General features: G+C 68.4%; 101 protein-coding genes, 1 tRNA gene and 1 pseudogene (2 of these 103 running past the window's edge). 69 read left to right on the top strand and 34 right to left on the bottom strand.

Annotated features, from left to right (window positions below; translation table 11 throughout):
* From BKA15_RS17345 to BKA15_RS17335, 3 genes are all read right to left on the bottom strand, one after another.
* Positions 1-1232 carry the 5' portion of an RNA/DNA-binding domain-containing protein gene (locus BKA15_RS17345; RefSeq protein WP_218871424.1) on the bottom strand. The gene continues 538 nt to the left of window position 1, outside the view, so the window shows 1232 of its 1770 coding nt (coding positions 1-1232); the start codon lies at positions 1230-1232; its stop codon lies beyond the left edge, outside the window.
* A 78-nt stretch (positions 1233-1310) separates the two neighbouring features.
* Positions 1311-1970, bottom strand: a complete 660-nt coding sequence (locus tag BKA15_RS17340; RefSeq protein WP_179752808.1) for a response regulator transcription factor — start codon at positions 1968-1970, stop codon at positions 1311-1313.
* Positions 1967-3202 carry a sensor histidine kinase gene (locus tag BKA15_RS17335; protein WP_179752806.1) on the bottom strand — a complete coding sequence of 412 codons (1236 nt, stop codon included), beginning with the start codon at positions 3200-3202 and terminating at the stop codon, positions 1967-1969. The genes BKA15_RS17340 and BKA15_RS17335 overlap by 4 nt, the downstream gene beginning before the upstream one ends.
* A 261-nt stretch (positions 3203-3463) precedes the next feature.
* Here BKA15_RS17335 and BKA15_RS17330 point away from each other — a divergent pair, with 261 nt between their 5' ends.
* Positions 3464-3901 carry a MarR family winged helix-turn-helix transcriptional regulator gene (locus tag BKA15_RS17330; protein ID WP_179752804.1) on the top strand — a complete coding sequence of 146 codons (438 nt, stop codon included), beginning with the start codon at positions 3464-3466 and terminating at the stop codon, positions 3899-3901.
* Positions 3898-4323, top strand: a complete 426-nt coding sequence (locus BKA15_RS17325; protein WP_281385292.1) for an organic hydroperoxide resistance protein — start codon at positions 3898-3900, stop codon at positions 4321-4323. The genes BKA15_RS17330 and BKA15_RS17325 overlap by 4 nt, the downstream gene beginning before the upstream one ends.
* Before the next feature lie 388 nt (positions 4324-4711).
* Here the strand turns inward: BKA15_RS17325 and BKA15_RS17320 are convergent, their stop codons facing one another.
* Entirely contained in the window at positions 4712-4909 is a 198-nt protein-coding gene (locus BKA15_RS17320; protein ID WP_179752802.1) for a hypothetical protein, read from the bottom strand.
* A gap of 89 nt (positions 4910-4998) precedes the next feature.
* Here BKA15_RS17320 and BKA15_RS17315 point away from each other — a divergent pair, with 89 nt between their 5' ends.
* The 4 genes from BKA15_RS17315 (at position 4999) to BKA15_RS17300 (ending at position 8231) form a co-directional block, all read left to right on the top strand.
* Complete coding sequence (locus tag BKA15_RS17315) at positions 4999-6003, top strand: ABC transporter ATP-binding protein (RefSeq protein ID WP_179752800.1); 1005 nt, start codon at positions 4999-5001, stop codon at positions 6001-6003.
* 47 nt (positions 6004-6050) lie between these two features.
* The gene (locus BKA15_RS17310; protein ID WP_179752798.1) at positions 6051-7529 is read left to right on the top strand and encodes a Vps62-related protein; all 1479 of its coding nucleotides are present in this window, start codon (positions 6051-6053) and stop codon (positions 7527-7529) included.
* Positions 7530-7540: 11 nt separating this feature from the next.
* Positions 7541-7786 carry an aldo/keto reductase gene (locus tag BKA15_RS37320; protein WP_218872159.1) on the top strand — a complete coding sequence of 82 codons (246 nt, stop codon included), beginning with the start codon at positions 7541-7543 and terminating at the stop codon, positions 7784-7786.
* Positions 7787-8027: 241 nt separating this feature from the next.
* Entirely contained in the window at positions 8028-8231 is a 204-nt protein-coding gene (locus tag BKA15_RS17300; RefSeq protein WP_179752795.1) for a cold-shock protein, read from the top strand.
* A gap of 30 nt (positions 8232-8261) precedes the next feature.
* Here BKA15_RS17300 and BKA15_RS17295 read toward each other — a convergent pair whose 3' ends face one another.
* Positions 8262-8915: an FMN-binding negative transcriptional regulator gene (locus tag BKA15_RS17295; protein ID WP_179752793.1), complete on the bottom strand. Its 654-nt coding sequence runs from the start codon at positions 8913-8915 to the stop codon at positions 8262-8264.
* A gap of 322 nt (positions 8916-9237) precedes the next feature.
* Here BKA15_RS17295 and BKA15_RS17290 point away from each other — a divergent pair, with 322 nt between their 5' ends.
* The 12 genes from BKA15_RS17290 to BKA15_RS17235 all read left to right on the top strand — a co-directional run bounded on the left by BKA15_RS17290 (position 9238) and on the right by BKA15_RS17235 (position 23788).
* Positions 9238-10842, top strand: coding sequence for an FAD-dependent oxidoreductase (locus tag BKA15_RS17290; RefSeq protein WP_179752791.1), 1605 nt, complete (start codon positions 9238-9240; stop codon positions 10840-10842).
* The gene (locus BKA15_RS17285) at positions 10842-11780 is read left to right on the top strand and encodes a dihydrodipicolinate synthase family protein (protein WP_179752789.1); all 939 of its coding nucleotides are present in this window, start codon (positions 10842-10844) and stop codon (positions 11778-11780) included. The genes BKA15_RS17290 and BKA15_RS17285 overlap by 1 nt, the downstream gene beginning before the upstream one ends.
* Positions 11781-11806: 26 nt before the next feature.
* A complete protein-coding gene (locus BKA15_RS17280; RefSeq protein ID WP_179752787.1) occupies positions 11807-13906 on the top strand; it encodes an exo-alpha-sialidase in 2100 nt (699 codons plus the stop codon).
* Complete coding sequence (locus BKA15_RS17275; RefSeq protein ID WP_179752785.1) at positions 13903-14964, top strand: LacI family DNA-binding transcriptional regulator; 1062 nt, start codon at positions 13903-13905, stop codon at positions 14962-14964. Before BKA15_RS17280 ends, BKA15_RS17275 begins: the two co-directional genes overlap by 4 nt.
* 5 nt (positions 14965-14969) lie before the next feature.
* On the top strand, positions 14970-15890 hold the full coding sequence (locus BKA15_RS17270) for an ABC transporter permease (protein WP_179752783.1): 921 nt from the start codon (positions 14970-14972) through the stop codon (positions 15888-15890).
* Between the two features lie 59 nt (positions 15891-15949).
* Positions 15950-16780, top strand: coding sequence for an ABC transporter permease (locus BKA15_RS17265; protein ID WP_179752781.1), 831 nt, complete (start codon positions 15950-15952; stop codon positions 16778-16780).
* Positions 16781-16811: 31 nt separating this feature from the next.
* On the top strand, positions 16812-18344 hold the full coding sequence (locus BKA15_RS17260) for an ABC transporter substrate-binding protein (protein WP_179752780.1): 1533 nt from the start codon (positions 16812-16814) through the stop codon (positions 18342-18344).
* On the top strand, positions 18341-19348 hold the full coding sequence (locus BKA15_RS36425) for an ABC transporter ATP-binding protein (RefSeq protein ID WP_218871422.1): 1008 nt from the start codon (positions 18341-18343) through the stop codon (positions 19346-19348). Before BKA15_RS17260 ends, BKA15_RS36425 begins: the two co-directional genes overlap by 4 nt.
* Positions 19345-20148 carry an ATP-binding cassette domain-containing protein gene (locus BKA15_RS17250; protein ID WP_179752778.1) on the top strand — a complete coding sequence of 268 codons (804 nt, stop codon included), beginning with the start codon at positions 19345-19347 and terminating at the stop codon, positions 20146-20148. The genes BKA15_RS36425 and BKA15_RS17250 overlap by 4 nt, the downstream gene beginning before the upstream one ends.
* Positions 20145-21995 carry an MGH1-like glycoside hydrolase domain-containing protein gene (locus tag BKA15_RS36900; protein ID WP_179752776.1) on the top strand — a complete coding sequence of 617 codons (1851 nt, stop codon included), beginning with the start codon at positions 20145-20147 and terminating at the stop codon, positions 21993-21995. Before BKA15_RS17250 ends, BKA15_RS36900 begins: the two co-directional genes overlap by 4 nt.
* Positions 21996-22056: 61 nt before the next feature.
* A complete protein-coding gene (locus BKA15_RS17240; RefSeq protein ID WP_179752774.1) occupies positions 22057-23205 on the top strand; it encodes a DUF2332 domain-containing protein in 1149 nt (382 codons plus the stop codon).
* Positions 23206-23341: 136 nt separating this feature from the next.
* Positions 23342-23788: a DUF1643 domain-containing protein gene (locus BKA15_RS17235; protein WP_179752772.1), complete on the top strand. Its 447-nt coding sequence runs from the start codon at positions 23342-23344 to the stop codon at positions 23786-23788.
* A gap of 7 nt (positions 23789-23795) precedes the next feature.
* Here BKA15_RS17235 and BKA15_RS17230 read toward each other — a convergent pair whose 3' ends face one another.
* From BKA15_RS17230 to BKA15_RS17215, 4 genes are all read right to left on the bottom strand, one after another.
* On the bottom strand, positions 23796-24719 hold the full coding sequence (locus BKA15_RS17230; protein WP_179752770.1) for an RNA polymerase sigma-70 factor: 924 nt from the start codon (positions 24717-24719) through the stop codon (positions 23796-23798).
* A 14-nt stretch (positions 24720-24733) separates the two neighbouring features.
* Positions 24734-25228: a carboxymuconolactone decarboxylase family protein gene (locus BKA15_RS17225; RefSeq protein WP_179752768.1), complete on the bottom strand. Its 495-nt coding sequence runs from the start codon at positions 25226-25228 to the stop codon at positions 24734-24736.
* Positions 25229-25302: 74 nt separating this feature from the next.
* Entirely contained in the window at positions 25303-26058 is a 756-nt protein-coding gene (locus tag BKA15_RS17220; RefSeq protein ID WP_179752766.1) for an SDR family oxidoreductase, read from the bottom strand.
* Positions 26059-26120: 62 nt separating this feature from the next.
* Positions 26121-26744, bottom strand: a complete 624-nt coding sequence (locus tag BKA15_RS17215) for a histidine phosphatase family protein (RefSeq protein WP_179758525.1) — start codon at positions 26742-26744, stop codon at positions 26121-26123.
* Between the two features lie 42 nt (positions 26745-26786).
* Here BKA15_RS17215 and BKA15_RS17210 point away from each other — a divergent pair, with 42 nt between their 5' ends.
* The 3 genes from BKA15_RS17210 to BKA15_RS17200 all read left to right on the top strand — a co-directional run bounded on the left by BKA15_RS17210 (position 26787) and on the right by BKA15_RS17200 (position 29074).
* Positions 26787-27626 (top strand): arylamine N-acetyltransferase family protein, encoded by an 840-nt coding sequence (locus tag BKA15_RS17210; protein ID WP_246322367.1) that lies wholly within the window; start codon positions 26787-26789, stop codon positions 27624-27626.
* Positions 27627-27766: 140 nt separating this feature from the next.
* Positions 27767-28105, top strand: coding sequence for an NUDIX domain-containing protein (locus BKA15_RS17205; protein WP_218872156.1), 339 nt, complete (start codon positions 27767-27769; stop codon positions 28103-28105).
* A 66-nt stretch (positions 28106-28171) separates the two neighbouring features.
* Positions 28172-29074, top strand: a complete 903-nt coding sequence (locus BKA15_RS17200; protein ID WP_218871413.1) for an HNH endonuclease — start codon at positions 28172-28174, stop codon at positions 29072-29074.
* A 1085-nt stretch (positions 29075-30159) separates the two neighbouring features.
* Here the strand turns inward: BKA15_RS17200 and BKA15_RS17195 are convergent.
* The 9 genes from BKA15_RS17195 to mobF form a co-directional block, all read right to left on the bottom strand.
* Positions 30160-30756, bottom strand: coding sequence for a hypothetical protein (locus tag BKA15_RS17195; protein ID WP_179752762.1), 597 nt, complete (start codon positions 30754-30756; stop codon positions 30160-30162).
* On the bottom strand, positions 30749-31579 hold the full coding sequence (locus BKA15_RS17190; RefSeq protein WP_179752760.1) for a hypothetical protein: 831 nt from the start codon (positions 31577-31579) through the stop codon (positions 30749-30751). The genes BKA15_RS17195 and BKA15_RS17190 overlap by 8 nt, the downstream gene beginning before the upstream one ends.
* Positions 31580-33166: 1587 nt before the next feature.
* Complete coding sequence (locus tag BKA15_RS17185; protein ID WP_218871411.1) at positions 33167-33463, bottom strand: sulfite exporter TauE/SafE family protein; 297 nt, start codon at positions 33461-33463, stop codon at positions 33167-33169.
* Positions 33464-33588: 125 nt separating this feature from the next.
* Positions 33589-34359, bottom strand: a complete 771-nt coding sequence (locus BKA15_RS17180; RefSeq protein ID WP_179749499.1) for an ATP-binding protein — start codon at positions 34357-34359, stop codon at positions 33589-33591.
* Entirely contained in the window at positions 34356-35942 is a 1587-nt protein-coding gene (gene istA, locus BKA15_RS17175; RefSeq protein ID WP_218871116.1) for an IS21 family transposase, read from the bottom strand. Before istA ends, BKA15_RS17180 begins: the two co-directional genes overlap by 4 nt.
* Positions 35943-36058: 116 nt before the next feature.
* Entirely contained in the window at positions 36059-36520 is a 462-nt protein-coding gene (locus BKA15_RS17170) for a TSUP family transporter (protein ID WP_218871409.1), read from the bottom strand.
* A gap of 23 nt (positions 36521-36543) precedes the next feature.
* The gene (locus BKA15_RS34905) at positions 36544-37989 is read right to left on the bottom strand and encodes a GntR family transcriptional regulator (protein ID WP_218871407.1); all 1446 of its coding nucleotides are present in this window, start codon (positions 37987-37989) and stop codon (positions 36544-36546) included.
* Positions 37990-38069: 80 nt separating this feature from the next.
* Positions 38070-38297, bottom strand: coding sequence for a hypothetical protein (locus BKA15_RS17160; RefSeq protein ID WP_179752756.1), 228 nt, complete (start codon positions 38295-38297; stop codon positions 38070-38072).
* A gap of 280 nt (positions 38298-38577) precedes the next feature.
* Positions 38578-42150, bottom strand: coding sequence for a MobF family relaxase (mobF, locus tag BKA15_RS17155; protein ID WP_246322968.1), 3573 nt, complete (start codon positions 42148-42150; stop codon positions 38578-38580).
* Positions 42151-43344: 1194 nt separating this feature from the next.
* On the opposite strand from mobF, the gene BKA15_RS17150 reads away from it, so the two are divergent.
* The 6 genes from BKA15_RS17150 to BKA15_RS17125 all read left to right on the top strand — a co-directional run bounded on the left by BKA15_RS17150 (position 43345) and on the right by BKA15_RS17125 (position 49180).
* Entirely contained in the window at positions 43345-43794 is a 450-nt protein-coding gene (locus BKA15_RS17150) for a pyridoxamine 5'-phosphate oxidase family protein (protein ID WP_179752754.1), read from the top strand.
* 889 nt (positions 43795-44683) lie between these two features.
* Positions 44684-45913 (top strand): bifunctional folylpolyglutamate synthase/dihydrofolate synthase, encoded by a 1230-nt coding sequence (locus BKA15_RS17145; RefSeq protein ID WP_179752751.1) that lies wholly within the window; start codon positions 44684-44686, stop codon positions 45911-45913.
* 180 nt (positions 45914-46093) lie between these two features.
* Entirely contained in the window at positions 46094-47215 is a 1122-nt protein-coding gene (locus BKA15_RS17140) for an L-threonylcarbamoyladenylate synthase (RefSeq protein ID WP_312879083.1), read from the top strand.
* Positions 47216-47860: 645 nt separating this feature from the next.
* On the top strand, positions 47861-47992 hold the full coding sequence (locus tag BKA15_RS37315) for an adenine nucleotide alpha hydrolase family protein (RefSeq protein ID WP_376766831.1): 132 nt from the start codon (positions 47861-47863) through the stop codon (positions 47990-47992).
* A gap of 2 nt (positions 47993-47994) precedes the next feature.
* A complete protein-coding gene (locus BKA15_RS37310) occupies positions 47995-48240 on the top strand; it encodes a universal stress protein (RefSeq protein ID WP_376766805.1) in 246 nt (81 codons plus the stop codon).
* A gap of 310 nt (positions 48241-48550) precedes the next feature.
* Positions 48551-49180, top strand: coding sequence for a hypothetical protein (locus tag BKA15_RS17125; RefSeq protein ID WP_179752745.1), 630 nt, complete (start codon positions 48551-48553; stop codon positions 49178-49180).
* Between the two features lie 209 nt (positions 49181-49389).
* Here the strand turns inward: BKA15_RS17125 and BKA15_RS17120 are convergent, their stop codons facing one another.
* From BKA15_RS17120 to BKA15_RS17110, 3 genes are read right to left on the bottom strand one after another with little or no spacing between them, the layout of a single operon-like run.
* On the bottom strand, positions 49390-50814 hold the full coding sequence (locus BKA15_RS17120) for a UDP-N-acetylmuramoyl-tripeptide--D-alanyl-D-alanine ligase (protein ID WP_218871403.1): 1425 nt from the start codon (positions 50812-50814) through the stop codon (positions 49390-49392).
* A gap of 5 nt (positions 50815-50819) precedes the next feature.
* Positions 50820-50987 (bottom strand): hypothetical protein, encoded by a 168-nt coding sequence (locus tag BKA15_RS17115; protein WP_179752741.1) that lies wholly within the window; start codon positions 50985-50987, stop codon positions 50820-50822.
* Positions 50984-51277 (bottom strand): helix-turn-helix transcriptional regulator, encoded by a 294-nt coding sequence (locus BKA15_RS17110; protein WP_179752740.1) that lies wholly within the window; start codon positions 51275-51277, stop codon positions 50984-50986. The genes BKA15_RS17115 and BKA15_RS17110 overlap by 4 nt, the downstream gene beginning before the upstream one ends.
* 159 nt (positions 51278-51436) lie before the next feature.
* Between BKA15_RS17110 and BKA15_RS17105 the strand changes: the two genes are divergently transcribed.
* A complete protein-coding gene (locus BKA15_RS17105) occupies positions 51437-52318 on the top strand; it encodes a universal stress protein (RefSeq protein WP_179752738.1) in 882 nt (293 codons plus the stop codon).
* A gap of 80 nt (positions 52319-52398) precedes the next feature.
* Here the strand turns inward: BKA15_RS17105 and BKA15_RS17100 are convergent, their stop codons facing one another.
* Complete coding sequence (locus BKA15_RS17100; protein WP_179752736.1) at positions 52399-53418, bottom strand: TerC/Alx family metal homeostasis membrane protein; 1020 nt, start codon at positions 53416-53418, stop codon at positions 52399-52401.
* 492 nt (positions 53419-53910) lie between these two features.
* On the opposite strand from BKA15_RS17100, the gene BKA15_RS17095 reads away from it, so the two are divergent.
* The 25 genes from BKA15_RS17095 to BKA15_RS16975 all read left to right on the top strand — a co-directional run bounded on the left by BKA15_RS17095 (position 53911) and on the right by BKA15_RS16975 (position 84621).
* Positions 53911-55497: a proton-conducting transporter transmembrane domain-containing protein gene (locus BKA15_RS17095; RefSeq protein ID WP_179752728.1), complete on the top strand. Its 1587-nt coding sequence runs from the start codon at positions 53911-53913 to the stop codon at positions 55495-55497.
* Between the two features lie 157 nt (positions 55498-55654).
* Complete coding sequence (locus tag BKA15_RS17090) at positions 55655-58315, top strand: DUF2309 domain-containing protein (RefSeq protein WP_179752726.1); 2661 nt, start codon at positions 55655-55657, stop codon at positions 58313-58315.
* Positions 58312-58875 carry a hypothetical protein gene (locus BKA15_RS17085; RefSeq protein ID WP_179752724.1) on the top strand — a complete coding sequence of 188 codons (564 nt, stop codon included), beginning with the start codon at positions 58312-58314 and terminating at the stop codon, positions 58873-58875. Before BKA15_RS17090 ends, BKA15_RS17085 begins: the two co-directional genes overlap by 4 nt.
* A gap of 83 nt (positions 58876-58958) precedes the next feature.
* A complete protein-coding gene (locus BKA15_RS17080; RefSeq protein WP_179752722.1) occupies positions 58959-60404 on the top strand; it encodes an NADP-dependent isocitrate dehydrogenase in 1446 nt (481 codons plus the stop codon).
* 50 nt (positions 60405-60454) lie between these two features.
* Positions 60455-62191, top strand: coding sequence for a dihydroxy-acid dehydratase (ilvD, locus tag BKA15_RS17075; RefSeq protein ID WP_179752720.1), 1737 nt, complete (start codon positions 60455-60457; stop codon positions 62189-62191).
* Positions 62188-63084, top strand: a complete 897-nt coding sequence (locus BKA15_RS17070; protein WP_218871401.1) for a DUF6671 family protein — start codon at positions 62188-62190, stop codon at positions 63082-63084. The genes ilvD and BKA15_RS17070 overlap by 4 nt, the downstream gene beginning before the upstream one ends.
* A gap of 227 nt (positions 63085-63311) precedes the next feature.
* Positions 63312-63998, top strand: coding sequence for a nickel pincer cofactor biosynthesis protein LarB (larB, locus tag BKA15_RS17065; RefSeq protein ID WP_312879081.1), 687 nt, complete (start codon positions 63312-63314; stop codon positions 63996-63998).
* A 373-nt stretch (positions 63999-64371) separates the two neighbouring features.
* Positions 64372-65370 carry a TerC/Alx family metal homeostasis membrane protein gene (locus tag BKA15_RS17060; protein WP_179752718.1) on the top strand — a complete coding sequence of 333 codons (999 nt, stop codon included), beginning with the start codon at positions 64372-64374 and terminating at the stop codon, positions 65368-65370.
* Positions 65371-65737: 367 nt separating this feature from the next.
* The gene (locus tag BKA15_RS17055; protein WP_246322365.1) at positions 65738-66529 is read left to right on the top strand and encodes a helix-turn-helix transcriptional regulator; all 792 of its coding nucleotides are present in this window, start codon (positions 65738-65740) and stop codon (positions 66527-66529) included.
* A gap of 230 nt (positions 66530-66759) precedes the next feature.
* Complete coding sequence (locus BKA15_RS34900) at positions 66760-67701, top strand: serine/arginine repetitive matrix protein 2 (protein WP_218871400.1); 942 nt, start codon at positions 66760-66762, stop codon at positions 67699-67701.
* Between the two features lie 38 nt (positions 67702-67739).
* Positions 67740-68669, top strand: coding sequence for a bifunctional DNA primase/polymerase (locus BKA15_RS17045; protein ID WP_218871398.1), 930 nt, complete (start codon positions 67740-67742; stop codon positions 68667-68669).
* A gap of 32 nt (positions 68670-68701) precedes the next feature.
* Positions 68702-69367, top strand: coding sequence for a helix-turn-helix domain-containing protein (locus BKA15_RS17040; RefSeq protein ID WP_179752707.1), 666 nt, complete (start codon positions 68702-68704; stop codon positions 69365-69367).
* Positions 69367-69759, top strand: a complete 393-nt coding sequence (locus BKA15_RS17035) for a hypothetical protein (RefSeq protein WP_179752705.1) — start codon at positions 69367-69369, stop codon at positions 69757-69759. The genes BKA15_RS17040 and BKA15_RS17035 overlap by 1 nt, the downstream gene beginning before the upstream one ends.
* Positions 69760-69862: 103 nt before the next feature.
* Positions 69863-70792 carry a hypothetical protein gene (locus tag BKA15_RS17030; RefSeq protein WP_179752703.1) on the top strand — a complete coding sequence of 310 codons (930 nt, stop codon included), beginning with the start codon at positions 69863-69865 and terminating at the stop codon, positions 70790-70792.
* A complete protein-coding gene (locus BKA15_RS17025; RefSeq protein ID WP_179752701.1) occupies positions 70789-71874 on the top strand; it encodes a ParB N-terminal domain-containing protein in 1086 nt (361 codons plus the stop codon). Before BKA15_RS17030 ends, BKA15_RS17025 begins: the two co-directional genes overlap by 4 nt.
* 55 nt (positions 71875-71929) lie before the next feature.
* Positions 71930-72625, top strand: coding sequence for a hypothetical protein (locus BKA15_RS17020; protein WP_179752699.1), 696 nt, complete (start codon positions 71930-71932; stop codon positions 72623-72625).
* 17 nt (positions 72626-72642) lie between these two features.
* Complete coding sequence (locus BKA15_RS17015) at positions 72643-74274, top strand: M23 family metallopeptidase (RefSeq protein WP_179752698.1); 1632 nt, start codon at positions 72643-72645, stop codon at positions 74272-74274.
* A gap of 6 nt (positions 74275-74280) precedes the next feature.
* The gene (locus BKA15_RS17010) at positions 74281-74547 is read left to right on the top strand and encodes a DUF6112 family protein (RefSeq protein WP_179752696.1); all 267 of its coding nucleotides are present in this window, start codon (positions 74281-74283) and stop codon (positions 74545-74547) included.
* A gap of 184 nt (positions 74548-74731) precedes the next feature.
* Positions 74732-75442, top strand: coding sequence for a TnsA-like heteromeric transposase endonuclease subunit (locus BKA15_RS17005; RefSeq protein ID WP_218871010.1), 711 nt, complete (start codon positions 74732-74734; stop codon positions 75440-75442).
* A complete protein-coding gene (locus tag BKA15_RS17000) occupies positions 75439-77514 on the top strand; it encodes a TnsB C-terminal domain-containing protein (protein WP_179747793.1) in 2076 nt (691 codons plus the stop codon). Before BKA15_RS17005 ends, BKA15_RS17000 begins: the two co-directional genes overlap by 4 nt.
* Complete coding sequence (locus tag BKA15_RS16995; RefSeq protein ID WP_218871011.1) at positions 77511-78662, top strand: ATP-binding protein; 1152 nt, start codon at positions 77511-77513, stop codon at positions 78660-78662. Before BKA15_RS17000 ends, BKA15_RS16995 begins: the two co-directional genes overlap by 4 nt.
* Positions 78659-81082 carry a TniQ family protein gene (locus BKA15_RS16990; RefSeq protein WP_179747794.1) on the top strand — a complete coding sequence of 808 codons (2424 nt, stop codon included), beginning with the start codon at positions 78659-78661 and terminating at the stop codon, positions 81080-81082. The genes BKA15_RS16995 and BKA15_RS16990 overlap by 4 nt, the downstream gene beginning before the upstream one ends.
* Positions 81083-81391: 309 nt before the next feature.
* Complete coding sequence (locus tag BKA15_RS16985; protein WP_218872145.1) at positions 81392-81664, top strand: DUF6112 family protein; 273 nt, start codon at positions 81392-81394, stop codon at positions 81662-81664.
* 40 nt (positions 81665-81704) lie between these two features.
* Entirely contained in the window at positions 81705-83144 is a 1440-nt protein-coding gene (locus BKA15_RS16980) for a conjugal transfer protein TrbL (RefSeq protein ID WP_179752692.1), read from the top strand.
* A 7-nt stretch (positions 83145-83151) separates the two neighbouring features.
* On the top strand, positions 83152-84621 hold the full coding sequence (locus BKA15_RS16975) for an SCO6880 family protein (RefSeq protein WP_179752690.1): 1470 nt from the start codon (positions 83152-83154) through the stop codon (positions 84619-84621).
* 127 nt (positions 84622-84748) lie between these two features.
* Here the strand turns inward: BKA15_RS16975 and BKA15_RS16970 are convergent, their stop codons facing one another.
* A complete protein-coding gene (locus tag BKA15_RS16970) occupies positions 84749-85000 on the bottom strand; it encodes a hypothetical protein (RefSeq protein ID WP_179752688.1) in 252 nt (83 codons plus the stop codon).
* A gap of 150 nt (positions 85001-85150) precedes the next feature.
* Here BKA15_RS16970 and BKA15_RS16965 point away from each other — a divergent pair, with 150 nt between their 5' ends.
* From BKA15_RS16965 to BKA15_RS37305, 10 genes and pseudogenes are all read left to right on the top strand, one after another.
* On the top strand, positions 85151-85975 hold the full coding sequence (locus BKA15_RS16965) for a hypothetical protein (protein WP_179752686.1): 825 nt from the start codon (positions 85151-85153) through the stop codon (positions 85973-85975).
* Between the two features lie 11 nt (positions 85976-85986).
* Positions 85987-87477, top strand: coding sequence for a putative type IV secretion/conjugal transfer ATPase (locus BKA15_RS16960; protein ID WP_179752684.1), 1491 nt, complete (start codon positions 85987-85989; stop codon positions 87475-87477).
* Positions 87474-88028, top strand: coding sequence for a hypothetical protein (locus BKA15_RS16955; protein ID WP_179752682.1), 555 nt, complete (start codon positions 87474-87476; stop codon positions 88026-88028). The genes BKA15_RS16960 and BKA15_RS16955 overlap by 4 nt, the downstream gene beginning before the upstream one ends.
* Positions 88025-89812: a type IV secretory system conjugative DNA transfer family protein gene (locus tag BKA15_RS16950; RefSeq protein ID WP_179752680.1), complete on the top strand. Its 1788-nt coding sequence runs from the start codon at positions 88025-88027 to the stop codon at positions 89810-89812. The genes BKA15_RS16955 and BKA15_RS16950 overlap by 4 nt, the downstream gene beginning before the upstream one ends.
* A gap of 218 nt (positions 89813-90030) precedes the next feature.
* Positions 90031-90579, top strand: a complete 549-nt coding sequence (locus BKA15_RS16945; protein ID WP_179752678.1) for a hypothetical protein — start codon at positions 90031-90033, stop codon at positions 90577-90579.
* A 116-nt stretch (positions 90580-90695) separates the two neighbouring features.
* Positions 90696-95633, top strand: coding sequence for a helicase-like domain-containing protein (locus BKA15_RS16940; protein ID WP_218871389.1), 4938 nt, complete (start codon positions 90696-90698; stop codon positions 95631-95633).
* A 63-nt stretch (positions 95634-95696) separates the two neighbouring features.
* On the top strand, positions 95697-96152 hold the full coding sequence (locus tag BKA15_RS16935; RefSeq protein ID WP_179752677.1) for a single-stranded DNA-binding protein: 456 nt from the start codon (positions 95697-95699) through the stop codon (positions 96150-96152).
* Between the two features lie 14 nt (positions 96153-96166).
* Complete coding sequence (locus tag BKA15_RS16930; RefSeq protein ID WP_179752675.1) at positions 96167-96769, top strand: hypothetical protein; 603 nt, start codon at positions 96167-96169, stop codon at positions 96767-96769.
* Between the two features lie 280 nt (positions 96770-97049).
* Positions 97050-97514 (top strand): sulfate permease, encoded by a 465-nt coding sequence (locus tag BKA15_RS16925; RefSeq protein WP_179752673.1) that lies wholly within the window; start codon positions 97050-97052, stop codon positions 97512-97514.
* A 47-nt stretch (positions 97515-97561) separates the two neighbouring features.
* Positions 97562-98692: pseudogene (locus BKA15_RS37305) on the top strand (recombinase family protein); the annotation flags it as partial.
* Here the strand turns inward: BKA15_RS37305 and BKA15_RS35605 are convergent.
* From BKA15_RS35605 to BKA15_RS16910, 3 genes are all read right to left on the bottom strand, one after another.
* Positions 98612-98959, bottom strand: a complete 348-nt coding sequence (locus tag BKA15_RS35605; protein ID WP_246322364.1) for a hypothetical protein — start codon at positions 98957-98959, stop codon at positions 98612-98614. The pseudogene BKA15_RS37305 and the gene BKA15_RS35605 overlap by 81 nt on opposite strands.
* A gap of 286 nt (positions 98960-99245) precedes the next feature.
* Positions 99246-99318, bottom strand: a tRNA-Ala gene (locus BKA15_RS16915).
* Between the two features lie 73 nt (positions 99319-99391).
* Complete coding sequence (locus BKA15_RS16910; protein WP_179752672.1) at positions 99392-99544, bottom strand: hypothetical protein; 153 nt, start codon at positions 99542-99544, stop codon at positions 99392-99394.
* A gap of 61 nt (positions 99545-99605) precedes the next feature.
* Between BKA15_RS16910 and BKA15_RS16905 the strand changes: the two genes are divergently transcribed.
* Positions 99606-100088: a CGNR zinc finger domain-containing protein gene (locus BKA15_RS16905; protein ID WP_246322363.1), complete on the top strand. Its 483-nt coding sequence runs from the start codon at positions 99606-99608 to the stop codon at positions 100086-100088.
* Here the strand turns inward: BKA15_RS16905 and BKA15_RS16900 are convergent, their stop codons facing one another.
* From BKA15_RS16900 to BKA15_RS16880, 5 genes are all read right to left on the bottom strand, one after another.
* Positions 100089-100475, bottom strand: a complete 387-nt coding sequence (locus BKA15_RS16900) for a nuclear transport factor 2 family protein (protein WP_179752668.1) — start codon at positions 100473-100475, stop codon at positions 100089-100091. It abuts the gene before it with no gap.
* A gap of 64 nt (positions 100476-100539) precedes the next feature.
* A complete protein-coding gene (locus BKA15_RS16895; RefSeq protein ID WP_179752666.1) occupies positions 100540-101994 on the bottom strand; it encodes an ABC transporter substrate-binding protein in 1455 nt (484 codons plus the stop codon).
* 30 nt (positions 101995-102024) lie between these two features.
* Complete coding sequence (locus BKA15_RS16890) at positions 102025-102936, bottom strand: carbohydrate ABC transporter permease (protein WP_246322362.1); 912 nt, start codon at positions 102934-102936, stop codon at positions 102025-102027.
* On the bottom strand, positions 102933-103799 hold the full coding sequence (locus BKA15_RS16885; RefSeq protein WP_179752664.1) for a carbohydrate ABC transporter permease: 867 nt from the start codon (positions 103797-103799) through the stop codon (positions 102933-102935). The genes BKA15_RS16890 and BKA15_RS16885 overlap by 4 nt, the downstream gene beginning before the upstream one ends.
* 298 nt (positions 103800-104097) lie before the next feature.
* Positions 104098-105123: a LacI family DNA-binding transcriptional regulator gene (locus BKA15_RS16880; RefSeq protein ID WP_179752662.1), complete on the bottom strand. Its 1026-nt coding sequence runs from the start codon at positions 105121-105123 to the stop codon at positions 104098-104100.
* A 152-nt stretch (positions 105124-105275) separates the two neighbouring features.
* Between BKA15_RS16880 and BKA15_RS16875 the strand changes: the two genes are divergently transcribed.
* Positions 105276-107312, top strand: coding sequence for a glycoside hydrolase family 2 protein (locus tag BKA15_RS16875; RefSeq protein ID WP_179752661.1), 2037 nt, complete (start codon positions 105276-105278; stop codon positions 107310-107312).
* 16 nt (positions 107313-107328) lie between these two features.
* On the opposite strand, the gene BKA15_RS16870 is transcribed toward BKA15_RS16875, so the two are convergent.
* Positions 107329-107997, bottom strand: a complete 669-nt coding sequence (locus tag BKA15_RS16870; protein ID WP_312879079.1) for a FadR/GntR family transcriptional regulator — start codon at positions 107995-107997, stop codon at positions 107329-107331.
* Positions 107990-109111, bottom strand: coding sequence for an L-talarate/galactarate dehydratase (locus BKA15_RS16865; RefSeq protein ID WP_179752657.1), 1122 nt, complete (start codon positions 109109-109111; stop codon positions 107990-107992). Before BKA15_RS16865 ends, BKA15_RS16870 begins: the two co-directional genes overlap by 8 nt.
* A gap of 222 nt (positions 109112-109333) precedes the next feature.
* Between BKA15_RS16865 and BKA15_RS16860 the strand changes: the two genes are divergently transcribed.
* Together BKA15_RS16860 and BKA15_RS36420 are read left to right on the top strand one after the other, a co-directional pair.
* Positions 109334-109753, top strand: a complete 420-nt coding sequence (locus tag BKA15_RS16860; protein ID WP_179752655.1) for a DUF5318 family protein — start codon at positions 109334-109336, stop codon at positions 109751-109753.
* Positions 109746-112241: a transglycosylase domain-containing protein gene (locus tag BKA15_RS36420; protein ID WP_179752653.1), complete on the top strand. Its 2496-nt coding sequence runs from the start codon at positions 109746-109748 to the stop codon at positions 112239-112241. Before BKA15_RS16860 ends, BKA15_RS36420 begins: the two co-directional genes overlap by 8 nt.
* 13 nt (positions 112242-112254) lie before the next feature.
* Here the strand turns inward: BKA15_RS36420 and BKA15_RS16850 are convergent, their stop codons facing one another.
* A complete protein-coding gene (locus tag BKA15_RS16850; protein ID WP_179752651.1) occupies positions 112255-112983 on the bottom strand; it encodes an SDR family oxidoreductase in 729 nt (242 codons plus the stop codon).
* 139 nt (positions 112984-113122) lie between these two features.
* On the opposite strand from BKA15_RS16850, the gene BKA15_RS16845 reads away from it, so the two are divergent.
* Both BKA15_RS16845 and BKA15_RS16840 read left to right on the top strand, forming a co-directional pair.
* Entirely contained in the window at positions 113123-114607 is a 1485-nt protein-coding gene (locus BKA15_RS16845) for a glycosyltransferase family 87 protein (protein ID WP_179752650.1), read from the top strand.
* 24 nt (positions 114608-114631) lie between these two features.
* A protein-coding gene (locus tag BKA15_RS16840; RefSeq protein ID WP_246322361.1) for a hypothetical protein crosses the window boundary here: on the top strand, positions 114632-115343 show its 5' portion. Its footprint extends 506 nt past the window's final position; only the first 712 of its 1218 coding nucleotides appear in the window; it begins with the start codon at positions 114632-114634; its stop codon lies beyond the right edge, outside the window.

Raw genomic sequence — 115343 nt, 5'->3', positions numbered from 1 at the left:
AGGTCCGCGACGAAACGGGCCAATCGAACATTGGGTGGGCCGCCACGGAAGTCGACGACCGTTTCGGTCGTCTGTCCTTCGTCGACGTGAACCCTGGGCACGGTGCGCCCGCTCCGCACCATCTCCCGGTACATCCGGTCGACGCCTTGACCGAGTTCTTCCGCAAGCCCGAGAACGCGCATCGTGGCGGCAAGGAGTGGAAATCGCGCCCGCGACCCATGCGTGAGAATGTTCTGCGGCGTGATCCCACTGACCAACGGTCCGGGAGACCGGACCGTGAGGGCCTCCGGAGAGTGCTCGATTTGGATTGCCCGCCGCTCTCGGAGGTCACCATGGATCAGTGCGTTGGCCAGCCCCTCACGAACGGCAGCGGTCGGATAGTCCTCGATCGCGAGTTGCTGACCCCTGGCGGTGTTGACCGGGGTGACACCGATCCTTGCTGCGATCACGGCCATCGACTCGGTGAACGCGGTCAGCATCGGCGGCTGCCAGCGGCGGACCTGGTCTGCCTCTCCCGAGGCCGTCTGCCGGTGCTGGTAGACGATCAAATCGTGGGCCGTTGAGCCGGAGGGCGGACACAGAAGATAGTCGGCTGTTCGGGTCAGCAGGTCGTCCGGCAGCGCGAGCCGCAGTTCGCGAAGGAGTTCGTGGTCCGCCAGGCGCGCGAGTTGTTCCTTGGCTGTTTCGCCACTCGAGCGTAGGAGAACTCGGAGTTGCTGCATGGCTTGCGGATCCACGTCATCAATCGGACGACCGCTGGGTTGAGCACTCCAGTCGATACCGTTGCGGTCGTCGCTGAGACGCGCGACATCCGCAGGACGCATCGGGCGACATTGGTCGGTCCAACGGCGCAGGAACAACCCTTTGCCTGTCGAGTAGACGTCGAGTCCCTCCGGAACTTGAATCTCCACGAGCCTCTTTCCCGCCCAGATCAACTCGCGGATCGCAACGGTGAGGTGCGGTTCGGTCAGGTCGTAGATCCGCGACCGCAGTTGGTGGAGGTCAAGGTCAGTACCGACGAAGGCATCGGTGCCAGTTCCGACGTCTCGGACGCCCACGACGATGCTGCCACCGCCCGCATTTGCGAAGCAGACGGAAGCCTCGGCGAGGTCCTGAAAGGTCTCCTTCGGATTCGGCTTCTCGGTCTTGAAGTCGAGGACCTGCGTCTCAGCCATCCCTGCCGAGGTCTGGCGTCTTTCGATCGCGTGGAGTACGTCCTCGATGTCCGCCACTTTGATCCTCCTTTGGGTGAGGTAACAGTTTGTTGCTTCACTCAAACTCTTGTCAAAGGCGCGTAGTTGGGACTGCTGCTACTCGGTCGGCACGAGGCCGGTCGTGAAGGCGATCACCACCGCCTGGGTACGGTCCCGGGCGCCGAGCTTGCCAAGCAGGCCGCTGACATGGGTCCGTACGGTCTCGACGCCGAGCACCAGTCGGTCCGCGATCTCGGCGTTGGTCAGGCCCTGCGCGATCAGGCCGAGCACTTCGGTCTCGCGCGGGGTGAGCGGCGGCCCGGTGTAGCCGGCCTTCTCCGGCTTGTGCTGGCCGACCAGTTGCCGGATCGACTCGGGGAAGACCAGGCTGTCGCCGCGGGCCACGGTCCGGACGGCGGAGATCACCTGGTCGGCGTCGGCCCGCTTGAGCAGGAAGCCCGAGGCGCCGGCCCGCATCGCGTCGAACACGTACTCGTCGCTGGCGAACGTCGTGATCACCAGCACCCGCGGCGGCTCCGGCAGCCCGAGCACCAGTTCGGTGGCCCGGATCCCGTCGACGTTCGGCATCCGGACGTCCATGCAGACGACGTCGGGACGCTTGCTCCGGACCACCGAGACCGCCTCGGCGCCGTCGCCGGCCTCGCCGATCACCCGCAGCTGCGGGTCGCTCTCGATGATCGTCTGCAGGCCCTGCCGGACGATCGGCTCGTCGTCGACCAGGACAACGGTGATCTCGCCGTCTGCCGTACCCGTCATGTCCTGCTCCCGTCTGGCGCTGCTTCGGACCTGCTCGTGCCCTGCGCCGGCAGTCGTACCCGAAGAACCCACTCATTCTCGCCGTCGGCGCCCGGCTCGACGCCCGCCGACACGGTGCCGCCGAACAACGCCGCACGTTCCCGCATCCCGGTGATCCCGCGGCCGCCGCTGCTGCGGGCCTGCCGGCGTCTCCGGTACGGGTTGCTGATCATGATCGACACGCCGGCCTCGTCGGCGGTCAGTTCCAGCCGGGTCCGTTCCCCCGTGCCGTGCCGCCGCGCGTTGGTCAGCCCCTCCGAGATAATCCGGTACGCGGTCGTCGACAGCAACGGCGCCAGCCCCGGCGTGATCTCCACCGACGCGTCGATCTCGACGCCGAGTTCGCGGTGGGCGGTGATCAACGTCGGTACGGAGTCCAGGCCCGGGTCGGGAGAGCGCGGCGCGGCCCGGTCCCGCAGCACGGCCAGCATCCGGTCAAGATCATCGGCGGCGTTCCGGGAGGTGGTCTCGATCACCTCGAGCGACCGGGCGGCCTTGTCCGGTTGGGTTTCCAGGATCCGGCGACCGGCGCTGGCCTGCAGCGAGATGATGCTCAGCGCGTGCCCGATCCCGTCGTGCAGGTCCCGGGCCAGCCGGCGGTGCTCGGCCTCGGTCCGCAGCCGCTGCTCGGCCAACTCGAGCCGGTCCCGCCAGGTCGGGCCGAGGAAGATCGGCACCAGCCGGCGCAGCAGCAGCCCGACCAGCCAGGCCGCGACGACGGCCGCGATCAGGGTGACCAGGCCGACCAAGATCGCCAGTGCGACCAGGGCCGGCTCGGCGATCAGCCGACCGTCCGGGCCGATCTCGCCACCGCCGGTGGCCACCCAGCCGCCCAGCGCGACCGGTACGCCGACCAGGGCCAGCCCGATCACGCCGCCGACCAGGATGTGCAGGATCACCCAGGCCGCGGCGCGCCAGCGGTGCTCCCAGGTCGGGTGCTGCGGAGTGATCAACTCCCGGTCCACCCGGAGCAGGGTCCGGCAGGCCGCGACCTCGACCTCGCGCAGCCCGGGCAGCAGCCCGACGGCGAACATCGGCGGCACGACGATGATCACGACCGCCCAGATCGGCAGCGGGGTGAGCGCCACCAGCAACTGACCGACGCCGATCTGGAGCAGCACGAACGCGACGAAGATCGCGGCACCCAGCATCAGGTACGCGACGTTCAGCACGATCGGGCGGACGACGGACATGGCCCTATCCTGCCCGCCGCGGCCGTCCGGCCACTCCCCCGCTCGGGTGGTCCTGGCCCGGCTGAACACGAGCACCGCGCCCGCCCGACTCCGGCGTTGTCGGCTGATCGGTGACCGCGCTGGGTGCTGTCGTCATTCCTCCACGGTTCGACCGATAAAGCGCTTCAGAGCCTTCGAGCGCCCGAGCCGTGGAGCTTTGGCGTCACCGAGCCGGTACCCATTGAGTCGTGCACAACTCAATCGCGTGCAACAGTAGCCGCCATGAAGCACGGTCCGGATCTCGACGCGATGCTCTGCTTCGCGCTCTACTCCGCGAACCATCGGATGGCCCAGCACTACCGGGAGTTGTTGGCCCCCTGGCAGTTGACGTACCCGCAGTATCTGGTGCTGGTCGCCCTCTGGCGGGACCGGCAGCTGACCGTGACCCGACTCGGCAATCTGCTCGGGCTCGACTCGGGCACCGTGTCGCCGCTGCTGAAGCGGCTCGAGGCCCGCGACCTGGTCACCAGGTCCCGCGAGGCGAGCGACGAGCGGGTGGTCACGGTCCGGCTGACCGAGCGCGGCGCGGCACTGGAGGCCGAACTGGCCGACGTTCCGCGCTGCCTGGCCGACCGGGTCGGGATCGATGCCGGCACGGCCCGTGCCCTGCTCGGGCACCTGCACGACTTCACCGAAGGAACCCTGACGAAAGGATCATGATGGAGACGCTCTACACCGCCGAGGCCCTGTCCACCGGAGCCGGGCGGGACGGCCACGTCCGCACGACCGACGGCACGGTCGAGTTCGACCTCGCCGTGCCGAAGGAGATGGGCGGTTCCGGCGAGGGTGCCAACCCGGAGCAGTTGTTCGCGGCGGGCTACTCGGCCTGCTTCCACTCGGCCCTGCAAGCGGTCGCCCGGACCCGGAAGATCCCGGTGGCGGACTCCAGCGTCGGTGCTCGGGTCGGCATCGGCCCGAACGGCCAGGGCGGTTTCCAGCTCGAGGTGCTGCTCGAGGTGACGCTCCCCGGACTGCCTGCTGACCAGGCCCGGGAGCTCGCCGAGGCGGCGCACCAGGTGTGCCCGTACTCGAACGCCACCCGCGGCAACATCGAGGTCACTCTCAATGTCGTCGAGGACTGAGTTCGCTCCACAAGATCATAGAAACGAATCTTTCGAAAAGATACTCTCCATGCGTGGAGAGAGCTGAGCAACCCGACGGGGGCTGGTGGCGCGGGGTCCGGCGAGGGGTCCTGCTGGTGGCGACGGCCGGGCGGTGGTGGTTCGTCGGTACGGTCGCGACGATGGCGCTGTCCGGGCTCGGGCTCGGGGCGGTGGTGCTGGTCGGAGCCGAGGTGTCGCGTCGGTTGACCGCGGGCCCGCCGGGTCTCGACCTGGTCCCGTTGCTCGCTGCCGTGGTGGTCCTGGTCGCGCTGATCGCCTTCGGTCGCCTGATCGGTGCCGGGCTGCATCGGCTGCTGGTGGAGCAGGTGATCTACACCAGCCAGGAGCAGGTGCTGCTGTCCAGTGCCTACAGTGAGGCGCTCGCGTTCGACCGGGCCGAGTTCCACGACGAGTTGCGCCGGGCGAAGAACAGCGCGGATTCGTCGCTGCAGTTGGCGATGTCCGTGCCCCAGCTGTTCGGTTCCGTGGTCGCGGCGATCGGTCTGGTGATGGCGGCGGCTGTCACCGCGCCGGTGATGATCCCGGTGGTCGCGCTCTCCGGCATCCCACTGCTGCTCGTGAGCCGAGCCAACGCCCGGGAGATGTACTCGTTCAGCTTCGGCCAGACCCCGGATGATCGGGAGCGGTTTGGTCGTGGCGGCCACCGGTGTGGCCGCGACCTTCCTGCTGGTCCTCGGGCTCGGCTGGTGGCTGGTCGTCAGCGGGACCGCGACCCTCGCCGACACGGCTGTCGCCGGTGCGACCGCGCTGCTGCTTGGCGCTCAGGTCCAGCAGATTGCGACCAGCCTCGGTCAGCTCAGCGAGCACGGCCTCCGGCTGGCCGACTACGAGCGGCTGCTGAGCACGACGAAGATCAGCAGGGCGATCCACCGCGATCCGGCCCCGCCGTTGCGCCGGCTCACCGTGGACCGGCTCGGCTTCGCGTACCCGGGAGCCTCGAGCCGCGCCGTCGACGACGTCTCGTTCACGGTCGAGGCCGGCGAACTGGTGGCGATCGTCGGCGTCAACGGGTCCGGGAAGACGACCCTGGCCAAGCTCCTCTGCGGGCTCTATCGGCCCGACTCCGGTCACGTCAGCTGGAACGACCGGCCGGTGCACGAGCTGGACCTGCGCGGCGAGGTCGGCGCGATCTTCCAGACCTTCGCCCGCTACTGGTTCAGCGCGGCCGACAACATCGCGATCGGCGACGTGGCCCGGGGCGACACGGTCGACCCGGCGGCGGTCCGGCGGGCAGCCGAGCTGGCCGGGGCGGACGAATTCCTGGGCGAGTTGAGTCAGGGGTACGACACCCGGCTGACCGTCGAGCTCGAGGGCGGCACCGACCTCTCCCTGGGCCAGTGGCAGCGGGTCGCGATCGCCCGGGTGCTCTACCGCGACCCATCCCTGGTGATCTTGGACGAGCCGACCGCCTCCCTCGACCCGCAGGCCGAGGCCGCCCTCTTCGCGACGCTGGATGATCTTCGCCGGGACCGTACCATCGTCATGATCAGCCACCGGTTCTCCTCGGTACGGTCGGCCGACCGGATCCTGGTCGTCGATCAGGGACGGCTGATCGAGCACGGCACCCATGATCAACTGCTGGACCTGGACGGCCACTACGCGCGGCTCTACCGGACCCAGGCCGCAGCCTTCGCCTGAGCGCCAAAGATGCCCGGCCACAGCGCAAGCGCTCTAGAGTGCGGTCCGTGCGCAAAGCGTTGACCCTCCTCCTGTTCCTGGCAGTGCTGGCCGCGGCGGGCTGCGGTCCGGAGCAAGAGGCCGGCCCGACGGCGGCGGCGACCCCGCCGCCGACCGGTTCCGCCAGCACCGCCCCGTCCAGCGAAGGACCGGCGACGGCCGGCCCGGCCGCTGGGGGCGGCTCGCTCGAACTGGCGAAGAAATACGCGCCGCTGGTCCGGATGGGCCAGGGCGAGAAGAACCTGCCGATCGATGCGGTGTTCTTCATCAAGAGTTCAGAACTGCGCTGGAACCGCGACGATCGCTGCGACGACGACCTGATCGACCGGACCCCGACGCCGGAGAAGCTCGCCGATCCGGCGGCCTACCGGGCCCAGAAGACGGTCGACGGCGAGTGCGACCAACGGGAGGGCCGGGAGTACAACACGACCGAGCGGACCCGCCCGTACGCGAACGAGGAGACGCTCGGCAAGGAGGGCTACTTCCTCGATGCCATGAACGTCGTCCACGAGGTGGGCAAGGTCAAGGACGACGCCGAGACGCCGGCCTACGTCGAGTACGTCCCCGGCACCGGCGACGACCAGGGCAAGACCGCCTACATCTACTGGTTCTTCTACCCGTACAACACCTGGACCAACCCGACGCCGGGCGCCAAGGGCAAGGGCGGCAACCACGAGGGCGACTGGGAACGGATCACGGTGGTGGTCGGTGCCAACGGCAAGCCGGAGAGTGTGGTGTTCTCCCAGCACGACACGAAGTGCCGGATGGACTTCGCCAAGGTGGCCGGGAAGGACGGGCACCCGGTGGCCTATTCGGCGGTCGGCAGCCACGGCTCGTACCCGATCGGAGACGCGCGGTACAAGATCGAAAGCCTGCCGGGCCCGCTGAAGGCGCTGGGCATGCTCGAGGACCGGACCAGCACCAAGGGCGAGTCGTGGAAGACCTGGCTGCACCTGAAGGAGGTGCAGCGTGAGCCCTGGTGGGGCTATGCCGGCGGCTGGGGCGAGGTCGGCGGCCCGATCGGCGCCATGGATCTGGACAAGCACCAGACCGGGCCGGAGGGTCCGAACCCGATCAAGCAGAAGGAGCAGATGGTCCGGGAGGCGTTCGAAACCGACGCCGCCTGCCCCGACCCGGTGTCGATCGACAACCCAACGGACCCGAAGCAGGCCGCGATCACCCGCCTCGAGTACTACCTGCACGCCATCGGCCGGCACGACGCCGGCAACGCCTGCTCGATCTCCGCGCCCAAGATCAGGCCGCTCTGCCTGTTCGCCCTGCCGCAGGCGTTCAAGGAGATGAGCGAGCAGGAGGCGAAGGTGCTGCGGACGATCAAGATCGATCCGGCGAAGGTACGGAAGGTCTCCGGCAAGCGCTACGAGTTCCCGCCCGCATCCCTGCGCGGCAAGACCACGGTGGACGGCACCCTGGTGATGATCAAGATCAAGAAGCAGTGGTACCTGACCGATGAACAGGGTGCTCCGTAGCGAGGCTTGAGCTGGAGCGCCCTCCAGCTCGTACGGTCGCCGGACGGACTACAGATCTCTCGGAGCCACCGGTCGTCGCGGAGGCCGGCCGCACCGTCCCGCAGGTCGCGGTCCGCTGGCTGCTCCAGCAGCCCGGGGTCACCGCACCCATCATCGGGCCGCGAACGCCGGCCTACCTGACGACCTGCTCGGCTCGATCGGCGGGGAACTCACCCGGGAACAGATGGATCGCCTCGACGTCGCGAGCCGGCCGGTAGCGCGCTCCCTTACCCCCGTTTCCTGTGAATCTCTTGTGCACTTCCTAGGCGTCGGTCGGGGTTCAGTGCACCGTGAACGAGCGGACAGCACGCAATTTGTGCAAGACTGCTCGCGCTGGCAATTCCTGAGTCGTGGTGAAGTAACTGCGCCTGAGATCTTGCGCGGGCACGGGGCAGGCGCCTCAAGGCCCGACAGCAGTTGGGCTGTGAGGTGCGGCCCAAGATGTCTAGGAGAACAACCATGGCAGAAGGAACCGTTAAGTGGTTCAACGCTGAAAAGGGCTTCGGCTTCATCGAGGTCGACGGCGGCGGGGCGGACGTGTTCGTGCACTACAGCGCGATCGAGTCCACCGGCTACCGGTCCCTCGACGAGGGCCAGCGGGTCGAGTTCGACACGACCCAGGGGCCGAAGGGCCCCCAGGCCGAGAAGGTGCGCGCGATCTGATCGCACGTAATGCTTGAGGAACGGCGCCGGTCATTGCGACCGGCGCCGTTTCGCTTGTCCTAGCGCCGTGTCCTGGCGCATGGCGTCGGCCATGGCTGCCGCCCCGGGATCGGATTCGCCGTCGAGCCCGTCGATCACTCCGGCCCGGTCGGCGGCGGAGCGGTTCTGGCTCAGCTTCGCCTTGCCGGTCACCCCGGTCACGGTCACCTCGATGCCGACGATGCCGCGCAGTTGCCCGGTCACGAACGCATCGGGTGCGTCGGTGACGGCCCAGGGCTGCTCCCGGTCAGCCTCCTGGAGGCGGGTCAGTTCGGTCACCGCGTGCCGCAGCCAGTCCGGGTCGCGGTACACCCGGACGGTGCCGGTGAGTTCGACCGCCGTGTAGTTCCAGGTCGGCACGACGCGGCCGTGCTCGGCCTTGCTGGCGTACCAGGACGGCGAGACGTACGCGTCCGGCCCGGCACTGATCAACAGGCACGGCTGATCCTCGCGGAGCAGCTTCCAGTGATCATTCGCGATCGCGAGATGCGCGATCACGGTGGACTCGCGCCAGATGATCGGTAGTAGGGTCGCCGCCGGGCGACCGGCCTCGTCGGCGGTGATCAGCCAGGCGGTGCGGTTCGCCTCGACCATCGCGCGGAGTTCGGTTTCGTCGGTGACCTGGTTGGCTGGCGGGACATACATGGAGCCATTGTCAGCCTCGCCGAGCGACGACCGCGACGGTGGTGTACGTCAGCGTGAAGCGGCCACCGGCGGCGTCGATGGCGGCACCGAACGATGCCTACACCGTCCAGCTCCCGTACCGAGATTCTCCGCGTCTCGCACGTCGCCTGACTCCCTCACGGGTCGGTGTCGCGAAAGCTCCTCAGCTCGAACGCTGGACGGCTCTGAAGCGCCTTATCGGTCGAGCTGAGGAGGAAAAGCGACAACATTCTTGATACGTATTGACAGCCTCGGGATCCCGAGGTTTTATACGTACTAACATCCGTCGGACGAAGAGGTGACCGTGGCAGAGCTGGACGCAGACATCGCCGTGATCGGTGGTGGGCTGGGCGGCGTCGCCGCGGCGCTCGCCGCCGCCGAGTCGGGAGCCCGGGTCGTGCTGACCGAGGAGTCCGACTGGATCGGCGGGCAGCTGACCAGCCAGGGTGTGCCGCCCGACGAGCATGCCTGGATCGAGCAGTTCGGCTGCACCCGGAGCTATCGGCGGCTGCGCAACGAGATCCGCGATCACTACCGCCGCTGGTATCCGCTGACCGCCGATGCCGCCGCCGACCCGTTCCTCAACCCGGGCGACGGCCGGGTCAGTCGGCTCTGCCACGAGCCGCGGGTCGCCGCCCTGGTGCTCGAGTCTCTGGTCGGTCCGCTGATCGCGGCCGGCCGGCTCACCGTGCTCCGCGAGCACCGACCGGTCGCCGCGGCGGCCGACGGCGACCGGATCACCGCCGTCACGGTCCGTGACCGGGAGGGCTCCGAGACCACGATCACGGCGCCGTACTTCCTGGACGCGACCGAGCTCGGCGACCTGCTCGCGTTGGCCGGGGTCGAGCACGTGACCGGCTTCGAGTCCCGCGACGACACCGGCGAGCCGTCCGCGCCCGAGTTCGCGCAGCCGGACAATCAGCAGGCGATGTCGTGGATCTTCGCGCTGGAGCACCGGGACGGCGAGGACCACACGATCGACCGGCCGGCCGACTACGCCCGGATCGCCTCGTTCGTGCCGAACGGCTGGCCCGGCCCGCAGGTGGGTCTGACCGCACCGGATCCGCGCACCCTCGCCACGGTGACTCGGGAGTTCCTGCCGAACGCCGAGACGGGGCCGGTGGTCGCGGACCAGAGCAAGGATCCGGGTGACAAGGAGTTGTGGGCGTTCCGCCGGGTGCTGTCCCGCCGGGTGTTCCGGCCGGGCTTCCTGGCCAGCGACGTGACGCTGGTCAACTGGCCGATGATCGACTACCTCGACGGCAGTCTGATCGGCGCCGACGAGCCGGAGCGGCAGCGTCACCTCGCCGGGGCCCGGGAGCTCAGCCGCTCGATGCTCTACTGGCTGCAGACCGAGGCGCCGCGCCCGGACGGCGGCACCGGCTGGCCCGGCCTGCGGCTGCGCGGTGACGTGCTCGGCACCGAGGACGGCTTCGCCAAGCTGCCGTACATCCGTGAGTCGCGCCGGATCGTCGCGCGGACCACGGTGGTCGAACAGGACCTGTCGTACGCGATCCGCGGCGAGGCCGGTGCGCGCAGCTACCCGGACTCGGTCGGCGTCGGGATGTACCGGATCGATCTGCATCCGTCGACCGGCGGCGACAACTACATCGACGTGGCGAGTTGCCCGTTCCAGATCCCGCTCGGCGCGCTGCTGCCGGTCCGGGTGACCAACCTGCTCGCGGCCGCGAAGAACCTCGGCACCACCCACATCACCAACGGCTGCTACCGGCTGCACCCGGTCGAGTGGAACGTCGGCGAGGTCGCCGGCCGGCTCGCCGCGCACTGCCTGGCGACCGGGCGGTCACCGGGCGAGGTGGGCGAGAAGCCCGAGCTGTTCGCCGAGTTCTCCGCCCTGCTGGACCAGGCCGGGGTGGAGACCGCGTGGCCGGAGATCAAGGGCTACTGATGATCATGAACGGAGAAGGCGGCGAGCTGGTCAGGGGCGTGACCGTTCCGGTGATCACTCCGCTGGCACCGGTCGGCGGGACGATGCGTCCGGACGCGGCCGGCCTGGAGAAGTTGTACGGGGCGTTCGCCGCGGCCGGGATCCGGCGGATCATGCTGCTCGGCAGTAACGGCGAGGGTCCGCTGGTGCCGACGCAGTGGTTGCAGCCGTTCGTCCGGGACGCGGTCGCCGCCTGGCACGCGTACGGGCCCGATCACACGATCGTTGTCAACGTCACCGCGCCAGGCACGGCCGAGGTGCTGCTGCGCGCCGAGGCGATCGCCGACGCCGGCGCGGACGGCCTGGTCTGCAGCCCGCCGACGTACTTCCGGCATCGTGACGACGAGGTGATCAAGCACTTCGCCGCGATCACCGCTCTCGGCCGGCCGGTGATCATCTACAACAGCCCGACCTACGCGACGCCGCTCACCAAGGGCTCCCTGGCCGGCCTGCTGGAACTGCCCGGGATCGTCGGCATGAAGGACAGTTCCGGCGATCCGGAGCAGTTCCGGACCATGATCGACTCCGCCCACGCGGCGGGTGTCGGGATCGCCCAGGGCGGCGAGACGGTGGCACTGAGTGCCTTGCAGTCCGGCGCCGACGGGATCGTGCTGGGCATCGCCAACCTGGCGCCGCGGCCGGTCGCGGAGCTCTGGGCCGCGTTCCGGGGCGGGCGAACCGAGGACGCCTCGACCGCGCAGAAGTTGATCACCGAACTCGTCGGGGTGCACCAGATCCGGCGCGGCGTGCCGACGGTCAAGGCGTTGTTGGCGGCCCGCGGCGTGCTGCCGTACGAGGACTCGCTGCCGCCGCTGATCGCCTGTGACGCCGACGAACGCCGCCGCCTGCTCGACCTCGTCCAACCGCACGACGAGGCCTTGATCAACTCTGCCGCTTGACCGTGACACGAAGGAGTGACACCCGCATGATCGCTTCCGCAGGGGGCCCGCCGTTGAGCCGCCGCACGTTCACCGCCTCGACCGTCGGTGCCCTGGCTCTCGGTGCGGTCGGGGCCGGGCTGCCCGGGATCGCTGCAGCCAACGGCCGCCGTCCCCCGTCGTTCGACGAGGTCACCCTCTGGGACGCCGAGATCGACCCGCTGGAGAACTACCACGTACACGGCCTGGCAGTGCTGCCCGGGGACGTGATCCTGGCCGCCACCGAGGGCCGCTACGAGGTCTGCGACGCCGGACCGCGGGACCTGCTGCTCCGGCGCAGCCTGGACGGCGGCGACAGCTGGCAGCCGACCCAGGTGCTGGTGAAGTCGATCGACGGGCAGTCCTGGGGCAACCCTGCCTTCGTCGTCGACGCCGAGACCGGCACCGTCTTCTGCTTCTACATGCTCTCGATCAGGCTGGACGGCAACACCACCTGCTCTGGCGATCGCGGCGACCTGTTCGTGATCTCCAGCGACGACGACGGCGCGACCTGGAGCGAGCCGCGTGACCTGTCCGGCATGTTCGAGCACTTCCCTTACCAGTGGGCGTTGCACGGACCCGGCCCGGGCCACGGCATCCAACTCGCCGGCGGTCGACTGTTGATCAACGTCTCGCACCGGCGGATCATCCTTGGCACCCCCGCCAACGAGCGCTACTACGGCGTCTCCGCGATCTACAGCGATGATCATGGAGCGACCTGGGTGGCCGGTGCCGAGGTTCCGGTGTCGCTGGACTACCCGCTGAACGAGGCCCGGCTGGTGCAGCGCTCCGACGGCACGGTGTTGATCAACGCGCGGGCCAGCTCCGGGGGCAACCGGCAGCGGATCGTCGCGATCAGCCCGGACGGGGGCGAGACCTGGTCGGATCCCAAGCTGGACGGCGCGACCGGCGTCTTCAACGCGGTCGACGCGTCCCTGATCCGCTACACCGGCGGCCCCGGCAGCGGCGACCTGAGCCGGATGCTGTTCGCCCGGCCGGACGCACCGGTGCGACGCAACCTGACCGTGTCGGTCAGCTACGACGAGGGGAACAGCCTCTGGTTCTCCCGGGTGATCACGCCGGAACGCTCCTACTACTGCGATCTGGCCCGGCTGTCCGACGGCACGATCATCGCCCTGTACGGCTGCGACGGAAACATCCCGAGCTTCCCGAAGCGGGTGGCGCTGGCCCGGTTCAACCTGGAGTGGCTGACCCGCGGCCGGGACGGACTCGGCGACCCGCTCGCGTACCGGGAGCGGGTGATCAGCTTCGCCGCCACCCGACCCGTCGGGGGAGCGCTCCGACCGACCAAGATCACCGACCCGATCGCTCGGCACGGCACCCGGGTTCACGTCGACACGACGGCCACCGGCCAGTTCGTCGAGTACGAGTTCGCCGCCGACCCGGGCGACTACCGGCTGCAGCTGCGCTACTTCCGGCCCATGGACGGGGCCGCTCTCGAGGTCAGTCTCAACGGCAGGCCGCTGCCGACCGCGACCGCCTTCGACTCCACCGGCGAGTCGGCCCCGGGCTACGAGCCGGCGTACCTCGGCACGGTCCGGCTGGCCCGTGGCCGCAATCGCTTCCGGATCACCGTGGCGGGAGCCGGCCGCGGCGGCGGTACGGTGCTCGGGCTGGACAGCCTGTCGTTGATCAAGGCCCCGGACCCGGACCGGCCGACCGAGGTGATCATCGACAACGTCCCGCTGGGCTGGCAGCTGGTCAGCGGCACCTGGGGCACCTCGCCGGCCGGCACCCAGGGCGCCTGGAGCAGCAACTACCGGCACCACCCGGCCGGAACCGGCTCGTCCGTGGTGCGCTGGCAGCCGATGATCCCGGCCGCCGGCCGCTACCGGATCCAGTCCTCGATCCTGCCGTTCCCCAACCGGGCCACGAATGCGCCGTTCACCGTGCACCGGGCCGGGCGTCCGGACGAGGTCGTACGCGTTGATCAACAACAGCACGGGACCTGGGATCCGCGCGGCACGGAGTGGCAGACGCTCGGTGAGTTCGACCTTGATCACGGGTTGTCGACCATGATCAGCCTGAGCGATGACGCGGACGGCTACGTCGCCGCGGACGCGATCCGATGGGAACGGATCGAATGAGCACCCCCAAGAGCCGGCGCAGCAGGCCGACCCAGCTGGACATCGCGAAGCTGGCCGGGGTGTCCCAGGCCACCGTGTCAATGGTGATCAACGGCGGCGCCTCCGCACAGTTGATCAAGGAATCGACTCGCGAAGCGGTGCTGGCTGCGGCGGCCGAGCTCCGCTACACGGCGAACCCGGCGGCGCGCAGTCTGCGCGGCGGGCGGAATCACCTGATCGGTCTGTACACGTTCGAGTCGGTGTTTCCGACCGACGACCGCGACTTCTACTACCCGTTCCTGCAGGGCGTGGAGGAGGAGTGCGCGGAGCAGGGCTACGACCTGCTGCTGTTCACGTCGGCGGGCCGGGGCCGGCGCCCGCTGGCCGACGACCGGCTGCAGCGGCTCCGGATGGCCGACGGTTGCGTCATGATCGGCCGGCACGTCCGGACCGCCGACCTGGAGCAGCTCACCGCCGAGCACTTCCCGTTCGTCTTCATCGGCCGCCGCGAGGCGCCCGGCGCCACGATCCCGTACGTGGCGCCCGACTACATCGCCGCGACCGAGGAACTGATCGGCCATCTGGTCGGACTCGGCCACCGCCGGATGATCTACCTGCGGCAGCCGGAGGACACTGCCCCGACGCTGGACCGGCTGGCCGGCCTGGCCAGTGCCCGGAAGCGGTACGACCTGGCGCCGGAGGCGGTGAGCGTCGACGAGCTGTCGTCCACCGCCGAGCTGACTGAGGACCGCGTCCGCGGCTGGCTCGCCGACGGCGCGACGGCGCTGCTGATCGAGCCGAGCGAGGACCACACCTTGGTATCGACGCTGGACGCGCTGGCCGAGAAGTCGAACCTGAGCATCCCCGGCGACGTGTCGATCGCGCTGCTCGGCGACCGGCCGTCCTGGGAGCCGAGCCACCTGGACTGGACCCGGTTCGCCTTGCCTCGTGAGGAAATCGCGCGGCGGGCGGTGCAGGCGCTGATCGGGATGCTGGACGCCGCCGAGCCCGAGCAGACCATCGTGGACTGCACCCTGGTGATCGGCAACTCCTGTGGAGAACCGGGAGGATCGCCGTGATCGGAATGATCATCAGGCGGCTCGCGATCGGGCTGCTGGTGATGTGGGGTGCCGCGACCCTGATCTTCGTGATCATCCGGGTCGCACCCGGCGACCCGGCCGCCGTGCTGCTCGGCCCGGACGCCGAACCGGGCCAGATCGCCCGCCTACGCGCCGAGCTGGGACTCGATCAACCGATCTTCGTGCAGTACGGGAACTACCTGCTGGACACCGTCCGGCTCGACTTCGGCGACTCGTACCGGCTCCGGATGCCGGCGATCGAGGCCGTCTTCGACCGACTGCCGGCGACGATCGAACTGACCCTGACCTCGACGGCGCTGGCCGTGGTCGTCGGGCTCACGCTCGGCATCCTGGCCGGGATGCGGCCGAACACGTGGACGGACCGGATCGTGTCCGGGCTGACCACGATGCTGCAGTCGTTTCCGACGTTCTGGATCGGCATCATGCTGATCTTGATCTTCGCACTGTGGCTGCGGCTGACGCCGAGTGCCGGCACCGGAACGCCGCTGCACATGGTGCTGCCCGCGGTCACGCTGGCGTTCCCGTTCGTCGCGATCGTGGCCCGGGTGACCCGGAGCAGCCTCGTCGAGAACATGGGTGAGGCCTACCTGGACACCGCCTACGCCAAGGGTTTGACGCTCCGCCAGGCCGTGCTCGGCCACGCGCTGAAGAACTCGCTGATCCCGGTGATCACCGTGATCGGCCTGCACATCGGCGCGTTGCTCGGCGGCGCCGTGGTGGTGGAGAACGTGTTCGCCTGGCCGGGGCTGGGCACCCTGATGGTGGAGGCGGTCGGCAACCGCGACTACACGGTGGTGCAGGCGGCGACCTTGATCGTCGCCGGCGTGATCGTCCTGCTCAACCTGGCCACCGACCTCGTCTACCGGGTCCTCGACCCGCGAATCCGTACCGGGAGGACGTCGTGACGACGCTGACGGATACGCGCCCTGCGCTTGTCGAAGGGCCGTCGCCAGGCTCAGGCCGGGTGCGCCTCGGTGCCGGTGGGATGCTGGTGCCGTTGGTGATCATCGGGTTCTACCTGATCGCCGCGGTGATCGGTCCGGCGCTGGTCCCGTACGACCCGATCAACACGCCGCTCGCCGACCGGCTCAAGCCACCCGGAGCGGTGACCTCCACGGGGGCCACGGCCCTGCTCGGCACCGACGCGCTCGGCCGGGACCTGTTCGGCCAGATCATCCACGGCGCCCGGACGTCGGTGATCATCGGCGTCTGCGTGGTGTTGATCAGCCTCGGCGTGGGCGTCCTGATCGGTGCCGTCGCCGGCTTCCGCGGCGGCTGGATCGACGCCGTCCTGGCCCGCTGCATCGACATCCTGCAGGCGTTCCCGGGACTGGTGCTGGCGATCGTGATCGCCGGCATCTTCGCCCGCAGCCTGCTGCTGGTGATCATCGCGCTGTCGGTGACCAACTGGATCTCGTTCGCCCGGGTCACCCGCGGCGTCGTGCTCACCCTGCGCGAGCGGTACTGGGTGGATGCGGCCCGGCTGATGGGCGTGCCCGGGCCGCTGCTGTTGATCAGGCACGTGCTGCCGTTCACGGCGGGCCCGCTGGTGGCGATGGCCACCCTCGAGTTCGCCCTGGTGGTGCTCGCCGAGGCCGGGTTGAGCTTCCTCGGCATCGGCCTGCCGTCGTCGATCGTCTCCTGGGGCCAGACCGTCGCCGCCGGTCGGGCCTATCTCGCCAGTGCCTGGTGGATCTCCGCCTGGCCCGGCCTGGCGCTGTCCGTGCTCGTGGTCAGTGTCGGCATCCTCGGTGATCAACTCACCGCCCGTTTCGGCCGGGCCCGCAGCCGATGACCTTGCTCTCCCACGTAACCAACGGAGGTACATGATCATGACCCGCGTCAGACTGGTGAAAGGACTGGTCGCGGCCGCAGCTCTGCTGCTCCCCCTCGCCGCGTGTACGACGACGACCGGCGGCGGCGGACCCACGGCCGGCGGCGACGTGCCGCAGGAACTTGTTGCCAGCGGTCAGTATCCGGTCGAGAACCTCGACCCGCACTCGGCCAGCGGCGGTTCGGCCGGCATGGACCTGGTGGCCAAGGAGATCTACTCCCGGCTCACCGCGCCCGACGAGACCGGCAAGATCGTCGGCGACCTGGCAACCGAATGGAAACCCAACGACAACGGCGACGAGTGGACCTTCACGTTGCGTGAGGGGGCGACCTTCACCGACGGCAGTGCGCTCGACTCGGCCGATGTTGTCGCCTCGTTCAAGCGCTTCCTCGAGCTGGATTCGCCGCCCGCGGCCAACTTCCCCGGCGTCACCGTGGCCGCTCCCGATCCGAAGACGGTGACGTTCACGACGGAGAAGGCGGATGCGGCGTTGCCGTCGAAGCTGACCACGTTCTACGTGCTGCCGTCCGAGACGGAGGCGAAGGCCGGCGCGGTCGGCGAGAAACCGGTCGGCTCCGGTCCGTACCAGGTCGAATCCTTCGCCGCCGGGCAGGACGTCGTGCTGGTGCCGAACCCGCAGTACTTCGGCGGTGCGCCGACGCTGACCAAGCTCACGCTGCGCACGATCCCGGAGATCTCGACCCGGCTGACCGCGCTGCAGACCGGCGAGGTCGACGTCGTCTGGGGCGTTCCCGATGATCAACTGGCCGAGCTGCGCGCCGCCGGAACGATCAAGACCGAGGCGGTGCAGAGCGCCGGTTCGATCTTGATCTGGTTCAACAGCGAGCGGCCGTTCTTCAAGGACAAGCCGGAGGTACGGCGAGCGCTCTGGCAGGCGGTCGACTTCGCGACGATCATCAAGCAGATCAATCCGGAGACCGGGACCCCGGCCGATTCGGCGATTGCCCCGACCGTGTTCGGGTACGCGCCGCAGACGCCGGTCACGTACGACCCGGATGCAGCCAAGCAGGCACTGACCGAGGCCGGCTTCGACTTCGACAAGACGTACGAACTGCAGTACCAGTCGCAGTTCAAGCCGTTCGTCTCCGCGATCGTGTCCGACCTGGCCAAGATCGGGGTCAAGATCGACGCCCGGGAGAAGGAGCAGGCGGTCTTCATCGAGGACCTGCTGGCGATGCGCTGGGACATCAACTTCCAGCAGGTCGGCACCGCCGGCTACGACGCGTCGACCAACCTGGGCCGGCTCTACACCTGCGCCGCAAAGCGCAACGGCTACTGCAACCCGGAGCTGGACAAGCTGCTCGCCGAGGCCGGATCGAACCCCGACCAGGCGAAACGCGAGGAGCTGTACGCCCAGGCGGGCAAGATCATCTGGGACGACGCCGTCGGCATGTTCCCGATGTTCGTCAAGACCTCCTACGCCTGGAACGACAAGGTGAGCGGCTTCACCCTCGACCCGCAGGGCCTGCCCGCCTTCCGCGCCGCGAAGGTCGCCGGGTCGTGACCTTGCCCACCTCCGACACCAGGGTCGAGACGACCGTGACCGAGCCTGGTCAGCGGCTCCTCACGGTCGACGGCCTGACCGTGAGCGTCGGTGGGCTGACCCTGCTGGACGGCGTCGGGCTGACCATCGACGCCGGCGAGACCCTCGGTCTGATCGGCGAGACCGGCAGCGGCAAGTCGCTCACCTCGCGGGCGATCATCGGCCTGCTGCCGACGGCGATGGACGTGACCGGGTCGATCGTGTGGCGCGGCCAGGAATTGCTGGCCGCGTCGCCCGCCCAGCGGCGCCGGCTGCGCGGCACCGAGATCTCGATGATCTTCCAGGACCCGATGTCCAGCCTGAACCCGACCATGCGAATCGGCCGCCAGGTCGGCGAGGTACTGCGTCGGCGCGGCGTACCGTCCGTCGAGGTCCAGCGCAGGGTGATCGAGATGCTGGAGCACGTCGGGATCCCCGACCCGGAACGGCGGATCGGCAACTATCCGCACGAGTTCTCCGGCGGTATGCGGCAGCGTGCCATGATCGCGATGGCCATGATCGCCGGGCCGTCGCTGGTGCTGGCCGACGAGCCGACGACGGCCCTGGACGTGACCGTGCAGGCCCGGGTGCTGGAGATGCTGCGCCAGGTCCGGGCCGAGCAGGGCTCGGCGATGCTGTTCGTCAGCCACGATCTGCGGGTGATCTCGCACGTGGCCGACCGGGTGTCGGTGATGTACGCCGGGTCGATCATGGAGCAGGGCCCGACCGTCGAGGTGTTGCGGCGTCCCGCCCATCCGTACACGAAGGCTCTGGTGGCCAGCGTCCCGGCCGTCCGGACCCGGACCGCGATCGCCGATCCGCTGCCCGGTGCACCGGCGACCCCGGCGGACCGGCCAACCGGCTGCCCGTTCCGGACCCGGTGCGCGCTGGCCCATGATCGCTGCGTCGAGGAGCGGCCGGTGTTGCGGATCGTCGGTACGGATCGGCTGGCCGCCTGCCATGTCGCCGAGGAGGTGTCACGATGACGGAGTTGATCAGTGCCGGGCCGCTGCTCGAGGTCCGGCGACTCCGGGTCACGTTTCCCGTGCCCGGCAAGGGAATCGGTCGGGAACGAGCCGTGGCTGTAGCCGGTGCGGACGTCACCGTCGGGCCGGAGGAGACGGTCGCGATCGTAGGCGAGTCGGGCTCCGGAAAGTCCACCATCGCCCGCAGCGTGGTCGGCCTGCAACGCCCCGATGCCGGCGAGTTGATCTTCGACGGACGCCCGCTGCTGCGCCGTCGCCGGGCCGCGGACCGACGCGCGATCCAGATGGTGTTCCAGGACCCGGCGTCGTCCCTGAACCCACGGATGCGGGTGGCGGAGTTGATCAACGAGGCCTGGCAGACCCATCCCGCCGTTGCTCCGGAGGGCGACCGCCGGGCGGCGATCGCGGCGGCGCTCGGGGCCGTCGGCCTGTCCGCGGACCTCGTCGCTCGCTATCCGGGGCAGCTGTCCGGCGGCCAGTGCCAGCGGGTCAGCATCGCCCGCGCGCTGGCCCTACAGCCACGGCTGCTGGTCTGCGACGAGGCGGTGTCGGCGCTGGACGTCTCGGTGCAGACCCAGGTGCTCCGGCTGCTCGCCGATCTGCGTGCGCAGCGGGAGTTGGCGATGATCTTCATCAGTCATGATCTTGCAGTGGTACGCCAGATCGCCGACCGGGTGCTGGTGATGAAGTCCGGCGAGATCGTCGAGACCGGGATGACCGAGGACCTGTTCAACGCACCGCAACACCCCTACACGCAGGCACTGCTGGATGCCGCCCTGGACCTGAAGGACGTTTCGTGACCTACGCTGAGGTTCAAGATCGGCTGCGGAGCGGCTGGAACACCTGGGACACCCGCAGCGTGCTGCGCCAGGTGCTGCTCCCGTACGGCTTCGGCATCTCGCTCGGCCTGCACGAGCTCTACCGCGGCACCACGCTGACCACCGCGCAGATCGGCCGCCGCGGCACCGTCGAAGGTGGCTGGGACGACGAGGACGTCACGTTCGGCCCGCACGCGCCGCTGGGGGAGTACACCCGGGTCACCGTGCGCTGGGCCGAGATCACGATCGAGGTGACCACCGCCCAGGTGCCCGGCACCGACGAGCTGGTGATCAAGGTCGAACCGCTGGCCAACCAACGGCGCCCGGCCCTGTTGATCATCGGCGCGGCCTACCTGTGGAACAAGCCGGGGACCGTGCGCCGCGGTGACGAGACGCTGGTCGGTGATCATGCCACCGTCTGGTCGACCGGACCGGTCGTTGAGGATCCGTACGCCGATCAACTGGGCCCGTATCTGGCCGTGGAACTGACCGGCCCGATCGGCATCGGCACCGGCCCGCGCCGCACCCTGGACGAGATCGACCGGATCCTGGCCGAGGCCGAGCAGCGGCACTGCCCGGCGCCCGCGGCCGGTGATGATCTTGCCGAGCACCGCGACCTGGTCCGCGACGCGATCTCCTGGAACAACGTCTACGAACCGTCCAAGGACCGGGTCGTGACGACGGTGAGCCGGCTCTGGAACGTCGGCAAGCGCGGCGGCTTCGCCTTGTTCTGCTGGGACAACTTCTTCAACGCCCTGCTCGCCGACCTGACCAGCACCGACGTCGCGTACGCCAACGCCGTCGAGATGTGCCGCGAGGTCGTGCCGGACGGGTTCGTGCCCAACGTCGCGCAGGGGACCGGCCGGAAGACATACGACGGCTCACAACCGCCGGTCGGCTCGATGGTCTGCTGGGAGCTGTATCGCCGGCACGGCGAGCGCTGGCTCCTGGACGAGGTGTATCCGATCCTGCTCGGCTGGAACCGCTGGTGGTGGCGGGTCCGGCACAACGGCACCATGATCAGCCCCGGCACCACGGTCTTCGAGCCCGAGTTCCCGTCACCGCAGGACATTCCGAGAATCGGCAAGCACTTCGGCGCCACCTGCGAGACCGGCGCCGATGATCACCCGGCGTTCCGCGACATCCCGTTCGACGAGGGAACCGGGCTGCTCGGCGTCCACGACGTCGGCCTGAACGCCCAGTACGCGATGGACTGCGAGGCCCTGAGCAAGATCGCCGCGGAACTCGGCCGGACGGGCGAGGCGGAGGAGTTGAGTCAGCGTGGCGAGACCGTCCGGGACCTGATCGAGAAGCTGCTCTGGGACGAGCCGTCGAGCACGTACCGCGGACACTTCACGGAGACCGGCGAGCCGACCGCCTTCCTGTCCCCGGCCAGCTTCTTCCCCTTGCTGGCGGGTTGCGGCTCGGACGGCCGGGCCAAGATCATGACCGACGCCCACCTACGCACCGAGGACGGCTTCGGCGGCGAGTGGGTCCTCCCGTCCTCACCGCGCTCGGAGTTGTTGATCTCCGATCGCGAGCACTCCTACTGGATCGGCCGAGCCTGGCCCCCGATCAACTTCCTCACCTACCTAGGCCTGCGCCGAGCCGGTCTGACCGACGAGGCGACCTGGCTCGCCGAGCGTTCCGGCGCCCTGGCCATGGTCGAATGGCGCGACAAGCGTCACATCCACGAGAACTACTCCAGCGAACACGGCCACGGCTGCGACCGCCCCAACAGCGAACCCTTCCACTCCTGGGGCGCCCTGCTCAGCCTCCCGCTCCTGATCGAATCCGGAACGATCCCCTTCACCGCACTCGCGCCCTGAGCCTGTCGAAGGGCCAGTCCATGCCGCGCCCTGAGCCTGTCGAAGGGCCTAGGGTGAAACGGTGCCACCGTCATACGAGCAGCTGAGTCATCTGTTCCGGTTCTTCGGTGAGACCCAGTGCCGCGGCAGATCGGACGTCTACGCAACGCTCAGCGCAGCGGTGGCCGACGATGATCAGCTTCTCGAACTGACGTCCACGGCACCGCCGGATCAGCGTCGGCCGAGTCTCCTCTTCGCCGCGGTCAACCTGCTGCTCGCCAACGATCAGGACGCCGCCTTGCGCAGCTACTACCCGATCCACGGAGGCACCAGGAAGATCGATGCGAGGCTGGCCCCGACCTTCGCCGCCTTCTGTCGTGAGCACTGGTCGGAACTGGAGCAGCTCCTGGCGACCCGATCGACGCAGACCAACGAGATCCGGCGCTGCTTCGCCCTCCGGCTCGGCCGGCACGAGCTGGCACGGCACTGGCCGGGTCCGGTCCATCTGCTCGAGATCGGAGCGAGCGCGGGTCTCAATCTGATCTTCGATCGCTACGCCTACCGCCTGGACGGAAGTCCGTTGGCCGGCGGCGACGAGTCGACTGTGGTGGTCGAGACCGCGCAGCGGGGAATTACGGCGGACCGGTTGTGGGCCGACCGACCGGCGCCCGTACGGCAGCGCCTCGGCCTTGATCAGCACCCCGTCGATCTCGACGACCCCGAGGCTCGGAACTGGTTGGAGGCGTTCATCTGGCCGGAACGCATCGACGACCTGGCCACGTTGCGCGGGGCGATCGAGGCCTTCCGGACCACGGAGGCCGACGTCCGCCTGGTCCGCGGCGACGCGGTCGCCGACACCGCCGCGGTGATCGACGAACTTCCCGGCGACGAGCCGGTGCTCGTCTTCACCGCGTCCCTGCTCAGCTATCTCGATCAAGATCAGCGGACCGCCTTCGATGATCAACTCCGCTCCGCCGCCGAACGCCGTCGGATCGGCTGGGTCTTCGCCGAAGGCCCTGCTCTCCTTGCACGTTCCGGCATCGACGCCGCCGGACTGTCGGGTCCACTGGCGTCGGTCGTCACGAACTATGCCGTCGGAGTCAGCCTGCGATCGCCCGACACCCGGCATGATCAGATTCTGGCCCTCGCCGAGCCCTACCTGCGGTGGATCGCCCCGGCACGGGTCCCGGACGACGACTTCGCCTGGGCGAGCGACCCCACCGCTCCCTGAGCCTGTCGAAGGGCAGCCACACGCGCTTGCCCGACTCGCCCGCCCCCTTGGCGCAACCAGTCGAAGCGCTGCTGGAATAGCGCCCGTGGGTAGCGCAGCTGAAGGAGTCCTTGCGGCGATTCTGGCGAACCCTCCGTTGACGGAGGGAACGCGCACGCTGCGACGAGTCGAACTGGCTGCGGACCTGCTGGGGTTCGCCCGAGTCGAGATCGCGAATCTGTTCGCCGAGTCGTCCCAGACCACCAACGAGATCGCGCTGCTGGGTGCGAACGAGTCCGGGTGGCTGTCCGCCCGGCAGCCTCTGCTGGACTGCATCACCGGTGCCGAAGGGGTCCTGCTGGCCTACGGTGCTGCCGAGCCGACCGGGACCGCTCGCTCCCACTTTCGGACCCAGGTCGAGTGGCTCCGTGACCGAATCGCCGCGAGCCGGCTGCCCGAGTGGCAGGTCGGCGATGGTCCGCGTCATCCGTCTCGTTGGCAGCGCTGGACGCATCGAGCTCATCCTGGCGTCCCCTTCGCTGAGGCGCTGAGGGACAGCCTGCTGCCGACCAGCACGCCTCGGGCGGAATCGCTGCTGCGGTGAGCCGAGGCTACGGTCGTGGCCGAAGCCGTCGGCTCACCTCGTCCCGGATGGCCCAGATGTCGGCGACCGGGCCGAGGTGACCGAGCTTGTCCGGGTTGATCACGGACTGGATCGCCTGGATCCGCCCGTCGAGGATGTCGAGCACGATCGTCCCGATCACGCCGCCGTCCCGTACCCGCAGAATGGCGCCGGGCTGGCCGTTGATCTCGTGCCGCTCCAGCGTGACGTCCAAGTCGAACACGGGCGGGAAGTTCTTCGCCACCACCCGGGCCACCTTGTCGGCGCCGTGGACGGTCCGGGCCAGTTGCGGGGCCTTGCCGCCGCCGTCCCCGACGAGTTGGACGTCGGCGGCCAGCAGTTCGCGCAGGCTTTCAAGATCACCGATCCGGATCGCGTCGAAGAACCGGTTGGCGAGCTCGTCGTGGGCCCGGCTGTCGGCCTCGAACCGCGTCCGGCCCTCGGCCATGTGCCGCCGAGCCCGTACGACGAGCTGCCGGCAGGCCGCGGGGGAGCGCTCGACCGCGGTGGCGATCTCGTCGTAGCCGTACCCGAACACCTCGCGCAGCACGAACACGGCCCGCTCCAACGGGCTGAGCCGTTCCAGCAGCAGGAGCGCGGCCATCGAGACCGAGTCGGCCAACTCGGCCGAGCGAGCCGGGTCCTGGTAGGGATCGGTGAGCAGCGGTTCCGGCAACCACTGGCCGACATAGGTCTCCCGTCGGGACCGCGCCGACTGCAGCAGATCGATCGAGATCCGGGTCACCACGGTCGAGAGGTAGGCCTTCGGTGACACCGGCGTCGACTCCGCCGCCTCGTAGCGGAGCCAGGTGTCCTGCACCGCGTCCTCGGCCTCGGTGACACTGCCGAGGATGCGGTACGCAATCGCGAACAGCAGCGACCGCAGCTCCTGGAACTCTTCGGCCCGCCCCATGCCCGACCTCCCGTTCAGCCGGCCGAAGCCAGGTGAGCCGCGGCCGCACCGGCCTGGTAGCCGCCGGCCTGCTGCCGGGTGATCACGTTGATCCGGTTGGCGGTGTTGATCATGGCGATCAGCATGACCAGGCTGGTCAACTGCTCCTCGTCGAACTGTTCGGCGGCCCGCTGCCAGACGTCGTCGCGGACCCCGTCCGGGCTGTCGGCGAGCCGGGTGCCGTGCTCGGTCAGCTCGAGAGCCGCCCGCTCGGCGTCGCTGAACACGGTCGCCTCCCGCCAGGCCGCGACCAGGTGGAGCCGCTCCGAGGTCTCGCCGGCGGCCGCCGCTTCCTTCGTGTGCATGTCGATGCAGGGACCGCAGCCGTTGAGCTGGCTGGCCCGCAGCGAGACCAGCTCCTGCAGGCTCGTCGGCAGCGACGAACCGGCCAGAGCCTTGTGGGCACCGATCATGGCCTTCATCACCGGCATGGCGGCCGGGTTGCCCATCAGGTTCAGTCGAGCGTTCATGGTGACTCCTCCGTCGAAATCGGATGCGTGACCACCCCGAAGACGAAACAGCCGGCCCGCCTGTGACATGGCGGTCAGATTCCCTGCTCGTGGAGGTAGTCGGCGCCGCCGACGAAGATCGTTGTGCCGCTGGGTGCCGCGGGATCGAGGGCGGCCGCGACGACGGCCTCGGCGAATTCCGGGACGGTCAACACGCGGCCTGCCCCGGCTTCGCGGGCGGCGACGGTGCCGGGCTGGGCACGTTCCAGCATCTTCACGGTGATCGTGTCGGCGATCAGGTCGCCGGACACGACGGTGAGCCTGAGCCCTGCTGCCTCCAGCGCTGGGATCCGCTCGCGCAGGGCGTGCTCGCCGGCCTGCTTGCTCTCCGCCACCGGCCGGTACGCGTCCGGAACCGCGCGCTGACCGAAGAAGTGGGCCTGGTGACTGGTCACGAACACGACCCGCCCGCCCGGTCGCAGCAGCGGCAGCATCGTCTCGACCACGGCGACCTGGGCGTCGCGGTTGAGTCGCATGGCGTACGTCTCGTCGGCGTCGCGTTCCATCCCGCCGGAGGCGTTCAAGATCAGGAAGTCCAGCCCGCCGAACTCCTGACCGATCTCGTCGCGCAGCCGTTCCACGGAGGTGGGATCGGTGACATCGGCCTGGACCGTCAGCACGCGTCCGCCGGCGGAGCGGAGCTCGTCGGCAAGGGCATTGGCCCGGCTGGCCTTGTCGCGGTAGTTGACGACGGCCGCGATTCCCTGCCGTACCAGCCCTCGAACGGTTTCGGCGCCGACTCCCCGGGACGAACCGGTGACGAGCGCGACCTTGCCGGCATGATCATCCACGTTCGTACCCTCGCACAGGACGGATGTCTGGTCCGTGGCAGGTCGGCCGTGAGGGAGGGTGCCTAGTCGAGATGATCGGTCCGGTTGAGCCGGGCGAGCTCGTAGGGATGATGGTGATCATCCTTGCGGAGCAGGCTGATGCCGCCGGACGTCACTCGAAAGTAGGCGCCTGGTGCGGCCTGGATCGGCATCCCGATCCAGGCCGCGAACAGGTAGCTCGCCGTACCGCCGTGCGTCACGACCACCTGATGCTCGGCCGGATCGTCCCGAATCCGTTGCAGGGCGGCATAGATCCGCTCGACGACGGCCATCCTGGTCTCCGTACCCGGGATGCCCTCGTCGTGGCGCGTCCAGTCCTCGCCGTCTGTCGCCGGCACGAGATGATCTTGAAGCCAAGCCTGCGGCTTCCCGCCCGCCTCGCCGAACGAGCGCTCCCGAAGATCGGGATCAACCTTTAGCGGCGACGAGAGCCGGCCTGCGATGATCTCTGCCGTACGCCGGGTCCGCAGCAGGTCGGACGTATAGATGGTGGGAATTGTGTCGCCGAGATCCCCGGCCAGGGCATCCGCGATCCGCCCGGCCTGGGCGACCCCGCGCTCGGTCAGGTCGGAGTCGTACCACCCGCCGACCAGACCGTCGACATGATGAGTGGCCTCGGGATGGGTGACGACGTACACATTCTTCACAATGATCAACCCTCGCACGCCGAGCAGGGAATGATGTTCACCATGACCTGGGACACCGCCGACCTCGACCTCGACGCCTACCTGGCCCGAACCGGCGCCACCGCCGAACCGCCCTCTCTGGAGGCCTTGGGCCGCCTCCAGACCGCGCACGTGCGTACGTTCCCGTTCGAGAACCTGGATGTGCTGCTGGAGCAGCATCCCGGGGTGTCGCTGGCTGCCGTACAGGACAAATTCGTGCGCAGGCACCGAGGCGGCTACTGCTTCGAGCACGGCACACTCTTCCACGCTGTCCTGACCCAACTCGGCTACGACGTCGAACCCCGCCTAGCTCGAGTAGGCGATGCCCAAGCGTCCCCGCGCACCCACCTGGTCTTGATCGTCACCTTCGACGGCCGCCGGTACATGAGCGACCCCGGCATCGGCATCCCACCCCTGGTCCCAATCGAACTAGCCGACGGAGCCGAGACCGAAACTGGCCTTTGGCCGCACCAGATCCGGGTCGCTGATTCGGAACAACCAGGCGGCCAAGCCTGGCAACTCTGGCGCAAGCGAGCCGGCGACTGGGAGTTCATGCACTCCATCGACGAACTCCCCGTCCGCCGAGTCGACGTAGAGATGGGCCACCACTGGACCAGCACCGCCCCCACCACCCACTTCCGCACCTCCCTGATGCTCAACCGCCACGGCCTCGACCCGGACGGAACCCCCACTCTCCTCACCGTGACCCTCGACTACGTGGCCATCGGTCGAGCGGCCGGAGAGCCGGAGCGGCACGACTACGACCCCGACGACCTCCAGGACCTCGCACAACGAGCGGGTGCGAACCTGTCGGACGACGAGGCCAAGCGCCTGGCCGTCCGCGTTCGCGAACTACGCGGGTAGCCCATGTCCTATGAGGAGTCCTACGTCGGATCCCTGCGCCAACTGGTCGGCGATCGCCGCCTGATCACCCCAGGCCCACGCGCCGTGATCACGGACAACCATGATCGACTTCTGTTCATTCGCCGCTCCGACAACGGCGCCTGGGCCATGCCGGCGGGCGGAATGGAGTTGGGCGAATCGTCTCGGACGCCCCGGTCCGCGAGGTCCGCGAGGAAACCGGCCTGACCGTCGAAGCGGCCGCGCCGATCGCGCTCTACACGGAGAAACGCTTCTGGTTCACCAACGCCTACGGCGGCCAACACCAGATGTTCACGGTGACCTTCCAAGTCGACCGCTGGTCAGGATCGCTCCTCAGCGAGACCGACGAAACCGTCGATGCACGCTTCTTCGATCGATCGGCTCTGCCCGAACTTCACCCGGTGTATCGAGAGACGCTGGAGGATTTCGACACCTTCGCGGACTCCCTGGTCCTGAAGTAGATCCCGATTCCGATCAATCCGGATGACTTTGTGCCGAGAGGCCAGCAAAGATGCGATCCTCTGACTGTGGTGGACCTGCCCGGAGAACTCACCAAGCGTGAGGCTCTCATGCACGCACTCGCGACAGAGTTCGCACAGCGCGCTGTGCTGACCTCTCAATGGCTCGGCCGGGTCGACTTCGGTTGGGGTCCGCAGCGGATCAAGGATGTCAGCAAGGGCATCTGGAACCCGTCCTCGTACGCTGCGACGTTGACGATCGTCAGCGACCCCGACAGTGAGTACGACGACGGTGATCATGGCGACTCGCTGTACCGCTACTCCTACGAGAAGCGGCCGATTGGTCAAGATCCCGGCGGTGGCTCGAACGCAAAACTACGTGAGGCCATGCGGCTCAGTCTGCCGATCGTCATGCTGCGCAAGGTTGCCGCAGGTGAGTTCGTCCCGATCATGCCTGTGTACGTGGTCCGAGAGGAGCCCGAGCATCGGCGCTTCCTCCTGGCTCTGGACGAGAGTTTGCGCTTCCTTCCTGACCCGTCGAATCTCACGGATGATCAACGGCGCTATGTCGAACGCGTGATGAAACAGCGGGTGCACCAGCCTGTATTCCGTTCCCGCGTGCTCAGTGCCTACGAGCGCAAGTGTGCGGTCTGCGATCTCAGGAAGCCACCACTCCTCGACGCCGCCCACATCACGCCCGACTCCGCGAGCTACGGCCACCCACTGGTCGCGAATGGGCTTGCACTCTGCAAGATTCATCACTCGGCGTACGACGAGAACATCCTGGGAATCTCCCCTGACTACGTCGTCCACATCAATCACCAGGTGCTCATCGAGGTAGACGGACCGATGCTCAAGTATGGGTTGCAGCAGATGCACCAGCGTCGACTCTGGGTTCCCCCACGAGTTGGGGAACGACCTGACAGGGACCGCCTCGATGCTCGATTCACCGAGTTCAAGCAAGCTGGCTGAGTCAGGGAGCCAAGGACTCATCTTCCTGACCGCTGCTGGTGGAGGCAGGATAAGGAGGCAGCCCGCGGGTCGACTTCCTCGTTGGACTTGTTAGTCGCGTCTGGCACCTCGAGGCCAGATGATCATGACTGGAACGCCTTGTCTGTGCGCGAGCAATTGTGGGGAGTTCTGATCCCGTGATCAGGGCGATCCGCGAGGTGTTATGGTTATGTCCGCGAGTATGGTGGCGGGCGTACTCCTGGTCGCGCCGAAGGTGAGCAAAGAACGGTCCGCTCGCAACGAGTACGCGGCCTCACCCCGTCACCGCGTTGATCGGGGGTCTCCGCGTCCATCACCGTGATCACGAGCTCCTCCACACCCTCCATGGTCTCCGCGTACCGCTCAAAGCACCCCAGCGACCAGCTCGTGATGTCAGCGTCTGGGTTCACCTCACAGAGGCAGGCGCGGCCGCTTGGCGGAGGGCATGCTGGAAGACGTGGTAACGACGGCGCAGAGGGAGTTGGGCGGGCTTCTCCGGAGCCGACGAGAACGGCTTTCGCCGGAGCAGGTGGGCTTGTCCCCGGAAATGACGCTCCGCCGGGTGCCGGGTGCCGGGTCTTGCGGCGGCAGGAGCTTGCCTAGTTCGCTGGCGTGAGCGTCGGCTTCTACACGCGCCTGGAGCAGGGCGTCAGCCATGCCGCTCCCCCCGCAGTGCTCGACGCGCTCGCGATGGCGTTGCAACTGAGCGGCGGGCTGAACTGGTGGCGGACTACGTGGCGGGGATTCCAGTTCGGACGATTGCTGCGAAGTAGGTGAGCACCGGGGCACGATCCCAACGCTGGTTCGTCGCGTGGGTACCGAAGTGAGAGTGGTGGCCCTGGACGCGGAGCAAAGCAAACGAGCGTCATGCTTCTACGAGAGCGGGGACGACGCTCGCGCAGGTCGCCCGGCGGACGGGAATCCGCGACGCGGCGGTGCGCCAGGCGGTACTCGGTCAGGGCGGGGAAATTCGTCCGCGGGCCGCCGTCCAAGTGGTTACTGAGCCGCCCAACTCACCGCCCGTCGCGGTTCGCTTGCAGTCGGGACGCCCTCCGGGCGGGAAACGGTCACGCGCTTTGGCGAGCAGTCGAGTCTTCCTGCCAGTTCACCATCGTGCCACCGATGATGTTGACCAGGAGTGATTCGATGAAGATGACGGTCTCCTCGCGACCCGGCTTGTACCGGGTCGGGTGCCCGCAACGGTTGCGCAGCTTGAGCTTCTCATCGAGCAGGTCGCGGGCGTTGCGGTTGATGAGCCCGGCATCCTCAGCGATCAGCAGCACGTTCGCCTCCTTGAAGTAGAGCAGATCGTCGGTCTTGCCGATCTTCTTGTAGGACGCGGGAGGCGCGTCCCCCTTCCCGAAGCGCGCACGATGCGCCGCCTCCATGGCCTTGATGCCGCCTTGGTGGCCGTCGATGACCGAGAACAGATGCTGGATGCACGCCGACCAGACCATGAGTACGGCGGCGCGGTACATGCCGCCCTCGTAGCAGCGCACCGCCTCGTCGAGGTAGTCCCGGTAGTCCGGCGGAGCGGATGCCGCCGCTTCGCGGAGTGAATGGAGCGCCTGCGCCGGGGCCTCGACTCTTGAGTCCTTCACCGGCAGGGCATGAAGGCGCTGGAACTCGGCGAGCGACGCGAGGCTCGGCACCTGGCTACTCATCACCTTCCGCCACCTCGGCCGTGCCGTCGCTCAGGACGTACTTGCGCATGTTCTTGAAGATCTCCGCCACGGTGGTGGCGGTTGCGTCCGCCGCGATGTGAATCTCCAGATTGATGTGGATCGCGGGGCTAGCTTGGAGAGTCACCTGCGGCGCGGCCTGGACCGGTGCCGCCGCGCCCGGCGCGGTGTAGATCGGCGACGGGCCAGATGGCTGAGGCGCGCTGACGGGCGTGACATCGATGCGTGGCGTCGCGGTCGCGACGTCCGCATCATCGGCCGGCTTCCCCAGCACGTAGGTGTTGTAGAACTGCTCGATCGCGGGACGCTCACCCTTGAAGTAGGTTTCGGGGCGGCGGTTGCCGGCGGTGATGAACTTGCCGAGTCCGGCTGCCTGTGCGACTCGCATGAACATGATCACACCGTCGCCCAACGCCGCTCCCTGCGCACCTTCGAGCAGTTCGCTGTAGTGCTTGTACCACTGGTCCCCCACGTCAGTCTTCGTGGGCTCGCTTTTGTTCGCGTGGTACATCCACTCGACCGTCTGCGCGTAGAGCGGTGCTGCCGCGAGCAGGCCGGCCATGATGCGTGCCCTCTCGGCGGGGTCCTGGGTCGATGCGTACGCGCGGCCAGCATCCGTGATCTCGACGTTCTGGCCGTCGCGCTTGATCAGTCCGATCCACCGTGCGGCTTCGAGCTTGCGGTTGTCAGTGGTCTTCGAGTCGAGGTTCGCCTTGACCTTCGTGAGCGACACCCAGCCGAAGTTCGGGCGCAGGAACGCGAGCAGCTTGTCGATGTCCTCGAACGTGGTCTTGATGGGAATCATGTTGAGTCCCCTTCACAGTCTGTGGTTGAAGGGACAGGGTTGTCATCCTCCACCAGAAGCATGAACCTCGATTCCCCGCATTTCCGACGACACGCGGTCACGAATGTATAACGATAGGTGCAAGTTCTGGGTTGATGTTGATCACTCAGCAAGTGTCCCAGCATCGCTATCCTAGACAGCGAGCAAATAAATACCTAGTCAGAAGGTCCTTTCAGTTCACCACTCTGGTGCGCATGGATCGCACGCTGTCAAGGTAACAGTGCAGCTCGAGTCTGTGAACCAGAATCGACGTTCGGGTCGTCTTGACAGTAGGTCGACGAAGTCAGTCCGGACGCATCTTGACCAGGAGTCTTCATATCAGGCCCCTGAGACGCACTGAGCGGCTCGGACGCTCCACGGCGACCGTTCGATCGGCGCGTGAAGGCACCTTAGGGTTGGGCGATGTTCCTGAGGTGGTCTTGCCGCCACAAGATGATCCTGTGCCGGATCAAGGCGCCTGTCATCGCTGGCGCTCAACGCCGGCCGGGAGTGGAGGGTGCCTTCCGCTTTGCCGAACTGGCCTCTCATTGGCCTGCGTTCGCGACCTTCGGCGACACCCTTTCCCGTGAACCTCATCGGCGCGCTCGTCGGTGCCGTCGTGGCGTGGCTGTTCGCCATCGATCGACGTCAATGCGAGACAGTAGATAGCGACCGAATCCGTCTCGACGGGCCCGGCCGAAGTTGTGCTACTGCTCGGAGAGGTTGACGGTGCGCGAGAATCATTCGTGTGTAGCTCGACCACGTCGACCACGGAGGCAAGATCAGCCGCCGCCGCGCCGGAAGAATGCACCACCTGGCATCGCTGGCATCGGCGACCGCCATCGAGGCACACCCGCGCTAATCCTGACCGACGCCACCACCGCCACCGTCATCCACCGCACCACCGGCGAGATCCTCAGCGAACACACCAATCAACCGCGACAAGGCCTACTGGCGCAACAACAACAAAGAGCCCGGCCGCTGGCCGGGCTCTCAACAATGACCCGACTCATCTATCAACGATGACCCGACTCATCACAGTGGTGGACGCGGGTGGATTCAAACCGAACACCTGGCAGCGGTTCGAACGGCTCGGTTCCGCGTGGAAGCGGGCAAAACTCGGTGTCGGCGATGAGCCGGTGGGGGCCTCTGAGAGCGAGCCGGGCGTCGTGGCGAACCCTAGGAGACGAGCTAGAACACCTCTGACGGAGAGCCAGGTGGACGCTATCCGAACTGGCCGAGCGAACGGCGAGAGCGTGGTGTCCATCTCAAGGCGGTTCGGCGTACATCGGATGACGGTGTGGACACACACGAAGGACTTGCTGCCGTGATCCCCCCGCCGCACAGTCAGAACAGGGTCGGCTGGTCCCGCCGCTGAGTGGGCGGGCGTGCGCCGATGTCGAGATGCAGCGAAGATTGACGAACGCCGTCACGCCACCGGAGAACTTTGACGAAACAGACCTCGGCGCCGCGGTCCCGGCGATGTTCGGCGGAGCGGGTCGGGTGTGGAGGTGTTGACCTCACAGCGAGGCAGGCGCTGGTGACCTGCCGGTTGGGCGCGTGTTGGCATCAGCCTTGCCAGACCAGGTAGATGGCGAGCACGCCAAGTGTGGCGATGAGGGCACTTCTCAGAACCCGGGTGGGCAGCGCGTGGGCGATCTTCCAGCCGATGAGCACGCCGGCGAGTTCGGGGATCCCGACGAGGGCGGCGAGGGGCCAGTCGATGGTGCCGTGGATGAGGTACCCGATGGTGCCGACGGTGGCGATCACGATCGACTGCGCCTGCGCGCAGGCGAGTGAGCGGAGCACGGGGAGGCCGGCTGCGGCGAGCAGGGGCACCGTCAGCATGGGGCCGCCGATGCCCACGATGCCGCTCAGGTGGCGCGTAGCGCCGGGTGGTACTGGTAGTCCAGCGATCTGGTACTGCTGTTCTGGGTGGGTGGTACCGGCCGTGGTTTGATGCGTGCGGGCCGGCACCACTGTGTGGGGGTCTATTCCCAGTACTGCTTGTCTGTGCGGGTTTGGTCCTGGCGGAGTTTGCGCATGTCGATCTGTCCGAGGTTGATGGTTCGGGCGTGGTGGGCGAGCCGGTTCACGATCGAGTCGGCGGCGACGCGGTCTGGTAGGGCCTCGACCCAGTGCGCTGGACCGGTTTGTGAGGCGATCATCGTCGGCAGCCGGTGTTCCCGGTTGGCGAGCACTGCGAACAGGTCGTTGGCTGCGGCGGGGTCGATGCCGACGGTCAGGAAGTCGTCGACGATCAAAAGGTCCGTGTCCGATAGGTCGTTGAGCAGCTGTTGGTGGGCGATGCCGTCGGAGCGGGCGATGATCAGTCGGCGGGCCAGATCGTCCATCCGCGTGTAGTAGACGGCGTGCTCGGTGTGGCAGGCGGCGATGCCGATCGCGCATGCCAGATAGGTTTTGCCTCCTCCGGTGGGTGAGATGATCAAAAGGTTCGTCGGGTCGGCCCGCCAGTGGTGTGCGGCGTATCGTCGCATCCGCACCGCGGTCAGGCCGCGCCCGTCGCGGTAGTCGATTTCGGCGACCGAGGCGTGTGGGATGGGGAAGCCGGCTGCCTTGATCAGCTTGTCGTTCTTGTTGGCGCGCCGAACCTCGAGGGCGTCGTCGACGGCGGTGAGGAACAGCTGCTCGGGTGTGAGGGTGTCGTTGGCCTCGTCGGCGATGAGTTCTTCGAGACGGGTGGCGACGTGGGTGACCCGCAGGGCCCGGAATTTGTCGTAGTCGATGCCGGTGAAGCTCACGGTGTCACCTGCTCGTCGGCGCCGTAGTGGGAGGCGTCACGCACGAATACGTCCGGCCCGACCGCCTTCGGGTCGCCGCGTCTGACGGTCGACGCGGCCGCGACGTTCGGCCGGGCCCGTTTGGCGTCGGAATCGATCGCGGCCATGATCCGCTTGAGCATCGAGTAGGTGGCGTGGCCGTTTCTGTTGACCAGCTCCTGGCAGGCCGCCTCCAAACGTGGGCGGTTGCGTTTCCCGAGCCCGGACAGGATGTTCTGGCAGTCGAGGTAACCCTGGGCCTCGATCACGTGCCGATCCAAGATCTGCTCGATCACCGTCACGGTCGCCGGCCCGAAGGCGTGTGCCCGGTCGACGAACCAGCGCCGTGACCACAACCCGTCGACGTCGCGGTGCTGGGCGGGGACATGCTCGGCCAGGGTCGAGTACTGGCCCTTGCGGCCCTTGAGCCGCCGGTGTTCGCAGACGATGTCGACCCCGTCGAAGACGGTCACCGTCGCCGCGGTCAGCCGCACCCGCAGCAGCCTTCCGGCCAGCCGGTAGGGAACCGAGTAGTGCTGATAGTCGGCGGTGAGGTGGTAGTTCCTGCCCGCCTTGAGTTCTTTCCACTGCACCTCTTCGAACCGGGTGTCGGGCAACGGCGCGAGCAGCGGGGCCTCCTCGGCGGTGAATCGCTCCCACCGGGTCGTATCGTCGGCGCGGCGAAGATCATGGTTGATCTCCCACACCCGCTCCTCGATCGCCTCGTTCAACTCGGCCAGACCCGTCCAAACCTCACCCTCGAGATAGCCGATGACCCGCTTGTTCACGATGTTCACCGCGTTTTCCGCAGCTGCTTTGTCGCGGGGTTTCCGGGATCTGGCCGGCACGATCGCCGTCTGGTAGTGATCGGCCAGCTGCTGGTAGCGGGCGTTGACGACCCGTGCCTTATCGCCCTTGGCCCGCTGGTGCGTGGACGTCGTCGGGTTGTCGGGCACCACGATCGCGACTACCCCGCCGTAGAACGCGAACGCGCGCACGTGCGCGTCTAGCCACGACTCGGATTTCATGTTCATATAGGCCCGGCAGAACAGCGTCCCGGAAAACGGCAACACCGCGACGAACAGCACGGCCCGCGTCACGCCCCCGGTGACCGAGTCCACCAGATCGATGGTGTCGCCGGCCCAGTCGACCAGCATCGCCCGGCCCGGCTCGTGATGCAGCGTCGCGACCAGGTCGTTGGACCTGACGTAGTCGGCGAACAGCGCGCAGAACTGCGAATACCCGTACTTCTTCTTGCCTGCCGCGTCGCCGTCGGCGTAACGGCGCCACCCCAGCAGCAATGTGAAATGCCGGTTCGCCCTCATCGTCGCGAGCACCCGAGCCAGGTCCGGCTGCTCGTACTCCTCCGACACCCGTCGGCGCCCGTCCGGGAACCACTCCGCCAGATCGGCGTCACTCACCGCCGCAGCCGAGGCAAGGCCGCGCTCAGTGACCGCTTGCTTCACCCGCGACACGTCCCGGCGGGAACACGCCGCAACCGCGGCGATCTCGCTATAGCCGCGACCCGCGAGCACCAGTTCCAAAATCGCCCGATAGTCAGCCATCCAGCCACCTCCGAATCAGTAACCGACGACACACCCTGTGCCGCCGCACCGATCAGAGAACCAGCACGGACAAAGCCAGTACCAACTAGCCAGAACCGCAGGACCACATAGCTGGACTACCGGTACCAAGAAGCGCTATGCGCCATCAGGGTCGAGACGCCCAGTCCGAGGGCGACGATCAGCGATGTCGGTGGGTTGAGGAGCAGTGCGGCGTGGGGGCTTCGGGCGCGCCACCAGACGAGCCCGGCGGCCGCTGCCACCACGAGGCCGAGCACCACCGCGAACGCGTGTCGAGACACCGCGGTCCCGGCGAGCACGCCCAGCGGGGTCCCGAGCAGGGCGGTCCCGGCCAGGATCAGCGCGATCCGGCGGGTGGCGGGCTCGCGGAGCTGGCCCGAGCGCGTGTAGGCCGTCGTTCCCAAGGCGCCGGTGGCGACGTGGGTGACGATCGCGGTCCCGGCCACCTGGGCGGGTGAGAGTCCGGTCAGCGCGAACAGTCCGATGGTGGGCAGCACGCCGCCCGGCCCGACGGCGGTGATGCCGATCCCGCCGGCCAGGCCGATGACGGCAAGCGCCACCAGAACTGGCAGACCGACGCCGCTCACGCCGGCCCGCGATACAGGGTGGCCCGAAGCGTCATTCGATCCGCACGGATGCGCAGGGTCTCGACGTCGACCGGTGTTCCGTCCCGCAGGCGGGTGATCCGGCCGATCACGAAAATCGGGGCCCCGGCGGCGATGGTGAGACCCTCGGCGGTCTCGTCGTCTGCGACGGCCGCGCGCACCTCGATCTCAGCTCGCCCCAGCCGATCCCCGATGGTCTCCTCGATCACGGAGAAGATATCCCTGCTCTCCAGGTCAGCCTGAAGCACCCCCTGGCCGACGGAGGCGGTGAGGTAGGTGCTGTCCAGCGAGACCGGCGCTCCGTCGACACTACGAACGCGCTCGATGTTGACCACCGTCTCGCCGGCGGCGAGAGCCAGTCGCATGAGGACATCAGCCGGCGGGTCAGCGATCAGCTCGGCGAGGAGGACCTGGTTGGTCACCGTCCCGTGGCCGGCCAGTGCCTCCGCGAGACCCTCCAGCCGGTCCAGCCCATGGCCGTAGGTCGGTGTCACGACGACCGTGCCGACGCCGCGGCGCCGGCTCACTAGGCCTTCGTCACGGAGCAGGCCGAGTGCTTCCCGCACGGAGTTCCGCGATGCGTCCAGTGTGTGGGCGAGCGTGTGTTCATCGGGCAGCGTCCCGTCGAGGACTCCAGCGGAGATCTGCTCACGGAGGATGTCGGCTACGCGCCGAGCTCGCTCGGCCCTGGGCTGCGTGGAGACCCACTCAGGGGGGATGTGTCGACCAGCTTCGGGTGGCGGGGCAGTCAAGCCAGGCTCGTCTGCCGGTGCCTTGCCCGTCGCCTCCATGGGAACGATGGTACTAGTTCCGCCATAGGTCCGCCACTGGTGCGCCAGAGGTGCGCCGCTCCCGTTACGGGGCGACGGCGCTCCTCGCGCTGCCCCGGCTGGAGATGCCTCGTCTGGCATCTCCAGCCTCCGCACCGCCCGAACCGGCGCGGGAGTGCAAACGCCATCGAAGTCGACTGGGTAAGTAGATCTTGACATTGACAGCGAGTTGTCAATGTTCGCTGCATCTCGACAGCCGACTGCGGTGACGGGAGGCAGCCGCCGCGAGCCGGTGGGCTTCTGGCCGGGACGAAGGTGCTGGGCGAGGACGGCCTTCGCATCGCTCCACAGGTCGGGCCGGTCAAGGTGCGCCTCGCGTTCACAATCGATCGAGAGGTCGCGGACGAACTGCGCCCGGCGCTCGGGTGTTGACATCTGTTCGGCGTAGAAGCCGTAGATGTCGTAGTGGGCGATGAAGCCGAAGTAGCCGTGGGTCGAGAGGCTGAGGTAGAGGTTGCGGGTGAACCGTTCGCGTGGGAAGTCGTCGGCGATGAATCTGAGCAGTGAGTTCACGAACCTTGCCTTGCGGTCGGGTGTACCGCTGTCCCAGCCGGACGGCTGAAAGTGCTCGGCCCGATACCGCGGCACGGCCATCGTGACCACCTCCGTTGACCTGTGCACGGGGACTCCCGTATTCACAGGTGCGCGAAGGGGCGACGCTTGGGCGCGATCGGCTACGTGGTCGGCTCGATCGGGCCTTCGAGGGTTGGTGTCGGTCCGCTGCGGACGATGCGGAACCGAGGGGTGCTGTCGTTGATCCGCTCCACGGCGGTCGGCTCATACGGGGCGAGCGTGCCGTCCGCGGCGACGACGTGCTGGCCGTAGCGTGCGCCGACGGCGACGAGGATGGTGCCGTCGATGTCAGCGGGAGGCCAGCGAACGGGATCGAGATGCCCGGTCACGTCGAGGAAGCCACCGGCTGCAACCTTGGGAACGACGCGAATGTAGCCGGAGGCGTAGCAAACCCCGCCGGAGTCGATGACGAGACGCTGGCGGATGATCCCGGCGACGTGGAGCTGCCGCCGGAAAGGACGTGTACGCCGCCGTGGGCTGCGCCGAGCAGCCGGATAGGTTTGGTGACGCGCAGGAGCGTGCGCTGATCCTCGTAGAGGACCAGCTCGTCGCTGGTTTCGCGGGCACGCTCCGTCATGCTTCTCCACGGTAGCCCGCGGGGATTGGGGCTCACAGGCGACGGTGGTGCTCGACTCTGTGCGCGTCCCTGCGCGGGCCGGTGGTGTCGGGCTGTTTGCTGACGGATCGAGCGCGACGCAGCGCGGCGGCGGCGGCGCGGTACTCGGCGGCTTGCTGGGCTTTGGTGATGTCCTTGGCGTTGCCCAGGGGCGCGGGTTCAGTGATGTCGTAGCGGTACCGATAGAGGGCGATGGTCGTGGCGTGGGCAAGCCACGCAGACCGAGCGCGCTGAGGCGTGGGAGCGAGACCGATCCGCTTGGTCCAGTCCTCGTCAGCGTCAAGGGCGTGTCGGAGCGCACGACGCGCTGCGACCTCGATGAGCTGCTGGCGTTCGCTGAGCGCGGCCTGCATGTCGTCCGGGATCGGCCCGGCGGGCGTGGGGAGCAGTCCGGCGACTCTTCGCGGCGCTGCGTCCCGGCCTCGGGCGAGGTTCATCGTGGCCTTGTCGATCCGGGTGGCGAGCTGGGCGGCGAGGTCGGCTTGCTCCTCACCGGGTGTGATCGAGGGAGCGAGGGCGGTGAGGATCGCGGTGACGTCGTGGCCGGCTGCCTCGTGCCTGGCGAGTGCGCCTTCGAGGTGCTCGTAGTAGGGCCTGGTGAACACGTCGTCGGCGACGTTCTCGGGGAATGGCGCGATCTCGAGCAGGGCTGCCCACCGCTCCGTCTGTGCTTCGCGGGCGAGAAGGTCGTACTCGTCGAGCAGCGTGGACAGCGAGGAGTGTCGGTCAACCTCGAGCTGGAGCGTCTCGGTGGCCGACAGGTCGGCGTCGCTGCGGGCGAGCACTCTGGCCAGTTGCTCGGTCCTGGTTTTGTCCTCGGGCGAGTCGAGGTGCGGTTCGACCTCGTGCGGGTCGGGCTGGATCACGTACGCGTGATTGCGCAGGCGTCCGCGGGTGAGCGCGACGTAGAGCAGTTCGCGTGCCGCGGTCTCGGGGTCGATCAGTGCGTGCGCGGTGTCCACGGTCGAGCCCTGCGCCCGGTGCACTGTCGAGGCGTAGCCGAGCTCCAGGTCTTCGCGCACGTAGCCGGCAGGCAGTACGAGCGCCTTCCCCCGCGGGATATCGCCCTTGCCGAGCCGACGGACAGCCAGGGAGCCGTCCTGGTAGCGGTGGGTGACCTGCCAGCGGTCGCCGTTCTTCACCCACGACCGTCCGGTGCTCAGGCGTCGCTCGTTGCGGCGGGTGACGACGAGATCCCCAACCCCAGCGATCGTGCCGTCGTGGAGCGCCGCACCGCCCGTTTCGACCTGGCCGGCCTCGATCAGGTCGGCGCGGGCGCGTTGGTTCAGCTCGGCCACCGCCTCGCCGTTCCCGGCGATCATCAACGTCGAGAGCCCCTTGGCTCGATCGGTCCGCCAGGCGGCGTAGACGGCATCGAGCATCACGTCCAGACCACCGTCGTGCAGACGGCCATGCTCCTCGTAGGTGTCGAGCACCGCGCCGTTGCCATGACGCAGGGCGAGACTGGCCCTCTTCTCCCATGTGGCGGCGAACCGGCGCACGTCGGTCAGCTCCGGGACGCTGCGCCGGTGGCGCACGAGCATCCCGAACGCGCCGCCGGTCTCCACGGCGGACAGTTGCGCCCAGTCGCCGACGAGCACGACCTTGGCCCCGACTTTGGCAGCATGCGTGGTGATGCGATCCAGCGCCAGAGTTCCCGCGAGGGACGCTTCATCGACCAGCACGAGCTGCCCCGGTTCCAGGCTCCAGCGATCACGGTGGTGCTCGTAGAGGAACTTCGCCGTGTTCTCTGCCTTCACGCCCAGGCTCTCGCCGAGCACTTCGGCGGCGGCCGCAGACGGGGCGAGTCCGATCACCGAGTCCTTGCCGTGTGCCGCGGTCCACGCGCGGTGCAGTGCCCGCAGCGCGGTCGTCTTCCCGGTCCCGGCTGGGCCGACCAACAGATCGAGGGTGAGGCCAGAACGCGCAATCGCGGTGACCGCCGCCGCCTGGTCCGCCGCCAGCCGAACGCCCTTGATCTTGCGCGCGGTGTGCCGGGCCACCAGCCGCCCCGACAGCACCGGCGCATTCTCAGCGGACGCCTGATGCAGCAGACGCTCCTCGGCATCGAGAATGTCCTGGCTCGTCCAGGCAACCCGGTCCACAGGCTGGAAGCGGTTGGAACCATCCGGGCTCAGATAGTCGTCGGGCACCGCGCGGTCGTACTCCGGCGTGAGCCGCAGAGACTGCTCCTCCGCGTACTGGACGACCTGATCGAGCACCGCCGTCCGGTCGCCCGTGGTGGCGAACCGGGTACCCATGATCTGCCGCATGGCCTCGGCGTGGAGGTTCCACCGGGTCCAGGTCGCCCGCCGGTTGCCGACCTCCATCAACACGACCGTTGCGATGTCGTGCATTTGCTCCAAGCCCAGGTCGTCGGCCCGCAACCGGGACTGGTCGGACCCGTGTGCCACGAGTTGCTGCGCCCATGTCGTCGGGTCATCGCCCAGCACCGTGGTTGCCCGTTCGCGCCATTGGGCCGTCAGCTCCGCCAGCGAATGCAACTGCTTCTCCGGCCGCGTCTCCAACGTCGCCTGCTGACGTAGCTTCGCGATCGTCGTCTTCGACGGCGCACGGCCGTGCTCTGCGACGTACTCCTCGATCAGCCGCGCCGTCGCCTCTGCGATCCCCTCGCTACCCTCGTTCGTGCTGCCGGTGGTGCGGCGGGAGAACTCCGTCACGAGCGCACTCGGCACACCGTCGATCTCCCAGCCGACGTTGCGATCGCGACCGCGATCGACCGGACCCCACGAGAAGCCGAGCAGCCGCGCGGTGTGATCGGTCAGGAGGGCGTTGTACGACGCCGAGAGGGCGACCGTGGCCCGGTGCAGGGTCCGCGAGTCCAGGGTCCGCCACCGCCCGTCGACGCCCTGGACCTTGTTCGACACCACGACGTGCGTATGGAGCTGAGGGTCAGCGGCGCGGCTGTCGTAGTGATCGAATGCCGTGGCGATGATCCCGGCGACGGGCATCCGAGCGATCCCGCCGTTCCCGACCCTGGTCGCCGCGACCCGCGCCTCCAGCAGCGCAAGGGTGTCGCGCATCGCGGCGTGATGCGCCTGCGCGATCAGCGCTTGCGTTCCGGCGTCGGCCACGCCCCACACGGCGCTGAGCGACTTCGGTGGCGAGAACGTCAGATCGAAGCCCGCAACCGCGGTGCGCGGCTTCTTCGCAATCTCCTCCTCGCGGATGCGCTCGATGGCTTCTGCCCGTTGCGTGCCAGTCAGCGACGCATCCAGCTGTGCAACCCTGGCTGCAATGCGTTCGCGCGGGGGTTGCAGCCGCGGATACGCCAACCCGAGCTTGCCCCCCGTCACCGGATGCACGCCCTCGCCCAGCAGCCGGGTGAGCTGTTCCTCGGTCACCGGGTCCCCAGCGGCGAGCGCCGGTCCCTGCCCGGTGTCGAGGCTGGCAAGGCCGGTGCCGAGCCATGTTCCGGGAGGGCAACCCGACTCGGTGTAGTAGCGCGTCAGCGGCGTGCCCATGTCTCGGTCACCGTCACCGGCGGCGACGGACTTCAAGAGGTATTCGTACCCGCGGCCCGATGACATCACGCGGATTGTCATGACCACGGCAGGCCCCTCCCGAGACGGACTCGGGAGGGGCCGCCTCAGCGGCCAGGTGCGCTCCGCGCACCGCCTGCACCCTTGGTGCCAACAGTGTGGGGGAATCTTGGGACTCTGATCCGGCCTGCGGCGTCAAAGCTGGCGCCGACAGCGCGCGCAGGGGGCGTCTCTGGGATGAACCGACTCTCCGAGCCAGCGGGGCGGAGTACGGTCGGCCTATTGGCCACGCGTGAAAGACGTTTTGATGGAAAGCCCGATCCAGAGGGCACGAAAGGGGCGGGCACCCTCACACGAAGCATCAGCCGGGTCTGACCAGTCCACTGCCGACCGCGGTGGCGGACAGGGTTACGGGCTGCTGTTGCCAGATCCGCGCCCTCCTGCGCGACATCATTGAGCGCTTGGACGAGCCACGCATAACCGACGACGATCCGCTGTGAGCAACCGCTCAATCCGCCAAGTAAATCTGAACAGACCCGTCCACCGCTGTCCGGGGCCGAAACGGTGAGCCGCATGTCAGACACTCACCGTCCGCCACCCTCCGACGGACACGACAACATTGCGCAATCGACCCCGGCTGGGTGGGCTCGATCGCGGACCGGTCGGAGTGTACAGCGGCACCGCAGGAGGTCACTTGGCCCACGCTCTCGGGACCTTCGGCCCTAGCCGAAGGGTGGCTCATGTGCCGAAATGGTCCAGGTGATCTCTTCGAAGCGAGGAAGATCGGACGCATCGCGGCCACCGTTCCCGGCAACTCGTCGGTGCCGCCGCCGACCGCCGAACGGGGACATCTGCGGCCCATGCCGTACCTGCTGACCCGGAGTGGCCTGACCGGTTGTCGCTGCTGCGGATGGAGATGGACGCGCTCGACCCACGACGCGTACCCGTTCGTTACTGTCCAGACCGGGCGGGACGCGGTGGTCTCCAGGGGCCGACAGGCTGCTGCCTGGACCGCTGATCGCCAAAGGTGTCACCAGCCCGGCCGGAAGTATCGCTGACGACCAGCGTGCACCGCACGCCGGTGCCCACCGAAGGCCAGATGATCGCGCGGACGAACGACGCCCCGCTGACGTACCCGGTCTCCACCCACGCTGGCGCAGCCGCGGCAACTGGCCGGACCGACGCGTCGAGGGCCACCACCGGCCCGCCCCGCCCCGCCTGACCACGAGGCCCCCTCTTGCGAAGGAGCACTGTCCCGTGCCCGATCAATCAAGCCTGTTCAAGGAACTCACCCGTGCCGAGTCACTGTACCGGCTCGGCAGCGTCTCCCTGGGCCGCATCGTATTTACCCACAACGCACTGCCCGCCATCCGCCCCGTCAACCACATCGTCGACGACAGCGGCCTGATCATCCGCACCCACCACGGCGCGGCCATCATCTCCGCAGCCGTTGGCGGCGTGGTCGTTGCCTACGAAGCCGACGTCATCGACCCCGACACCCGTGTCGGTTGGAGCGTCATCGTCATCGGCACCGCACGATTCGTCACCAACACAGAAGAGATCAGCCGATTCCACCGACTTCTGCGGCCCTGGGTGAGTGAACCAACCATGGACCACGTTATCCGGATCGACACCAAGCTGGTCACCGGCTTTGAACTCGTACCCGGCCCGTCAGAACCCGATTCCGCGAGTAATCGGCAGAGTTGATATCGAGCTTCGTTTTCGATCTTGGATCGGTGTGCGGGCAGGTTGCTGGCCCGGCAGAATCAGCTCAGTACTCGGCTATCGGACACCGCACGAAGTCCGCACCGAATACCTGAACCGACTGCAAGCAGCATGATCAACCGCAAATTCCGTTGTCCGGAAAACGCGGGGCAGCCCAGTCTCCGCCCCTCGCCACTGGGCCGGGGCGAACCGGCGCGCGAGCCCGCCGCGGTCGTCGAGGCCAGATCGGGCCACCGGCACCAGCTGCTGGCCCGCGACATCGGCGCGCTGCCGGTTAACCAGGAAGTCCTCCCCGGCTAGCTGCGCCGCCGCCACCCCACCAACATCTGCCCGCGCTATACCCGCGATCGCGTTGCTTGATCGGGCCCGCCGCATCCAGCAACCGGACCACATCCAGCCGATCGGGCAACTCCGTGATCACCGTCATCCCCGCGTTACCCGTCAAACGCGGGTCCGGCGGGCCGATATGCACCTGCCGACGCTTCCCCTTGCCCTTGCGTATCCTTGCTCACCAGATGGGGTGTGAGGCGGGCAGGACGCCGACACGATCCGCCACCTGGTTGAGCTTCCGCGTCAAGCGGCGCGCTCGACGCGTCATTCCATCGGCGTGATCATCGTCACCGACATCCTCCGGCGGATCCTCCTCAGCAGGCGGTAGCACGGGGTTAGACGAGTCGGCGGTGACGGCACGCCGACGGTGGCTCCTGAGGGTAGGTCGCCAGATCGATGATCGAGTCGGCTCGGTCCGGCTCGCGTCGAGACGATAGAATCTCGCACCGTGGAACAGGGCCAGTCGCGGGCAGCGGTGTGGTGGTGGCTGGATGCTCACGTCAACCGTGAAACGGGAGTGGGGATCCCGCCTGGTGGGTCGGTGTTGCCGCGGCCTGACCTCGGCGCCATGGAGCGGCTCCTCGGCGTGCTGGGTCATCCCGAGCGTCAGCTACCGGTGGTGCTCGTGGCCGGAACGAACGGCAAGTCGACGACTGCTCGGGTCCTCGCCCGGCTGCTGGAGGGCAGTGGTCTTCGGGTAGGGCTGTACACGAGTCCTCATCTCCACCTGCCGCACGAGCGCATCGTCATCGGGGACACCACGATCACCGATGCGGAACTTGCATCCGTACTCGGTCCGGCGGTCGAGCATGAGCGGGAGGGATCGAAGCCGGCGAGCTGGTTCGAGCTGATGACCGCCGCCGCCGTCCGCTGGTTCGCCGACCAGGGTGTCGATGTCGCGGTGGTCGAGACAGGCCTCGGCGGCAGCGGCGACGCCACCGCCGCGCTCGGTGCTCGGGTCGTGGCGGTCACGTCGGTGGGGATCGATCACGTCGAGTACTTCGGCGCCACCCGGTGGGACAACGCGGTGGCCGAAGCCGGTGCCATCCCGGTGGGAGCGGCCGTGGTGCTCGGAGAGCCGGATGCCGCGATGCACCCGCCGTTCGCGGCGGTGGGCCCGTCCTCGCTGCTGATCACGGGGCACGACTTCGGTGTCGTTGCTGACTCGCCGGTGGCGGCCGGGCGATCGGTGTCCTTGTTCACACCAGCCGCGACGTACGACGAGGTCTTCCTGAGTTTGCTTGCGCCGTGGCAGACGGCCAGCGCCTGTGTGGCGCTGGCCGCGGCAGAGACGTGGCTCGGCGCGGCGGTGGACGACCGGGTGGTCCGGGACGTGTTCGCTGCGACGCACGCCCCGGGTCGGTTCGAGCTCGTGCACACTCCGGGGCCTCTCGTCGTGGACGGAGCACACAACGCTGCGGCGGCCGCCGCCCTGTCCTGCGGGTTGCGCGAACGGTTCGCCCGGTCTGCTTCCACCGTGGTGGTCGGCATGACTGGGGAGCGCGACCCCAAGACGTTCTTGAGTGCCCTTGGAGTGCGGCCCGCAACTCGGGTCATCTGCACGTCACCTCGCACAACTCGGGCAGTGCCGATCGGCGCCCTAGCCGCTGCCGTGCGAGCGGTAGGCGTACGGACTGTCGAAATCGAGGCCGACGTCGGTGCAGCGGTCCGCCATGCTGCCCACCACCTCGACGGTGCTGTCGGGGTGGTCACTGGATCGCTGTATGTCGCGGGCGAGGCGCTGCCCGTTGCGCGCTCACTGGCATCGTGAACCGGCCACGTCGCCTCACGGTGGCGTGATCGTGTTCCGTGCATGACCGTCCGGTAGCCTGCTCACAGTACGAACACCTCGCCGGCTGCGGAAGGGCCACGGGTGGTTCACACGCCGGACGTCAGCAGTGCGCGTAGCCGAGTATCTAATCTAACCGAGTTGCCGAGTGAGAGGTGAACGGTGGTTCCGCCTCAGGGGGTTATCGCGCCCCATCGCCTAGAGCGCGCCGTTCGCGTTCTGCGCGCGGGCGGCTTGGTCGCCTTCCCCACGGAGACCGTGTACGGGCTGGGTGCGGACGCCGAGAACGTCGGCGCGGTCAAGCGTGTCTTCGAGGTGAAGGGGCGGCCTCCGACGCACCCACTGATCGTGCACATCGGTGACCGCGCACAGATCGACGACTGGGCAGCGGGCGTTTCCGGGCCGGCTCAGCATCTCGCAGAATGCTTCTGGCCTGGGCCGCTGACGTTGGTCTTCCGGCGCAGGTCCCGCGTTCCGCTCGCGGTCACCGGTGGCCTTGAAACGGTCGCGTTGCGGGTTCCGGAGCACCCGGTGGCGCTGGCGTTGCTCGCGGCGTACGGTGGCGGGGTGGCGGCGCCGTCAGCCAACAGGTTCGGAGCGGTCAGCCCGACGACAGCTGGTCATGTCCGCGAGGGGTTGGGTGCTGCCGTGGACTTCGTGCTCGATGGTGGCCCGTGTGGTGTCGGTGTCGAGTCCACCATCGTCGATGCCACGGCCGAGCCGGTGATCCTGCGCCCGGGTGGCGTGGCGCGAGAGGATCTCGAGCAAGCACTGGGCTGCTCGGTGCCGGTCAGTGCGCGAAGTGCTGTCCGAGTCCCGGGCCAGCATCCGTCGCACTATGCGCCGCGGGCTCGGGTTCTGCTGGTCGAACCGGACCAGGTGACCGCTCAAGCCGAGCTGCTGGCAGCGCAAGGGTGCCGAGTCGGTGTCCTGCTCCCACCCGAGGCCGCGAACCTTTCCGGTTCACGCACCGGGCAGGTCATGATCACGGTCCCGGAATCAGATGCGGATTACGCCCGGCAGCTCTACGGGCTACTCCGAGAGTTCGACCGGCACGGCTGTGAGGCGATCGTGGCGTCCGCGCCCGCCCCGGAAGGGCTCGGATTGGCGATCACCGATCGGCTGCGCCGTGCGGCCGGGCCTCGACGCGTGTCGTCGTCGGCAGGATCGGTCCCGGCTACCGCCGGCACGTCGACCGAACCATGGCGTGCGTCGACAGGGAGCGGTCGAGCCTCCAGGTCGGATCTCCAGGTGCAAGTGAGGCCCGGTCGCGAGTCCAGCTGAGCCCCACCGTTCCGATCTGCTGCCCGGCGGCCACCGTGTCACCGACAGTGACGTGACCACCGTCGGTCGTCATGTGTCCGTACATCGACGCGTTTGGCTGGCGCGGCGTAGTTGTTGCCCAGAGCATCGACCGCGCTCCCCGTGATGGGATGGACGCGTTCACCATAGCGGTTGGTGATGGCGAGCGTGTCGGTTCGCAGCAGCACCACCGGGCCCGCGACGCTGGACGGATCCGTTGGCAGGGACATCTGGGACGGCGGTAGCTCGGCCGGTGACGGCGGGACAGATCCTTGGAGGCGATGGCCCAAGTGCAGATGAGCGGGCAGGAGTTCCTGGTCGGGCTGGATCGCTGCCCGCACGGACGCGGCTGCCAGCAGCCTGAACGCGGTCGACCTCGCTGCCCGCGAAGCCACCGTCTTGGGCGGCCACTGCGCGTCGTACATGCGTTCATCTGGCCCTTGCTGCAAGTCCCACTTGGCCCGTCCCCTTCGGGACGAGCGAGGGTGGGCTGCGCCACGAAGCGGAACGCATTGTCGACGATGCGGTCGGCCACGCCCGCGCCGCCGCGCCTGACATCCCCGTCACTGACGAGATCATCACCGGTGCCGCTGTTGCGGTGCTGCTCGGCTACGCCCGCGCTGCGACCTGCTCGTGGTCGGTGACCGGGGCCTTGGCGGGTTCGCCGGTCTGCTGATCGGCTCCATGGCCGTCCAGCTCGCCGCGCACGCCGCATTCCCGTCCTGGTCGCCCGCGGCAGCCTCCACCGGGCCGGGCTGATCGTGCTCGGCGTGGACGGCTCGCCGGCCAACCAGAGCGCTGTCGGCTACGCCTTCGACGCCGCGGCGCGCCGCTACGCACCGCTCATCGCGCTGCACGCCTGGAAGTTCCCACCGGCCCCGGCCACATGCTGCCACTGGTCTACAACCCCGCCGGGCTGGAAGCCGACGAGCAGCGGCTATGCGCCGAAGCCTGCGCCGGTAGGCAGTCCACATATCCCGACGTCCGCGTCGATCAAACTCTGGTAGGCAGCGGTCCCCGCAGGGCGCTGATCGAGGCCAGCCGCCATGCCCAGCTCCTCGTGACGCCGACGCCACGGCGGCGCCGTCGTGGTGACGCTCGTCGGGCTGGTGGGCCTCGGGGACCTCGCCCGCTTGTACGGCGAGCAGGCTTTGGCCAACGGCAGCTTCCTGTTCGTCTGGCTGGCCATCTACCACATCGGGTTCTTCTGGAGGGACGGCAGACTCCCCAACCCGGCCCAGGACCATCCTGCCGATCCTGCTCGCCGCGGCAGCCGCGCTGGTGCTGCTGACCGTGCCGGGCCCGTACCCCGTCAGCATGATCAATGTGCCCGGTGAGCGGCTGCCCAACATGTCACCACCCAGCCTGGCCCTGCTCGCCCTGGCCACCGTCCAGATTTGCGTGGTGCTGCTCATCCGTCGCCCCGTGCGGCAGTGGCTGGACCGGCCGCGACCGGGGATGGGTGTGGTGGCGATCAACACGGTGATCCTCACCGTGTTCCTGTGGCACATGAGCGCGGCGGTCCTGACCGTCGGCTCCCTGCACGCCATCGACATGCTCCCCACACCGGAGGCCGGCAGCGCCGTCTGGTTCGTCTGGCGGGTGCCATGGCTGCTGATGCTGACCGCGACCCTGGCCATCCTCGTGGCGTTGTTCGGCCCGATCGAGATACGCCGCTCTCACCGGTCCCGCCGCCGTCCACGATGGCCAGCCACCGCACGCGGACCGGTAGCAGTCCGGCCATGGCTGAGGCCGCTACTGGCCGTGGTCGCGTTGGCAGCCATCGCGTTGGCGCTGCTGGACAACAGCCTGGTGCCCCGCACCGAACCGGCCACGTTCGGGATCCCGACACTGGCGCTGGTCACCTACGTGACCGGTGCGACAATACAGCGGCTGCTGCGAACCACGCCACCTGCCAGCCCGGAGCACCCACGCTTGCTGCGCTGATCGCCAAGGCGATCAGCGACGGGAACAATGTGGCCGACGATGAGTGAGCATGACAAGATCACCGCATCGCACCGATCCCGGGCAGCAATCATCTCTATGTCCGCCAGCCCACGTTGATGCAGCTGGAGCGGAACACCGAGTCCATCGATGCCAGGTGAGCGGCAGTGCCAGGCTCCATCAGCTGCGCACCTGAGCTGCGAGGCGCTGTATCACCCCGGGTCCAGCCGCGCCCCACCCCGTTCAGCGGCTGCCGGGCGCGAGTCGCTGAGCGCGGTAACGAGGTCTTCGAGGTGGGCGGCCCGGGAGGCTTTGATCAAGACGAGGTCGCCTGGGCGGAGTCCACGGTGCAGGACTTCATGGGCTTCGCGTGCGTCACGGACGGCGAGGATGTCGAGGTTGCCGCCCGTGGTTCGGGCGGCGTCAGCGATCAGAGCAGCATGCTCGTCGCCGACCGCGACCAGGAGGTCGAGAGCGGCGTGTGCGGCGAGCATGCCCAGGTGGCGGTGGGCGTGAGCGGCGTGAGCTCCGAGTTCGGCCATCTCACCCAGGACTGCGATGCGTCGACGCGCGGTCATGGCGGTCAGCGTCGTGAGAGCGGCCGCCATTGAGTCGGGGTTCGCGTTGTACGCATCGTGGATAAGGGTGACGTCGTCGTCACGGACGATGGTTTGCATGCGTCCGGTGGACCTGGGCCGGGCGTTGGTCAGAGCCTGGGCGATCAGCGTGGTGTCCAGGCCGAGGCCGTGGGCGGTCGCTGCGGCGGCGAGTGCGTTGCTGAGGTGGTGTTGGCCGGTGAGCGAGAGTGTGACGGGCGCGGCCCCTTCGGGCGTGTGCAGGGTGAATCCCGCACGGCCGTCCGAGGTGAGGCGCACGTCACGGGCGTGCACGTGCGTTGGATGGGGATGGTGGCTCCACCACAGGGCGCGGGCGCGGGTCTGGGGTGCCATGGCTGCGACGAGCGGATCGTCGGCGTTGAGGACGGCAACGCCGCCGTGGTCAGCCGCGGGGAGTCCGGTGACCAGTTCGCTCTTGGCCGCGGCGATCCCGGCTTGCCCGTCGGGGTACTGGCCGAGGTGAGCGGTGCCGACATTGAGCACCACTCCGACAGTGGGCGTGACCAGGTCACACAGGTAGCTCAGATGCCTGCGGCCTCGAGCGCCCATCTCCAGGACGAGGTAGCGCGTGTCGGTGGTGGCGCGCAGGACCGTCAGGGGAAAGCCGAGTTCGTTGTTGTAGGAACCGTCGGTGGCAGTGACGGTGCCGTGGTGCGCCAGCACCTGGGCTGCGAGATCCTTGGTGGTGGTCTTGCCGTTCGATCCGGTGATCCCGATAACGGTCGCCGACAGGTGGCTTGCCACGTGGCGCGCCAGCGCGCCGAGCGCGATGGTGACATCGGCGACCTGGACGGCCGGGGCGGCCAGCGATCGCGAGGAAAGCACGAGCGCGGCTCCCGCGGCGATGGCGGCCGGAGCATGGTGGTGCCCATCGGTGTGTCGGCCGAGGAGCGCGGCGAAGACGCCTCCGGGATCGACCCGGCGCGAGTCGATGCTCGCAGGCGCCGTGACACGCAAGAGGGGGTCGGTGCCGGCGACGAGGTGGCCGCCGGTGGCCTCAGCGATGGCGGCAGCGGTCAAAGGTATCAAGCCGTGAGGTTCTTTCGCGCGAAGGCGCCGAGTTGATCGGCGTCGAAGTCGTCGGCGAGGTCCAGGCGCAGCCCTGGGATGCGGGCGATCGCTGGGCCGAGTGCCTGCTGTTTGGCGTGTCGGGTGGCCACACGTGCGTCCACGTAAGGGTGGGCGGCGGTCACGCGACGGTGTCCCGCCCGACGCCGGCGACCACGGCCATCAGTTCCCCGATGGCGGTGTCGTGCTCCATCGGGTGCCGCAGCGGCAACTCTGCGTGCAGCTGGTACCGGTTACGGCGCCCTTCGCGGTCTCGTTCCAGGTAGCCGGCCTCGACGAGGTCGGCCACGATACGCTGGGCGGCTCGTTCGGTGATACCCACCTGCTCGGCGACATCGCGAAGGCGTGCGTGCGGATCCCGAACCACGCACAACAGCACGTGGGCGTGGTTGGTCAAGAACGTCCACTCCCGCATGCTCAATACCTTACCGCACCTCCGTAACGCATATCACGCTTCCCAACATACGTATTCTATGTCGTACGATGGCTGGGGTACGCCTCACACACGTCGCCGGTGGCCGGGGAGGTCATCGGGTGCAGGTGTGGATGACGACCTCACGAAGGACGGACCGTCATGACCGCCACCATCGTCGTCGGCCTCGACGGTTCGCCTGCGGTGACCGCCCTCAGGTGGGCGGCCACGGAAGCTTGCTTGCGTGGCTGGAGTCTGCGCCTGGTGTACGCCTTGCGGATGCCGCACGCTGTCCGCCCTTTCGGTGGCTCGGACGTCCAACCGCCAGCTTTCCTTCAGAAACGTGCTGAGGACGCGCTGGCCGAGGCTTGTGATCGGGTTGTATCTCAGGCACCTTGGGTTGAGGTCGAGACGTCCGTGGCGACGCGGCCCGCTCTCGACGCCCTGATGCACGCGTCCCGCGATGCCGAACTCGTTGTCGTCGGCACGCGTGGGCGCGGCGCGCTGGGCGCGCTGGCCTTCGGCTCGGTGAGCAGCCGGCTGGCCGCTCGCGCCTCCTGCCCCGTGGTGGTGGTGCCGCCGGCGTGTCCGACACTGCTGGACCATGGCTCGATCGTGGTCGGAGTCGACGGGTCGGTTCACGGCGACGCCGCGTTGCGGTTCGCGCTTGTCGAAGCCGCCCACCGATCGGCCAGGGTGGTGGTCCTCCACACGTACCACGTCACGTTGTCGGGCGCGATCCAAGACCCGTACCTGGACTGGGACGCTGCCGAGCGGGAATACCGGGACGCCCAGACGTTGGCGCAGGAGACTGTCGGGCGGGCACTGGCCGCGACCGGACTGGCCGTGCCCGTCGTCGCCCGCGCAGTGGCCGGCCGCCCCGCCGACGCTGTGATCAAAGCGGCTCGGCTGGCGGCGCTCGTCGTGGTGGGTTCCCGAGGGCACGGCTCACTCCACAACCTGCTGCTGGGGTCGGTCAGCCAAGGGGTGCTCCACCACGCCACCCGTCCAGTAGCGGTCGTCCGAGCTAGCGCGTCCTCGTGACGCCGTGTTGCCGCCCGGTGTACCGGCGAGGGCGGCGCAGGTGGCTCGAGGTCGACGTTCTCCGGCGCTCAGCGCGGGCTTCACGGCTGATCTGTGGCCTCGTCGCGCTCGGTTTCGGTGGCGTGCGCGCGAAGTGACCCCGCGTGGGCCTTGGCGGTCGGGTCGCGGCGGGTCTTGGCCAGGCTCGCGACGGTGACCACGACCAGGATGACGACGATCACGGCCAGGCTCGCCAGCGTCGGGATCTCCGGGACCCGTTCGTCGAGGTCAACATGAGCCCAGTGCAGCAGCAGTTTCACGCCGATGAACAGCAGGATCAGCGCGAGGCCCGTTGAGAGGTACACCAACCGGTCGAGCAAGCCCTTCACCAGGAAGAACAGCGCACGCAGCCCGAGTAGGGCGAAGGCGTTCGCGGTGAACACGATGTACGGCTCCTGGGTGATGCCGAATATCGCGGGGATCGAGTCAACGGCGAACAGCAGGTCGACGGTGCCGATCGCGATCAGCACGATGAGCATGGGCGTGACCACGCGGCGACCGTCGATCCGGGTGAAGATCTTGCCGCCGACGAACCCGTCGGTGACCGGCAGGACCCTCCGGGCGAGACGTACCACCGCGTTGTCCTCGATCGTGGGGTCCTCGTTGCGGTGCCGGAACAACTGGATCGCCGTGAAGATCAACAGCAGGCCGAACAGGAGGAACATGAAGGTGAACAGCGCCAGCAGCGCGGCTCCGAGCGCAATGAACACCGCCCGCATGGCCAGGGCGAGCACGATGCCGAAGGTCAAAACCTTGTGCTGGTGTTTGGCCGGCACCGCGAAGGTGCTGATGATGATGACGAAGACGAAGAGGTTGTCGACCGACAGGCTCTTCTCCACCAGGTAGCCGACGAAGTACTCGGTGCCGAACTCGCCGCCGTGGCGCGCCGTGAACCACACGCCGAAAAGCACGGCAACCACGATGTAGAAGATCGACCATGCGGTTGCTTCCCGGAATCCGACGTGGTGTGGCTTGAGCGCGGCGATGGTCAGGTCGGCGGCGAGCAGAATCACGATCACGGCAACCGTGACGACCCATGTGGTGATCCCGATGTCGAGCACGTCAGTCCTTCCGGGCATGAGTGTGGTCGATGTTGGCGAGCATGGTGACGAGCGCACGAGGCTCGTCCCGGGGTCGGGTGGCCGCCGGTGGCGCGCCACTGGATGGTTGCGTCAGCATGTGGCGCTGCGGGGATCGGTCACGGATTGCAGTCGGGGCAGTACATGGGGTCGGCGCTGGTTTGACCGTCGTCTCCGGGGATGACGACTACGGAGGGGCCGCTGCGCCGCTCGTTCGGTGATACCCACCTGCTCGGCGACATCCACACACAACAGGACGTGGGCGTGGTTGGCCGGAAACGCCCACTCGCGCATGCTCAGCACCATACCGCATCTCCCGTAACGCATATCACGCTTCCCAACATGCGTATTCTATGTCGTACGATATGTGTCGCGTAATGGCGAGCATGCCATCGGTGTCGTGCCCACGGAGAAGGAGGCGGAGTTGATCGACGTGACGGCCGTACAAGCGTGGGCTGACTGCGGTGGCAAGTGATGTCGGGACTGATGCTGGCGGCGGTGGCGGCGCTCCCCGCAGGCGCGGCCGCGGCCGGATCGGTCCGTCGCCTGCGGGGCATGGCGCCCGTGCTGAGCGTCGGCGCGGCAGTGCTAGCCGCCGCGCTGGGGGTGGCGCTGGCCGTGACGGTGGCTGTCGGCGGGCCGGTGGAAGTGGTGCTGGCCACCCCGGACGGGCGGGTATGGACCGGGTTGGTGGTCGACCACGTCGGGGCGATCGTGCTGTTGCTGGTGTGCGCGGTCAGCGCCGTGGTCCAGGCATTCGCCCTTCGCTACCTGCGTGGTGACCCAGCGGCGGCCAGGTTCGCCATCGCGGCCGGGGCGCTGACCGCCGCCACCACGGCGATGGTGACCGCGGCGACCATCGTCACCCTTGCAGTGGCGTGGTCGCTGACCGGGGTGATCTTGTGTCGACTGGTGGGTATATATCGGCCGGCTCCTTCGGCTGTTGACGCCACCCGCCGCACCGCACGTGCCGTCGTCATCGGGGATGTCGCGTTGTGGGTGGGGGTTGTCCTCGCGGTCGCGGCCTGGGGCGATCTCGACCTGCGCCACCAGAGCAGCAACACCGCGGTCGGCGGCCCGTTGGGCACGGTGGTGGCGTGTTTACTGGTGGTTGCCGCGTCCGCGCGGTGTGCGCAGCTGCCCTGGCATCGTTGGCTGCCGGCGTCCCTGGCGGCACCGACTCCGGTCTCGGCGCTGCTGCACGCCGGCGTGGTCAACGCGGGTGGGGTGCTGCTGGTGAAGCTGGCGCCGATCGTCGGTGCCGCACCAGTGGCGACACACCTGGTGTTCGCCATCGGCGCCGTCAGCGTCGTGGCAGCCACGACGATCATGCTGGCCCGCCCGGACGTCAAGGGTGCGCTGGTGCATTCCACGATCGGGCAGATGGGGTTCATGTTGGTAACCTGCGGGCTCGGCCTCTACGCCGCGATGGTGGTGCACCTGGTGGCGCACGGGCTGTTCAAAGCCACCTTGTTCCTCGGTTCGGGGTCGGCCGTGCAGCGGTATACCCGCCACACCGTGGCTCCTCCCGCGCCTCGGTTGGCTCCCGCGCGCGCGGCGCAGGTAGCTGTATTCGCCGGGGTCGCCGGGGTCGCGGCGGTGGCGGTGGCGGCCTGGTGGCTGCCCCCCCACGCCGGCGGCGCGGCGCTGCTGGTCTTCGCCGTGGCCACCGCCGCCCGGCTGGCGTGGGGCTGGCTGCGTCGCTACCCGACCGCCGGCGCGCTGGTCACGGTGGTGATCGTGCTGCCGGGCGCCGCGATCGGCTATCTGGCTGTTGTGGGTGCGGTCGCGGAGTTTCTGGCACCGAGCCTGCCAGCCGCCGGGCCGGCCGCTGTCTCGGCCTGGTTGCTGGCGACCGTGGTGGTGGTGCTGGCGGCCGGCGCGCTGCTGCTCCATCTGGCACCGGCGAACGGTCTCCGCCGCTGGCGCGACCGGTTGTACGTACTGGCGCTGTCGGCCGGGCAGCAGCGCACGCACGCCGCCACCTGGGGGCACCCGCCGCGGCCTGGCGCCGGCCCCGCGCCCGAGGCCGGTCCCCAGCTGGAAGGAGCTCGGGCGTGATTCCGGCCCTGCGCTCTCGACGGCACCCCGGGAAGGCGGTCCGCCGCTGTAACCCCAGCGTCATCGGCCGTCCCGCACACGCGGTTCCCCGGGGCGGCAAGACGATCGCGCGATTCGCCACCGCTATCAACGTGCTCACGCAGGAGGGTTCGTACTCATGACCACCAGCCCAGCCACCGACGTCACCGCTGATGTCGCTACACAGCTCGCGGCAGTGCGCACCGAGATCGCCGACGCGGCCGGGTTTCTGGCGCCGACCTGGCCGCTGGCCGATTTCATCGCGGTCAACCCGATGGCCGGCCTGATGGACCGGCCGTTCACCGAAGCGGCCACCGTCGCCGCGGATCTGCTCGGAGCACGAGTCACCCCGGACGAGCCCTGGCTGCGCGCTGCCTGGCGGTGCGGGCGGATCACCGACGACGACCTGCGTGCCGTGCTGGCACGCCGCCACCCCGCGGCGCTGCGGCGGGGCCCGCTCACCCTCGGCAGCCGCGCCTACGACCCGGTCGACCTGCTGGTGGCGGATCTGCACCAGGGCGTCACGAGTCCACCGCCGCGCCGTCAAGCAGGCACCGCGGCCGAAGCACTGGACCCGGACCTGGCCGCCCTGCTGAACACCCACACGATCCAGTGGTGCGGGGCCTACCTGGACGACGGCCAGTCCACCTGGCGAATGCCCGGCCGCGACCGCGGCTTCTACCCCGCGTGGCGGACGCTGGCCACCCACGACGCGACCTTGCCGCGCCCAGTGCGGGCGCGGCTGCGGCACCTGCCCGAACGGGCGGAGCACGCCATTGTGCAGGCGCTGACTGCGCTCGGTGTCCCGGACAACCAGCGCACCCGCTATCTGCAGGCTCACCTGGCCTGCCTTCCCGGCTTCGCCGCCCACATCCGGTGGCAGGGCCAGCGGCCCGACAGCGGCATCGACCTGGTCGACTACCTCGCGCTGCGGCTGGCCACCGAAGCCGCCGCGCTCGCCAGCGCACACCCCCACGGCACGGCATGGGCCTCGGCCTCCGCCAGCCGGATCGACACCCGGCAAGCCACCGTAGCTCCGGCCGCCCGCGCCGACCACCTCCTGGGCGCGCTCGAAGTCACCGACACCGACGCCGCCCAGCGGACCGCGCTCGCGGCACTTCTCGACCACCTTCCGCTGGAGCAGCGGGCACTCGTCTGGCTGGACGCCTACGAGGACCACTACCGGGGGCAGCTGCTGCGCACCCTCGACCGACACCAGCCCGAGCAGACAGACGCCCCACCCCGGGCGCAGGTGGTGTGCTGCATCGATCCCCGTTCCGAAGGACTACGCCGACACCTGGAAGCGCTCGGCAACTACCAGACCCTGGGCTTCGCCGGCTTCTTCGCCGTCGCCATGCGCTACCGCGACCTCGCCGGAGGTGCCGCCCGCGCCCAATGCCCGGGCCCGATCACACCCCAGTACGCCGTCACCGAAAAGCCCGTCGCTGGCCGGCAGCGCGCGGCCGAGCGGTCACTCGCCGGCCGCCGGGCCGGCGCGGCCGCTGATCACGCTCTGCACGCCGCCAAGGACGACCTGCTGGCCCCGTTCGTCCTCGCCGAATCCGCCGGCTGGCTGGCCGGCCCACTGGCCGCGGCCAAGACGTTCGCGCCCCGCGCCGCCGGCGCCACACGCGCGTGGTGGGCCCGCCGCATCGCCCCCGACCCGCCCACCGAAATCTCCATCACCGACGCCTTCACCCCCGGCGAGCGCGCCGCGACCGCCGAGACCATTCTCACGCTGATGGGCCTGACCAGCGGGTTCGCGCGGCTGGTGGTGTTCTGCGGGCACCGCGCCCACACCGATAACAACCCCTACCAGGCCGCGCTGGACTGCGGCGCCTGTGGAGGGCATCCCGGCGGCCCCAACGCCCGCACCGCCGCCGCCCTGCTCAACGATCCCCAGGTCCGCCAGCACCTGGCCAGCCGCGGCATCACCGTTCCCGACGACACCTGGTTCGTCCCGGCCGAACACAACACCACCACCGACACCGTGCGCCTGCTGGACCCCCACCTCCTGCCCGACACCCACCGCCGGGACGCGGACATGCTCACCGCTGACCTCCGCACGGCCGGCACCAGGCTGGCCGCCGAACGCTGCGCTACCCTGCCGGGCGCACCCACCCGGCCCCGCCCACGGCGCGCGGCGCGGCATACCCGTGCCCGTGCCCACGACTGGGCCCAGGTCTTCCCCGAATGGGGTCTCGCCGACAACGCCGCCTTCCTCGTCGCGCCCCGCGCCCTCACCCGCGGCGTCAACCTGCACAGCCGCGTGTTCCTCCACGACTACCACCCAGGTCTGGACCCGGCTGGCACCGTCCTGGAAACCATTCTCACCGCGCCGCTGGTCGTCGCGCACTGGATCAACAGCCAGTACTACTTCGCCACCGTCGACCCGCACGCCTTCGGCGCCGGCAGCAAGACCCTGCACAACGTCACCGGTGGGGGGCTCGGCGTCATGTCCGGCCCCACCAGCGACCTTCTGCCCGGCCTGCCCTGGCAGTCCCTCACCGACGGCCACCACACCCGGCACGAACCGCAACGCCTGCTCGCCATCGTGCAGGCACCCTTGCCCAGGCTGGACACCCTCATCGCGCGCAACACGGTACTGCAGCACATGTTCGACCACGACTGGGTCGGCCTCACCGCCCGGGAACACCCCGATCAACCCTGGTCTCGCTACACCCCCACCGGATGGCAGCCCTGGCGGCCCGCCACAGCTGACCAGGACGGCAGCCGGCTGCCGTCACCCGCTGCGTTCATCACAAGCAACGCTACGGCAGAAGAGAGGCGCCCGAGATGAGCATGCTCCTGCTGGTTCGAAGCCTGGACGACGTCAGGTCCGCGGTCAAGGACGTGGGCGGCTATCTGGTCCACCATCGACGGCAGTTCGGAGATCCACCCCAGCCGAGCCCGCTCGTCGGGCTGTGGATCCGCCCCGAACTCGACGCAGGGTTGCCCGCGCTGCTGCCGTGCAGCCCGAGCGGCTCCGACAGCGGACGTAGCGCCGACGGCGCCTCCGCGCAGACCCCCGCCGACGAAGCGCCCGTCGGGATCCGGATGTCGTTCTCACTGGCTGGCATCTGGACCCTGTGCTGGATGGACGGCCCCCTCCTGCGGGAGGCGCAGGACGCACACGAGTACCGGCACCGGATCCTCGATGGCTTCGTGGCGGGCGTGGTGCCCGAAACAGCCCCTGCGGGTGCGTTCGTCCCCGTCTTCGACCCGGCCGACGCCAGCGGCGTCGTGGAGGCGCGCCTGTCGGCGCTACGTGCCCGGCATCCGCGCCTCGTTGCCGAGCATTGGTACGTCGATGACCGAGACCACGGCATCGCCGGGCCGATACAGACCCCAGAAGGGTGAACGCCGGCGTATCGCACCAGACCACCTACACCTACTGGACAGGGCACTCGCCCCAGTCGTCGATCACGAACAGAGGAGAGATCATGACGCCGTCCTCCACACCCGCGCCGATCACCGTCGCCCACGGTGACGGAATCGGTCCGGAGATCATGGAAGCCACCCTTTCGGTGCTTCAAGCCGCAGGCGCGGCCCTCGATATCGAAACGATCACCATCGGAGAGTCGGTCTATCAGGCCGGCAACCCCGCCGGTGTCACTGCCGGGGCGCTCGAGTCGATCCGCCGCACGGGCGTGTTCCTCAAAGCGCCCATCACCACTCCTCAAGGCGGAGGGTTCAAGAGCCTCAACGTCACCGTGCGCAAGACGTTCGGTCTCTATGCCAACGTCCGGCCATGCGTGGCGTACGCGCCGTTCGTTGCCACCAAGCATGCTGGCATGGACGTCGTCATCGTCCGGGAGAACGAAGAGGACCTCTACGCCGGCATCGAGCACCGCCAGACCGACGAGGTCGTTCAGTGCCTCAAGCTCATCTCCCGGCAGGGCTGCGAGCGGGTGATTCGCTACGCCTTCGAGTACGCCACCGCCTACGGGCGAACCAAGGTGACCGCGTTCACCAAGGACAACATCATGAAGATGACCGACGGCCTGTTCCACCGGGTGTTCGACGAGGTCGCCGCCGACTACCGCGATATCCAGGCAGAGCATTGGATCGTCGACATCGGTGCGGCCAAGCTCGCCGACACCCCCGAGGCGTTCGACGTTGTCGTCCTGCCGAACCTCTACGGCGACATCCTCTCCGACGTCGCCGCCCAGATCGCCGGATCAGTTGGCCTCGCCGGAAGTTCGAACATCGGCGGGCGAGTCGCCATGTTCGAAGCCATCCACGGATCCGCCCCCCGGCGAGCTGGCCAAGACGTCGCGAATCCTTCCGGGCTGCTGCTGGCCGCGGTGCAGATGCTGGTCCACATCGGACAAGCCGACATCGCGAGCAGAGTCCACAACGCCTGGCTGCGGACCATCGAAGACGGTATCCACACCTACGACATCTACGAGCCCGACACCAGCACCTCCAAGGTCGGCACCACGGCGTTCGCGGCCTCGGTCATCGACCGTCTCGGCCAAGAACCCACCCGTCTGCCTGCAACGCTCTACGCCCGGCACAGGCCGATCAGCGTCAAGCTCGCGAGCCGACCAGCTGCCGCCAAGACCCAGCTCGGCGTCGATGTGTTCGTCCACAGCCCTGATGCCACCCCGGACGAACTTGCCGCCAAGTTGGCTCCGGTCGCCGCGCCCCTGCACCTTGACATGATCTCCAACCGGGGCCAGAAGGTATGGCCAGGCGGCGCGCCCGAGACCCTGCTCACCGACCACTGGCGATGCCGCTTCCTCGACCCGCGCGGGAACACGACCGCCGCCGAGGTCGTCGCTCTGCAGGCCCGAATGGTCGAGCACGGTATCGAACCGATCAAGACCGAAGGCCTCTACGCCTTCGACGGCGAACCCGCGTTCACCCGAGGGCAGGGCCAATGAACCCCTCCGCCGCCGAAGGCCCACCGCAACCGCGAGAAAGCCCACGTCAGATGGCAACGACCACCAACAGCTCCACATCGACCAGCAGCACCGGGGAGAAGGACACGGACCCGCGTCACCGTAGCCGAATCGTCACCGACGGCGTCACCCGAGCACCGGCTCGGGCGATGCTGCGGGCAGTCGGGTTCGACGACGAGGACTTCATCCGGCCGCAGATCGGTGTGGCCGCGGCCGCCAACGACCTCACGCCCTGCAACATCGGCCTGGACCGCCTGGCAGGCGCGGTGGCCGGCGGAATCAGGGAGGCGGGCGGGGTGGCGATGCGGTTCTCGACCATCGCCATGTCCGACGGGATCGCCATGGGGCACCGCGGCATGCGGGCGTCGCTGCCCAGCCGGGACCTCATCGCCGACTCGGTCGAGTGCGTCATGGAGGCCGAACAACTCGACGCGATGGTCACCATCGCCGGCTGCGACAAGAGCCTTCCCGGGATGCTCATGGCCGCCGCACGCCTCAACGTACCCACAGTGTTCGTCTACGGCGGTTCCTCCCTCCCCGGTAGCTGGCGGGGCCGGCCGGTGACGATCCAGGACGTTTTCGAGGCCGTCGGCGCGCACGCAAGCGGCCTGCTCGGCACCGACGACCTGGACGAGCTGGAACGCGTCGCGTGCCCGGGAGCCGGGTCGTGTGCCGGCATGTACACCGCCAACACGATCGCCGCCGAAGCCGAAGCCCTCGGTATCGCACTGCCCGGCTCGGCATCGGCACCCGCCGTCGACCCCACCCGCGCCGGCATCGCCCACGACAGCGGCACGGCCGTCATCGCCGCCCTGCGCGCCGGGATCCGCCCACGCGACATCCTCACCCGCGAAGCGTTCGAGAACGCCATCACCGTGGTGATGGCCCTGGGCGGGTCGACCAACGCCGCGCTGCACTTGCCCGCCATCGCCCACGAAGCCGGCGTCCGCCTCACCCTCGACGACTTCGATCGGATCAGCCAACGCACCCCCCACATCGCTGATCTCCGTCCCGGTGGGCGCCACGTCATGGCCGACCTCCACCGGGTCGGCGGCGTGCCCGCGGTGCTCGCCGCGCTGCTGGACGCCGGACTGCTCCACGGAGACTGCCTCACCATCACCGGAGCCACCCTGGCCCAGAACCTCGCCGAACTCGCAGCCCAGAAACCCGACGGCACCGTCCTCCGGACACCCGACGAACCGCTCCGCCCCGACGGCGGACTTGCTGTCCTGCGTGGCTCGCTTGCCCCGAGCGGTGCGGTGGTCAAGATCGCCGGCCTGAGCGTCGACCGCTTCCACGGCACGGCCCGGGTCTTCGACACCGAAGACGCCGCCATGAGCTATGTCGCGGGCGGGAGGCTCACAGGCGGGGAGGTGATCGTGATCCGATACGAAGGGCCACGCGGTGGACCGGGCATGCCGGAGATGCTCGCCGTCACCGCCGCCGTCCGCGGCACCGGCCTGGGCGGCCAGGTGGCGTTGGTCACCGACGGCCGCTTCTCCGGCGCCACCACCGGCCTCTGCGTCGGCCACGTCGCCCCCGAGGCCGCCGTCGGTGGGCCGCTGGCGCTGGTCGCCGACGGCGACCCGATCGTGATCGACATCCCAGCACGCGCCATCGACCTCGACGTCGACACCGCTGAACTCGAACAGCGCCGCGATCGCTGGCGCCCACCCCCCGCCCCGACCGGCAACGGCTTCCTGGCCAAATACAGCCGCCTGGTCGGCTGCGCCTCGCAGGGGGCGCTCGTCGGCGCCACGCCGCGATGAGCAGCCCCTCGGGTGACGGCGCCGTGCCGCGCGATGCCGGCCGGCGGCCGGTCGTGTCCTACACCGGCCGCCGGGCGGTTCTGGCCACCAAGCACGACAAGCTTCCCTTGGTGGCCCCGCCGCTGGCGGCCTCCGGCCTAGAGGTTACGGCCGTGGCGATCGACACTGACCAGCTGGGCACCTTCAGCGGGGACATTCCGCGTCCCGGGACGCCGCTGGACACCGCCATCGCCAAGGCCCGCCTCGGCATGGCCGCCGCGGGAACCTCTCTCGGGGTCGCCTCGGAAGGCAGCATCGGTCCCCATCCGGCGAGCCCGCTGCTCACCGCGGACGCCGAAATTGTGGTGCTGGTCGACGCCGACCGCGACATCGTCGTGTGGGACAGAGCCATCAGCCTCGACATCCGGGCCGCCGCCCGGGCAGTCGAGCCCGGTCATGACATGACCAGCCTGACCCGCCGCTTCGATCTCCCCGGCCACGCCGTCATCGTCCGACCCAACCACGGCCCGCCGGCGCCAGTGCTCAAAGGGCTGCGCGACCTGGCCGACATCGAGGCCGCGGTGGCCACCTGCGCCGCGGCATCTCCCGACGGGCAAGCGCGGGTCGAGACCGATCTGCGCGCGCATATGTGCCCGTCCCGGCGACCGGTCATCCGCCAAGCCGCCGAGCGCCTCGCCGCCCGCCTCGCCGCCCGCTGCCCGGCCTGCACGAGCCCCGGCTGGGGACCCGTCGATGCAGTCACCGGTGTGCCCTGCGCCTGGTGCGGCACCCCGGTCGACGACGTCCGCGCCGAGATCGACGGCTGCCCCGCCTGCGGCCACCGGGCCGAGCGCGCCGTAATCGCCCCGGGTACGACTGCGGACCCCGGGCGGTGCCCACGCTGCAACCCCTGAGCCGCGTGCTGCGAGAACTCAGACATCCGGGAGATGACGCAGCGGCCGGTTAGGCGGTGACCACGACCGTGCAAGGGTCGCCCACCGGACCTGCGAACGTCGGGGCCCAGCGCCGTCGACCCACACCAGCACGTCGTGGCGGACGAGGTGGCCGTCCACGGCGACTCGCTTGGCGACCCCGGATCCGGGTGAGGGGCGGACGACGGGCAAGTGGGAGGATAGAAGACGTGCAGATCGAGGAGTGGGCCTACCGGGACCTGGGGTGGGCGAAGATCGACGTCGGACGGCCGGCCCGGACCGGGACAGCCGAGGCCGTGTACGCGGCGGGCAAGACCCCGGAACAGGTCGTCAGCACGCTGGAGGCCCTGCGAGAAGCCCATCCGGGGCGCGTGGCTGTCGCAACCCGCTGCGACGCGGCCTGCGAGGCGGCGGTTCGCAAGGCATTCGGCGACAACGTGTTCGCCGAGGCAGGCGTGTGCGCGGTCGGCGAATTCCCGTCCCCCGAGGCCGGCCCGCTCACGATCGTCTGCGCGGGAACCTCGGACCTGCCGGTAGCCCGCGAGGCGGAGATCACGGCCCGCGGGAATGGGATCGACGCCCGCTTGGTCGCCGACGTGGGCGTGGCCGGGCTGCACCGGCTCCTCGACAAGCTCGGTGAACTGCGGGAGGCGGCCTGCGTGATCGTGGTGGCGGGCATGGACGGGGCGCTGCCGAGCGTCGTGACCGGCCTTGTGAGCGCGCCGGTAGTGGCGGTGCCGACATCGGTCGGCTACGGCGCCGCGTTCGGCGGGCTCGCGCCGCTGCTGACGATGCTGAACTCCTGCTCGCCCGGCGTGACCGTGGTGAACATCGACAACGGGTTCGGCGCGGCGGTCGCTGCGGCCCGCATCCTCGGCGTGAAGGCGGATCGATAACGATTCGCGTGGCTCAACCGGTCGGCGGGCGCCTGCGGCGGCCGTCTCGGTTCGTTGTGATTCAGAGTGCCCCTTCCTCGGCTGAAACACCAGACTCCTTCAGCCGCTCTGGATCACCTCACCCCACTTCCTGACAACACCCGCGAGGTAGCGCGCCACCGGGCCTCCCCACGTCCTCGTGCACACTGTGAGTCTCGTCGTCCGGCGTCCGGTTGACCGGGGCCAACAGCTCACGCGATAATGAAGGCGCGAGGGGAGTACTTCCGCAGGGCTCACCCGGTCATTACGGACACCCCTATGGTGCTCCCCGGGGAGTCGCCTTTATAGGCGAAGGAGACCTCGACACTGCAACGTGTCTAGAGGTGTCCCCTTCATGCTTCTCGCATCGCAACCTGGACTCTGGGCGGTCAGCATCGCCGTGTTGCTGGCCCTGCTGGTGACCGACTTCGTCGTCACTCGCCGGCCGCACGAGGTGTCGCTCCGGGAAGCGGTGGCGTGGTCGGTCTTCTACCTCACCCTGCCGTTCGTGTTCGCCATCTGGATCTGGGCCACCTACGGCAACACCCCGGCGCTGGAGTTCGTCACCGGCTTCGTGGTGGAGAAGTCACTGTCGGTGGACAACCTGTTCGTGTTCATGCTCATCCTCGCCGGCTTCGCCGTCCCCGCCAACATCCAGCAGCGGGTGCTGCTCTTCGGCATCGTCGGAGCCCTGCTGTTGCGCGGCATCTTCATCGCCGCCGGTGCGGCGTTACTGCAGGCCGGCACCTGGGCGTTCCTCGTCTTCGGAGCGATCCTGCTCGTCTCAGCCGGCAAGATCCTGCAGGAGGTGCGCTCCGGCGGCGGCTTCGAAGACCGCGACCCATCGCAGATGCGTATCGTGCGACTGCTACGCAGAATCATGCCGGTCACCGACGACTACCGGGGCACCCGATTCACCGTACGGGAGAACGGCCGGCGCGCACTCACCCCGCTGGCCGTCGTCGTGGCGGCCATCTTCTTCACCGACATCGTCTTCGCAGTCGACTCAGTCCCGGCCGTCTACGGCATCACCAGCGACCCCTACCTGGTGTTCGCCACCAACGCCTTCGCCCTGCTCGGCCTGCGCGCGCTGTACTTCGTGCTCCACTCGGTGCTGGCCAAGCTCATCTACCTCAACCACGGCCTGGCCATCATCCTCGCCTTCATCGGCCTGAAACTGATGCTGCACTGGGCGCACGAGGTCTGGCCGTCCGTCCCGCTGGTCCCCACACCGATCTCGCTGGCCGTCATCGTCGGCATCCTCACCACGGTCACCGTGGCCAGCCTGCGCAGCCGGCGCACTGCCGCACAAGCCCTGCCCCCCGATCCAGATGCCGTCGCAAAGAAGGACTGACCATGTTGGACTACGTGATCGAGGTCGTAGCCACCGTGCTCGTCATCGCCGCACTGATCATCAGCTGCGCTGCGCTCAGCTCACCCCGACGCCCGCCGGGCCCGCGCAGGTAACGGCATGGGCCCGGCGCAGGGGTTCGGTGCATTTGACCATCCGGCGAGCACCCCTGAGGGCGCTGGACCAGCAAGATGACGGTCAGGACCGCGGGCCCGAGGATTCCGATGACAGCGCCGGTGATATGCCGACCAGCTGTGCTGGAGGCGCCTACGATCCGATAGTCGCTCGCACACGCACCGTCCATGATCCCGTTGGGCCAACTTCCTACGACTGTGTGAAGCTGATTGTTGTCCGTTCCGGGTCCGCGATCTTGTTCAGCGAGTTCGGCGAAGAATCGGTGCGCCCCGGGGACGCGGTGGTGCTATGCCCGAACGTGCTGTGCGGAAGCAATCCCGCGGCCCACATCACGGTGACGACCATCTACCTCGACACTGACTATGTGTTCGATCAGCTGTTCTGGCAGTACGCGGGGCTTGTCCGGGATCGCCTCGACGCCCGAAGCCTCGTCAAGAGGCTATACACCGACCCGGCACAGGTGCTGCATCTTGGCCAAGATCGAAGCGACATGCTGGCACCATGGCTGGATCAGCTCGTGACGCACAGCATGGATGGCGGGTTCGCGGTGCACTGCCACCGGATGCAGGCCCTATGGTTCGCGATCGTCGACGTGGTCGCGCCGATTGTTCAAGTCTCGCCGGTGAGGCTCTCGCCTCAACGCAGAAGTATGCGGCCAGCCGTGCCCCGGAACCGACGATTTGCACCCCTGCGAGCCGATGTTCGGCACGTCGCCGAACTGCTCAGGACAGCTCCGGCGAAGCGATGGACGCTTGCGGACCTGGCCAGGCAGGCACACCTTTCGCCGTCGCGGCTGAGCCGCGTGTTCGTCGAGGCGTACGGGAAGACACCATGGGCATACCTGACGATGATCCGAGCCGAGCGCTTGGCGACGATCCTGCGGGAAACGGACATGCCCATCGAGACCGCGATGCGTGAGGTCGGCTGGCGTAGCCGCGGACACGCGGCCCGCGTGTTCCGTCAATGCGTCGGCGTCAGCCCAAGCAAGTACCGCAAGCTGACCCGGCAACCGTCGCCACAGGCCTGAGAGCCCGATCTGACCGCATCCGATACGGATATCGGAGTCATCACGAGTCCTGTCCTCCGAAGTTGAGTCTCATCCGGTAGGCCGGTGGCAACGTCAGGTGCACCGTCGCTTCCTGACGGCCGTCCACTGTCTGTTGCTCGTCGTCCGTCTCGATCCGCTGGTCCTCCTGGCGCACCTCATGGTCGCAAGGCCGCTCGGCACGGGTTGGCCCAGCGGGGAGGAGACCAGACATGACGACGAGGGATGGGGCGCGGAACGCACGCGGCACGAAGCTCGATGAGCTGCACAAGCGCCTGACGGGCGCGGTCGAGGCGCTCGTGTCGGGCGAGAACTGGCGGCGTGCGCCAGAGTACGCGGCCCGGTTCCAATCTCGGTCAGCTGGCAGGACGGGCGTATTCGAAGTCCGTGAACGCTCTGCTTCGGGGTCAGTGTCTGCGGTCGGCGGCGTAGTTCGCCCACTGTCCTTTCGAGTCGGTTGTGTGGCGGTTGATGCTGGCGATTCTGAGTCTGAGGACGCCGGCGAGCATGGCTGGCGGGACCTCTCGGGTGAGTTGTTCGGCGGCGGCCAGCCGCGACTGCTGGAAGACCAAGCACCTACCGGACTGTGGGACGGCCTGTCCGCTCAGGTGGAGTCGGCGGGGTTCGAGGTGATGCGGGTGCCGCATGAAGGGATGATCCACGGCGCCAACGGCCTGGCCGACTACACCACGAAGACGGTGGCGGTGCGAGAGGAGATGAGCCACGCTGCCCAGGTCAAGACCCTCACCCACGTGCTCATGCACGGCCCCGACAACGACGAAGCCGTGGCGCATCGCGGTATCGGGGAGGTGGAGGTGGAGTCGGTGATGATCGGCGCCGCACATGGCATGGACACCAGCGACTACACGATCCCGTACGTCGCGTCGTGGGCGGCCCGCGTGGACGGCAAAGACCCGATGCAGCTGGTGCAGGCCACCGGTGAGCGGGTCCGCAAGATCGCGCTCCAGGTTCTCGACCGGCTCGACACCGCTCAGGTCGCCGATAGTGTCCCGCCTGGTCTGGATCGCGCCGCGCCGGAGCGCGGCCGGCCAGCACCCGAGCAGTCCGGGGCACGACGGTCAGAGGAACCGCCACCGCGACGAGAGCCCCCGGCGGTGTCAGCGATGTCGGTAGGCGCGGGGCTGGGGTTGTGATGGTCGAGCATGATGCTCTCGCCGGCGTCCTTATGCGAATGTCCGAGGCGGCGTCGCTGCCGTTGTCTGCGGCGGCTCGCGCGTTCGCGGGCGCGGGTGTGCCGGTGTTTCCGTGCGTGCCGGGCGGGAAGCAGCCTCTGGTCGAGCACGGCTTCCACGACGCGACCACCACCCCCGAAATGGTGGACGGCTGGTGGCGGCGCTGGCCGAGCGCGAACATCGGCATCCCGACCGGCACGGTCTCCGGGGTGGTGGTCATCGACGTCGATGTGCACGGGCCGGCGAACGGGTTCGCGGCGTTCGAGCGGGCCGAGTACGCCGGTCTGGTGGACGGGTGGCAGGTCATCGTGAACTCGCCGTCGGGCGGGATGCACGCCTACTACCCGGCCACCCCGAGTGCGGTGCAGTCGTGCTGGCAGGCCGCCCGCGCAGGGGTGGACTTCCGCGGGGACGGCGGCTATGTCGTGGTGCCGCCTTCGGCGGTGCATAGCAACGGTGCGAGCGTGCCGTACCGGGTGCGCAGGATCAACCCCGGCCCGGCGAGCACCCTGGACTCAGACCGGCTGCGGGACTTCCTCAACCCACGCCCGGAACTCCGGCCACGACCAGCACCCGGTATCGGACGGGAGGCGGACCGGTCGGCTGATGCGGCACGGTTGGTCGCCTGGGTGGCGCAGCGGCCGGTCGGTGAGCGCAATCACGGGCTGTTCTGGGCCGCGTGTCGGTTGGCGGAGAACGGCATGCGCCCCTCCGACGCCCTCGATGCGCTCTCGGCCGCGGCCGAGAAATCAGGGTTGGGTGAGCGGGAGATCGCCGTAACGGTCCGCTCCGCGTATCGCACGGCCCGCGCCCACCCACGACGATCACCGTCACGAGCCGAGGCGAGGGGCAGCTCGCCGCTGGCGGCAGACGGCTGGTTCAGCCGGAACCCCAGTACGCGCTGCGAACCGAGGGTCCGAGAGCTGTGATAGGTGCGGCCAGCCTGGGCAGGAGATGGGCGGTGATCACCGCCGTGACCGGGACAGTCTTCATCGCCGCCGGAGCGTTCTGGCTCAGCTTTACATCTTTGGCCGATCTCGCTGCCCGTTCCGGGATCGGACGGGGGCAGGCGTGGGCGTGGCCGTTGATCGTGGACGGCATCATCGTGGTCGCCACGGTCGCGGTCGTCGCCCTGGCCGGGCACAAGGCAGCGTGGTATCCGTGGGCGCTGCTGATCGGTGGCGCCACGGTGTCGGTGACCGCCAACGCGTTGCATGCGGTCGTCGCCGCTGATGCGGACGTGCCCGGAGTGCTGGCCGCCAGTGTGGCGGCGGTGCCGCCGGTGGTGCTGCTGGCTATCACCCACCTGACGGTGATCCTCACCCGCGCTACCCCTGCCACCGAGCCGGAGGTTGTGCCGGTGCGGCTACCGGCCACTCAGGCCGGCGAACTGGCGCCGGTCTCGGTAACGGCGAGCACGAGCGCGGACGAGTCGACGGTGCCGGTCGCGGATCGTCGGGCGCGGGGGCGGGAGCTGCGCGAGGCGGGCTGGTCAAACAAGCGCATCGCCCGCGAGCTCGGGGTTCATGCCTCGACGGTCGGCCGGTGGTTTTCCGGCACGCACCTTCCTGACACCACCAACCCCGACATCGGCCGTGATGTCGCGGATGCTGAGGAGGCGAGCTGATGAGCACCGAACACGACCCGATTCGACAACACCGCGAGCAGGCTGAGCCTGCCAAGCATCAATCCGAGCCAGCCGAGGAGACGCGCACGCCGGAGGCCGTTGAGGCGGTGCAGGTCGCCCGTGACGGCGAGCGGAAGGGTCCTGACCGGCAGCGGCGGGCGTGGGGTGTGGAGTGGGTGCGCCCCACCGACCTGATCGCCCGACAGACCGGCACCGTGGCGGGGCGGGGTATCGACTTCCAGGCAGAGCTGGCCCGCCGCGTCCGCGCACGACTCGGGTCGAACACGCGGAGCCTGGGTGAGCGGGCGCGGCGGTTGCCGCCGTTGTCGGCGTTCGGCCGCAGCCGCTTAACGCCGTCGGGTCCGGTGCGCTCCAGGGTCGGGATGAGCTGAGCGGGTTGATGGGGCCATGAACGCCGCAGCACCGAATGGCAGAAGCCCCAGCTCCCGTTTCGGGGAGCGGGAGCGCACCTGCCTGTCAGGAGGTGCCCGGATCATGACCACCACGACGAACGACTCCGCTGCCCGCAACACGACGGGCAGCGGTGAGGATTTCACCACCAGCGAAGGGCTGCGTGCCCTGCTGCACCGACTCCACGAGACCGGACCAGGCGCGTGGCAACACGATCCGGCCGCGCGGGAGCTGATGGAGTACACCGCCGACAAGTACCGGAGCCTGGCCAGGAAGCATGGGCTGGATCCGTGGGAGGCGGTCACCGCGGCGTTCGAGGCGATGCAGTACCGCTCCACCCGTGAGGCCGATGATCCGTGGGCGATCCTGACTCACGCGGTGCGGATCACCTGCATCTTCGAGGAACGCGCTCAAGGACTGCTCTGTTCGGTGCATCAGGCCCGCCGTCCGCACGTCTCGGCCTTCCACGACCCCGAACGGTTCAGCGATCGGGAGACGCCGCTGGCGGACTACCACCCGGCTTTCCACACCACCGATCGACACGACGGTCTCGACGCCGGGTCCGCCGCCGATAATCGCGGGGATGGTGGTGGTCGTGGGTCGGATCGGGCGTGCATATCGGCCGGGTCCGCTGCGGAGGATGCCATCGCGCTGTTGTGCTTGTTGGGCTGGCCGGTCGAGATCGCCCGCGCTGCGGTGGAGCATGTGTGCGGTGCGCTGACCAAGACCGGTACCCGGCAGACCGCCTACGAGGCGCTGCGGCGCGACCGTCATGTCCGTGCGCTGCTCGACCTGCCAGGCCGGTCGTGGACCGCGCTGTTGCGGGCGCTGCTGGGCAACCCGCACCCCGCCTACACGGCCACCACGACCGGGCGGGGCGTGTTGCTGCGGCTGCTGATCGGCGAGTCGTTGGAGGTGCTGCTGCGCGATGACGACCTCGTGCTCGCCCTGTCCCTGGCCGCACCCCGCTGTCACAGCGGAGGCGGTCGTGCTGCTGGGGGTGGGTTGCGGTGAGTTTCGATCCGGGACACATCGAGCTGGAATGGGTGGTCAACTCCATCCGGGTCGGCCAGCGGCACCGCACCGAGCTGGGCAACATCGATGAACTCGCCTCCTCGATCGACCGAGACGGGCTGTTGCAGCCCATCACAATCACCCCGGACGGGGTGCTGGTGTGCGGAGCGAGGCGGCTGGCCGCGATCAAGACGCTGGGCTGGAGGAAGGTCAACGTATGGGTCCGGTCCGGCTTGTCCGACCGGCTCGGGCAGCTACTGGCTGAGCAGGACGACAACCAGCTCCACAAGCCCCTCACCCAACGCGAGGCCGCCGCCCTCTACCGGGAGCTGAAGCAGGTCATGGCCGAGGACGCCGCCCGGCGGAAAGCATCCACGCGGTTCAGCGCGGAGAACCAGCCCGGAAGTGACGGTCCCGCAAAATTTGCGGGACCGTCGAGCGCGCTCGGTGAGGCGCGTGAGCAGGCCGCGGCGATGATTCCCGGCGGCGCCTCGCACACCACGCTGGACAAGATCGGCTACCTCGAACGTCTCGCCGCCGACTCGGCTCAGCCCGACGCGGTGCGGGTCGAGGCGCAGGCCGGGCTGGAACGGATCGAGACCAGAGCCCCAGTGCATCCGATCTACGAGACCATCCGCCAGAGCGCGACCGCCGCCCGTGAGGGCCGGGGGGCCGAGCTGCACGCCCTGGCCGATCAAGCGGTCGCCCGCGCCACCGCGAAGAAAAAGGGCAGCCGGACTGGCCCGCGCCCCATCGCACCGGCCGAAGCCAGGGAGCCGGTGCGGTATCCGGTGCGGGCGTTCGTACAGACCTGGGGCGAGCTGGCTGACTGGTGGGCTCACTACGACGCTGACCACCTTGCCGCCGAACTGACCGACGAGCAGACGGCCGGGTTCCTGGACACCGCGGAAGGCACCGGCCGGTTCGCCGCGCGGCTGCGCGAGGCTCGCAACCGCCTCGCCACCGTCAGCGGTAGCGGTGAGGACGAGGCCGAGGCCGAGGACGAGGACGAGGACGAGGACGAGGACGAGACAGTGGAGCCCACGGGCACGACGGGTCGGCCGCACCTGCGCGCCCTTTGACCCTTGCGCCGCACCCATCCCCTTCTCGTCGGGTACGGCGGCGCACCTGATGGGCATGAAGACTCCGTTCACGTCATCTGATGCCCGTTCCCGTCGGCGCCTGATCGCGCTGATCGCCGGATTGACCGCGATCGTGGTGTTGGCCGGAATCGGTGTCTACGGCCTGCTCACCGGACCCCGTACCACCAGCGACACCGGCACCGACGGTGGCGGCACCCGGCCGGGACCGGCCACGACATCGCCCGGCACGCCGCAGACTCCGCCACGCCTGCCGGCCGTGGCCGGTTCCGATGACCCGGAGACCTTCATCCGCAACGTCGCCGAGGTGCTGTTCGCGTGGGACACCGCATCGGGGTTCATGCCGCTGGACTACACGAGCGTGATCCTCGCCGTCGGCGACCCGTCCGGTGAGGAGCAGGCCGGGCTCGCCTCCGACGTGGCCATCTACCTGCCCACCCGTGAGGCGTGGATCGAGCTACGGCAGTACGCCACCGCCCAGCACCTCACCATCGACAACATCTTCGTCCCCGAGGCGTGGGACACCGTAGTGGAGCAGGCCCAGCCGGGCCAGCTCGCACCCGGCACGGTCGCGTACACCATCGAGGGCACCCGCCATCGCGAAGGTGTCTGGAATGAGGAGCCCGTCACCTCCGAGCATGCGGTGGCGTTCACGGTGTTCATCGTCTGCGCGCCCACCTACGACACCTGCCACCTGCTCCGGTTGTCCCAGCTCGACAACCCCCTCCAATAAGGCCGCGGAGTGTTGTCGTGCTGAAGAAGCTCTTCATCGCAGCACTCGCGCTGCTGTTCCTGGCCCCGATGCTCGCGCTGGTCTCGGTCGGGGTGTTGACGAACCCGGCCGCCAACGCCGCCTGCACCGTCGGCGGTGGTGGGATCGTGGTCAGGAACGTACCCGACTCGCTGGCCGCCACCACAGCCGACGGCACACGGTTCACGCTGAACCGGAAGCAGTTGACCCACGCCGCGACGATCATCGAGATCGGCAACCGGATCGACGGGGTGGGCCGCCCCGGCATCCAGATCGCGCTCATGGCCGCGCTCACCGAATCCACCCTGCGTCAACTCGCCAACACCGGCGCCTACCCCGAGAGCGGGTCCTACCCGAACGATGGCAACGGCTCCGACCACGACTCCCTCGGCCTGTTCCAGATGCGACCCGCAGCAGGGTGGGGCACGGTCGCCGAGCTGATGGACCCCACCTACCAAGCGAAGGCGTTCTTCGGCGGCCCAACCGGCCCCAACCATCCCTCGCCGCGTGGGCTGCTGGACATACCCGGCTGGCAGGACATGGACCCCGGCGAAGCCGCCCAAGCCGTCGAAGTCTCCGCCTACCCCGACAGGTATCGCAACTACGAGCCGGTCGCCGCCACCATCCTCAACACCCTCACCCGAACCGGCACCGGGTCCGGCGGCCCGGCCGGAACACTGCCGGAGTCCTCACGCGTGGTGTTCCCGCTGCCGGAGGGCACCTGGGTGCGGGCCAGCGGCTTCGGCATGCGGGTCCACCCGGTCACCGGTGAGTACAAGATGCACACCGGCGTCGACTTCGCCGCACCAAACGGCACCCCGATCCTCGCCGTCGCGGACGGGACGGTGACCGTCGCTGGGGCCTCGGGCGGGTACGGGAACCTGATCGTGGTCGAACACACCATCGGTGGCCGGACCGTCGCCACCGCGTACGCGCACATGTGGGACCACGGCATCCACGTCGCCGCCGGCGACCAAGTGACCGCCGGGCAGCACATCGGCGATGTCGGCTCCTCGGGCCACTCCACCGGCACCCACCTACACTTCGAGGTCCGCCCCGGCGGCACCAACGCCGCCGCGATCGACCCCGAACCCTGGCTGAACACCCACGGCGCGGCGAAGCTACCCACCCCCGAAACCGGCGGGCCGGACGGCTGCAACCCGGCCACCGGATTGGCGCCCGACACCCCGCCAGCCCCGTTCCAGGGCAGCGATCCCGATCGACTCGTGGATGACCCCACCAGCAACGGGCAGATCACCGCCCGCACCGCCCACATCCTCGCCGAGATCCGCGCCGCGTTCCCGGACACCTCGTGGGCGTGCTGGTCGCCGCGCCCCGGCACGGCATCGGAACATCCCCTCGGCCGGGCCTGCGACGGGACCTTCGGGAACGCCATCGGTCAGGCCGCTACCGGCGACGCGCTCGAGCTCGGGTGGGCCGTCACCAACTGGCTCAAGGAGCACGCCGAGATCCTCGGGATCGAATACCTGATCTGGCAGCAGCGCATCTGGTCCCTCGCACGTGCCGATGAGGGCTGGCGGCCCTACGACGGCGGCGGCATGCACGATCCCGGATCGGTAACCGGTGGACACCTGGACCACTTGCACTGGACAGCACGGTCCGGCGGCTGAATCGCGATGGACGTGTTCCCCGACTTCGACGGGCTGGGCGGGATCGGTGACCTGCGGCACGTGGTCGGTGCACTGCTGACGTTCGTGCTCATCGTCGCCGTGCTGATGGTGATCGTCTCGGCGGTCATCTGGGCGGTTGCGGCCGCGAACGGCAATTACGCGGTGGCCGGGAAGGGCCGTACCGGGGTGCTGGTCGCGCTCGGCGCGGCGGCCCTGGCCGGCGGTGGGGTGGCGTGGATGAACTGGCTGATCGACCTCGGCCGGCAACTCTGACCCTCTCATCGTCCTGTAGGGATGCATTGAAGTTGGCCCTTTGGCCACCCTATTTGGCCCCGAGTTGGCCCTTGGCCGCTTTGTTGGCCCCTGCCTGGCGTGGGGCGCGAGGATCGGCGGTCTGGTTCCGTAGCGTTGCCAGCAATGGTTCCCTGCGAGCGGGAGCGCTGCGGAGGGAACAGCGATGGGCACGTACTCGGTCAGCTTCAAGGACGCCGCCGGTGAGGAGTCGACCACCGATCTCGCGCTCGTGCCGCCGCGGATACTCGTGGCGGGTTCGCCGTGGCGGACGTTCCGTTGGCGGCACGGGCAGCCGCACTACTCGGGCTGGTACTGGTCATCGACCGTCGGCGCTCACGTCGTGTACGAAAGCCGATTGGAGCTGGCTCGGCTGCTGCTGGCTGATTTCGATCCCGAGATCGTAGCGATTGCTGCGCAGCCGTTCTGCGTGACCGCGGAGGTCGATGGGGTGCGGCGTCGGCATGTGCCCGATTTCTTGCTGCTGCACGCGGATGAGTCGGTGACGGTGGTGAACGTGAAGCCCGCCGATCAGCTGGATCGGCCGAAAATCGCCGAGGCGCTGGAATGGGCCGAAGAGGTCTTCACCAGTTGCGGCTGGCGGCACGAGGTCTGGTCGGGGATTGACCCGACGCGGCTCTCGAACGTCCGGTTCCTGGCCGCCTACCGGCATCCCAACCGGGTGGATCAGGCCACGGTGACCCGGCTTGCCGAGCGGTCTCGCGGATCGGCGTCGCTCGGCCAGATCGAAGCGGAGTGGCCCGATGCGGCGGAGGATGTGCGGGCCGCCGCGCTGCACTTGGTGTGGCGGGGCGTGTTCCGCGCTGACCTGGATGCGCCGTTGTCGGCGGCCACAGTGCTGGAGCATGCCGCATGAGCGCGCGGACCGCGGTCGTCGGCGTGGGTACGCGGCTGAGCTGGGATGGCGACTGGTTCACGGTGATGGGCGTGGAGGCGGAGCGGCTGCGGTTGCGCGGGGCCCGCGGTCAGATGGTCACTGTCCATACCGCCTCGTTGCTGGCCGACCCGTCTGTCGCGATCGTCGGCGCTGAGTCCGATCCTGCTCCCGCGTTGGGGCCGGTGCTGGAGAACTTGACCGAGGCGCAAGAAGCGCAGCTGACTGATCGACTGGCGCACATTCACGAAGTTCTCACCGGGTATCGCTCCGGCGACGCCGAGGACGCGGCACTGGGCGAACCACGACCCGAGTACGACCCGGCGCGGCCGCTCATGCAGCGGTATGAGACGAAAGCTGCGGAGATGGGCGTCGGGCTCAGATCAGTGAAGCGCTGGGTGAGCGCGTTTCGTGAGCTCGGGCCAGCGGGTCTGCTCGACCAGCGGGCCGCGAAGACGGCCGATCCGCTGGCCGGGGTGGATGAGCGGTGGCTGGAGATGTGTCGGACGGTTCTTGCCGAGCACACCGACGCGGCCCGGCCGACGCAGACACTGGTGCTGCAACGCATCTCGCAGCGTCTGGCCGCCGAGCACGGCGAGGGGGTCGTGCCCGAACCGTCACAGCGTCGAGCTCGGACCGTCCTGGGCGAGCTCACCCGCGGAAGCAACGCGTTCACCGGCAGCACCAAAGGCAAGCGCTCGATCGCGGCCAGGCCGGAGGGCGCATACGGGAGATTGCGGGCGACGCGGCCGGGCGAGTATCTGCTGCTGGATACGACGACGCTGGACGTGTTCGCGATGGAGCCGATCACGCTGAAATGGGTGCGCTGCGAGCTGACGATCGCGATGGACTTGTACTCGCGGTCGATCACAGGGCTCAGGCTCTCGCCGATGTCGACGAAGTCGGTCGATGCGGCGCTGGTGCTGTTCGAGTCGCTGCGCCCGGACACCCGGCTCACGACGTCGGGCGGGCTGCTGCCGTATGCGGGCCTGCCGGATCAGGTCATCGTCGCAGGCGAGGAGCGTCAGACCGGGTTGGCGGGGGTGGCTGCGGAGACGATCGTGGTCGATCACGGCAAGATCTACCTGTCGAACCATCTGCTGAGCGTGTGCTCCCGGCTGGGCATCTCGGTTCAGCCCGCCCGCCCGCTCACCCCGACCGATAAGGCTGCGGTCGAGCGGTTCTTCCGCACCGTCCGCGAGCAGCTGCTGGAAGCGCTGCCGGGCTACACCGGCCCGGACGTGCACAGCCGCGGCAAAGACCCCGCCGGGTGCGCCTACTTCTTCATCGATGAGCTGGAGTCGATCATCCGCGAATGGGTCGGGAGCATCTATCACCACCGCCCGCACGCTGGGCTCGCCGATGCGCAGGTGCCGGGGCTGGAGCTGTCGCCGGCGGAGATGTTCGCCCACGGGATGACCCGCACGGGCCGGCTGCGGGTGCCGGCCAGCCCGGACCTGGTGTTCGACTTCCTGCCGGTGGCGTGGCGGACGATCCAGCACTACGGGATCGAGCTGAACGGCCTGCGCTACAACGGCCCGGCGTTGACCCGGTATCGGAACCGGACGAGCAACTTCGCGGGTGCTCACGCGGGCAAGTGGCCGGTGCGCTACGACACCGACGACATCTCCAAGGTCTACTTCCAAGACCCCGCCGACCAGTCCTGGCACGCTTTGGAGTGGGAGCACGCCACCGCCGTTGCCGCACCGTTCTCGGCCGAGGCGCTGGCCTACGCCCGGCAACTCGCGCTGACCGAGGATCGCCATGTCGATGACCGGCGGGCACTGTCCGGGCTGCTGGATCGCTGGGATGCGGGCCTGACCCGGCACCCCGCCGAACGCCGGATGGCCGTCCGCGCCAGCGAGCAACGCCAGGCACGCCTCACCGGAACCACACCCACAGCGGAGGTCGCCGCACCTGCGGTGCTGCACGCGGTCGAGAAACCTCCCGAGCCTGACGATGCAGCCTGGGCTGCCAGTGATGATGACACCGAGGACGAGCTCGACGTCGGCGACGAGGAGTTCTACGCCGAGGCGTTTGAGGTGATCTCGTGAGCATCCCGGCGACGACGGCGGAGCTGGCCGACGAGGAGCGTGACTGGGATCTGTCGACCAAGGCAGGCTGGTTCCAGATGGCCCAGGCCCCGCCGCGCACACGGCCACCAGCGCACACAATCGCCGAGATCGAGGCGATGCCCGCACCCGAACGACTGCGCTACAACCACTTGCGGGCGGGCTGGCATGCGAACCTCGGCCCGATCCGCACCCCAGCACTCGGGGCAGTGCTCGATGAGCTGGACGAGATCGTCGGGGCGAACATGCAGGACGGCGAGAAAGTGAAACCCGCCGCCGTCCTCGACGCGCTGCCAGGGCTCGGCAAGAGCACCGCAGCGGTCGCGTTCGCCCGCGGATTCCACCGCGACCAGATCGACCTCTACGGCCCCACAGTCGGGGCCGGCGACGGGGCATGGCAGCGGGTTCCGGTCGTCCATCTCGGACTCACCTCGCACACGACGATGCGAAGCCTGAACTCGATGCTCTGCCGCTTCTACGGGCTGCCAGGCTCCGACCGCGGCACCGCCCAGTCGCTGGCGCACCGGGCCGCAGAATGCGTCGCGGCCTGCAAGACCCGCCTGATCGTCGTCGATGACGTCCACTTCCTCGACATGAACCGGCGCGACGGCCGCGAGGTCGCCAACCACTTCAAATGGCTCGCCAACACATTCCCCGTGACGTTCGTGTTCGTCGGCGTCGGGCTGCACGCCCGCGGCCTGCTCGATGAGGGATTCACCGGAGCCGACGCCGCCTTGTCACAGACCGCGAGACGTTGGACGGTGGTGAACCTGGAACCGTTCGAGACGCGCACCAAGGCGGGACGGGCGACCTGGCGGCAACTGATACTCGCGATCGAACGCGACCTCGTGCTCGCCCACACCCGCCGGGGCACGCTCGCCGAACTGTCGGACTACCTGTTCGCCCGCTCGTCCGGGCACTTCGCGTCGCTGATGTCGCTGATCGGGCGCGGCTGCTACCGCGCGATCAAGACCGGCACCGAGGCGCTCAGCGTCGATCTCCTCGACGGAGTGCGCATCGACCAGGCCGCAGAGACCGCCCGCGCCGGGATCACTGCGGCGCTCGACACGCGCCCGCCTGCCCCGCTCGACCCGACTACGAAGCGCACCAGGCGGCAGCGGGCGGCATGACCCAGGCCGGGCGGCTACCGTTCACACTCGCGCCGCTGCCTGGCGAATCGTTCGAGGTATGGCTGGTCACCTACGCGACCAGGCTGCGAGTCAGCATTCGGACGATGCTCACCGCGCTCGATCTGCCCGCCCCGTCCCAGGGAAGCTGGGGCAGACCAGAGGCCACCGGGGAGGCCGTCGATCAGATCTGCGCAGCGACCGGGCTGAACGCCGTCGCCGTTGCCGTTGCCGACATGCTCCGCCCCTCGCTGCGGGTGCCTCCTATCGCGATGCTCCGAGTGTGGTCGCCGCGGTCGACCAGCCGATTCTGCCCGTCCTGCCTCGCGGACTCCGGCGGCGAATGGTCTGCGGACTGGCGGCTCAGGTTGCAGTTCTTCTGCCTTCGCCACCACTGCCTCCTGGTCGAACACTGCTCACGCTGCGAGGCTCCGCAGAAAGGGTCGATCGCGGGACCCAGTTTCTGGCCCGGTGGCCCATCGGATCGCGTTGCCTCCACCGAGCGGAACCGGCTGCTCTGCGCCTGCGGCCAAGACCTATCCGGCATCGAACCGCCAGCGTGTCTCGACGTGGCTGCTGCGGCAGACGCGCAACGGCTCATCGACCGGCTGCTGACCGAGGTCCGGAATCCCTCCGGGAGCAAGAACTCCCGCCAGGAGGCGATGTCGGAACTGATCGATCTCACCCTGATCGCCGTTCACCTGGCATCGAAGAACCGGCAGTCCTACAGCGTGCAGCCATCGATCGCGATGCTGCGAGCCGACCGGCTCACCGCTGCCGCTGGCCTCCTGCTCAATGGCGAGGATGCCCAGCCCGACCCGCTGCTCCGGGTCGTCGAGGACGCCGATGTCGGCAGGAGACCCAAAGCGATCCCGCACTCCTGGCGCATCGCCAGCCCGCAGCTGCGCACACGAATCGCACGAGGTCGCGCCCTGGCCGGTCTTCTCAGCCCAGTCGATCGAGTTCGCTACGGCACGAGCCTGACGACGATGAGACTGCTCCCGCCGCACCAGCCCAGCAACACAGACCCGGCGATCAAACGAGCCGCGAGGCTGCCCGACCAACTCTGGCCGGCCTGGGCGATACGTCTCTGCGATGAGGAAACGGAAGCCGCCTACTTCCGCACCACGATGCTGGCCGCGCTGCTGCTACCGCACAGCGCACTCCCACTCAAAGGCCACATCCTGCCGCTGGTCGGCGCGGACCTCAAACCGAACACCGTCATGTATTACCTCGGGCGTCTGCTGGACAGGCCCTCCGGCAAGACGACGCTGGGCATGCTCGCCGAACTCGCGTTCGCTATCGACGACCACGACATCCCGATCGACTACGCCAGGCGACGCCAACTCGCCGCGACCACGAAACTGATCGATGCCCGCGCCTGGAACCGGATCTCTCGCGGCTTCCCCGGCGGCCCCGCCAAGACCCTCGACAACGCGCGCCGCTACCTCTACGAACTCATCACCGGCGGAAGCCTCCTCAGCGCCCCGCGCCCATACCAATACTTCTCCGGCACTGCCCGCGCAGATCGCTACCACGCCTTCGCCGACTTCATGTCCGCCGGCGTCGCCGACGCCCTCCACCAGCACGCCAGGCAACTCCTCGACTCGGCGGGCATCACCGGCGAACCCCTCACCTGGGAGCCGCCAACCGACTGGGTGAGCGCGAGCCGATGGCCCGGCGCCGAGCCAGAGCACACCGATCCGGCCCTCGTTCACCGAGCGATCCTGGATCGACACCAGTCGATCCCGACCATCGCTGCCGAGCTTGGCATCTCACTCCAGCACGTCCGCACGGTCCTGCGCGCCCACCCGCTGCCCCGGCCAGGACGGTCCCGCCCCAATCTCTCCCATCGCATCCTCCCTGCACCCACAGGCTCATCCATCCAGCATGCTGCTGCAGAAGCAGGCGTGTTCTACGTCAACCCGTCATGGCTTCACGAGGAATACGCCACCTGGCATCGTGGCATCGCCGACATCGCGCGCGAAGTCGGCTGCACGCGAGAAACCCTCATGACGTTCGCGTGGGTGCACGGCATCCCGACCCACACCGGCCGCAGCCTCAACTACACCGTGAACCGAGAAGCCCTCGGTGATCGCCACCCCTCGGAGATCCCCGAGCCGCTGCGCCGGGCTCTCTATGGACTCGGCGCACGCTCCCGACTGGAACGCTTCATCGCCATCGTCGACCAGCGCAGTCTCAGCCAGGCCGCACACCTCACCGGAAGCTCAACCGGCACCATCAGCAGACAACTCCGACTGCTCGAAGAGTTCGTCGGCGGGCGGCTGTTCCACCGCACCCCGGCGCAGCCCCTTACCTCTCTCACGCCGCTGGGCGAGCAGCTCGCACGCCAAGCACGCGAACACCTCGGGATCGAACCCATCGGGCAGCCCGGCGCGTCACCGAGCTCCGTCGGCCGCTGAAGAAAGGGCCAACTACGGCGCACGCGCCACCCCGACGCAGCTACCAAGCGCAGGCAGTGACCGGCGGATTCTCGGGGCCAACAAGGGCCAAGTAGACGGACGCAGGGGCCAACTCCACCGACTTCCTACACGTCCGACCCCTTCCTGATGGAGCCCTGGTGCGGTCGTCCTGACTGACCGGGATGGCGGGGTGCACCTGACCTGCGAACCGCTATTCGCCTCTCCATCCGTGCGGGTGGGGCCGTTCGTTAGGAGCCTTTCGTGTTCGATCTTGCTGTCTCTGTTCTCACCCTGCCGGTGCTGGTGCCGATGGACATCAACATCGACCCCAACTCCGATGGCCTGCCCGGCATCGCGCAACTGCGCACGATCGTCGGCGCGATCATGACCGTCGGCCTCATCCTGTCCGTCCTGGCGCTGATCGTCAGCGCGATCGTGTGGGGCTTCGGCGCCAACAGCAGCAACCCCCACCTCGCCGGTCGGGGGAAGATCGGTGTCCTCGTCTCCTGCGGCGCCGCGGTGATCTGCGGCGCGTCCGTCACGTTGATCAACTTCTTCTGGAACGTCGGACAACAGGTGTAGGCCCACCCGTCACCACGATCCTGTTGAGGAAGTGATCGCGATGGGCGTCTGCGACGTTCCCGTCATCTCCACGGTCTGCGACACGGCGGGCGAGGCAGCCGCGAGTCTGGTGTCGGCCCCATTCGACTGGCTCGCCTCCGCGATGGGCGAGGCCGCGGGCTGGCTGTTCGAGGCGGTGTGGGCGGTGTTCGACACCACCACCCTGGTAGACGTCACCTCCCCGGAGTACGTGTCGGTCTACAACCTGCTGTTCGGCATCGCGGTGTTCGTGATGCTGATCTTCTTCTGCCTGCAGCTGATCACCGGCCTGATCAGACGCGATCCCACCGCCCTGAGTCGTGCCGCGCTCGGGCTCGCCAAATCGGTGCTCGGCAGCTTCGTGGTGATCACGCTGACCGCGTTGCTGCTGGAGATCGTCGACCAGCTCTGTGTCGGGATCATCCAAGCCGCCGGCGAGACCACGGCGTCGATGGGCGACAAGATCGCCCTGCTGGCCGCCGGGCTGGTCGGGATCAACATCGCCGCCCCCGGTGTGGGGGCGATCATCACCATCTTCTTCGCTGGCCTGGCGATCGCGGCCGCCGCGATCGTCTGGCTCTCCCTTCTCGTCCGCAAGGCCCTGCTGTTGGTGGCGATCGTTTTCGCCCCGCTGGCGTTCTCCGGCTCCTCCTGGGACGCCACACGAGGGTGGATCAGCAAGTGGGCGATGTTCGTCATCGCCCTCGTCGTGTCGAAGCTGGTCCTGGTCGTCATGTTCCTGGTCGCCGTCACGCAGGTGTCCGCGCCGATCGACGAGGACCTGGCCTCGATCAGCGACCCGATCGCCGGGATCGTGCTCATGGCGATGGCCGCGTTCGCCCCGTACCTGACGTACAAGTTCATCTCGTTTGTCGGGTTCGACATGTACCACGCCATCGGGGCCGAACAGGACGCCAAGAACGCCCTCAACCGTCCCGTACCCGCCCCGGCCAAGCCCCAGGGCAGCAATGAGCCGAAGAGGGTCCTCGACGGTGGTCAGGACAGCAAGTCCGGCGCCAGCAGCAACAGCGGCGGCAACAGCAACGGCGCCGGTGGTGGTGGCGGCGGGAAGAAGCCGCCGCAGCAGAAGAACCCTGCACCCGGCGGCGGCTCGGCCGGTGCCAGTGGAGGCAAGGCCGCCGCGAGCAGCTCCGCCGGGGCCGGTGCAAGTGGTGGCGCTGGGGCCGGCGCCGGTGCCGCGGCGGCTGGTCCAGCTGCGGGGGTGGTGATCGGCGCGAAGGTCGCCAAGGACGCCGCTACCGCCGGACCGAAAGCCGGCAAGGCACTCGGCGGACAGGGCGAGGCAGCCGCCGACGCCGCCCAGACCCGAGCAGGCCAGACCTCGGCCGGCCAGCCGCCGGAAGGTCAGCCGCCGCCGTCGAGTCCGGCACTTCCGGCCCCGAGAACGGACCCGGCTCCACCGCCGCCGGACCGAACCCCGCCCGCGGCCGGCAAGGAGTGAGGCCGCAATGAGCACCGCCAAGACAAGTGAGTCGGTCTCGACCGAGCTGGTGCCCGTGAAGTTCTCCCGGCTGTCTCGCCGGGGCATCCTGCTCGGGTTGTCGCTGTCGCAGCTCGTCACCCTCGCCGTCGGCGTCCTGTCGGTCGTGAGCGCGCTCTACTCCGGCGGTGGCATCCTGCTGGCGTACACCGCGCCGGTCTGGGTGCTCGCCACCTGTTTGACGTGGATATCGATTGCTGGGCGGCCGGCGGTGGAGTGGCTGCCGGTGGCGTTCTGGTGGCTCTGGCGTACCACCGGCGGGCAACTGGCCTACCGGCGGCGGGTCGTCGTCCCGCGCCCGGTCGGCACCCTCGCCCTGCCCGGAGATCAGGCTCGGCTACGCGAGTACACCGACCCCGATACCGGCGCCGGGATGATCCACGACCCCCATCAGCAGACCCTCACCGTCGTCTGCGAGGTCACCCACCCCGCGTTCGTCTTGTTGGACCCCGGTGAGCAGGAACGCCGTGTCACCTCCTGGGGACGTGTCCTGGCCACCGTGTGCCGGTCGGGCCGCATCGCCACCCTCCAGGTCCTCGAACGCACCCTGCCGGATTCCGGCACCGGCCTCGCCGAATGGTGGGCCTCCCACGGGACCGCCGATGACACCTGGGCCGCGACCACCTACGCCGAACTGATCAACCGCGCCGGGCCCGCCGGTGAGAGACATGCGACCACGCTGTCGCTGTCGTTGGATATGAAGTCCAGCGCGCGGCAGATCAGGACCGCAGGTGGCGGCGTCCGCGGTGCCGCCGCCGTCCTGCGTCAAGAGATGAACACGCTCGTCTCGGCCCTGCGTTCGGCCGATCTGACCCCCTCGGGCTGGTTGACACCCGGCGAGGTCGCCGTGATCCTCCGTAGCGCGTATGACCCGGCCATCGCCGCCAGCCTGGAACGACACGGTGACCTCGGGCAAGACTTGGCGACCGCGGGGCCAGTCGCGGTCGCCGAAGCCTGGGGCCGCATCCGCACCGACTCCGCGCATCACTCGGTGCTGTGGATCAGCGAGTGGCCGAGGTCGATGGTGTATCCGGGGTTCTTGGCACCGGTGCTGCTGTCCACTGGGATTCAGCGGTCCTTCTCGCTGATCTGCACACCGCTGCGGTCCGACGCCGCCGCTCGTGACATCCGTAAGAAGAAGGTCGAGCACATCTCGGATCAGGCGCAGCGGGCCAAGATCGGGCAGATCGAGGACGCCGCCCAGACCGCTGAGTACCACGACGTTCTCCAACAGGAAGCCGACCTCACCGCCGGCCACGGCGTGCTCCGCTACACCGGCCTCATCAGTGTGTCCGCCTCAACCGTTGAAGAGCTCGACGCCGCGGTCGCGGCGATCGAGCAGACCGCCATCCAAGCCTCGTGTGAGACCCGGCTGCTGGTCGGGCAGCAGGCCGCGGCGTTCACCGCCGCCGCCCTGCCGCTGTGCCGTCGCATCTGACCGCCGGTCGCCGCCGTGTGGGTGGTGTGCACCTGACAGGCGACCCCAGCACCGGGGTTCTCGCTCGTCTCATGGGAGGCTGCTCATGCCCACGTTTCACGACCCGCTGGCCGATGCAGCCGAGGCGTCAGAAGCGTTGCGCGGTCTCGCGCACGCCAGTCGCGTCTTCGACAATCCGGCCGACACGTACACCGTGTTCGGTGACCTGGTGGCAGGCGTGAGGTCGCTGCGTCAGGTGCTCGACCAGCTCGCCGCCGCGCACCTCGCCCATCGCGACCGCGCACACCATGATGACGGTGACCACCTCGCCGGCGCTCAGAGCGCGTTGGCGGCGGCGGACAACCTGCATCAGGCGTGCACCCTGCTCGATCAGGTGCATGACCGGCTCAGTGCGGCGTTCTCCCATTCCGGGCGGATCGCCTGGCACCCCGAGCCCGCATCGGATCGGGTGGCCGCACGCGAGCAGACGGCGTCTCGGCTCGACGGTCTACCTGTCACGACCACGCAGGCCGGGAGGCTGACACTGACGGTGTGGCCGGACACCCCGCTGGGCGAACATCAGCGCTACGCCTACCGGATCACCGACGTCGCCACCAGGCAGGAGCTGGAAGGCCGGGACCTGTTCACCGGCGCTGGAGCACCGGTCGACCCGGACCGGGCACTGAGTGAGCTGGCCGGGTTCCTGACCGCCGCCGGCGACGCCCGCCAGTATGCCCTCGACCACCCCGGCAACACACCGGAGAACGAGGGCCTGTTCCCCGCCTGGGTCGCCGACGCCGCACGCGAGAACGCCGACCCGCTCACGGTCCTGTCCGAGCTGGCCGAGCACGACCCGCCCGAGCCCGAGCCCGAACCCGTGGAGTGGCGGTGGATCAGCGTGGTGTTCCTGCAAGGTTCGGAGGCCGACGAGGTGCTGGACCTCATCGACGCCGAGGGCGTCGACGCGGCGATCGAGCATCTGAAGGGTTTCGACTACGGCGATGAGACCACGCAGGCGGCGTTGGAGAACGGCTACGTCTACGACGAACCGCCGACCGGTGCCCGAGATCAGGTGGTCAACGACGGCGGCTATGCCCTGACCTACAACCCGTTCGCCGGGGACGTCGGCCTGCTACGCGAGCACAGCACCCCGCCACAGGACGCACTCGACGAGTCGGGTGTGGTGTCGGCAAGGGAGGCAACCGCCGGCATCGGTGCGCTCGAGCACACATCGGCCCCGGCACCGCGTGCGGAGAAGGCCGAGGCGCCCAGGACAGGGCCACCGAGGGCAGGGGCTCGGCGGGCGCCGGATGCGTCGTGGTTCACGCATCCCGACATCGCCGCAGCGAAGCAGGCCCGAGGGCTGTCCCGGTGACCGAGCACGAGATGGAGCGGGAGCGGTTGCACACCGCGGTGCTGGTCGCCCCCGCTGCCGAGCGGCGACGGCTGCGCAAGCAGCGCCGCCGGGCGGCGGCACGGTTGCAGGCTGAACAACGCCAGGCAGAGAAGGCCCGAGCACGGGCGAAAGCGGAGGCGGAACGCGCCGAACGCCGAGCGACCACCTACCTGCCCGCCACTGGTGAACCCGGCCCCGCCGCGCTACGCACGCCGGGCCGGTTTCGGCTCGCGCGGCATCAGGACACGTCCGCGACCCTGGCCGGGGCGTATCCGTTCCTCGCCGAAGGCGGTCTCGGCTCGGATGGGGTGTTCGTCGGCCAAGACCTCTACTCCGGCGGCAGCTTCGTCTACGACCCCTGGGTGCTCTACGCCCGTGGGGTCATCACCGCTCCGAACGTCGTCCTGGCCGGGATCGTCGGGTCCGGCAAGTCCAGCCTCGCCAAGTCCCTCTACACCCGCTCCCTGCCATTCGGGCGCCGCGTCTACGTGCCCGGCGACCCGAAAGGCGAGCACACCGCGGTCGCCGAAGCGGTCGGCGGACAGGCCATCGTCCTCGGTCACGGCCTGAACACCCGCCTGAACCCCCTCGATGAAGGACACCGCCCCTCCGGGCTGTCCGACGAGCAGTGGGCGACCACGGTCGCCTCGCGTCGCCGTGACCTGATCGGTGCCCTCGCCGAGACCGTCCTCGCCCGCAGCCTGTCGCCGTTGGAGCACACCGCGATCGACCTCGCCCTCACCCAGGTGGTGCGAGACAACACGGTGCCGATCCTGCCGATGGTCGTCGACCGCATCCTCACCCCATCCACCCACCCGACCACTGACCCGGACGGCCGGTTGGCCGAGGACGGGCGCCTCGTCGGGCACGCCCTGCGGCGCCTGGTCGCAGGCGACCTTCAAGGGCTGTTCGACGGACCCTCCACGGTCGCGTTCGACCCGACCCTGCCCATGATCAGCCTCGACCTCTCGCGGGTCACGGAGAACTCCACCCTCATCTCGGTGCTGATGACGTGCTCGTCGGCGTGGATGGAGGCCGCGCTGCTGGACCCGAACGGCGGGCAGCGGTGGGTGATTTACGACGAAGCCTGGCGGCTCATGTCCCACCCCGCCTTGTTGCGGCGGATGGACGCCCACTGGCGACTAGCCCGGCACTACGGGATCGCCAACATGCTGGTCTTCCACAAGCTCACCGATCTGGACAACGTGGGCGACTCCGGGTCCGCGATGCGATCCCTCGCCAACTCACTGTTGGCGAACGCGGAGACACGGATCGTGTACCGGCAGGAATCCGACCAGCTCGGCCCCACCGCGACCGCACTCGGACTGACCGGCACCGAACAGAAGCTGCTGCCGTCGCTGGGGGTCGGGCAGGGGCTGTGGCGGATCAAAGCCCGCAGCTTCGTTACGCAACATCAGCTGCATCCGGCCGAATACTCCCTGTTCGACACCAGCGCCCGTGCCTCGGGGCGGCCGTCATGACCGCCCGCAACCCCCTGCGCCGTACCAGCCGGCAGGAACCCGATCGAGCGCCGGTGGTGCTGCCGCAGGTGGTCATCACCGTCGCCGACGCCGGCGCCCTCGACGTCACAGTCGACGGCCAACCTCTCCCACCACCCCATCCGGGGGCGGGGCCGTGGACGCGGGAGGGCTTCGGCAGCCTCCTGGATGCGGTCACCCAGAACCGCATGATCGCGGTCCGGGTCGAGGTGCACGAGAGCGACGGGAGCGTGTTCACCGACATCATCCGCGCCCGCAAACCCATCCCTCCCGTCACCGCCGAGACACCTGAGCCGGAGACTCGTCGCAGCCGCCGTACCCACGCCCGCCAAACCCCGGAGCTGGTCGAGGTCACCGGCGAGGGATTCGTGCCTGGCGAGGACGTCGCGGTCGCGTTGATCGTCTCCCACACCGACGCCACCGGCACCGGGCACGCCCGCACCTTCCTCGACACCGCCCAGCTCGGCCAGACGAGCGGGGTGGTGCTCTACGGGTGCATCTCCGGCACCACCGTGATCCGGCGGCTGCCATGAGCACGTCGGGCCAGGGTCGGCAGACCGGCACCTACGGCGATGAGCTGACCAACGCCGCCCTCATCGGACTCGTCGGAATGTTCGGTGTCGCGCTGATCCTGCGCGCCTCTGGATCGGTGGCGGCGTTCCTGACCGGCACACCCCAACCCGAAGCCGGCCCCGCCTCGGGCCTCGGGGTGTTGTTCAACCTCGCCGACCCCGCCACCGCTCTCGCGGCCGAGGGACTCAATCCCGTGGCGTACTGGACCATCACCGTCGTCCTACTGGCTGGCCTCGCATGCGGTGCCGGCTGGGTATGGGTGCGGCTGCGCCGCCACACCCGCAAGACCGAGTCCGACCCGCGACGGCTCGCTGGGACTGCGACCGGCCACGAGGTGAAGACCGCCGCGTCCAGCAAGGCACTGTTGCGCCGCGCCAACACGCTGCGCCCCTCGCTCGACGAGCCGACCGCGGCTGATGTCGGGTACCTGCTGGGCCGGTCCAAGGGCAGCCAGGTGTGGGCCTCAGTGGAGGATTCCATCCTCCTCATCGGCCCTCCCCGCTCCGGGAAAGGGCTCCATGTGGTGATCAACGCGATCCTCGACGCCCCAGGCGCGGTGGTGACCACCAGTACGCGGCCGGACAACATCACCGCCACCCTGCGCGCCCGTCAGCGCGGGAACCGGCCGGTGGCCGTGTTCGACCCGCAGCGCCTCGCCGAAGGAGTCCCCGCGGGGATGCGCTGGTCGCCCGTCCGAGGTTGCGAGGTCCCACTGACGGCGATGATCCGCGCCAACGGTCTCGCTGCTGCCACGGGGCTCAGCGCCGGCGGGGTCGAGTCCGGGGGCTTTTGGGAGGGGATGACTCGGACCGCGCTTCAGTCTCTCCTGCACGCGGCTGCACTGGATGGACGGCCGCCCTCGGAGTTGTACCGGTGGACCCTGGACCCGAGCGCCGCAGCCGATGCGGTCGCGATCCTGAACAACCATCCGCGCGCGGCGACCGGGTGGGCGGACTCGCTCGGCGCGATGATCGACGCCGACCCGAGAACCCGAGATTCCATCTGGCAGGGCGTCTCACTCGCCCTCGGTGCGCTCGCCGACCCGCGCGTCCTCGACGCGGTGTCGCCAGGGCCGGGCGAGGGCTTCGACCCCGAAGGCTTCATCACCGGACGCGGAACGCTCTACCTGCTCGCCACCGGAGCCGGCGCCGGTGCATCGGCGGCGCTCGTGGCGGCGTTCGTGGAAGACCTCATCGAGACTGTCCGAAAGCTCGCGGCCCGCTCACCTGGCGCGCGTCTTGATCCGCCCCTGTTGCTGGCGCTGGACGAGATCGGCAACCTCGCGCCCTTGCCCAGCCTTCCGACGCTAATGGCCGAAGGCGGCGGGACCGGCATCACCTGCCTGCCCGTCCTGCAGTCCTTGGCGCAGGCGCGAGACAAGTGGAACGAGAACGCGGCCGGGGCGATCTGGGACGCCTCGATCGTCAAGATCATCCTCGGTGGCGCATCGAACTCCCGTGATCTTCAAGACCTCGCCACCTTGATCGGGGAGCGGGATGAGTACACCGACTCGACCACGATCGGCGACTACGGCTCCCGCTCCAGCCAGCGGTCGGTGCGCAGAGTGCCGATCCTGCCGCCCGACCGGATCAGGACGTTGCCGTTCGGGACCGGCGTGACATTGCTGCGCTCCGCGCCACCCATCGTGACCGACCTTCGCGCCTGGCCGTCGCGTCCCGACGCCGCCCAGCTGATGAAGGACCGCGCGCAGATCGAGGCGATGCTGCAAAAGGACACCCGATGAGAACCCCTGACCACACCGAATCGGGAGCGACCCGCGACGGTGAGAGCCCGGCGGCGGGGAGGTGGTGCTGATGGCTCGTCGACGCATGCCACCGCCGGGGCAGCTCGAGCTGGACCTGTGGGGTCTGGACGAGGAGACCGCGGAGACGACTGTGGTCGCTACCGCCGTGGAGGCGACCGCCTCGGAGACGCCAGCGGCACGAATGGAGGGTGAAGCGGATGAACCAGTACGGGGCACGAGCCCTGGAGCATTGGAGGAGGTACGCCCCAGATCGGGTGGCGGAGTTGGAGAGCCCGGAGGCGTTCTTCACCGATCTGGGGGCCGAGATCGCGGGCCAGGTGTCGGAGCTGGCGGCGAGACTGGAGAACAACCCGGCGTTGATGCTGGAGATGACACGCTCTTCGGAGCAGACTTACTTGCACGACGCAGCCCGCAGGATGACGGCGCGCAGGATCGCGGAGGAGGTCGTGATGAACCAGCTCGCATGGGTCCACGACCCGAGCCTGCCGCTGGAGCAGGCCCGCGAGGAGTGGGAGCAGACCCGCCCGGCGGACGAGAACCTGATCGTATGGGCGGAGCGGACGCAGGACGCCCCGTACCCGGTCCACTCCAGCGCCGAGCTGGAGGAGAAGGCGACCGAGTGGGCGCTGCCGGTGGAGTTCCTGGAGGGACTGCTGGCAGCGGAGATCCCGAGGCAGTACATGGAAGCGCACGCCGACGTGCTGGCGGAAGCGGCGACGATCCGGTTCCTGCGCGAAGTCCGGTAGACCCCGACTCACAGACACCACCGCGGTTCGTACCCTCGTCCCACGACGACCTGGCCCCCTCGGGTGCGAAAGCCAGGTTTCGCGCGAATGTTGCCGCGATCCAGGTGGTGCGCGAGTTGGCGGACGAGGACCGATACGCCACGGCAGCTGAGCAGCAGGTGCTCGCCCGTTGGTCGAGCTGGGGCGCAATCCCGGATGTCTTCGACGACACCAAGGAAGAGTGGCAGGCGGAGCGAGCCGAACTGCGCGCGCTGTTGAACGACGCGGAATGGGATGCAGCGGCGCGGACGACGATCAACGCGCACTACACCGACCCGTTGATCGCACGGGAGGTGTGGCGGGCACTGCGCGCCCTGGGATTCGACGGCGGGGAGGTTCTGGAACCGGGTTCGGGGCTGGGGACGTTCATCGGCCTCGCACCCGACGGCGCGCAGATGACCGGGGTCGAGCTGGACCCGCTCACGGCCTCCATCAGCCGCGATCTGTATCCACAGCACGCGAGCGTCCGTACCGAGTCGTTCGCGGACACCCGCTTGCCCGAGGGCCACTTCGATGCAGCGATCGGGAACGTCCCGTTCGGGAACATCACCCTGCACGACCCGGTGCACAATGCGACGCGGCAGTCGATGCACAACCACTTCATCCTCAAGAGCCTGCGGCTGACGCGGCCAGGTGGGCTGGTGGCGGTGCTGACCTCGCACTACACGATGGACGTGCAGAACCCCGGCGCGCGCCGGGAGATGAACGCGCTGGCCGACCTGGTCGCCGCGATCCGACTCCCGACCGGCGCGCACCGCCGTGCCGCGGGTACCGAGGTCGTCACCGACCTGTTGATCTTCCGCCGCCGCGACGACGGACAGCCCCCGGCCGATGACTTGTGGGAGACGGTCACCCCGATCCACCTGGACGGCCACACGATCAAGATCAACGCCTACTTCGACCACCACCCCGAACACGTTCTCGGCGACCTCGGCGTCGGCCACGGAATGTACGGCAACGACACGCTCATCGTCAGCGGAAACCTCGACCAGCTCACAGACGAGCTCGCCGACGCGATCGACCAAGTAACGTTCAGCGCCCGCCGCCTCGGACTAACAATGACCGAACGCACCAGTGAGCAGCGGTCCCGGCGGGCCGCGTTCACCCCGGCACCACCGGAGCGGTGGAACGGCAGCATCGTGACCACCGACAGTGGCAAGCACGGCAGCGGGTTCGGCACCGTCGTCACCGGGGCGGTGGAACCGCTCGACGTGCCCAAGTCCGCGGCCGTCGAGCTGCGCGCCCTGCTCGGGCTGCGCGACGCCGCAACCCGGCTGCTGACGTTGGAGGCCGCGACGGTCGATGACACCGACGAGATCAACGAAGCCCGCGCCGAGCTGCGCCGCGGCTACCAGAAGTACCTCGGCAAGTACGGACCGCTGAACCGCTACACGTTGCGACGCACCGGCCGCACCAACGACGCCGGGGAGGACACCTACGCCCGGATCGCCCCGACCCCGATCCGGCTGCTGCGGTCCGATCCGTTCGGGCCGCTGGTGCTGGCGTTGGAGCAGTTCGACGACACCGACCAGACGGCCAGTCCGGCCGCGATCATGACCCGCCGGGTCGTCGCGCCCCGCGCCGAGATACACGGCGTGGAGACCCCGGCGGATGCGATCGCGGTCAGCCTGGACCGCACCGGCGGAATCGACCTACCGCTGATCGCGGACATGCTCGGCATGCCCGAACCCGAGGCCCGTGCCGCGCTGGCCGGGCTGGTGTTCACCGACCCCGACACGAACGCGCTGATCCACGCTCCCGCCTACCTGTCCGGGGATGTGCGCACCAGGCTCGACGCCGCGAAGACCCGCGCGGCCGACGATCCCGCCTTCCAGACCAACGTCGACGCACTGACCGAGGTGCTGCCCGAGACGCTCGGGGTGGAGGACATCACCGCACGTCTGGGGGCGGTGTGGATCAGCGCGGAGGTTCACGAGCAGTTCCTGGGCGAGCTGCTGCGCACCCGCGAGGTGCGGGTAGAGAACCCGTTGCCGGGCATGTGGGAGGTCCGTGGTGGCCCGGCCGGGCTGCTCTCGACCAGCGAGTGGGGCACCGAACGCCGCCCCGCACCCGACATCGCCCAGGCCGTGATGGAACAGCGAACGCTGCTGGTCTACGACGAGATCGAAGGCATCGACGGGAAGAAGCGCCAGGTGCTCAACCCCGTCGAGACCGCGGCGGCACAGGAAAAGGCCGACGCTGTTCAGGAACGATTCGGCGAGTGGGTGTGGGAAGACCCCGAACGGGCCAAGGCGCTGGTGGATGAGTACAACCACCGGTTCAACTCCATCGTGCTGCGCGACTACACCGACGCCGGAGAGTACCTGAGCCTGCCGGGCATGGCGGCGACCTTCACCCCACGTCCGCACCAGAGGGCGGCGGTCGCGCGGATGATCGCCGAACCCGCGGCCGGTCTATTTCACGAGGTGGGCGCCGGGAAGACGGCCGAGATGGTCATTGGCGCGATGGAGATGCGCCGCATGGGCCTGGTATCCAAGCCGGTCGTGGTCGTGCCGAATCACATGCTGGAACAGGTCGGCCGGGAGTGGTTGCAGATCTATCCGCGGGCGCGGATTCTGGCCGCGTCCAGTCAGGACCTCACCGCCGACAAACGCCGGTTGTTTGTCGCGCGCGCGTCGGCGAACGAGTGGGACGCGGTGATCCTCACCCAAGGAGCGTTCGCGAAGATCCCGCTGCGTGCCGAGACCCAGCAGGCATACATCGAAGGCCAGGTCGAGCAGGTCCGGACCGTGCTCGAAGACGCTCAGGGCGAGGACCGGATGAGCGTCAAGCGCATCCAACGCAAGCTGCTCCAGTTGGAGAACAAAGTCAAGGCCCGCGTCGACGCCGACCGGGACGCAGGGGTGTGCTTCGAAGACACCGGGATCGACTACCTCATCATCGACGAAGCGCACATGTACAAGAACCTGGCGACCGAATCCAACATCCGCGACGCCTCGATCGAGGGCTCCGGTAGGGCCAGCGACCTGCACATGAAGCTCGAGTACCTTCGCGGCCAGGGCCGGGAGCGGGTGGTCACCGCGGCGACCGCGACGCCGATCTCCAACTCGGTGACCGAGGCGTTCGTAATGCAGCGGTATCTGCGCCCGGACCTATTGGAACGGGCAGGAATCGGGTCGTTCGATGCGTGGGCGGCCACGTTCGGCCAGACGGTCACGCAGATGGAGATGGCCCCCACCGGGAACAACACGTTCCGCATGAAGACGCGGTTCGCGAAGTTCTCCAACGTGCCGGAGATGTTGAAGATGTGGTCGATCTTCGCCGACGTGAAGACCGCCGACGACCTCGACCTGCCGACACCTGACCTCGCCAAACGCGACGACGGAAAGCGTGCCCCGGCGACGGTGGCGGTGCAGCCGACCGTCGAGCTGGAGCGGTTCATCGAGCACCTGGGCGAACGGGCCGACAAGGTCGCATCCAAGAGCGTGTCCCCGAACGAGGACAACATGCTGGTGATCTCCACCGACGGCCGCAAGGCCGCCCTCGACATTCGCATGGTCGTCCCGAACCGGCCGTCCGGGCCGACCAAGGTGGACGTGGCCGCGGACACAATCTACCGGGTCTGGCAGCAGACACGCGACAACGAGTACCTCGACACCATCACCGGGCAGCCCTCGCCGGTGCGAGGTGCGTTGCAGCTGGTGTTCTCCGACATCGGCACCCCGGCCCAGGACCGGTGGAATGCCTACGACGAACTCCACCTGCAACTGGTCGAACGCGGCATGCCGTCTGAGGCGATCCGGTACATGCACGAGGCCAAGACCGATGCCGACAAAGCCAGGCTGTTCGCCGCCGCCCGCAATGGTCACATCGCCGTGCTGATGGGCTCCACGGAGAAGATGGGCGTCGGCACCAACGTCCAGAACAGGGCCGTCGCGCTATATCACCTGGACTGTCCGTGGCGCCCCTCCGACATCGCTCAGCGTGAGGGCCGCATCCTGCGGCAGGGCAATCAGAACGTGGAGGTCGCGATCGTCCGGTTCGTCACCGAACGGTCCTTCGACTCCTACATGTGGCAAGGCGTCGAGCGGAAGGCGACCTTCATCGCCCAGCTCATGCGGGGGCGGCTCGACACTCGCGAGATCGAGGAAATCGACTCCTCCGCGCTGTCGGCGGCCGAGGCGAAGGCCATCAGCTCGGGCAACCCGCTGCTGCTGGAGCACTCCACCATCCAGAACGAGGTCACCCGGTTGCGGCGGCTGGAGAGGGCCTACCACCGCAACGAGTCCATGCTGATTCACACCCGCGACCGCGCCCGGGATGCCACCCGCCGCGCCAGTGATGACGTCGCCGCGCTGGAAGCCGCGCTCCCCAAGGTCACCGACACCAGCGGCGACCGGTTCCGCATCGAGCTGGCCGACCGCACCTACACCTCCCGCGCCGACGCCGCCCACGCCCTCGCCCAGTGGGCGCACGCCTCGGACCTGAAATGGACCTCCCGCTACGCCACGCGCGACTACGGCACCATCGGCCGGATCAGCGGCTTCGACATCACCCTCACCACCCGGCCCGCGACCGGCGGCGACCCCTTCGTCGAGATCAGCCTCGCCGGTGTGCCCCGCAGCGGCACCGTCATCGCCCGCGACACCTTCCTCGACAGCGGCATCGGGGTGATCCAACGCATCGAGAACCGCGCCTCCGGCATCCCGTCCCTGCTCGACCACGCCCGCGACGACCTCGCCGCCGCCGAACAGGCGATCGCGGATGCCGAGCAGCGGATCGGGCAACCCTTCCGGCACGTCGCCACGCTCGCCCAGGCAGAAGAAGACTTCGCCCGCGTCGAAACCCAGCTGGCCGCGATGCACGAAGACATCGACCAGCCGTCAGCGGCCGAGCCCACGTCGCCGCAGCCCGGCGAGGCGCTCACCGTCGAGGCGGTCAGAGCCCACCGGCCCGCCCTCGGCGTCCGGCCAGACCCACGACGTACCCCTGCGGCACCTGGGCTGTCGCCTGTCGAGCCTGTCAAGCGGGACTCGTTCACTCGGGGTCTGTGAAGCGCACCTGTCTGTCACAGCTGGCCCCGAACGATCGAGGCCGCGAGGACAGGAGGATGCGAGATGGGCATCAAGAACGACAAGGTGATGGTCGGCCGCATCGTCGGCGACCCGCGACTGACCTACAGCGAGAAGACCGGGGTCGCGCGGTTCTACGCGCGGGTCCGCGTCAACCACTGGCAACGCGAGGACGACGGCAACTTCACCAAACAGGGCCAGACGTTCCACGACCTCGTGGTCCGCTACGACCTCGCCGAGGTCGCGTACGGGAAGTTCGCCAAGCACGACGACTTCATCGCCACCGGCGAGTTCCGCAAGTTCACCGACGCCGAGAACGCCGAACGTGAGGAGTTCCGGGCGACAACGATCAGCCACAACCCGACCACGACCGACTACACCATCAACCGGGGCAAGGCGACCGGGGTCGAACACGATGCCCTCGGCCTGGACCGCAGCAAGTCGTTCGAACGGCCCGAACAGACCGCACCAGCCCACGAGTCCGCGGCCCTGGCCCGCTGAGAGGCCGCATCGTCATGAACACCCACGACACACTCGGCCCCGACGGTGGGCCGGACCCGGACCCTGACCTCGATCCGGCGAACCAGACCGACGAACGCGGCGAGATCGAGCCGATGCTCGACGAGCCACCCGGCCCCATCAACTGGAACCTGCTCCGCGCCGACGAGGCCGAGCACACCTGGTTGGAGCTGAACCGGTGGATCGACTGGCTCCGGGTGACCTACGGCCTGCCTGCCAGCGTGGTCCCGCCGATGTGGCACCGGCACTGGGAACTGGTCTGGGAACTGTCCGCGCTCTACACGCACTGGCAGTGCGCCTACGACCCCCAGCAGTCCGGCAGCGCCCCTATCGGCTGGCACCGGGACTTCGCCGACGCGAGACAGCGGCTGCGGGACTGGGTAGCGGCCAGCGGTACAAGGCTGGACCGGGACCGCCCCACCCGACAGACGATCTGGCCCGGAGAAGACCCGGCCGAGCCCATCGAAGACGTCGAAATCGTCAACCGAGACGAGGACTTCGTAGCCTTCGTCATGGCCGACGTCGAACGCCGCCGACAGGCTGAGGAAGAGTTCCTCGCCACCCTCGGCGTCGACCCCGACACCGGCGAAGTCACCTGAACCTGGCCCGGATTCCGCACCAGGGCCGAAACCTCAACAACGGTCTCGGCCCCATCGGTGTGCGCCCAGGTCAGCCGCCCAGCACACGCGACGCGCGGGACGGCCTGTCCGGCGCGCCGCGCCGTTCCCTTCCCGATGTCGGTGCCGGAGCATAGACTGGCAACAGGCGACAGAGAATCAGCTAGGCCACCAGCCTCCGGCCCGGTGGCACGACGGACTCGGGAATCCGCCCGGGCAAGTCCATCCCGCATTGGCGTCGCCGCCAAGGGAGGACTTGACCATGCTCCGACTGATCTGGGCCGCCAGCGGCCACGCCGCCGCTTACCTTCGTGCCTACATGCCGAGCAACATACTGCTCGACCGCATCCGCTGCCGGGACGGCCTCAAGTGGGGCATCCCGGCGATGCTCATCGCTGTCCCGTACTTCGCCATCGCCTACTGGTGCACCACTGTCATCGACGCGGGCGGACCCGGCTGGCTCCACCTCATCGTCCTCGTAACCTGCTGGTCCGGCCTCAAGTTCATCCTCATGGGACCGATCAGCGTGATCCTGCTCCTCAAGGCCCGGCACAGGGAGGGCCGTGAGCGGCGGCGTCAGAAGCAATCGGACGACGCAGCCGGGGCCCTCCAGCTCGTAGACCGGCACGATCAGACCCGGCGTGCACCTACCGGGCATGAAGCACTACCGCACCACGAGCACGGGCCGACGCATCTCGGCCGAGCCTCGGGTGCGCTCGGCACCTGACCGGAAACGTCTGGTCGCGCTCGTGCTGCACGTCGCGGACGAACTCCATGCCCAAGAACTCGATGAGCGCCAGCGTCGCATCAGCACCCAGCGAAACGACGAAGATTCAGCGCCCGCCGCGTCGTTGGCGGGCGAGCAAGGAACAGATGACGATGACACCCATAGCGCCGACGCCTGTGGCTGAGACCTTGCCGTTGCTGACGGCGGTGACGTATCAGCGGGTCTCGACCAAGGAGCAGGCGTCCAAGGGCGGACGCGACGAAGGGTTCTCGATCCCCGCCCAGCGAGAGACGAACGCGCGCAAGGCCGAATCGCTCGGGGCGCGCATCGTTGCTGAGTTCGTCGACGCCGGCGAGTCCGCACGCTCCGCCGACCGGCCGGACCTGCAGCGGATGCTGGAGTACATCGCGACCCATCAGGTCACCTACTGCATCGTGCACAAGGTCGATCGTCTCGCCCGCAACCGTCTCGACGACGTGGAGATCCACCGCCGCCTCGTCCAAGCCGGGGTGACATTGGTGTCAGCGACCGAGAACATCGACGAGACCCCCTCGGGGATGCTGCTGCACGGGATCATGTCCTCCATCGCAGAGTTCTACTCCAAGAACCTCGCCACCGAGGTCACCAAAGGACTCACGCAGAAGTTCGAGACCGGTGGCACGCCCATGCGCGCACCCATCGGCTACCTCAACGTGCGCAAGCGTGACGAGCAAGGCCGCGAGTACCGCACCGTCGAAGTCGACCCGCAGCGGGCGCCGCTGGTGCGGTGGGTGTTCGAGCAGTACGCAACCGGGGAACGCACGGTCGTGGACCTGCTCGCCGAGGTGACCGCGCGCGGGCTGACCACCGTGCCCACACCGAAACGCCCCTCCGGCCCGGTCGGGCGCTCCGGGTTCTTCAAACTGCTGCGCAACCCATACTACATCGGCGTCGTCCGCTACAAAGGAGCCGAGCAGCCCGGCGCCCACGAACCGCTGCTCGACATCGAGACCTGGCAGCAAGTTCAAACACTCCTGAACTCCCGCAAGATCGCCTCCGAACGACGCCGCTCGCACGACCACTACCTGAAAGGCTCGCTGTTCTGCGGCGAGTGCGGATCACGGCTGCAACTGGACTACCCCGCCAACAAGCAACGCGTCCGCTACGCCTACTACGTCTGCTCCGGCCGCGCCTCCAAACGGAAGAACTGCACCCGCCGTGCCCTGCCAGTCGGAATCGCCGAGCAGCTCGTCGCCGACTGCTACCAGCAGATCGCCATCACCGAGGCCGAGTACACCGCGCTCGCCACGCAAGTCGAGGCCGCGTTCGACGAACGCCTCGCCTCCCGCTCCCAAGAACTCGCAGAACTGAACGAGAACCGCAGACGACTCCAGAACGAGAGCGACAAGCTCCTCGCCGCGCACTTCGCCGACGCGATCGACCTCGACACCCTCAAACGCCACCAAGACCGCATCCGCACCGGCCTAGCCGACATCGACCGAAAGCTCGCCAGCGAGCACGACCGCCACGAGGGATCACGCAAACAACTCAACACCGCGCTGAGCCTGCTGGTCGACTGCGCGACCCTCTACGCCCGAACCAACAACCAAGGCAAACGGCTGGCGAACCAAGCCCTCACCAACGGCATCGAGATCAGCGAAGACGAACAGGCGACCATCCGACTCGCCGAACCCTTCGCCGCCCTCGCATCCGCATCAACCGATGTCAGGTGTTCTAGTACGTCTGAAATTGTGGAGCCAAGGGGACTCGAACCCCTAACCCCCTGCTTGCAAAGCAGGTGCGCTACCAATTGCGCCATGGCCCCGGGAGCGGCCGAAGCTGCTCGACGCTCGATGGTACGGCATCGTGGGCGGGTCGGGCCAACGCGAAACCCGCGGTCAACGGCCCCCGCCCACCACCGTGCTGAGGGTGTGCAGGCGGAGGATGCGCCAGCGGCCGCAGGGGCAGGACTGGTAGGCAAGGCGGCCCTGGCTGGTGGTGTGTTCGGAGGCGGTCTGCCAGTGGTGCTCGTGGTCGCGGGTCGCGGTCATGGACCAAGGATGCTGTAATGGGATTATGCAACTCAACCCTTACGGTGTCGACGGTGTGGTGATGGCGCAGGATCTGGCGAATCGGCCGCCGACTTCGGTGGACGAGTTGCGGCAGGTTTGTGACGATCACGGGCTGGTACGGGAGCTGCCGATCACCGCCGACGATCTCGACCTGGTGGGGCGGGCGATCGGGGAGTGGCTCGCTGTGGTGGACGCCGACGACCCGGAGGAGCGGGGGAGGCGGGTGAACGCGATGACCGAGGCCTATTGCTCGTTCCCGACGCTGACCGACCACGCCGGCACGGGGTGGCATCTGCACTATCGGCCGGACAAGATCAGTGTCGGGCATCAGGTGGGGGCGATGATGGCGGCGGGTACGGCCCTTCACCTCGCCGGCCGCGGCATGAACAGGCTCGGGCGGTGCGCGGTCGACGACTGCGATCGCGTGTACGTGGATCTCACCCGGAACGGGCGGCAGCGCTATTGCAGCCCGGCCTGCGCCAACCGGGACGCCGTCCGGCGGCACCGCGCCCGCGCCCGGTGATCACCAGCGTTCGATCAGGCCCTCCGGCCGGGCCGGCGGCTCGTACGGCTCCGGCCAGAAGTCGGTCACCTTGGTGATCACTCCCGTGTCGTCGAACTCTAAGAAGACTTGGGCATCCGCCGTTTCGTCGCCCTCGGGACGCCGGACCAGCCAGCCGAACCAGATCACGGCCCGCCGCCCGTCGCCGATGATCACCTTCGGGGTCAGGTGCCAGTCGCCGGGGTAGGTCTGGTTGAAGATCAGGTACGCCGCTCGGCCGCGGATCCGTTCTCGGGTCTGCGGCAACTCGTACACGACGTCGTCGGCCAGCAATGCCTGCCAGGCCTCCCAATTCCGGGCTTCCAAGGTGGTCAGGAAGCGTTCGGCGAGCGCGGCGGTGTCGATCACGGGTCCGACCCTAGCCAGGGCGATGGCGCGGTGACCACCATCAGCCCGCCGGCCCGATGCAGCCTCAACCCTGGTACATCTCCTCGGAGTAGTCCTGGTTCGGCTTCCAGTTGGGAAAGGCGTACATGTCGGCGCTCACGTCGGCGCCATCCTTCTTCGCAGCTTCGATGGCGTCCGCCCGAGCCTTTGCGGATCGTTCGGACAGGTCCTTCAGTGCCTGCTCCAGGTTCGGGATCTTGCCCGCGAAGAATCCCTCGATGATGTCGGCCAGGCCGGGTTGGGTGGGCTTGATGTGCGCGCTGACCGCTGAGAGATCGGCGTTGCCGACGGCAGGTGACGGTGCAAGATACGTGGTGCCCTTGAAGATGTCGATGGCCTTCTTCCACGCGGGATGGGCATTGGACTCGCTGACCATGTTCAGGTCGGCCGGTGGTTGGTCCATGTTCTCCGACACCCGGCGTGCATAGTCGGGGGAGGCGAACGTGCTCATCACCTCGGAGGCGATGGCCGGGTGTTGTGAATTCTTTCCGAGCCAGAAGACGCCGCCCACCGGCGGGCGATAGGTGACCAGCGGCATTCCTTCGTCGGGAACCAGCATCGGACCGACATCGAGCTTGGGCATGAACTCTTCGGCTTCATCGTTGATCACCCCTGGCGCCCATGGGCCCTCGAACCAGTAGGCGGATTCGCCTGCCGCAAAGCGCAGTCGGGCCTGGTTCGCGTCGATGGAGCGGGATCCGGGCGCCATGAGCTTGTCGACGTAGAGAGAATGCATGAATTCGATCACCCTGAGATACGGCTCGGCGTGATAGGCGAACTCTCCGGTTCGGAATTCGACGCCGTTGAGTCCTTCGAAGCCGGCCGCCTGGGCCATGTCGTTCACGTGACCATCGGGATCGGTCTTGAAGAACCAGAGGTGACCGAACGCTTCGGTCTTGTCGACCACCGCACGAGCTGCCGACCGGAACTGTTCGTAGGTTTGCGGAGGAGCGGCGGGATCAAGCCCGGCCTGCTGGATCAGCTCCGTGTTGAACCAGTTGAGTCCGGTGAACTGACGCCAACTGAAGATCGGGAAGCTGTACACCGCGTCATCGAAGACGGTGATGCCGTCGAGGAGCGACCCGGCGGGCAGTTGCTGCTTGGCTTCCTCCGTGAGGGTGATCGGCTGCAGCCAGCCTTGATCGATCAAGGAGGCGGGCGGATAGTCCGATCCGGCGAGGGTGAACACATCGGGCATCTGGTTGGACTGTTTGGCGACCTGGATGGCCTGCCACATCTTCTCGCCGGTATAGAACTGATGATCGACGACAACGTCGGACCGCTTCGCGTGGTATTCCTCGAACCACGTTTCATGCAGGTCCTGGAGCGGACCGAAATGGTCCCACCAGATGATCTTGGTGGTGCCTCCGCCGCTACCGCTACCGCTGCCGCTGGTGGCGCCGCTGCAGCCGGCAGCGGCGAGAGCGCCGAGCGCCAGGCCGGACTGTTGCAGGAATCGACGGCGATTCGTGGGATTCATCCTTGTCCTCCGGGAGAGTGTGGTGTGCAGCTACTGCTTGACGGCACCGGCGATGCCTTCGACGAATTGACGTTGCAGAACGATGAACAGGGCCACGATCGGGAGCAGGGAAATCGTGGCGGCGGCGGCCATTCCGGCCCAATCTGTGGAGCGTTCGCTGACGAACGCCATCATCCCGACGCTCACCGTCCTCAGATCCGGCCTCGACAGGGTGAAGACCAGCGGCAGGAAGAACGCGTTCCACGTTCCGAGGAAGGTCAGCAGGGTCACGGTTGCGGTGACCGGCCGCGCCAGCGGCCACATCACCTTGCTGAAGACGGCCCAGAACCCGGCGCCGTCCATGATGGCGGCTTCCTCCAACTCCTTCGGCACGCCGTGGAAGTAGCCGGCGTAGAGCAGGATCGAGGCGACCTGCGCTCCGCCGGACAGCGCAATGATCATGCCGGTCAAGGAGTTGAGCAGGCCGAGCCGCATGGTGATGTCGACGACCGGGATGATGGTGTAGCCGACCGGTACGAAGATCGTGGCGATGAGAACACCCATCACGGCTTTGCGACCACGGAAGGCGAACCGGCCGAGGACGTATCCGGCCATGGAGCATCGGACGACGACCACGATGACGGTCACGACCGTGACGATGATGGTGTTGATGAGATAGCGCCCGAAGTTGGCCTCGTCCCAGGCCTCGGCGTAGTTCGAGAACCTCCACTCCTCCGGGATCAGCTGAAGTCCGGCGCTGAAGATCTCGATGGTGGATTTCAGCGACGCAGAGATCATCCAGAGGAACGGGTAGATCCAGATCAAGCAGCCGATCAGCATCAGTACGACCGCGATCCACCACGGTGCCCGCCGCATGATCCTTCCGCGCTGCCACCGCCGGCTCCGGAGCTGCTTCGGCTGGGCTGCTTCGGTGTCCGAACGCCCGGTGATCGAGACGGTCATGATGCCATCTCCGCACGGCTCCGTCGTACGGCCCGGATGCCGATCAGCTGCAGTGCGCCGACAGCACAGACGAACAATCCGAAGATCACCGCGGCGGCGCTGGCATGTCCGAGCTGGGGCACGGTTGCAGCGAAGGCCCAGCGGTAGATGTAGATCTCGACGACCTCGGTGGCAAAGAAGGGGCCGCCGTTGGTCATGGTCAGGATCAGATCGAAGATGTGCAGCGCGCCCTCCAGCTCGAGCAGCGAGATGATGATCGCGAAGGGCTTCAGGAGCGGGAGGGTCACGCTCTTGAACGACTGCCAGGCGCTCGCGCCGTCGAGCCAGGACGCTTCATACAGCTCGGTCGGGACGGTCTGCAGCGCGGCGAGCCAGTAGATCATGGTGATGCCGAACCACTTCCAGATGTCGACGGCGACGACGGTCCAGAACGCCGTCCCGGTGTCGGCAAGGAACGGGATTCCTTCGTCGATGAAGCCAAGATCGATCAGGGCTTGGTTGACCGGCCCACTGGCGGGATCGAAGATGAGCTGCATCACCACGCCGACGATCGCCGTCGTCGTGACCACCGGGAGGAACAGGGCGGTTCGGAACAGGTTCGACAGCGGCATCCGTGGCGAGTTCAGCAGCAGTGCCGCGCCCAGTGTCAAGATCAACTTGATCGGCACCGAAACGATCATGAACAAGAAGGTGGTCTTGAAGGAGTTCCAGAACAGCGGGTCATCGAGCACGGCTCGGTAGTTCTGCAAACCCACGAAGGTCTTCTCGGCGTCGAACCCGTTCCACTCCACGAGGGAGTACCAGTACGACCCGATGACGGGATAGACGGTGTACAAGCCGTACAGAATGATGGTCGGGGTCAAGAAGCCCCAGATCCACACGGCCTGCCGGCTTCCGCGTCGCGGAGCCCGACCCGATCGCTCGGATTGGTCCGGGAGAGCCGTCCCCACGGTCACCATCGTTCGCGCCCCCGATCGGGCGGCGACTCGACTCGGGGAACACCACTGTCCACCATGGGGCACCTTTCCTGCGCTTCGTTGCGTACTCGTGGAGAGTCGATCCGTTGCCTTCGGTCACGGAAGTATGCACATAACCGCTGCAACGTTGCAAGACATGTTCCCAAACCGTGAGGAGATGAGGTCGGCCCGTCGGGCGCCGGTTCTATCCGCGCCGGCGGCGGCGGCGAACGGTGCTCTCCCGCACCGCGAGCTCGAATCGGGCGAGATGTTCGCGGGCCTTGGACGGGTCGTCGGAGAGTCGGGCGAGCAGCATCTCGACCGCGACCAAGGCGATCTGCTCCTTGTCCGGGACGATGGTCGTCAAGGTCGGGGTGCTGTAGCGGCCGTCCTCGATGTCGTCGAAGCCGACGATGGCGAGGTCCTGGGGTATGCGTACGCCGTGGGCGAGAGCGGCACGCATCGCCCCGAGTGCCAGCAGGTCGTTGAAGCAGAAGACGGCGTCCGGTGGCGAGGGCAGGTCGAGCAACCGGCGGATGGCCTGGGCACCGTCTTCGCGGTGGTAGGCGTCGGTGTAGGCGCACAGTGACCGATCGACGGGAAGTCCGGCGTCGGCGAGGGCGTCCTCGTAGCCACGCGCCCGGAGATGCGCCGTCTCGTTGACCTTCGGATGCTGGTAGCCGATGGCCGCGATCCGGCTCCGGCCGAGGCTCACCAGGTGCTCCGTCGCGACCCGGGCCGCCGCAACGTTGTCGATCCCCACGTGGTCGAGTCGGTGGTGCGGTGCTCGTTCGCCGAGCATGACGATGGGCAGATTGCCGGCGAGGTCGGCGATCTCGTCCGCTCCGAGTGCGAGGGAGCTCAGGATCAATCCGTCGAAGACGGTCCCCCGGGCGCCGCCGTCCAGCAGGGCGCGCTCGTGTTCCTCCCGACCCTCGGTCTGCTCGATCACCACAGTGAGCCCGTGCTCACGGCTCGCCCGTACGATGGCGCGTGCCAATTCGGCGAAGTAGGGGACGTCCAGTTCCGGGAAGGCGAGCCCGATCAGGCCGGTCCGCCCTTGGCGAAGATTCCGCGCGATGACGTTCGGCCGGTAGCCGAGTTTCTGCAGGGATGCCTCGACCCGAGACCTGGTGTCCGGGGCGACCCGGACGGTTCCGCTGACGACGTTGGACACCGTGCGAACCGAGACGCCTGCATCCAGCGCGACGTCACGAAGCGTGACTGACATCCAACGGACCCCTCTCCGGTCGGCGATCCAGCCAGTGTCATGCATGAAGCCCGAACTGGCCCATACATGCCACGTAGCGTTGCAGCGTTGCAAGGAATCTTGCTACTTTCTACCAGAGATTCAGCGAAGAGCTCCGAGAAAGTGGTGGGTCGATGATCCAGACCGAGCAGCTACACCCCCGTCCTTCCGGTGCCCGCAGCCGGTGGCAGTCCTTGGACGGCGACTGGGACTTCGCCCGTGATCCGGAGGATCGCGGACTGCGTGAGGGCTGGAATCGCGGCGACACCGGTCCTTGGGATGAGCGGATCACCGTTCCCTACGCCTGGGAATCGCCCGCCTCCGGCATTGAGGCGCACTGGCTGCCGATCGGATGGTATCGACGGCGGTTCGAGGTCTTGCCCGAGTGGTCGGACCTGCGAACGTTCATGATCATCGGCGGCGTGCACCACGAGGCGACCGTGTGGGTCGATGGTGTCGAGGTGGCACACGTGGCCGGCGGGCACGCCGGTCTGGAGTGTGAACTGCCCCGCACCGGCGGCGAGTCGATGCTGATCGTCGTTCGTGTGGTCAATCCGATCGACAAGCGTTTCGTACCGCACGGCAAGCAAAGGTCGCTGCCGGCCGACGACTTCGACGGCTGCCAGTTCACGCCGAGCAGTGGCATCTGGCAGACCGTGTGGGTCGAACCTCGCCCCGAGCTGTACGTTCGGTCGCTGTCTCTGCAGCCGAACGAGGACCTGACCGGCTTCAGGGCCTCGATCGAGACCGGAGGAGTCTCGGAAGCTGCGACGGTGAGCCTCGCCGTCGGCGATGAACCTGCAGTGGTGACAGCGGTCGTCGACGGACACGCGGTGATCGATCTGCCGATCGCCGAGCCGCGGCTGTGGTCACCCGACGATCCGTTCCTGTACGAGGTGACCGCGACGCTGCACCCCGGCGGCAGCGGCAGCGACGATGTGGTGACGTCGACGACCGGCCTGCGCCGGATCGAAGCTCAGGGATCGGCGCTGTACCTCAACGGCGAGCAACTCTATCTGCGTGGAGTTCTGGACCAGGGGTACTGGCCGGACGGTGGGCTGACCGCCCCCGGCCCGGAAGCACTCCTGCGCGACCTCGAACTTGCCCGGGATGCGGGATTCACCTTGGTCCGCAAGCATCTCAAGTTCGAGGACCCGCGGCAGCTCCACTACGCGGATCGGCTGGGCATGCTGATGTGGGTCGAGCCACCGAGCATCGGTCGATTCACGCCGGAAGCCGTGAACGCCTTCGAGAGTCTGGTCCCGGAGATGATCTTGAAGTACGGCAACCACCCGAGTGTGATCATCTGGGGCCTGTACAACGAGGAATGGGGACTCGACTGGCAGGCGGCCGAGGACCCCGAGCGGGCGGCCACGCTGCAGCGGATCAGCGAGCTCGCCCACCGACTCGACCCGACCCGGCTCGTGGTCGACGACTCGGGCTGGTCTCATGTCGAGACCGACATCGTCGACTGGCACGTCTACACCGATGATCTGGTCAAATGGGATGACGTCGTCGCCAGGAGCGCCGCCGGCACGCTTGACATCCTTCCGATCGGCCTCGGCCCCGACGCGCTCGACCGACCGCTGTGGGCCAGGGAGCCCGATGGGAAGGCCCGGCCCAACCTGAACACCGAGTACGGCGTCGGGCACACCAGCCTCGAGCGCGGCTGGCACCTTCGTTGGCAGACCCAGCGGCTGCGTCGGGAGGACGCCATCTCCGGCTACATCTATTGCGAGCTCACCGACATCGAGCACGAGACGGCCGGGACATACACCTTCGACCGGCGGCGGAAGGACCTCGGCGGCACGATTCCGGCCGACGTCCATCGCGACACGGTTCTGATTCCCGACCTGATCCCGGTCCGGCCCGGCGCCGATCTCCTGGCGACCGCGGGACAGGAGATCGTGGTCAACGTGGCCGTCTCGCACCGTGGCTCAGAGCCGTTCGTCGGCCGTCTGGGATGGAGCTGGGAGGGGTCCGACCACGATGCGGGGTCGATCGACGTGACCGTCAAACCGCATGTCTGCAGCGAACCGCTGAGCGTCCGGACGACGGTTCCTCCGGCCAGGCCGGCTGGTGCCGGCCCTCGTCTGCGGTTGGTCGCGCTCCAGACCGACGACACGATGGCCGGTCATACGTTCGTCGACGTCGAGCTCCAGGCGCATTGACTCGGCCCAAGGCACGTCACTCCCGGCGGAGCCGGTGAGCGGAGTTGATCAAGTGGGTACGCATCGCTGCCGCAGCGGCCTGAGGGTCGCCGGAGTCGATCGTGGTCAGGATGGCGTCGTGCTCGGTTCGGACCGGGTCGGCCGGCCGGCCGGCCCGGCGCCGCCCCTTGGGCAGGATGATCATCATCGGGCCGATCGCCGACAGCAGGTCCGCGTAGTAGCGGTTGCGTGAGGCCCGGGCGATCCCGAGATGGAAGTCGAAGTCGGCCTGGATCGAACGGGCCGGTGCGTCGGCGGCGGCCCGCTGCTCCTGGAGCGCCTTCCGAAGCCGTACCAGATCTTGATCATCGCGTCGCCGCGCCGCCAGGGCCGCAGCCTCGCACTCCACCCCGATCCGGAACTCGGCCAGCTCCAGCAGTTCGGGCAAGCTTCGCGCGGCGGTCTCGCCGAACTCGAAGCGGACGCCGCTCGGCCGAGTCAGCACATAGGTTCCGCGTCCCTGCTGCGAGTCGACCAGGCCGGCCGCCCGCAGTCGTGCGACGGCCTCCCGGACCACGGTCCGCGACACCGAGAAGCGCTGCATCAAGGCCGCCTCGGTCGGCAGCCGCTCGCCGGCCGCGACGACGCCCTCGGCGATCTCCCGGGTCAACTCACCGACGACCCGCTCAGTGAGCGATTCAGCCACCGAACGTGGCCGTCTCGACGGTCCAGGCGCGGGCTTGATCACTGAGTGATACGCCGATCCCGGGCCTGTCGGGCACCAGCATCCGGCCGTCGGCGATCTCCAGCCGTTCATTGAACAGTGGTTCCAGCCAGTCGAAGTGCTCCACCCAGACCTCGCCCGGATAGGCCGCGGCCAGGTGCAGGTGCAGCTCCATCGCGAAGTGCGGCGCCACCTTCAAGCCGGCCTCGTCGGCCAGGGCCAGGATCCTCAGGAAGGGCGTGATCCCGCCGACCCTGGGCGCGTCCGGCTGCAGGAAACTCACCGAGTTCTGCGAGATCAGGGCCCGGTGCTCGGCGACGCTGGTCAGCATCTCGCCGCTGGCGATCGGGGTGTCCAGGCGTGCGCTGAGCATGGCGTGCCCGGCGGCGTCGTACGCGTCCAGGGGCTCCTCGATCCACACCAGACCAAAGGGCTCCAGCTGCCGGCCCATCCGCAGCGCGGTCCCGCGGTCCCATTGCTGGTTGGCGTCCACCATCAGCGCGACCGACTCCGGCAACGAGGAACGTACGGCCTCGACGCGGGCCAGGTCGGCCAGCTGATCCGGCTGCCCGACCTTGATCTTGATCCCGCCGATTCCCCGCTCGACGGCCTCGGCCGCATTGTCCAGGACCTCCTCGATCGGCGCATTCAGGAACCCGCCCGACGTGTTGTAGCAGGGCACCGCATCACGATGAGAACCGAGCAGCTTGGCCAGCGGCAGGCTGGCCCGCTTCGCCTTGAGGTCCCACAGGGCCACGTCGATCGCGGCGATCGCCTGGGTGGCCAGGCCGCTCCGGCCGACCGAGGCTCCGGCCCAGACCAGCAAGGTGTCGAGCTTGCCGATGTCGCTCGGGTCCTCGCCGATCACGTCGCCGCCGATCTCGCGCGCATGGGCGAACAGTCCGGGCCCGCCGGCCCGCTTCGAGTAGCTGAATCCGATCCCCTCGAAGCCTGCCTCGGTGGTGATCTCGGCGAACAGGAGCGCCACCTGGGTCAAGGGTCGCTGACGGCCGGTGAGCACCTTCGCATCACTGATCGGTACGGCGAGCGGTAGGTAGGCCAGGGACAGCTTCAGGGTACGGATGCGGTCGGGCATGAATTCATCGTACAAATCCAGGTTTCGTCATGACAAGACAAGCAATTGCACTACCGTACGAACGCGTGACGGTCGTCACGACACGCCGCCCGACGGCCGGTGATGTCTCGCCGCTCGGGAACTCTGGCACCGGCCCATCCGTGATTTCTGCTTGTGCGTCACCACCCTTCGACCCGATCTGCGATATCGCCAACGCCGAAATCGACACGTACCCTGGAGGCCATGTGGTCCCAGCGGGAGGTTGTCGATTACGCACTGCAGCGTCGATCGACCCTGGCCGCGCTGCGGCGTCCCGGCGGCCGGCTGGCCCGGCGCGAGGCCTGCGACGCCGACCCCATGTTGCTCCGCGCGGCGAAGCATCACGGCGAGAAGGTCGACGGCACCTGCCCGGTCTGCGACGCGACGGAACTCACCCAGCTGCACTACGTGTTCGGCGACCAGCTCGGGCAGTACTCGGGCCGGATCAAGCGGACCGCCGAACTGGAGGAGATGGCGCACGAGTTCGGCGAGTTCAAGGTCGTCGTGGTCGAGGTGTGCCTCGGCTGCAGCTGGAACTTCATGATCATGTCGTACCTGCTCGGGGACGGGGTGAAGCGCAAGCCTCCGCGCCGGCAGCAGACGGTCGAGGACATCTATGGCTGAGCGCCCCTTGGGGTCGCGCCGAAACGCAGGACAATCGGGGAAGAACAAGCAGTCGAAGGGCCGCCGCTGGGCCCGCCGGATCGTCCGCAGCCTGGTCGCCCTGATCTTGATCGGGTTGGTCGGCGCCACCGCGATCGTCGTCGTCGGCTATCAGACCACCGAGCTGCCCGACCCGAACGCCGACTTCCAGACCGCGACCAGTTTCGTGTACTACAACGACGGCAAGGCGCAGCTGGGCAGCTTCGCCACCCAGAACCGGCAGCCGTTGACGTTCGACGAGATGCCGCAGTCGATCAAGGACGCGCTGGTGTCGGCCGAGAACCGGGACTTCTGGACCGATCCCGGGATCTCGATCACCGGCATGATCAGGGCCGCCTGGGCGATCTTGCGCGGTGAGTCGCTGCAGGGCGGGTCGACGATCACCCAGCAGTACATCAAGATCATGTACCTGACGTCGGAGCAGACCCTGGCCCGGAAGTTCAAGGAGGTCTTCCTTGCGTACAAGCTCAACAAGGACCTGACCAAGGAGCAGATCCTCGAGGGCTACCTGAACACGATCTACTTCGGCCGCGGTGCGTACGGGATCCAGGCGGCCGCGAAGGCGTTCTTCGATGTGGACGCCGAGGAGCTCACGGTTCCGCAGGCGGCGGCGCTGACCGCGATCTTGAACAACCCAACCGTGTTCGACCCGGACGCCGACGACGGCCACAACCCGAAGCTGCTGGAGCGCTACCGGTACGTGATCCAGAGCATGGCCGAGACCGGCGCGATCACGCCGGCCGAGGCGGCCAAGCACGCGAAGGCCTTGCCGAAGTTCCCGGAGATCGAGAAGAACCAGCGCTACGGCGGGCCGAAGGGCTTCCTGCTCAAGATGGTCGAGGCCGAACTGCTCGCGGCCGGCTTCGACTCCAGCACGATCAACGGCGGCGGCCTCAAGATCACCACGACATTCGACAAGGCGGCCCAGAACGCGGCCGTGAAGTCGGCGCAGAAGTGGACTAAGAAGGCGGCCGACGCGGCGGACGAGAAGAAGTCCGACCTGCATGCGGCGATCGCGTCGGTCGAGGTCGGCACCGGCCGGGTGCTCGCCGTCTACGGCGGCCCGGACTACGTCGCGAACTCGCGCAACTGGGCCACGACCCCGCGGCCGACCGCGTCGACGTTCAAGACGTACGCGCTCGCGGCCGGGCTGGAGGACGGCTACAGCCTGCGTTCGTACTTCAACGGCAACTCGTTCACCCCCGACGGCGACCCGGTCAGGGTCCGCAATGAGTTCAACCACGAGTACGGCACGGTCAGCCTGCGCCGGGCGACGGCGGAGTCGATCAACACCGCGTTCGTCGACCTCACGGTGGAGATGGACGACGGCCCGAGCAAGATCAGCAAGGCAGCCCAGGCGGCCGGCGCGCCGAAGGGTGCCGGCTGGGACGAGAACACCCGGATCGCTCTCGGTGCGGCCGAGGTGAGCCCGCTGGACCAGGCCGGCGCGTACGCCACATACGCCAACGACGGGATTCATGTCGGCAACCACGTGGTCGACTCGGTGACCGACGCCGCCGGCAACGTGATCTATGAGGCCAAGCCGGCCGAGAAGCGCGCGGTCAGCGAGGACATCGCCCACGACGTCACGTACGCGCTGTCCAGCGTGGTCGAGGAGGGCACCGGCCGGACCGTGCAGACCCTGGACCGCCCGGTCGCCGGCAAAACCGGCACCAAGGACGGCGTGAAGGACGACATCACGTCGGCCTGGTTCGTCGCGTACACCAAGCAGATCTCGACCTCGGTCATGTATGTCGCCGGCGACGGCGGCAACGAGGACCTCGACGACTACGCCCGGCCGGGGGACAGCACGTTCTTCGGCGGTACGTATCCGGCACTGACCTGGGCCGACTACATGAAGAAGGCCACCAAGGACCAGCCGGTCGAAGAGTTCGAGGACCCGGCCTGGGTCAACCTGGACCGGCCGCGCGACGACGACCCGGGCCCGCAGCAGCAGGAGCAGACCCGGGACCCGGAGACCGAGGATCCGGAGACCGAGGAACCGAGCGAGGAACCGACCGAGGAACCGAGCGAGGACCCGACGGAGCAGCCGTCGGAGGATCCGACCGAGAAACCGAGCGAGGACCCGACCGAGCAGCCGTCGGAGGACCCGACCGAGCAACCGTCGGAGGAGCCGACCGAGGAACCGACGGAGCAGCCGAGTGAGGATCCGAGCGGCGACGCCGACTCCGGCGGCCAGGACTCGGACAGCAGCTCCGACTCGGGCGGCTCGAACGACCAGTCCGATTCGGACGGATCGAGCGACGGCTCCGACTCCGGCGGCGCAACCGAGGACTCCGGCGGATCCTCCGGCAGTACGGACTCGGACGGATCCTCCGGTGAATCCGACACGAGCGGATCCTCGGGATCGACCGACTCGGGCCGCTCGGGTTCCAGCGGCTCGATTCTCGGCAGCGACGCGACGTCCGACGGCTCCAGTTCCGGCTGAGCCGCGCGTACCGTCAGCGGCAGCTGTAGCCGCCGTCGATCGGCAGACTGACGCCGGTGATCATGGACGCGGCGTCGCTGAGCAGGAAGACGATTGGCGCGGCGATCTCGTCCTCGGTGGCCCACCGGCCCAGCGGCATCGCGTCCAGAAACGGGCGCTCGATGTCCTCGCGGCCCCAGTACCAGGCGGACATCGGGGTCATCACCACGGTCGGATTCACACTGTTGACCCGGATGCCGTACTTCCCGAGCTCCAGCGCCGAGACCCGGGTGATGTTGTCCAGCGCCGCCTTCGAGGAGCCGTACGAGATGTGGCCGGGCAGCGCGACCAGGCTGGCCTGGCTGGACACGTTGACGATCGAGCCACCCCGGCCGAGGCGCTGCATCGACCGTGCCGCGTACTTGATCACCAGCAGGGCGCCGCGGGCGTTGACTCTGATCACCTGGTCGAACACCGCGATGTCGGTCTCGGTCGGCGTCGCGATCTCACCGCCGAAGCCGCCGCAGTTCACCACGCCCCACAGGTCGACCCCGTCCAGGGCGGCCCGGACGCTGTCCTCGGAGGTCAGGTCGAACGGGAGCGCCCGCGCCCCGGTTTCCTCGACCAGCGCCGCCAAGGCCTCCTCGGAACGGCCGCTCGCGATCACCTCGGCGCCGGCCCGGACCAGGTGCCGCACCGTCGCGCCCCCGATCCCGCCGCTCGCTCCGGTCACCAACACCGTCCGCCCGGCGAAGTCTCCCATGCGTCCCTCCCGACCCACGTCACCAAGTTTCCTGTCGCTTTACACGAGAAACTTCTCTGGTAAAGCGACAGTTTTTCACGCAACGTGAAAAACCGGCAGGGGCGCGAGGCAGGGGCGGGGCTGAGTAGAGTCGCCTCCGATGACTGTCGATCAGCCGGCCCGGCCCAGGGGTGTCGTGACGGAGCCGTCGGCCGAGGACGGGTTCGTCCGGCTGGTCAGTCAGCGGCTCGGCGGTCCGCTCGGGCGGCGCGCGGCGGCCGGGCGGGCCTGGTGGAGCCCGGTCCGGGTCACGCTGGCGGTCGCGACGCTGACGTACCTGGTCGGGATGATCTTCCGGATCCCGTGCCGGATCACGGTGCCGGGGCAGGCGCCGGACCACTTCCGGCTGATGTGCTACTCCGACATCGGGCTGCTCTATCAGGGCCGCGGGCTGATGGCCGGCCTGACGCCGTACCTGCAGTCGAGCCCGGACTACCCGGTGCTCGAGTACCCGGTGCTGACCGGCTGGTTCCTGGAACTGGAGCGGCTGCTCACCCGGTTCCTCGGCGGCGCTCAGGGTACCGGACTGAACGACTGGCAGCAGGTTTCGTCCACGCTGCTGTTCGTCGACGTCAACCAGGTGCTGCTCGGGCTGCTGTTCCTGGTCGCGGTCTGGGCCCAGGTGCGAACGGTCGAGGGCCGGCCGTGGGACGCGATGATGCTCGCCGCCTCGCCCTGCGTCGCGGCCGCCGCGCAGATCAACTGGGACCTGCTGGTGATCGCGCTGACCGCCCTGGGCTGCCTGTTCTGGGCCCGCAAGCGCCCGATCGTCGCCGGTGTCCTGCTCGGCCTGGCGACCGCGGCCAAGCTCTATCCGGTGCTGCTGCTCGGACCGTTGATCCTGCTCTGCGTACGCACGAAGAAGCTGAACGACCTGTTCGCGACGCTCGGCGGTTTCATGATCAGCTGGTCGCTGGTCAACCTGCCGGTGGTGCTGCTCGCTCCCGAATCCTGGCTGGCGTTCTGGACCTTCAACTCCGACCGGCAGGGCGATCTCGGTTCGCTCTGGTACGTCTTCGAGCTCGCCGGCCACCCGGTCCCGGCGCTCAACGTGATCAACTTCGTGCTGATGCTGGCGGCCTGTCTGGGCATCGGCTGGTTGATCATGGCGGCGCCGCGGCGGCCGCGGTTCGGCGCGATGGTGTTCCTGGTCGTCGCCGCGTTCTTGATCACCAACAAGGTCTATTCGCCGCAGTACGTGCTCTGGCTGCTGCCGCTGCTCATCCTGGCCCGGCCCCGGTGGCGGGACTGGTGGCTGTTCACGGCCGCCGAGCTCTTCTATTTCGCGGCGATCTGGTGGCACCTGGCCGGGGTCCTCAAGCCGGCCGACGGCTCGGCGGACCGGCTCTACTGGGTGGCCGTGATCCTGCGGATCGGTGTGCAGTGCTACCTGGTCGTGCAGGTGGTGCTGGACGCGCTGCGGCCGGAACGGGACCTGGTCCGGGCCGGTGGCGCCGACGATCCGGGCGGCGGCGTGCTGGACCGGGCGGCCGACCGCGGCTGGTCCCTGACCGGGCTGTGGTCCCGACCGGTCTCGACCGCCCCGGCTCCGGCGCGGGCGGCCGGCCCCGACCCCGATGGCTGAGCCCTCCCCGATGGCTGGACACCGATGACTGACTCGACGCCGGCGGCTCCGGCGCAAGCTCGCAAGGCGCGGTCGAGACCGACACGGGCGCGACGGTGGCCGGCACCGCACGGTCTGCCGGCGTTCGCGACCGGGCTGCCGGAGCGGCTGCTGGCCCGTGGCGGCGGCCGGGCGGTGGTCCAGGCCTGGCTGCTCAGCCGCGGCCTGATCTGCCTGGTCGCGCTGCTGCTCGCGCTGACCCAGCAGCGCACCCTCACCTCGATGGTGAGCAACTGGGACGTACAGCACTTCAGTCAGCTGGCCCAGGGCGGCTATCTCTCGGCGCCGAACCTGATGGCCTTCTTCCCCGGCCTGCCGGGGCTGCTCGCGCTCGGCCTGCAGCTCGGCATCCCGGTCGCGGTGAGCGGCGTGGTCCTGTCCACGATCGGCTCGGCCTTCGCCGCCGCCGCGCTCGCCCGGCTGGGCGGCCAGTGGGCGGCGATCGCCTGGCTGTTCGCCCCGACGGCGGTGTTCACCACCGTCCCGTACACCGAATCCCTGTTCTGCGCGGCGGCGTTCTGGGCCTGGGATCGTGCCCGGTCCGACCGCTGGCTCGCCGCGGCCTGCCTGACCGCCCTGGCCTGCACGCTGCGGGTGTCCGGGCTGTTTCTGATCGGCGCCCTGTTCGTCATGATCATCACCACCCGCAAGATCGGCTGGTCGGCCCGGCTCCGGCGGACCGCGTTGTTGATCATCC

This window comes from Microlunatus parietis, from assembly GCF_013407955.1.
Classification (GTDB): Bacteria; Actinomycetota; Actinomycetes; order Propionibacteriales; family Propionibacteriaceae; genus Microlunatus; species Microlunatus parietis.
The sequence above is the reverse complement of the archived record's forward strand: the minus strand, read 5'-3'. Positions and strand labels throughout refer to the sequence as shown.

Excerpts from the sequence above, each read along its gene's own strand:
- BKA15_RS16955 (WP_179752682.1), top strand. The coding sequence starts at position 87,474 with ATGACCGCCCGCAACCCCCTGCGCCGTACCAGCCGGCAGGAACCCGAT.
- BKA15_RS17330 (WP_179752804.1), top strand. The coding sequence starts at position 3,464 with ATGAAGCACGGTCCGGATCTCGACGCGATGCTCTGCTTCGCGCTCTAC.
- BKA15_RS16910 (WP_179752672.1), bottom strand. The coding sequence starts at position 99,544 with ATGACCGCGACCCGCGACCACGAGCACCACTGGCAGACCGCCTCCGAA.
- BKA15_RS17110 (WP_179752740.1), bottom strand. The coding sequence starts at position 51,277 with ATGCGGGAGTGGACGTTCTTGACCAACCACGCCCACGTGCTGTTGTGC.
- BKA15_RS16905 (WP_246322363.1), top strand. The coding sequence starts at position 99,606 with ATGGCGCAGGATCTGGCGAATCGGCCGCCGACTTCGGTGGACGAGTTG.
- BKA15_RS17005 (WP_218871010.1), top strand. The coding sequence starts at position 74,732 with ATGGGCACGTACTCGGTCAGCTTCAAGGACGCCGCCGGTGAGGAGTCG.
- BKA15_RS17190 (WP_179752760.1), bottom strand. The coding sequence starts at position 31,579 with ATGATTCCCATCAAGACCACGTTCGAGGACATCGACAAGCTGCTCGCG.
- BKA15_RS17030 (WP_179752703.1), top strand. The coding sequence starts at position 69,863 with ATGACCACCACGACGAACGACTCCGCTGCCCGCAACACGACGGGCAGC.
- BKA15_RS16850 (WP_179752651.1), bottom strand. The coding sequence starts at position 112,983 with ATGGGAGACTTCGCCGGGCGGACGGTGTTGGTGACCGGAGCGAGCGGC.
- BKA15_RS17080 (WP_179752722.1), top strand. The coding sequence starts at position 58,959 with ATGACGCCGTCCTCCACACCCGCGCCGATCACCGTCGCCCACGGTGAC.
- BKA15_RS17090 (WP_179752726.1), top strand. The coding sequence starts at position 55,655 with ATGACCACCAGCCCAGCCACCGACGTCACCGCTGATGTCGCTACACAG.
- BKA15_RS16960 (WP_179752684.1), top strand. The coding sequence starts at position 85,987 with ATGGAGCGGGAGCGGTTGCACACCGCGGTGCTGGTCGCCCCCGCTGCC.
- BKA15_RS17275 (WP_179752785.1), top strand. The coding sequence starts at position 13,903 with ATGAGCACCCCCAAGAGCCGGCGCAGCAGGCCGACCCAGCTGGACATC.
- BKA15_RS17085 (WP_179752724.1), top strand. The coding sequence starts at position 58,312 with ATGAGCATGCTCCTGCTGGTTCGAAGCCTGGACGACGTCAGGTCCGCG.
- istA (WP_218871116.1), bottom strand. The coding sequence starts at position 35,942 with ATGGCTGACTATCGGGCGATTTTGGAACTGGTGCTCGCGGGTCGCGGC.
- BKA15_RS17070 (WP_218871401.1), top strand. The coding sequence starts at position 62,188 with ATGAGCAGCCCCTCGGGTGACGGCGCCGTGCCGCGCGATGCCGGCCGG.
- BKA15_RS34905 (WP_218871407.1), bottom strand. The coding sequence starts at position 37,989 with ATGGCCGTGCCGCGGTATCGGGCCGAGCACTTTCAGCCGTCCGGCTGG.
- BKA15_RS17020 (WP_179752699.1), top strand. The coding sequence starts at position 71,930 with ATGAAGACTCCGTTCACGTCATCTGATGCCCGTTCCCGTCGGCGCCTG.
- BKA15_RS17010 (WP_179752696.1), top strand. The coding sequence starts at position 74,281 with ATGGACGTGTTCCCCGACTTCGACGGGCTGGGCGGGATCGGTGACCTG.
- BKA15_RS16860 (WP_179752655.1), top strand. The coding sequence starts at position 109,334 with ATGTGGTCCCAGCGGGAGGTTGTCGATTACGCACTGCAGCGTCGATCG.
- BKA15_RS17280 (WP_179752787.1), top strand. The coding sequence starts at position 11,807 with ATGATCGCTTCCGCAGGGGGCCCGCCGTTGAGCCGCCGCACGTTCACC.
- BKA15_RS17270 (WP_179752783.1), top strand. The coding sequence starts at position 14,970 with ATGATCATCAGGCGGCTCGCGATCGGGCTGCTGGTGATGTGGGGTGCC.
- BKA15_RS17325 (WP_281385292.1), top strand. The coding sequence starts at position 3,898 with ATGATGGAGACGCTCTACACCGCCGAGGCCCTGTCCACCGGAGCCGGG.
- BKA15_RS17060 (WP_179752718.1), top strand. The coding sequence starts at position 64,372 with ATGCTTCTCGCATCGCAACCTGGACTCTGGGCGGTCAGCATCGCCGTG.
- BKA15_RS17340 (WP_179752808.1), bottom strand. The coding sequence starts at position 1,970 with ATGACGGGTACGGCAGACGGCGAGATCACCGTTGTCCTGGTCGACGAC.
- BKA15_RS16980 (WP_179752692.1), top strand. The coding sequence starts at position 81,705 with ATGGGCGTCTGCGACGTTCCCGTCATCTCCACGGTCTGCGACACGGCG.
- BKA15_RS16950 (WP_179752680.1), top strand. The coding sequence starts at position 88,025 with ATGAGCACGTCGGGCCAGGGTCGGCAGACCGGCACCTACGGCGATGAG.
- BKA15_RS17105 (WP_179752738.1), top strand. The coding sequence starts at position 51,437 with ATGACCGCCACCATCGTCGTCGGCCTCGACGGTTCGCCTGCGGTGACC.
- BKA15_RS16890 (WP_246322362.1), bottom strand. The coding sequence starts at position 102,936 with ATGACCGTCTCGATCACCGGGCGTTCGGACACCGAAGCAGCCCAGCCG.
- BKA15_RS34900 (WP_218871400.1), top strand. The coding sequence starts at position 66,760 with ATGACGACGAGGGATGGGGCGCGGAACGCACGCGGCACGAAGCTCGAT.
- BKA15_RS16865 (WP_179752657.1), bottom strand. The coding sequence starts at position 109,111 with ATGCCCGACCGCATCCGTACCCTGAAGCTGTCCCTGGCCTACCTACCG.
- BKA15_RS16895 (WP_179752666.1), bottom strand. The coding sequence starts at position 101,994 with ATGAATCCCACGAATCGCCGTCGATTCCTGCAACAGTCCGGCCTGGCG.
- BKA15_RS36420 (WP_179752653.1), top strand. The coding sequence starts at position 109,746 with ATGGCTGAGCGCCCCTTGGGGTCGCGCCGAAACGCAGGACAATCGGGG.
- BKA15_RS17295 (WP_179752793.1), bottom strand. The coding sequence starts at position 8,915 with ATGTATGTCCCGCCAGCCAACCAGGTCACCGACGAAACCGAACTCCGC.
- BKA15_RS16935 (WP_179752677.1), top strand. The coding sequence starts at position 95,697 with ATGGGCATCAAGAACGACAAGGTGATGGTCGGCCGCATCGTCGGCGAC.
- BKA15_RS16845 (WP_179752650.1), top strand. The coding sequence starts at position 113,123 with ATGACTGTCGATCAGCCGGCCCGGCCCAGGGGTGTCGTGACGGAGCCG.
- BKA15_RS17250 (WP_179752778.1), top strand. The coding sequence starts at position 19,345 with ATGACGGAGTTGATCAGTGCCGGGCCGCTGCTCGAGGTCCGGCGACTC.
- BKA15_RS16930 (WP_179752675.1), top strand. The coding sequence starts at position 96,167 with ATGAACACCCACGACACACTCGGCCCCGACGGTGGGCCGGACCCGGAC.
- BKA15_RS17195 (WP_179752762.1), bottom strand. The coding sequence starts at position 30,756 with ATGAGTAGCCAGGTGCCGAGCCTCGCGTCGCTCGCCGAGTTCCAGCGC.
- BKA15_RS17045 (WP_218871398.1), top strand. The coding sequence starts at position 67,740 with ATGTCCGAGGCGGCGTCGCTGCCGTTGTCTGCGGCGGCTCGCGCGTTC.
- mobF (WP_246322968.1), bottom strand. The coding sequence starts at position 42,150 with ATGACAATCCGCGTGATGTCATCGGGCCGCGGGTACGAATACCTCTTG.
- BKA15_RS17095 (WP_179752728.1), top strand. The coding sequence starts at position 53,911 with ATGTCGGGACTGATGCTGGCGGCGGTGGCGGCGCTCCCCGCAGGCGCG.
- BKA15_RS17320 (WP_179752802.1), bottom strand. The coding sequence starts at position 4,909 with ATGCCGGAGAGCGCGACCACCGGGATCATCACCGGCGCGGTGACAGCC.
- BKA15_RS17225 (WP_179752768.1), bottom strand. The coding sequence starts at position 25,228 with ATGAACGCTCGACTGAACCTGATGGGCAACCCGGCCGCCATGCCGGTG.
- BKA15_RS16945 (WP_179752678.1), top strand. The coding sequence starts at position 90,031 with ATGAACCAGTACGGGGCACGAGCCCTGGAGCATTGGAGGAGGTACGCC.
- BKA15_RS17260 (WP_179752780.1), top strand. The coding sequence starts at position 16,812 with ATGATCATGACCCGCGTCAGACTGGTGAAAGGACTGGTCGCGGCCGCA.
- BKA15_RS17230 (WP_179752770.1), bottom strand. The coding sequence starts at position 24,719 with ATGGGGCGGGCCGAAGAGTTCCAGGAGCTGCGGTCGCTGCTGTTCGCG.
- BKA15_RS17335 (WP_179752806.1), bottom strand. The coding sequence starts at position 3,202 with ATGTCCGTCGTCCGCCCGATCGTGCTGAACGTCGCGTACCTGATGCTG.
- BKA15_RS16925 (WP_179752673.1), top strand. The coding sequence starts at position 97,050 with ATGCTCCGACTGATCTGGGCCGCCAGCGGCCACGCCGCCGCTTACCTT.
- BKA15_RS16985 (WP_218872145.1), top strand. The coding sequence starts at position 81,392 with ATGGACATCAACATCGACCCCAACTCCGATGGCCTGCCCGGCATCGCG.
- BKA15_RS17285 (WP_179752789.1), top strand. The coding sequence starts at position 10,842 with ATGATCATGAACGGAGAAGGCGGCGAGCTGGTCAGGGGCGTGACCGTT.
- BKA15_RS16970 (WP_179752688.1), bottom strand. The coding sequence starts at position 85,000 with ATGCACCTGATCGAGCAGGGTGCACGCCTGATGCAGGTTGTCCGCCGC.
- BKA15_RS16990 (WP_179747794.1), top strand. The coding sequence starts at position 78,659 with ATGACCCAGGCCGGGCGGCTACCGTTCACACTCGCGCCGCTGCCTGGC.
- BKA15_RS17210 (WP_246322367.1), top strand. The coding sequence starts at position 26,787 with ATGACCTGGGACACCGCCGACCTCGACCTCGACGCCTACCTGGCCCGA.
- BKA15_RS17125 (WP_179752745.1), top strand. The coding sequence starts at position 48,551 with ATGATCAATGTGCCCGGTGAGCGGCTGCCCAACATGTCACCACCCAGC.
- ilvD (WP_179752720.1), top strand. The coding sequence starts at position 60,455 with ATGGCAACGACCACCAACAGCTCCACATCGACCAGCAGCACCGGGGAG.
- BKA15_RS17035 (WP_179752705.1), top strand. The coding sequence starts at position 69,367 with ATGAGCACCGAACACGACCCGATTCGACAACACCGCGAGCAGGCTGAG.
- BKA15_RS17300 (WP_179752795.1), top strand. The coding sequence starts at position 8,028 with ATGGCAGAAGGAACCGTTAAGTGGTTCAACGCTGAAAAGGGCTTCGGC.
- BKA15_RS16875 (WP_179752661.1), top strand. The coding sequence starts at position 105,276 with ATGATCCAGACCGAGCAGCTACACCCCCGTCCTTCCGGTGCCCGCAGC.
- BKA15_RS16880 (WP_179752662.1), bottom strand. The coding sequence starts at position 105,123 with ATGTCAGTCACGCTTCGTGACGTCGCGCTGGATGCAGGCGTCTCGGTT.
- BKA15_RS16975 (WP_179752690.1), top strand. The coding sequence starts at position 83,152 with ATGAGCACCGCCAAGACAAGTGAGTCGGTCTCGACCGAGCTGGTGCCC.
- BKA15_RS17000 (WP_179747793.1), top strand. The coding sequence starts at position 75,439 with ATGAGCGCGCGGACCGCGGTCGTCGGCGTGGGTACGCGGCTGAGCTGG.